Below are 91656 nucleotides of genomic sequence, written 5' to 3'. Positions count from 1 at the left end.
CATTGTTTACCAAGGAGTTTTCCGTTTCGACTGCGCCGGAAGTGGGGCGAATTATAGACTTCCAGAATCTGCCGTCAAGGGTTAATTACGCTTTTGTTGCAGATGATGGTTTTTTAGCAATAAGACGGGGAATTCGGCGCATCACCGGCGGTATACGCAGGACCAGAAGCAGCGCCCCTATAGATGCATAGATAGCCCACTCCTTGAGATCTGCCCGCACGATCCACAGCATATGCAGCAAACCAAGCCCGAGAATCACGTAAACCAAACGATGCAGTTTCTTCCAGCGCACACCAAGGCGACGCTGGCTGTATCGGTTGGAGGTGACTGCCAGCACCAATAGAGAAAGGAATCCCAAGGTACCCACAATAATGTAAGGCCGCTTCCGTAGCTCAACCCCCAACTGCGACCAATCCAACCCAAGGATAAACACGCAGTAAGCAGCGAGATGCAAAACCACATAGGCAAAGCACCACAATCCCAGTTGCCGTCGCACGGCGATCCACCCCGCCCAACCACTGAGCTTCTGCAACGGTGTCATACCCAGGGTTATTGACAACAGAATCAAGGTGCCAAGCCCGAGCCGATCCATCAGCACCTTGCCCGGGTCAGGTCCCAGCGCAAAGCTCCAGGCCTCGTACAGCCAAAACAGCGGCCACACCGCCGCTGCTATAAAGACGCCGATGCGCCAGATCGGATAGCGCATCAATAGTTCTTCCGCAGATCGAGGCCCGTATAAAGAGAAGCGACTTCATCGGCGTAGCCGTTGAACATTTGTGTCTCACGCACATTGGGACTGAACAGCCCGCTGGGCAACCGCCGCTCCCGCGCCTGGGTCCAACGCGGATGGTCGACGGTAGGATTCACATTTGCGTAAAACCCATACTCACTCGCGGCAATACTTTGCCAGGTGGTTTTCGGCTGCTCGCTGACCAGGCTGATGCGCACGATCGACTTGACGCTCTTGAATCCGTACTTCCACGGCACCACCAACCGCAACGGCGCGCCGTTCTGGTTCGGCAGCTCCCGCCCATACATGCCCACCGCAAGGATCGCCAGGGGATTCATCGCCTCATCCAATCGCAGCCCTTCTACATAAGGCCAGTCGATCAAGGCGAAGTTGGACCGCTGCCCCGGCATGCTCTTGGGATCCTGCAGGGTTTCAAAACGGATGTACTTGGCGTTCGAGGTCGGCTCGACGTGCTTGAGCAGTTCCGATATAGGGAACCCTATCCACGGAATGACCATCGACCAGGCCTCTACACAGCGCAGTCGATAGATTCGCTCTTCCAACTGATAGGGCTTCATGAAGTCTTCAAGCGCATAGCGCCCAGGTTTGGCGACCTCACCATCTATCACCACACTCCACGGCTCAGTCTTCAGAGACCCGGCATTGGCTGCAGGGTCGCCCTTATCCGTACCGAACTCATAGAAGTTGTTGTAGTGGGTTGCGTCCTTGAAAGGGGTGATGGCCTCGTCCTTGACGGTAATCGCCTGCCATTTGGTACCCGGGAGCTTTTCGGCAAACCAGCCAGGTGCATTGCCCGGCTCGACATCGGCATAACGTGCCGCATCATCCGCACTGGCCCAACGCGGCAGGCTGCTGGCAGCCAGGCCGGCAAGCGCACCACCGAGCAAGCTGCGGCGAGAGAAATAGAGGGATTCAGGCGTGACATCCGATTCTTGGCAATCAGACGCTTTGGGAAACTTGATTAACATGGCAACTCCGCAGCTTTGGAGGACAGATGCACCAATAGACTGCGGAGTATGGGGGAAATTACATTAAGGCAACGTTTTGCGCTGACGAAGATGCAGAAGGTACTGCACCGGGCCGGACGCGGCATACACAAGGAAAGCCAGCAGCAGGATTCGCGGCGGATCACTGAAGACCACGGCAAACACCAGCACCACTGCCAGGATAGCCACAAACGGCACACGCCCTTTGAGATCCAGCTCCTTGAAGCTGTTGTACTTGATATTGCTGACCATCAGCATGCCGGCTGCCGCAACCATCAAGGCCACCAGGAACGACATCTTGGAACCCTGGATACCGTAGTCGCTGAATGCCCAGACAATACCGGCTACCACACCCGCCGCAGCCGGACTGGCCAGGCCAATGAAGTAGCGCTTGTCGGCAGTCCCCACCTGGGTATTAAAGCGCGCCAGACGCAATGCCGCGCCCGCCACATAGATGAAGGCAACCATCCAGCCAACCTTGCCCATATCACCCAGCGCCCAGGCAAATGCGAGCAGCGCCGGCGCCACACCAAAGGCAACCATGTCCGACAGCGAGTCATACTCAGCGCCGAAGGCACTCTGGGTGTTGGTCATACGCGCAACCCGGCCATCCAGGCCATCAAGGACCATGGCGACGAAGATCGCAATCGCAGCAAAACCAAAGTACTTGCTGGCCCCGGCCGCATCGCCGGCCGCCAACGCACTCTGGGCACTCATGGAATTGATGATGGAGTAGAACCCCGCGAACAGGTTCGCAGTGGTGAACAGATTGGGCAGAAGATAGATGCCACGATGCCGGACTTTACGGCCTTCAGCATCGTGCCCTTCTTCGACATGTTCATCGATCGGTAGCAGGCTTTCGGCGTCAGAGGCCTGGTTTGGCTCTTCGGGACGTTCGCTCATGGACTTTACCTTGCAACGGTGTGAAAAATTTCGACAGAAACTTGCGGCGAGTGTTCGCCCGCAAACGATGCAACTTTATACCAGAACCTGCCCCGCAAACGAAAAAACGCGGCCTAAGCCGCGTTTTCCCTTGATCCGTACGACTTAGTTTTTGGCTTTGTCGACGATCTTGTTGGCACCGATCCACGGCATCATGGAGCGCAGTTGCTCGCCGATGATCTCGATACCGTGAGCGGCGTTGTTACGACGCTTGGCGGTCATCGAAGGGTAGCCGGTTGCACCTTCGCTGATGAACATTTTGGCGTATTCGCCGTCCTGAATACGTTTCAGGGCGTTGCGCATGGCCTGACGGGACTCGGCGTTGATCACTTCCGGGCCAGTCACGTACTCGCCGTATTCGGCGTTGTTGGAGATCGAGTAGTTCATGTTGGCGATACCGCCTTCGTACATGAGGTCAACGATCAGCTTCAGTTCGTGCAGGCATTCGAAGTAGGCCATTTCTGGCGCGTAGCCAGCTTCAACCAGGGTTTCGAAACCGGCTTTGACCAGTTCAACGGTACCGCCACACAGAACGGCTTGTTCGCCGAACAGGTCGGTTTCAGTCTCGTCCTTGAAGGTGGTTTCGATGATGCCGGTACGACCGCCACCCACGCCAGCAGCGTAGGACAGTGCGACGTTCTTGGCGTTGCCCGAGGCGTCCTGGTAGATCGCGATCAGGTCAGGGATACCGCCGCCTTTGACGAACTCGGAGCGCACGGTGTGGCCCGGTGCTTTCGGCGCGATCATGATCACGTCGAGGTCGGCGCGCGGCACAACCTGGTTGTAGTGGATCGCGAAGCCGTGGGAGAAGGCCAGGGTGGCGCCCTTCTTGATGTTCGGCTCGATTTCGTTCTTGTACAGCGCGGACTGGAACTCGTCCGGGGTCAGGATCATGACCAGGTCGGCAGCAGCAACAGCAGAAGCAACGTCAGTCACTTTCAGGCCGTGGGCTTCAGCCTTGGCAACAGTGGCCGAGCCTTTGCGCAGGCCAACGGTCACGTCAACGCCGGAATCTTTCAGGTTGCACGCTTGGGCGTGGCCCTGGGAACCGTAGCCGATGATGGCGACTTTTTTGCCCTGGATGATCGACAGGTCACAATCTTTATCGTAATAAACTTTCATGAGGTTCCTCTATATATCCAGGCCGTTTAAGGCCATTCGCTAAATTTGAGTTAGATGCTGAGTACTTTGTCGCCACGAGCAATCCCGGTGACGCCACTGCGTACAGTTTCCAGAATCGAGGCCGTCCCGATCGACTGGATGAAGCTGTCCAGCTTGTCGCTTGTACCGGTCAGTTGAACGGTATAAACGCTGGCGCTCACATCGACGATCTGCCCGCGATAAATGTCGGTAGTGCGCTTGATCTCGGCCCGTTGTGCACCCGTAGCCTTGACCTTGACCAGCATCAGCTCACGCTCGATGTGGGCACTCTCCGACAAGTCGACCAGCTTGACCACTTCGATCAGCTTGTTGAGGTTCTTGGTGATCTGCTCGATCACCTCATCATGGCCAACGGTGGTCAGCGTCAGACGCGACAAGGTCGGGTCTTCGGTCGGCGCCACGGTCAGGCTTTCGATGTTGTAGTTGCGTTGCGAAAACAGTCCGACCACACGTGACAGAGCGCCCGGTTCGTTCTCCAGAAGCAGGGAGATAATGTGCCGCATGATTAGGTACGCTCCGTCTTGTTCAGCCACATATCGCGCATGGAGCCGTCTTTGATCTGCATCGGGTAGACGTGCTCGCTGGTGTCGACCTGAATATCGAGGAACACCAGGCGGTCCTTCATGGCGAACGCCTCTTCCATCATCGGCTTCAAATCCTTCAGATCGGTGATGCGCATGCCGACATGGCCATAGGCTTCAACCAATTTGACGAAGTCAGGCAGAGACTCCATGTAGGAATGGGAGTGACGGCTGCCGTAGCTCATGTCCTGCCACTGGCGAACCATGCCCAGTACACCGTTGTTCAGGCAGACGATCTTCACCGGCAAGCCATATTGCAGGCAGGTCGACAGTTCCTGGATGTTCATCTGGATACTGCCTTCGCCGGTGACGCACGCAACGTCAGTATCCGGAAAGCTCAGCTTCACACCCATGGCCGCAGGGAAACCAAAGCCCATCGTGCCCAGGCCACCGGAGTTGATCCAGCGGTTAGGCTTGTCGAACTTGTAGTACTGCGCCGCGAACATCTGGTGCTGGCCCACGTCGGAGGTCACAAAGGCATCGCCCTTGGTCACTTCGCACAGGGTTTCGATCACGGTCTGTGGCTTGATGACGCTGCCATCACCCTTGTCGTAAGGGAACAGGCCACGATCACCGCGCCACTCGTCGATCTGCTTCCACCAGCTGGCAACGGAATCCTTGTTCGGGGCTTCGCCGATTTCCTTCAGCGCAGCGACCATTTCGGTCAGCACACTTTCCACAGGACCAACGATAGGCACGTCGGCCTTGATGGTCTTGGAGATGGATGCCGGGTCGATATCGATGTGGATGATCTTGGCATTCGGGCAGAATTTGCTCGCGCCATTGATCACCCGGTCATCGAACCGCGCACCGACGGCGAGGATCACGTCAGCATGGTGCATGGCCAGGTTGGCGGTGTAGCTGCCGTGCATGCCGAGCATGCCGACGAACTGACGGTCCGAACCCGGGAACGCGCCAAGGCCCATCAAGGTGTTGGTGACTGGCAGGTTGAGCAGCTTGGCCAGTTCGGTCAGCGGTGCAGAACCGCCGCCCAGAATCACCCCACCACCCGAGTAGAGCACTGGACGCTTGGCCGCCAACAGCATTTCTGCCGCCTTGCGGATTTGCCCCGAGTGCCCGCGAACGGCCGGGCTGTAGGAGCGCAGCTTGGCTTTCTTAGGGAAGATGTATTCGAATTTTTCCGCCGGGTTGGTCATGTCTTTCGGGATATCGACCACTACAGGACCCGGGCGACCGGACTGTGCGAGGTAGAACGCCTTCTTCATGACTTCCGGGATTTCCGAGGCATGCTTGATCATGAAGCTGTGTTTCACGATCGGCCGGGAAATACCGATCATGTCGGTTTCCTGGAATGCATCGGTACCGACCATGGTGCTCGCCACCTGGCCAGAAATGATCACCATCGGGATGGAGTCCATATAGGCCGTCGCGATGCCGGTAATGGCATTGGTCGCGCCAGGGCCGGAAGTCACCAGTACCACACCGGCTTTACCGGTGGCACGGGCGTAACCGTCAGCCATATGGGTAGCAGCTTGTTCGTGGCGAACCAGGATGTGGGTAACAGCCGGTTCCTTGAACAGTGCGTCGTAGACATGCAGCAGAGCACCACCTGGGTACCCGTAGATATAGTCGACGCCTTCGTCACGCAAAAAGCGGACGAGCATCTCACCGCCAGATAAAAGCTCCACGTTGTTCACCTCTAAAACGCCAGAATACCGTCCGTTAAAAACCGACGGGTCTTAATAGGTTTACTTCTCAGCAGAGCATGAGCGACGGTGGTCGCCGACTACGTCAGCACTGACTGAGCAAGTATTGGGAGCGTCCCAAGTGTTGCGGGATTTTCCCACCCAGCGCGAGGTAACGCGTTGCGGGTGTAACAGGTCGGCGCGGGTATGCGCCTCATGATCTGCTGAGTGGGTCTGCTTCTGGCAGTCCCTCTACAGCGGACTTTGGATTCTTCTGTTTCAGCCCCTCCAAGTCAAGCAATAATTGCGCTTTTTTCCAACTAAGCGCATGAGAACGTAGAAGAAAGGGGCTTGAGGAGGGATAAAACTCGCCTGAATGGCGCAAAGCGGTAGAAATATGCGCAAGACTGCCGGAAAAACCGGCAGCCAGGCAATTAACGAGCGTCGACGATCAGTTGATCGAACTTTTTCAGCGCAGTCCGCAGGCCAAGGCTCTCAAGTGGCCGATCGGCGTAAACCATCTCGGCCATCTCCAGAATTCCAGACGCATTGGGCAATGGCAGGTCCTGTTCGAGGATTTGCTTCATCCGTGTCAGGAAAATCCATTGCAGCCACTGGTGAAAGTCCAGTGTGTCGACGGAAAACGGCTCAACACTGCTCAAGGCTTCAGCACTGGGGGACACTTCGTCCCACCAGCCCTGCAAGCGCAGTTCGCGCTCGATCAACAACAACTGTTCGGCAATCGCCGGAAAGCGTGCATCCATCAGAGGCTTACCTTGGCTTTTTGCCGAGCCTGAGCGGCGCCGGCAGCATCGCCTTGCTTCTCGCGGGCATCACCGATCAAGCTCCACAGGCTGGCCTGCAGGTCTGGACGGCCATTGGCCAGGGTCAGGCCGCGACGGGCAAATTGTTCTGCTTGCGGGGCATCGCCCTGGGCCATGCGAACCTGAGCCAGGCGGTATAGCACTTGCGGTTCACGCGGTGCCACGCGCTGGGCGCGCTCGAGGCTCGACGATGCGCCGTTCAGATCGCCGCCCGACTGCTGCTGTTGGGCAGTGGTGAGCAACGCCAGCACCGGGCCATCCAACTGCTCATCGGCTGACAGGCCGCCGGCACTGCTGGCGGAAGGAATTCCACTCGGCGTCGACGGCATGTTGTAGGTGCCCTGGTTGATCGGTGCCGTTTGAATCGGCGTGGCGTCGATCGGGCCCGATGTACTTGGACCTGGGGTCCACGGCTGAGTACTGATCGGAGCCGAGGTGGCAGCGCCGCCACCCGGGATCATCACCACTACACCAGAGTCCTGAGGCACGGCTTGCGCCTGGGGCCGGGCCTGGGCAGGACGGTTGGTAACGGTTTGACGGAAGCCGCCGTTGGCCGAGATCCGGTCGTTGTTGGACACCGTTGTACTGGAGTCCACCACCGGAATAGAGCCCCGCTCCACGCTGGCGCAACCACCGAGCAATGCCAAAACTGTAATAGCTGGAATCAACAACTTGTTCACGTGAAACCCTCTTTGCTTAATTCATCCAGCCCTTGACCCAATCCATCACCGATTCAGCACTGGCGGGCGCACTGGCTCCGCACGCTACACCGGGTGGTGGCTCGCTGCCGCGAATATACGGCATCTGCACCGCGCCCGGACAGTTGGCATCGGAACCCTGGCCGGTGTGCGGATCGATCCAGGCCTGGACGATATTGTCCGGCTGCGGCATGTTCAGCGGCAGTGGATCGGCCTTTTTCATGAAACTGGTCCATACCTGCAACGCGCCGGTGGCACCGGTAAACGGCGTCTTGCCGTTGTCATCACGCCCCAGCCAAACCACTGCCAGCAGGTCCTGGCTGAACCCTGCGAACCAGCTGTCCCGCGAATCGTTACTGGTACCGCTCTTGCCAGCCAGTGTCAGGTTGGCCGGCAGCACGTTGTAGGCCGAGCGCCCGGTACCTTCGCGCATCACGCGCTGCATGGCGTTCTGGATCAGGTAGATCGAGGCCGGGTCAAAGCGTTGCTGAATCTGGAACGGATAGCGCTTGAGCGGTTCGCCTTCGGCCGTCAACACGCTCCGGATCCCACGCATCGGCGTATTGAAGCCACCGTTGGCCAGGGTCTGGTACATGGTCGCCACTTCCATCGGGCTCATCGCACCCGCACCCAACAGCATCGATGGGAACGCCGGGAACTCACGAGTGATGCCCAACCGGCCGAGCGTCTTGAGCACGTTCGGCACGCCCAGTTCAAGGCCGAGGCGGGAAGTCGAGATGTTGTAGGAATGCGCCAAGCCCTGGTACAGGAAAATCGTACCGTGGGAGCGACGATCAAAGTTATGCGGCGTCCACATCTGGCCATCAGCCCCTTTGACCGACAGCGGGTCATCGGACAGCCAACTGGTCAGCGTGTACTTGCTCGGTTTTTCCAGCGCGGTCAGGTACACCGCCGGCTTGACCAGCGAGCCAATCGGCCGCACCGCGTCCAGCGCCCGGTTGAACCCGGCAAAGCTGGCCTGGCGACTGCCGATCATGGCCTGGACTTCGCCGGTTTCCGGGTTGGTCACCACCATCGCAGCCTCGACGTCGTCAGAGCCTTTACGACCTGTCAGGCGTTTGAAGGTGTCATTGACCGACGCTTCGGCCTTCATCTGCAGGATCGGGTCGAAACTGGTGAAGATCCGCAGGCCTTCTTCGGTCAAGTCTTCGTCGCGGTAGTCTTCACGCAGTTGGCGTTTGACCAGGTCGATAAAGCCCGGGAAGGAGCTGTCGGCGAGCTTGCCGCGGGTGGTTACACCCAGTGGCATTTTCTTCGCGGCGGCCACTTGTTCAGGGGTGGCGACACCTTGCTGCTCAAGTACATCCAGCACCAGGTTACGGCGCTCCAGCGCCCGCTCCGGGTTGCGACGCGGGTTGTAGTAGGACGGCCCCTTGACCATGCCCACCAGCAGCGCCACCTGGTGCAACTTCAGCTCGGACAACGGCTGGCCGAAGAAGAACTGGCTGGCCAGACCAAAACCGTGGACGGCACGCTGACCGTCCTGGCCAACGAATACTTCATTGAGGTACGCCTCAAGAATTTCCTGCTTGCTGTAGTGCAGCTCCAGCAGCATCGCCATCATGGCTTCGGTCAGCTTGCGGGTCAGGCTGCGCTCGTTGGTCAGGTAGAAGTTCTTGACCAATTGCTGTGTCAGCGTACTGCCGCCCTGGGTCATCTTGCCGCCCGAGGTGTTGACCCAGATGGCGCGCGCGATGGACTTCGGTGATACGCCCCAGTGGCTGTAGAAATCCCGGTCTTCGACGGCGATCAGAGTATCCAGCAGGTAAGGCGGCACCTGATCGATCTTGATCAGGATGCGGTCTTCCAGGTTTTTCGGATAAATCCCACCGATCATTAAGGGTTCCAGGCGCACCACCGGCAACTTCGAGCCGTTGAGCGAGGACAGTTCGGCTACGTAGTCGCCAGAGAAACGCACGCGCACCGGCTGGGGTTTTTCCAGGCCTTCATAGAACTGGAAGCCGCGGGTGTTCAAGTCAACCGTGTTGCCGCTGACGGCAGCGGCGCCGGGGCCATTGCTCACGGGTTCGCGGCGATAGCCCAGGGCATCGAGCTCGGTGAGGAAGTCATCCTTGCTCAGCTTCTGGCCGCTGAACAGTTCCAGCGGGCGCGCGTAGACCTTGGCCGGAATGGTCCAGCGCTTGCCGGAGAACTTCTCCTGGACCACGGCATCGAGGTAAACCGCGAAGCCGGCGATCACGACAAGCCCTACCAGGCTGAGCTTAAGCGCCCAGCCCAGCCAAGGGCGCAGGCCGCGGGAAGGAGGTTTTTTACGGGAACGGGGAGATCGGGTACGAGTCATGGCGGCGGATTATACGCACTTTATTGATGACCAACATGAGCCGGACAGCGGTTTGCACGACCGCCTGTAGGAGCCATAATGCCCGCCATGAATTTTCCCAGACTCTGAAGGATCGCCCGTGAGCCAGTCCCTGATTGCTGCCCTGCAAAACCCGGCCCTGTTTCCCCATCCGGTGGATCAGTTCCAAGTCATCGAGACCCATATTTCCTGGGTCCTGCTCACTGGGCCCTATGCTTACAAGATGAAGAAGCCGGTGAATTTCGGTTTCCTCGATTTCACCACCCTGCAAGCCCGCGGACACTTCTGCAATGAAGAGCTGCGCCTCAACCAGCGCCTGACCGATGATTTGTATCTTGAAGTGTTGCCGATCACCGGCAGCGCCGAGGCACCGCAGTTGGGCGGCGACGGTCCGGTGGTCGACTACATGCTGAAAATGCGCCAGTTCCCGCAAAGCCAACTGCTCAGCACTCTGCAGGCCAACGGCGAACTGACCAGCGCGCACATCGACGAAATGGCCAGGCAGATCGCGCATTTTCACCTGAATGCCCCGAAAGTGCCGGCCACTAACTCTGCTGGCACGCCGCACGATGTCATGGCACCGGTGCTGCAGAACTTCGAGCAGATCCGTCCGTTCCTCAGCGACAAGGCCGACCTGGCACAACTGGACGCCTTGCAGGCCTGGGCCGAAAGCAGCTTCGAGCGCCTCAAGCCACTGTTCGAACAACGCAAGCTCAATGGCTTCACCCGTGAATGCCACGGTGATATCCACCTGGGCAACGCCACGATGATTGATGGCCACGTGGTGATCTTCGACTGCATCGAGTTTAACGAGCCGTTCCGCTTCACCGACGTGTATGCCGACACCGGCTTTTTGGCGATGGACCTGGAAGACCGCGGCCTCAAGAGCCTGGCACGACGCTTCATCAGCCAATACCTGGAGCTGACCGGCGACTATCAAGGCCTGGAAGTACTGAACTTCTATAAAGCCTACCGCGCTCTGGTACGCGCGAAGATCGCGCTGTTCAGCATGCCTTCCGAGGCGGACGCGGTGCAGCGCGCTACCACCCTGCGCCAGTACCGCAACTACGCCAACCTGGCAGAAAGCTACAGCACCATCCCGTCGCGCTTCGTGGCCATCACCCATGGGGTATCGGCCGTTGGCAAAAGCCATGTATCCATGCGCCTCGTAGAAGCATTGGGGGCGATTCGCCTGCGTTCGGACGTAGAGCGCAAGCGCCTGTTCGGCGAGCAGAAGGTCGAGAACACGCCGCAGGCCGGGATCTACGCCGCAGACGCCAGCGCCGCGACTTACGCGCGCCTGAACGAAATCGCCGACACCGTACTGCGCGCCGGTTTCCCGGTGGTATTGGACGCGACCTTCCTCAAGCGAGAACAACGCGACGCGGCGGCCAAGATCGCCGAGGCCACCGGCGCGCCATTCCTGATCCTTGACTGCAATGCGCCACAGGCGGTAATCGCCGCTTGGCTGGCACAACGTCAGGCGGACAAGAACGACCCTTCCGACGCCACCCTGGCCATCATCGAAGAACAGCAGGCCACCCGTGACCCGCTCAGCGCCGAGGAGTTGCTGCTCAGCAAGCGCGTGGAGACCAATGAAAGCGGGACCCTGGACGCATTGGTGGCACATATTCGCCAGCGCCTGCCGGGGCTGTAAGAAATATTTCTTGGTCGTGCAGCCTTCCGGGGCTCACGGCCGAGAAATAGTGGCACTATAATGGCGCCATAATTCCAACACGGGAGTCGCCATTGTGAGCCAGCCGAAGCTACTTGATACCCCGCTGTACGCGCTTCTGCATAAAGATGATATCCGCGGCTTCAACCAGGAGCGTCCGAAAGACGGCACCATCGATATGCGCGGTGGCGACTTTCGCGGCCTGGACCTGCGCGACCTGAATGCCGAGGGCGTGGATTTCACCGACGCTTATTTCCGCTCCGCCGACTTGCGCGGCCTGGATTTGCGCGACTGCCCCCTGGAAGGCGCGAGCCTGGCGCATGCCCAGATCTCCGGCACTTATTTCCCCCCTGAGTTAAGCGCCGATGAGATCCTGATGTCCGTCAATTTCGGCACACGCCTGCGCTACCGCACTCGCTAAACCGCTACATCGGCTCCCGGCTACGCACAGGGCGTACCGGGGGCTTCACCCTTTCCTACGCTAAAACCCCCGCCTGCCTTAGAAGCTTTTAGGTCGTTGCCGACCAAAGAACTACGCTTTTCCTACTGAGCGCTACACTCCTTTCAGGCTTGCCTGGTCACGATACCCACCGAACCATTCGGCCGTCGCAAGGAGGCTTGATGAATGATGAGCTGCAACACCTGAAAAACCTTGGCAAGACGTCGGCGCAATGGCTGCATGCGGTGGGCATCCACAGTGCGTCCGACCTACGCCGCCTGGGGGCAGTCGACGCGTACCGTGCCGTACGCACCCGCGGTTTCAGGGCATCCAAAGTGTTGTTGTATGCCATTGAAGGCGCGCTGATGGATGTGCACTGGAATGACATTCCCGTTGAACGCAAGGAAGCTTTAAATCGTCAATTGGACGCTCTGACCGCACGCCAAAAGAATTGAGACGCCAACTTGCACCCGCGTTTACGGGGATTCCAAGCAGAAGTTTGAGGAAATTCGAAGAGGCCGCAAAAACAAATGTTGACTCTCAAATGAGAATCGTTATGATTATCACAACTGGTCGCGAGATCAGCCGATAACTGAAAGACCATTGGTTCGGACTCTCAGATTATCTCCTCATCAGGCTAATCACGGTTATTTGACCCGGCTCTTGCCGGGTCTTTTTTTGCCCATAAAAAACTGCGGCGATTTTCAGCGGGCAATGATCAACGGATGGCCGAGCTCCGGATGCGGCTGCACCAACACATCCAGCCCGAATACCGCCCTCAGCGGCTCAGGCCGCAACACCTGTGCCGGTGTGTCCAACGCATGGGGCCGGCCATCCTCCAGTAACAGGATGCGATCACAGTAGCGCGCCGCCAGGTTCAGGTCGTGAAGGATCACCAGCACCGCCGCGCCACGGTCGGCAAAGCGCCGGATCGCCTGCAAGGTGGTGTGCTGGTGCAGCGGGTCAAGCATTGATGTCGGCTCATCCAGCAACAAGGTCTGCCCCGCTTCACCCGGCCATAGCTGCGCCAGCACCCGTGCGAGGTGCACACGCTGCCGCTCGCCGCCCGACAACGCCAGATAGCTGCGCCCGCTCAAGTGGCCGACGTCGGCAGCCTGCAAGGCAGCATTGATGATTTCATCGTCACGCACCCGGCCCGTCTGATGAGGCAAGCGCCCCATGCCCACCACCTCTTCGACGCGAAAGGCAAAGTCCAGGGTCGAGGTCTGCGGCAACACCGCCAGCCGCTGGGCACGCTGCGCTCCGCCCCAGTCTTTCAACTCACGCTGATCCAGCCACACAAGGCCTTGGTCGGGCTGCAACTCGCCGCATAACGCACCGAGCAATGTACTTTTTCCCGCACCGTTGGGGCCCAATACGCCGAGCACTTCTCCTGGCAACAGGTCCAGGGTGATGTCCGCCAGCACAGTTTTGCGCCCACGGCAGATCTGCAGGTCTTCTACTCGCAGCATCAGGCGCGCCCTCGTAACAACAGGTAGAGGAAAAACGGCGCACCGATAAACGCGGTAACAATGCCGATCGGTAATTCCGCCGGCGCCAAGGCCAGGCGCGCCACCAGATCGGCAAACAACAGCAAACTCGCCCCCGCCAGCACCGAGGCTGGCAGCAGCACCCGATGATCCGGCCCCGCCAGCAGGCGTACCAGATGCGGCACCACCAGCCCGACAAAGCCGATCATCCCCGCAGCCGCCACGGCCGCGCCCACGCCCAGCGCGGTGCAGAACACCAGTTCGCGCTTGAGGCCTTCAACATCAATGCCCAAGTGACTGGCTTCCGACTCACCCAGCAGGAGTGCATTCAGCGCCTTGGCCCGGCGCGGCAGCCACAGTGCTACGCCGGCGCTGACCAGCAGCAGCGGCCATAAGCGCGAGTAGCTGGCGCCATTCAGGCTGCCCAGGTTCCAGAACGTCAGGGTGCGCAAGGTAGCGTCATCTGCCAGGTAGGTGAACAGGCCCACCGCCGAACTGGCGAGCGCCGTCAGGGCGATACCCGCCAGCAACATGGTCGCGACGTTGGTTTGGCCGTTGCGCCGCCCCAGGCGATAGACCAGCGCTGTTACCCCCAAACCGCCGAGGAAGGCACACAACGACAGCAGATAAGGCCCGAGTGCATCCGGCAAACCGCCAAAAAACGAACCACCGACAATCGCAATCGCCGCGCCCAACGCCGCACCGCTGGAAACCCCGACCAACCCGGGATCAGCCAAGGGGTTGCGAAACAGCCCCTGCATTGCAACGCCGGAAAGCGCCAGAACCCCACCGACGGCCAATCCCAGCAACGTACGCGGCAGGCGAATCTGCCCGAGGATCAGCTCCGCCTGCTCCAGGCCTTGGGCCTCGATTGGCACACCCATCAAGCGTAAGGCTGCCCGCAGTGTGTCCATTAACGGCAGACTCACCGGCCCCAGGGCCAATGACAACCAGATCGCCAATACACACAGCAGACTCAAGCCGATAAACAGGGTTCGCGGTTTAACCAGAGTGGTCATGGGGCGGTATTAGCCTGAGACGGATAGAACCCGGCAGACAGCTTCACCAGGCTTTGCGGCAAGCGTGGCCCAAGCCCACCCACCAGCAGCGTCGGGTCCAGTTCATAGACGCGTCCATTCTTGGCCGCTGGCGTCGAAGCCAGGATCGGGTTTTCCTTGAACAACGCGGCGCGGGCCGCATCCCCGGTCAAAGCGCGATCGGCAAACACCAGCACCTCAGGATTGAGCCCCGCCAGCGACTCGACAGAAAACGGCTTGTAACCATCGTGGGTCGCCAGGTTATGGCCGCCGGCCTGCTGCAACATCCAGTCAGCCGCCGTGTCTTTGCCCGCAATCAGCGGTTTGCCGCCGGCATGTCCCAGCAGCAACAGCACTCCAGGCGCCTTTTGAGTGGCCTGGGCCTTGGCCACCCAGTTCTTTTGGTGGTCAAGTTGTTGCTGATAGTCACTGAACAGTTCTGCAGCCTTCGCTTCGTTACCCAGCAGCTTGCCCAAATGCTGAAGGTTGCCCTGCAGCGTCGGCAGATCCGGCTCGGCTGAAAACAGCTCCACTTTCACACCGGCATTGCGGATTTGCGCCAACACCGGTGGCGGCCCCATTTCCTCGGTGCCCACCAGGATTTGCGGGCGCAGGCTCAGAATGCCTTCCGCCGACAACTGACGCTGGTAACCAATGCTCGGCAACGCCTTGAGGGATTCCGGATGCTGGCTGGTGGTATCCACGCCCACCAGCTTTGACTCACCGCCCAGGGCCGTCACCCATTCCGACAACGCACCACCGGCGCTGACCCAGCGTTGTGGCAGTTCAGAGGCCTGGGCCCCAGCGTTGACCAGCAGTCCGACAACGAGCGCGATAGCACTGGCACTCAGGCGCATAAAAGGGTTTCCTTCCAAGGGGTGAGCCCGCTGAAACACTCGCAATGTGACAGATCAAGGCTGCCCGACATCGTACAGAGCGCCCAGTCAGCTTACGGGCGAAGCCGGCATTTGATAATTGTTTGCATTTGCACGTCAAGCACCGGGCTCTGCGGCAAAAACCAGGATAGCCTTGCAGCCCGCAAACGGCGGCACTTAAGGATCGATATGAAGTTTCTCTGCGCCTCCAGCGAACTCGCACCCAACGCCAGCCTCGGTTTCGATATCGACGGCCGCAAGCTGTTTGCCGTGCGCCGCGAAGGCATTGCCTACTTCTATATCAACCGCTGCCCACATCGCGGGGTGCCGCTTGAATGGCAGCCGCACCAGTTTCTCGACCCCAGCGCCAGCCTGATCCAGTGCGCCACCCATGGCGCGCTGTTCCTGATCGAAAGCGGTGAGTGCGTCGCCGGCCCTTGCGCCGGCCAGAGCCTGACAGCCCTGCCCGGCCGCGAGGACGAACAAGGCCTGTGGGTACAACTCTAGTCGCCGAGCAATACTTCCAGCCGGCGATCGACGCAGATTTCCTCTGACGTCACTCGCACGCCATAGGCCAGCACCTCGACGCCCGCCGCCTTGGCCTCACGCAACGCTGCCGCATAACCGGCATCAATTTCTTCGGCAGGACGCACCGCATCGATCCCCGAGAGGTTGACGCAGTACAACTGCACTGCCCGTACACCCTCACGCGCCAGATGCGCCAGCTCACGCAGATGCTTGGCACCGCGCTGGGTCACGGCATCGGGAAACGCCGCCGTCGAGGTCCCGTCAAACCCGAGGGTGACGCTTTTGACTTCGACATATGCCGCGCCCGCCGGGTAGTCCAGGCGGAAATCGATCCGGCTGTTTTCCTGGCCGTAGGCGACTTCGCGTTTCAAGGCAGTAAAGCCATTGAGCTCGGTGATAACCCCCGCGCGCAGCGCTTCTTCAACCAACTGATTGGCCCGCGCCGTGTTCACACACGCCAGGCGCCCTTGTGGGGTTTCGCTGATTTCCCAGGTGCCTGGCAGCTTGCGCTTGGGGTCATTGGAGCGGCTGAACCAGACCTGGCCACCTTCCACCATGCAGTTGAACATCGAGCCGGTGTTCGGGCAGTGAATGGTCAACAACTCGCCGGTAACGGTTTCGATATCGGCGAGAAAACGCTTGTAGCGGCGGATCAGCCGGCCTTCTTCAAGGGGAGGATTAAAGCGCATCAGCCTTGCCAACTCCGCAGGCCGCGGGCAATCCGTTCAACGGCTTGCTGTAGGCGATCAAGGTTTTGCGTGTAGGCAAAACGCACATGGTGACCGGCTTGATAACGGCCGAAATCCAGGCCCGGCGTGAACGCAACGTGCTCGGTTTCGAGGAAGTGCCGGCAGAACGCGAAGGCATCGCCGCCGAATGCGCTGATATCGGCATACAGGTAGAACGCGCCTTCCGGCTCCACGGCAATACCGAAACCCAACTCGCGCAACGCTGGCAGCAGGAAGTCGCGACGCCGGCCAAACTCGGCCCGGCGATCTTCAAGAATGTTCAATGTTTGCGGGGTGAAGCAGGCCAGGGCCGCATGCTGGGCCATGCTCGGCGCGCTGATGTAGAGATTCTGCGCCAGTTTCTCCAGCTCACCCACCGCAGCAGGCGGCGCCACCAGCCAGCCCAGGCGCCAGCCGGTCATTCCGAAATACTTCGAAAAACTATTTAGAACGAAGGCTTCATCGTCGACTTCCAGCACGCTGGCGGCATCGGTGCCATAGGTCAGGCCGTGGTAGATCTCATCCACCACCAAATGCCCATTGCGCGCCTTGATGGCGCTCGACAACCCCGCCAACTCGTCCCGCGTCAGGATGGTACCGGTAGGGTTGGCAGGCGACGCGACCAACGCGCCCACGCTGTCCTGATCCCAATGGCGCGCCACCAGGTCGGCGGTCAGTTGATAACGTACCTCGGGGCCCACCGGGACCAGTTGGGCCGCGCCCTCCACCAGCCGCAGGAAGTGGCGGTTGCAGGGGTAGCCTGGGTCTGCCAGCAGCCAGTGCTTGCCGGGATCCACCAGCAGGCTGCTCGCCAGCAACAAGGCTCCCGAGCCGCCGGGGGTAATCAGAATTCGCTCGGGATCGATGCTCAACCCGTAGCGCTGCTGGTAGAAACCGCTGATGGCTTGCCGCAGCTCCGGCAGCCCGCGGGCCGCGGTATAGCGGGTCTTGCCATTGGCCAGCGCCGCCTGCCCGGCCTTGATGATGGGCTCGGCGGTGGTGAAGTCCGGCTCGCCGATTTCCAGGTGAATCACGTCGTGACCGGCGGCCTGCAATTCATTGGCCCGCGCCAGCAACGCCATGACATGGAAAGGTTCGATAGCGCGGCTGCGCGCACTGTAGGGCTGAGCCATTAGCCTTCCTTAACTCTGAGGACAAACCCCGATTCTACCCAACCCGCCGCGCAAAACCTGCTCTATTGCCCCAAGACATGTAGCAAGCACGGCAAGCAACTACCTGCAAAACAGCTAAAATCAACATTCGAGACCGTACAAGCCCGCCCTGCTGGGGCCTGCGGCGGTTTGCAAGCCTCAGGAGACGGTGCCTCGACAACCGGGAGTGGCGCACCCCGAATCTATCTGGTAAGTTCGCCCGCTTGCAGCCGCAGGGCCGGCAGGTGTCGGTGATGTTGCAATCCTGCGCAATGGATTAGAAGAGTGAGAGGCGGTCCATTCATGCCCACCCAAGCAAAGCAACAGAGCATCAGCGGCTTCCAACCCTACGTCGAGGCGAAGGGTGAGGAATACATGGGCAAGCCCATGCGCGAACACTTCTCCAAGATCCTGAAGCAGTGGAAACAGGACTTGATGCAAGAGGTTGACCGTACCGTTGACCATATGAAGGACGAAGCGGCCAACTTCCCGGACCCGGCAGACCGTGCCAGCCAGGAAGAAGAGTTCGCCCTTGAACTGCGCGCCCGTGATCGCGAGCGCAAGCTGATCAAGAAGATCGACAAGACCCTGCAACTCATCGAAGACGAAGAGTATGGCTGGTGCGAGTCCTGCGGCGTCGAGATTGGTATTCGCCGCCTGGAAGCGCGTCCTACCGCCGACCTGTGCGTGGACTGCAAGACCTTGGCTGAAATCAAGGAAAAACAGGTCGGCAAGTAATCACTGCCGGGCTGGACAAATGGGGCGTGCGAACGCCCCATTTTTGTTTCTGGCGTTTGCTGGTTTTCCAGTAATATCCGGCCCATGACAGCCTCCTCCTATATCGGGCGTTTCGCCCCCACGCCCAGCGGACACCTGCACTTCGGTTCCCTGGTCGCCGCCCTCGCCTCCTACCTCGACGCCCGTGCCAACCAAGGCCGCTGGCTGATGCGCATGGAAGACCTCGACCCGCCACGGGAAGAGCCCGGCGCCCAGGCCGCCATCCTGAATGCCCTGGAACGCTATGGTTTTGAATGGGACGGGGAGTTGGTCCGACAAAGCGAGCGGCACGATGCCTACGCCGAAGTGCTCAACCGCCTGTTCAATCACGGCCTGGCCTACGCCTGCACCTGTTCGCGCAAACAACTGGAACCCTACAACGGGATTTATCCCGGCCTGTGCCGCAATGCCGGGCATGACCAGCAAGATGCTGCCATTCGTCTGCGGGTGCCGGAGTTGGAGTACCACTTTACCGACCGTGTACAAGGCGAATTCCGACAGCATCTGGGTCGCGACGTAGGCGACTTCATCATCCGCCGTCGCGACGGCCTGTATGCCTACCAACTGGCGGTAGTCCTCGATGATGCCTGGCAAGGTGTGACCGACATCGTGCGTGGTGCCGACCTGCTCGACTCCACGCCGCGCCAACTGTATCTGCAAGAATTGCTGGGCCTGCGCCAACCGCGTTACCTGCATGTGCCGCTGATCATCCAGCCGGACGGTAACAAGCTGGGCAAATCCTACCGCTCACCGCCCTTGACCACTGACCAGGCCACGCCTTTGCTGTTAAGAGCACTGCGCGCCCTGGGCCAGCCGGCGGGCGACGAAATGCACCACGCCAGCCCACGGGAACTGCTGGATTGGGGCATTCAACACTGGGATGCCACACAGATCCCGCGCACACTCACGCTGGCCGAAGCGCAATTGCGCTGAAGGCGCTTGCAGCTTGCGAGCCATCCGTTACCATCGCCGCAGTTTTTCAATCAGAGGCCAACATGTACATCTATCGATTGGTCCTGCTGCTGGTCGTCGGGATCTACCTGTTTTCTCCCGCCATCATGGATTGGTGGATCGACGCCACAGGCGCCTGGTACCGCCCCTATCTGCTTTGGCTGATTCTGATCGTCGTGACTTTCATCCTGCAGAGCCAAAAAGATGCCGATGAGCTTTAGCCTGACCGAGATGCTGCTGATCAGCGCCGCCTACCTGGCCGCGTTGTTCGGGGTAGCCTGGATCAGTGAACGCGGGATGATTCCGCGGGCGATCATTCGCCATCCGTTGACCTACACCTTGTCGTTGGGCGTGTACGCGAGTGCCTGGGCGTTTTATGGCACCGTGGGCCTGGCCTATCAGTATGGATACGGCTTTCTTTCGAGTTATCTCGGGGTGTCCGGCGCGTTTTTGCTGGCGCCGGTGCTGTTGTATCCGATCCTGAAAATCACCCGCACCTATCAGTTGTCGTCCCTGGCCGACCTGTTTGCGTTCCGTTTTCGCAGTACCTGGGCCGGTGCACTGACCACGATTTTCATGCTGATCGGCGTGCTGCCGTTGCTGGCATTGCAGATCCAGGCCGTGGCCGACTCCATCAGCATCCTCACCCGCGAACCGGTGCAGCACCGCGTGGCATTGAGCTTCTGCGCGCTGATCACTCTGTTCACGATTTTCTTCGGCTCACGGCATATCGCCACCCGTGAAAAACATGAAGGACTGGTGTTTGCGATCGCGTTTGAATCGGTGATCAAGCTGATCGCCATCGGCGGTGTCGGTCTGTACGCGTTGTATGGCGTATTCGACGGCCCACAACAGCTGGAACTGTGGCTGCTGCAAAACCAGACCGCCCTGGCCGCACTGCACACGCCGTTGCAGGAAGGCCCATGGCGCACGCTGCTATTGGTGTTCTTCGCCTCGGCGATTGTGATGCCGCACATGTACCACATGACCTTCACCGAAAACCTCAACCCGCGCTCGCTGGTCAGCGCCAGCTGGGGCTTGCCGCTGTTCCTGCTGTTGATGAGCCTGGCGGTGCCGCTGATCCTGTGGGCCGGCCTGAAACTTGGCGCCACCACCAATCCCGAATACTTCACGCTGGGCGTGGGTATTGCAGCCAACAGCAAATCCCTCGCATTGCTGGCCTATGTCGGCGGATTATCGGCCTCCAGCGGGCTGATCATCGTCAGTACCCTGGCGCTGTCGGGGATGGCGCTGAATCACCTGGTGCTGCCGCTCTACCAGCCGCCGGCCGAAGGCAATATCTACCGCTGGCTGAAATGGACCCGCCGGGCCCTGATCGTCGCGATCATCATGGCCGGCTATGGCTTCTACCTGTTGCTGGGTGCAGAACAGGACCTGGCCAACCTGGGCATCGTTGCCTTCGTTGCCACCTTGCAGTTCCTGCCGGGCGTGCTGTCGGTGCTGTACTGGCCGACCGCCAACCGCCGAGGCTTTATCGCCGGTTTGCTCGCCGGGATCCTGGTATGGACCGTGACCATGCTGCTGCCGCTGGTGGGCAACCTGCAGGGCTTCTACATCCCGCTGCTGAACATGATCTACGTGCTGGATGACACCAGTTGGCACATGGCGGCAATTGCCTCGCTGGCGGCCAACGTGCTGATGTTCACCCTGATCTCGCTGTTCACCAACGCCAGCCCCGAAGAAACCAGCGCCGCCGAAGCCTGCGCAGTGGACAACGTCCGTCGCCCGCAACGCCGCGAACTGCACGCCGCCTCACCCCAGGAATTCGCCACGCAACTGGCCAAGCCGCTGGGCGCCAAGGCCGCACAAAAGGAGGTCGAGCAGGCCCTGCGCGATCTCTACTTGCCGTTCGACGAGCGCCGGCCTTATGCCCTGCGCCGCCTGCGGGACCGTATCGAAGCCAACCTTTCCGGCCTGATGGGCCCGAGCGTGTCCCAGGACATGGTCGAGACCTTCCTGCCCTACAAGGCCGGCGGCGAAAACTACGTGACCGAAGACATCCACTTCATCGAGAGCCGGCTGGAGGATTACCACTCCCGCCTCACCGGCCTTGCCGCCGAACTCGATGCCCTGCGCCGCTATCACCGCCAGACGTTGCAGGAACTGCCGATGGGCGTCTGCTCCCTGGCCAAGGATCAAGAGATCCTGATGTGGAACAAGGCCATGGAAGAGCTCACCGGCATCGCCGCCCAACGTGTGGTGGGCTCGCGCCTGAACACCATTGGCGACCCGTGGAAAGAATTGCTCCAGGGCTTCATCAACCTGCCCGACGAACACTTGCACAAACAGCACCTGGCGCTGGATGGCCAGACCCGCTGGCTCAACCTGCACAAGGCCGCCATCGACGAGCCACTGGCGCCCGGCAACAGCGGCCTGGTGCTGCTGGTGGAAGACCTGACCGAAACCCAGATGCTCGAAGACAAGCTGGTGCACTCCGAGCGCCTGGCCAGCATCGGGCGCCTGGCCGCGGGTGTGGCCCATGAAATCGGCAATCCGATCACCGGTATCGCCTGCCTCGCGCAAAACCTGCGGGAAGAGCGCGAAGAAGACGGCGAAATCATCGAAATCAGCGGGCAGATTCTCGAGCAGACCAAGCGTGTTTCGCGCATCGTGCAGTCGCTGATGAGCTTTGCCCACGCGGGCGCCCATCAGAATCACGACGAAGCGGTGTGCCTGGCCGAAGTGGCCCAGGATGCCATTGGGCTGCTGGCCTTGAACCGGCGCAATTTCGAAGTACAGTTCTTCAACCTGTGCGACCCGGAACACTGGGTCGACGGTGATTCACAACGCCTGGCCCAAGTGCTGATCAACCTGCTGTCCAACGCCCGCGACGCATCGCCGGCCGGCAGCGCAGTACGGGTCAAGAGCGAGGCTTTCGAGCACACGGTCGATCTGATCGTCGAGGACGAAGGCAGCGGCATTCCACAGAACATCATGGATCGATTGTTCGAACCCTTCTTCACCACCAAGGATCCGGGTGAAGGTACCGGTCTGGGCCTTGCACTGGTCTATTCCATCGTTGAAGAGCATTATGGACAAATCACCATCGACAGCCCGGCTGACACCGAAAGCCAACGCGGCACCCGTATTCGGGTGACCTTGCCGCGTCATGTCGAAGCGACGTCCGCTGTGAACTGAGACCGTCGAGAGAGTTGAATCAATGCCGCACATTTTGATCGTCGAAGACGAAACCATTATCCGCTCTGCCTTGCGTCGCCTGCTTGAACGTAATCAGTACCAGGTCAGCGAAGCCGGCTCGGTGCAAGAAGCCCAAGAGCGTTTCAGCATTCCCACGTTCGACCTGATCGTCAGTGACCTGCGTTTGCCAGGCGCCCCCGGCACCGAGCTGATCAAGCTCGGCCAAGGCACTCCGGTGCTGATCATGACCAGCTACGCCAGCCTGCGCTCGGCCGTGGACTCCATGAAGATGGGCGCGGTGGACTACATCGCCAAGCCCTTCGACCACGACGAAATGCTCCAGGCCGTAGCGCGCATCCTGCGTGACCGTCAATCGGCCAGCAGCGCACCGGCTGAACGCCCGTCAGCGGGCAAGGCCGCCAATGGTTCTGAAAAACCCGGTATTGATAACAGTAACGGCGAAATCGGCATCATCGGCTCCTGCCCACCCATGCAGGACCTGTACAGCAAGATCCGCAAAGTGGCGCCAACCGACTCCAATGTACTGATCCAGGGCGAGTCCGGTACCGGTAAAGAACTGGTGGCCCGTGCCCTGCACAACCTGTCCAAGCGCGCCAAGGCACCGATGATCTCGGTGAACTGCGCGGCGATCCCCGAATCCCTGATCGAATCCGAATTGTTCGGCCATGAAAAAGGCGCCTTTACCGGCGCCAGTGCTGGCCGTGCGGGTTTGGTTGAAGCCGCCGACGGCGGCACGCTGTTCCTCGACGAGATTGGCGAGCTGCCGCTGGAAGCCCAGGCACGCTTGCTGCGGGTACTCCAGGAAGGCGAAATACGCCGCGTCGGTTCGGTACAGTCGCAAAAGGTCGACGTACGACTGATTGCGGCCACTCACCGTGACCTGAAGAGCCTGGCCAAGATTGGCCAGTTCCGTGAAGACCTTTATTACCGCCTGCACGTGATCGCTCTCAAACTGCCGGCCCTGCGTGAGCGCGGCGCCGACGTCAACGAAATCGCCACGGCCTTCCTGGCGCGCCAGAGTGCGCGCATCAACCGTACCGACCTGAAGTTTGCTGCCGATGCCGAGCAGGCGATTCGTCACTACTCCTGGCCGGGTAACGTGCGGGAGCTGGAAAACGCGGTAGAGCGTGCGGTGATTCTGTCGGAGAGCCCGGAAATTTCCGCCGAGCTGCTGGGGATCGATATCGAGCTCAGCGACCTGGATGATGATGACTTCATCGGTTTGCCACCGCAGCAAGGTGGCGGCAGTAACAACAGCCACGAGCCGACGGAAGATTTGTCACTGGAAGATTACTTCCAGCATTTCGTGCTGGAGCACCAGGACCACATGACCGAGACCGAACTGGCGCGCAAACTGGGCGTCAGCCGTAAATGCCTGTGGGAACGGCGCCAGCGCCTGGGTATCCCGCGGCGCAAGACCGGGGTTGCCAGCGAAAGCTGAGTGGGTCGCCCCCACAGGTAACACCCGCAGATGTGAAAAAACTGTTACCGCTGATTTTTCACGTAACAAAAGCCGGGGCTTACGGTAACGAAGCCCCGGCTTTTTTTCGCCTACAAAAAACCCGAAAACGCCCCAAACCCCTTATTTTGCTGGGCCTCGCAAAAGTTGGCACGCACCCTGCTATATGCTTAGTACAAAAACAATAACAAGCAAATGTACAAGACAATAAAAATAAGACGAATCGACTCACGCATAACAAAAACAACACGGCGGAGGCGCAGCTAACTGATTCTTTTGGAGAGGCGTTGCATTTGGGGCTTGCCCCGCAACCAGGCCGAGAACAACAAAAACTGCCCTAAGGCAGAGCCTGAACTGGTTGGATCTTAGATCAGCAACACAGCGACCAAAGCAATCCGTTTGCTCTTGGCTCCCGATTGGGAGTGTCATGAAGGTGAAGCTTCATGGCGAGGGCGATCAACAAAAACAAGAAGCCCGAAACCAATAATAAAAATAGAGCACGCAACTACTTCTGGGGGAGCTTCGGCTCCCCTTGTAGTTTCCGCGATTTGGCACCTGCCACCCTTCTTTTAAGCTTCTGGCTCAAGCCTTGCAGCTAGTTCCTACACCATCCCCTGACTAAATGCTAGAATCCCGGCCCATCATGCGGTCATTCTTCGTTATGGCCGAACATTCCTTCAAACAGTGCATCCCATGCTGAAGAAGTTGTTCCAGTCATTCCGTTCTCCCTTGCGTCGTACGCAACACAAACGCAGCACGCCTGAAGTGCTCAATAGCAGCCAGCATTCGCTGCAACGCGCCCAGTTCAGCCGTTATGCGGTGAACATCGTCGAACGTTTGCAGAACGCCGGCTACCAGGCCTACCTGGTTGGCGGTTGCGTGCGCGACATGTTGCTCAATATCACTCCCAAGGATTTCGACGTCGCCACCAGCGCCACGCCGGAACAAGTGCGTGCCGAATTCCGCAATGCGCGGATCATCGGCCGGCGCTTCAAGTTGGTGCACATCCACTTTGGTCGCGAGATCATCGAGGTCGCGACCTTCCGCGCCAACCATCCGCAAAACGATGAAGAAGAAGACACTAACCAGTCTTCCCGCAATGAAAGCGGGCGCATCCTGCGGGACAACGTCTATGGCACCCTGGAAGAAGACGCGCAACGCCGCGACTTCACCATCAACGCCTTGTATTACGACCCGGTCAGCGAGCGCATCCTCGATTACGCCAATGGCGTACACGACATCCGCAACAACTTGCTGCGCCTGATCGGCGACCCGACGCAACGCTACCAGGAAGACCCGGTGCGCATGCTGCGGGCCGTGCGTTTTGCCGCCAAGCTGAACTTCGGCATCGAGAAGCACACGGCCGCGCCGATTCGCGACCTGGCGCCGATGCTGCGGGAAATCCCCTCGGCACGCCTGTTCGAAGAGGTGCTCAAGCTGTTCCTCTCCGGCTATGCTGCCGACACCTTCGAAATGCTGGTTGACCTGCAGTTGTTCGACCCACTGTTCCCGGCCAGCGCCGAAGCACTGGAGTACAACCCGACCTACACCCACACGCTGATCAGCGAAGCCTTGATCAACACCGACCTGCGCATCAAGCAGAACAAACCGGTAACCCCGGCGTTCCTGTTTGCCGCCCTGTTGTGGCCAGCGCTTCCAAAACGCGTCATGCGCTTGCAAGACCGTGGCATGCCGGCAATTCCGGCCATGCAGGAAGCCGCTCACGAGCTGATCGCCGAGCAATGCCAGCGCATCGCTATCCCGAAACGCTTCACCATGCCGATCCGCGAGATCTGGGACATGCAGGAGCGCCTGCCACGCCGCAGCGGCAAACGCGCCGATCTACTGCTGGACAACCCGCGCTTCCGTGCCGGCTATGACTTCCTGCTGCTGCGCGAAAGCGCCGGCGAACAGACCGACGGCCTGGGCGAATGGTGGACCGACTACCAGGACGCCAACGACAGCCAGCGCCGCGAGATGATCAAAGAGCTCAGCAGCAAAGGCGAAGCCACCGGCGATGGCCCGAAAAAACGTCGCCGCAGCAGTGGCAGCAAGCGCAAACGCAGCGCTGGCGATTCATCGAGCGCGTCGGGCGAGTAAGCACGTGGAACGTATCTACGTCGGCATGGGCAGCAACCTGGCTGCCCCTGAACAACAATTGCGCGACGCCATCGAGGCCCTCGCGCAATTGCCGGACACCACGCTGGCGGGCGTCTCCGCCTTCTATCAAAGTGATTCCCTGCTCCCGGGCCAGCCGCGCTATACCAATGCGGTCGCGGCCCTGGACAGCGCGCTTGCACCACTGGAACTGCTCGATGCGCTGCAAGCCATCGAGAATGACCAGGGCCGCGAGCGTCTTGAGCGTTGGGGCCCGCGCACCCTGGACCTGGATATCCTGGTGTTTGGCGACCGGCTGATCGACGAGCCACGCCTGAAGGTGCCGCACTATCAAATGCACCTGCGGGCGTTCGTGCTTTACCCGCTGGCAGAACTGGCCCCGGCCAGCCTGCAACTGGCCGATGGCCGCCTGCTCGGCGACCTGCTGGATGCCTGCCCGTTTGTCGGCCTGGAACGCCTGCCTTCAAACCTGTAGGAGCGAGCTTGCTCGCGAAAAACCTGAGAACACCGCTGGGCGCCAGGCTTCCCGCGTCATCATTGACGACCTTCGCGAGCAAGCTCGCTCCTGCATTTACTACGCATCATTTACTGCTGAATCGCATCAGTAACAGCGGTAACACCACCGCCGTAACAATGCGGTAACACATCCAATTGACTTCCAGAGTCCTCCTCACGACTATAGGCGTCCCGCTGCCGCCTACCCGGCGCTAAAGGGCGCAATCCAGGCCTTATAAGCACTGATCCTTAAGAAAGTGCGCCTGTATAAACGAAGACTCACGCGCGTTACTCGCTGTTTCCAAGCGCCTGAATGAGGACCCTTTTCATGCCAAACGTTACCCTGAGCACCTTGCAGAGCCTCAAGCTCAAAGGTGAAAAGATCACCATGCTGACCTGCTACGACGCCACTTTTGCCCAGGCCAGCAGCCAGGCAGGAGTTGAAGTGTTGCTGGTGGGGGACTCCCTGGGCATGGTTCTACAAGGGAATGACAGCACCCTGCCCGTCACCAATGATGAAATCGCTTACCACACGGCCTGCGTCAAGCGCGGCAACGAAGGCGCCTTCATCATTGCCGACCTGCCCTTCATGGCCGATGCCACCATCGAACAGACCCTGACCAACAGTGCTCAACTGATGCGTGCCGGTGCACACATGATCAAGGTTGAAGGTGCCGCCTGGCTCGCCGAGTCGATTCGTTTGCTGGCTGAACGCGGCGTACCGGTTTGCGCGCACATGGGCCTGACGCCACAGTCGGTGAATATCCTCGGCGGCTACAAGGTACAAGGCCGCGGCGAAGCCCAGGCGCGCCAGATGCGGGCCGATGCCATCGCCCTTGAACAGGCCGGTGCGTGCATGATTCTGCTCGAATGCGTGCCAAGCGAGCTGGCAGCGGAAATCACCCAGGCCGTTAAAGTACCGGTGATCGGTATCGGCGCCGGTTCTGCCACAGACGGCCAGGTATTGGTACTGCATGACATGCTGGGCCTGTCCCTTACCGGCCGCGTACCCAAGTTCGTGAAGAACTTCATGGCGGGCCAGGACAGCATCCAATCAGCCCTCGCCGCCTACGTCAGCGAAGTCAAAGCCGTCACCTTCCCGGGCGCCGAACACGGATTCTCCGCATGAACACCGTCAAGACCGTGCGCGAACTGCGCGCCGCCGTCACCCATGCCCGCAGCGCGGGCAAACGCATCGGCTTCGTGCCCACCATGGGCAACCTGCACAGCGGCCATGCCACGCTGGTCACCAAGGCTGCGCAACAAGCCGACTTCGTGGTGGCGAGCATTTTCGTCAACCCGCTGCAATTTGGCGCCGGCGAAGACCTGGACAAGTACCCGCGCACCCTGGCGGCCGACCAGGAGAAGCTCTTGCAAGCCGGTTGCAACCTGCTGTTCGCCCCGACCGTCGACGAAATGTACCCCGACGGCATGGCCGGCCAGACTCGCGTCAGCGTGCCGCAACTGTCCGAAGGCCTGTGCGGCGCCAGCCGGCCCGGGCATTTTGAAGGCGTGGCCACGGTGGTCAGCAAGCTGTTCAACATGGTCCAGCCGGACCTGGCGATCTTTGGCCAGAAGGACTACCAGCAACTGGCGGTGATTCGCGCCATGGTCCATGACCTGAACATGCCGATCCAGATTATCGGCGAGCCGACCGTGCGCGCCGACGACGGCCTCGCGCTGTCGTCGCGCAATGGTTACCTCACCGACGAGCAGCGCGCGATCGCACCGGTGCTGTACCGCAGCCTCAGCCAGATCGCCGCCGCCATTGAAGCGGGCGACCGCGACTTCGCCAAACTGCGCGCCGCACAGGTCCAGCAGATCGAAGCGGCAGGTTTTCGCATGGACTACTTGGAGGTTCGCCAGGGCCTGCACCTGCGTCCGGCCACCGCCGAAGACAAGGACCTGGTGATCCTGGTCGCCGCCTACCTGGGCGCCACCCGGCTGATCGACAACCTGCATCTGCACCTGAACTGACCCCGCCGCACACCCCGCCTGTTGCACTGCCTGATCGGCCGGTATAAAAAAGTACCGGCCACAGCGCAGACAAAGCCAAGACAGATCGACACGCTAGGTTTAATGTATTCGCCCTACGCTCTTCGTTGGCGTTGACCGGAGCCTGTCATCTTCACAAAGACAGGACATTCCCGGCTTTCAAGTGTCCTAAAAGCAGTCCCAGCAATAAAAAGGAAACCCGCAGCGATGGCGTACTACCGCACTCCTCATGACGTTACCGCTCTGCCCGCCTGGCAAGCGCTCAATCAACATCGCCAAGCCATGCAGGATTTCAGCATGCGCGAAGCCTTTAATGCCGATCCCCAGCGCTTTACCCAGTTCACCTTGAGCAGCTGCGGACTTTTCCTCGATTACTCGAAAAACCTGATCACCAGCGAAACCCGCGACCTGCTGGTAGGCCTGGCCAAGGAAGTCGACCTTCAGGGCGCGATCAAGTCGCTATTCAACGGCGAGCCGGTCAACTCTTCCGAAGGCCGTCCGGCGTTGCACACCGCACTGCGTCGCCCGGTGGGTGACAAGCTGTCGGTCAACGGCGTGAACATCATGCCGGACGTGCACAAGGTGCTGAACCAGATCACTGACCTGGTCGGCCGCATCCACGACGGCCTGTGGCGTGGCTACACCGAGAAGCCGATCACCGACGTGGTGAACATCGGTATCGGTGGCTCGTTCCTCGGCCCGGAGCTGGTGTCTGAAGCGCTGTTGTCCTACGCCCACAAAGGCGTGCGCTGCCATTACCTGGCGAACATCGACGGCAGCGAGTTCCACGAGCTGACCATGAAGCTGCGCGCCGAGACCACGCTGTTCATCGTCTCGTCAAAATCCTTCAACACCCTCGAAACCCTGAAAAACGCCCAGGCCGCCCGCGCCTGGTACCTGGCCCAGGGTGGCTCGGAAGCCGAGCTGTATCGCCACTTCATCGCCGTATCGAGCAACAACGCGGCGGCCGTGGCCTTCGGTATCCGCGAAGAGAACATTTTCCCGATGTGGGACTGGGTGGGCGGTCGTTACTCGCTGTGGTCGGCCATCGGCCTGCCCATCGCGCTGGCCATCGGCATGTCCAACTTCAAGGAACTGCTGTCCGGCGCCTACACCATGGACCAGCATTTCCAGACCGCTCCATTCGAGGCGAACATGCCGGTGCTGCTCGGCCTGCTGGGCGTGTGGTACGGCAACTTCTGGGGCGCGCAGAGCCACGCAATCCTGCCGTACGATCACTACCTGCGTAACATCACCAAGCACCTGCAACAGCTGGACATGGAATCCAACGGCAAGAGCGTGCGCCAGGACGGTACGCCGGTTTCCACCGACACCGGCCCGGTTATCTGGGGCGGCGTAGGCTGCAACGGCCAGCATGCTTACCACCAGCTGCTGCACCAGGGCACCCAACTGATCCCGGCCGACTTCATCGTGCCGATCGTCAGCTTCAACCCGGTTTCCGACCACCATCAGTGGCTGTACGCCAACTGCCTGTCCCAGAGCCAGGCCCTGATGCTCGGCAAGACCCGCGCCGAGGCTGAAGCCGAGCTGCGCGACAAGGGCATGGACGAAGCCGAAGTGCAGAAGCTGGCACCGCACAAGGTGATCCCGGGCAACCGTCCGAGCAACACCATTGTGGTTGAACGCATCAGCCCTCGCCGTCTTGGTGCACTGGTGGCGATGTATGAGCATAAAGTGTTCGTGCAGAGCGTCATCTGGGGCATAAACGCGTTCGACCAGTGGGGCGTGGAGCTGGGCAAGGAGCTGGGCAAAGGCGTCTACAACCGCCTGACCGGCACCGAAGAACAGCCTGCGGACGATGCGTCAACCCAGGGGTTGATCAACTACTTCCGCGGCCGTCACCGCGGTTGATGGTATCAGCACTACAATGAGGGTCTGAACCTGCGGGAGCGGACCCTTGTAGGAGCTGGCTTGCCAGCGATGCAAACACCTCGGTGAAACTCAATACCGAGGTGATGCAATCGCTGGCAAGCCAGCTCCTACGAGGGTCGCAAAGCTCCCCTCTTGTCGCAAAAAACAAGAATAAGGATCCCTCATGTTCGATATCAGCACGTTCCCCACCGCCGATGCCGTCCGCCGGGCTGCGCAACTCAGTCAAGAGGACTACCAGCGCCTCTACCGCCAATCCGTCGAGCAACCCGATACGTTCTGGGCCGAACAGGCCAAGCGTTTTCTCGACTGGAGCACGCCTTGGCAGACCGTCCAGAAATCCGACATCAAGACCGGCGCCGCGCAATGGTTTGCCGGAGGCCAGCTGAACGTCAGTTACAACTGCATCGACCGTCACCTCGCGCAACGCGCTGATCAGCCGGCCTTCATCTGGGAGGGCGATGATCCTGCGACGTCTTCCAAAATTACCTACCGCCAGCTCCACCAAAACGTCAGCCGCCTGGCCAACGTGCTGAAAAGCCGTGGCGTGAAGAAAGGCGACCGGGTGTGCATCTACATGCCGATGATTCCCGAGGCGGCCTACGCGATGCTGGCCTGTACGCGGATCGGTGCGGTGCATTCGGTGGTGTTTGGCGGATTCTCGCCGGACGCCCTGCGCGACCGCATTCTCGACGCCGATTGCCGCACGGTGATCACCGCCGATGAAGGCGTGCGCGGCGGCAAGCCGGTGGCGCTGAAACAGAATGTCGACAAGGCCCTGGCCAGTTGCCCGGGTGTCAGCACGGTACTGGTGGTGCAGCGCACTGGCGCGGCAGTCAATTGGACTGAAGGGCGCGACCTCAAGTATCAACAGGCCCTGGATGCAGCCAGCGACGACTGCCCGCCCGAGCCGATGGATGCGGAAGACCCGCTGTTTATCCTCTACACCTCCGGCAGCACCGGCAAACCCAAAGGTGTGTTGCACACCACCGGCGGTTACCTGCTGCAGGCTGCGATGACCTTCAAGTACGTGCTCGATTACCGCGAAGGCGAAGTGTTCTGGTGCACCGCCGATGTCGGCTGGGTCACCGGCCACAGCTATATCGTGTACGGGCCACTGGCCAATGGTGCGACCTCGCTGATGTTCGAAGGCGTGCCGAGCTACCCGGACAGCTCGCGGTTCTGGCAGGTGATCGACAAACACAAGGTCAACATCTTCTACACCGCGCCGACCGCGTTACGCGCGCTGATGCGGGAAGGCCACGGCCCACTGGAAAACACTTCCCGCGCCAGCCTGCGCCTGCTGGGCAGTGTCGGCGAGCCAATCAACCCGGAAGCCTGGGACTGGTACTTCAATGCCGTGGGCGAACAACGCTGCCCGATTGTCGACACCTGGTGGCAGACCGAAACCGGCGGCATCATGCTCAGCCCGCTGGTCAGCGCCCAGCGGATCAAGCCCGGCTGCGCCACCCAGCCGATGTTTGGCGTGGTGCCGGTGCTGCTCGACGAGCAAGGCAAGGAAATCAGTGGCGCCGGCAGCGGCGTGCTGGCGATCAAATCCAGCTGGCCAGGGCAGATCCGCAGCGTGTACGGCGACCCTCAGCGGATGATCGACACCTATTTCAAACCCTACCCCGGCTACTACTTTACCGGCGACAGCGCGCGGCGCGACGAGGATGGTGACTACTGGATCACCGGCCGCATCGACGATGTGATCAATGTTTCCGGGCACCGCATCGGCACCGCCGAAGTCGAAAGCGCCCTGGTGCTGCATGATCAGGTCGCAGAAGCCGCGGTGGTCGGTTATCCACACGACGTAAAAGGCCAGGGCATCTATGCCTTCGTCACGCCCATGAATGGCGTCGAGCCCGACGACGCGCTGAAAAAGCACCTGCTGGACCTGGTCAGCAAGGAAATCGGCAGCTTCGCCAAGCCCGAGCTGATTCAATGGGCGCCGGCCTTGCCGAAAACCCGCTCAGGCAAGATCATGCGGCGGATCCTGCGCAAGATTGCCTGCAACGAGCTGGACAGCCTGGGAGATACATCCACACTGGCCGACCCGAGCGTGGTGGACGGCCTGATCGACAAGCGCCTCAACCGCTAGGAACCCATGGAATTCATTCGCAGCCGCATCGAAAACCAGCTGATGAGCCTGACCGGCTTGTCGCTGGGCCAACTCGACCTGGAGAACCCCAAGGGCGATCCGGGTCTCTTTGGGCCGAACTCGGTGAGCTGGAAGGTCCATGGCGACTTCAGCAGCATGTTGATCGGCGGCATCAGCGCGTTGATGTTGCAGGCATTGCACCCGCTGGCGTTGGCCGGCGTGTGGGACCACTCGAACTTTCGGCAGGACATGCTGGGGCGGTTACGACGCACCTCGCAGTTCATTTCCGGCACCACGTTTGGTTCGCGGCGTGACGCCGAATGGCTGATCGAGAAAGTGCGCACCATTCACCTGCAAGTGGTCGGCCATGCACCGGACGGCCGACCGTATGCCGCCAGTGATCCCGAGTTGCTGACCTGGGTGCATGTGGCGGAGGTCAGCAACTTTCTCGCGGCCCACCTGCGTTATCGCAACCCGGATTTATCTCCGAGGGATCAAGACCGGTACTACAGCGAAATCGCCCTGGTGGCCGAGCAATTGGGCGCGCGCCATGTGCCGCGTTCGCGCCAGGAAATTTCCGATTACCTTGAGCGTATCCGTCCGCAACTGCTGTGTGACCAGCGCAGCCACGAAGTCCTGCGCCTGCTGCTCAATGCGCCGTCTCCCAGCACCCTGGCCAAGCCGTTTGGCTCGCTGATGATGCAGGCCGGTATCGACCTGCTGCCGGACTGGGCCAGCGACATGCTCGGGCAGAAGCAAAGCCCGATCCAGCGCCAGATGATTCGTGCCGGGGTCAGGCGCAGCGCGCCGTTGTTGCGCTGGGCCATGCGCAATGGTTCGGTGCAGCGGGCCCACAGGCGAATGGGCCTGCTGGAGCCATAACTGTTAAACTCCCGCGCCCCAATTACTCTGCAAGGCGCGCACTATGTCTTCCTTGAATCAGGCGCTGCGCGCCGCCCTCGATCATCGCCAGGACCTGCTCGCCGAGTTGCATGCACAAGGTACCGATTGCTATCGCCTGTTCCACGGCAGCCAGGAAGGCGCCGGCGGCCTGACGATCGACCGCTACGGCCCACAACTGCTGGTGCAGAGTTTTCACCAGTCGCTGGAAAGTGACGACTTGTTGCACCTGCATCAAGCAATCAACCAGCACCTGGGGCTTGAACTGCTGCTGGTCTACAACGACCGCTCCCGGGGCAACTCGCGCATCGACCGTGAAGACACGGTGTACCGCGCCGAGCCCGCAGCCCTGGAAGACCTGGTCGGCCACGAATGGGGCCTCAATTACCGCGTGCGCGGCCGCCATGCCGGGCAAGACCCGCTGTTGTTCCTGGACCTGCGCAACACCCGTGGCTGGGTCATGGCACACAGCGCCGGCAAAAGCGTGCTGAACCTGTTTGCCTACACCTGCGGCGTAGGCCTGAGCGCCGCTGCCGGTGGCGCTCGTGAGGTGTGCAACCTGGACTTTGCCGAGGGCAACCTGGCGGTCGGTCGCGAAAACGGCCAGCTCAACCCGCAATTGCCGACGATGGAATTCATCCAGTCCGACTACTTCCCGGCAATCCGCCAACTGGCCGGCCTGCCCATCAGCCAGCGTCGGGGGCAGAAGCTGCCGAGTTACCCGCGCCTGGAGCAGCATCAATACGATCTGGTACTGCTCGACCCACCCGCCTGGGCCAAGAGCGCCTTCGGTACCGTCGACCTGCTGCGCGACTACCAGAGCCTGCTCAAGCCGGCGCTGCTGGCCACGGCCGACAACGGCGTGCTGATCTGCTGCAACAACCTGGCGAAAGTCGGCATGGACGACTGGCGTGACCAGGTCCTGCGCTGTGCGGAAAAGGCCGGGCGCCCGGTGCGCGACTGGCAGGTCATGACACCCGGCGCAGACTTCCCGTCCCACGACCAGCAACCACCGCTGAAGACCCTGATCCTGCAACTGTAGGACTTGTCCCAAAAGGGTCAGGGCGCAGTAATAAAGGCCCGGCTCTTCGGAACCGTAAACCCGTGCCATACTCCAAGGCACTCTTGATTGACATAGATGGCGTCACATATGCCCAAAGGATTGATTCGCGCCGCTGGCGCCTTGCTGACCGCCCTTGCCCTGTACAGCTTGCTGGGCTTCCTGATTCTCCCCGGCATTGCCCTTCGCGTGGCCAACCAACAGTTGGCCAACTACGCCACGGTGCCGGCGCGTGTCGAGCGTATCGAGCTCAACCCGTTCAGCCTCGAACTGACCGTGTGGGGCCTGAATATCGGTGAGCCGGGCAAGGAGCAAGTGGCCTTTGAACGCCTCTATGCCAACCTGCAGATCGACAGCCTGTGGACCCGCGCCCTGCACCTGGCCGACGTACAACTCGACAAGCCCAAGACCGAGCTGCTGTTCGACAAATCCGGCCAGCTCAACCTGGCGCAGCTGTTCAAACTCCCGGCCAGCGAACCGACACCAACCGATCCAAACGCCAAGCCATTTCCGCTGCGCATCGATAACATCAAGCTGGCAGGCGGCTATGTGCACTTCCAGGATTTGCGCCCGAGCGAGCCGATCGAGTTTCTCTACGACAAACTCGATTTCGAGCTGAAAAACCTCAGCACGCTGCCCGATGACAACGCCGACATGACCCTGGTAGCAGCCGGCCCTGAAGGCGGCCAGATCGACTGGACCGGTAACTTCAGCCTGATCCCGATCGCCTCCGAGGGCAAACTCAAGGTTACCGACGGCAAGATGAAAGTCTGGTGGCCGTATGTGCGTGACGCGGTGCCGCTGGTTCTGGAAGACGGCATCCTCAACTTCAGCACCGACTACAAGCTGAGCCTGGCCAAGGAAACCGAGCTGAACCTGACCAACGTCGCCCTGAGTGTCGCGCCGTTTGCGATCAAGGCACCGGATGGCCGGCCGCTCGCGCGCCTGCAGAAGCTGGACGTCAGCGAAACCACCGTGGACCTGGCCAAACAGCAAGTGATCGTCGGCAAGATCCGCAGTAATAAACTCGAAACCTGGGCCGCCCTTGAAGCCGACGGCCAGCTGGACTGGCAGAAGCTGTTTGCCAGCCAACCGAGCAAACCTGCAACTGCACCCGCAGCCGAGCCAGCCACCGCACCCGCTACCGCCGACTCGCCAAAACCTGCACCGGCAGCGCCGAGCAAGCCTTGGCAAGTGCTGCTCAAGGACGTGCAACTGCGCGACTATCAAGTACATCTGGCTGACCGCTCGGCCAAACCGGCAGTCGCCCTGGAAGTCGGGCCGCTGAACCTTGACCTGCAGGGTTTCGACAGCCTTAACCAGAGCCCGTTTACCCTCAAGCTCGATACCGGCGTAGGCAAACAAGGCAAGCTCGAGGCGACCGGCCAGGTCAACCTGAGCCCGGTCAGCGCCAAGCTGAAAGTGGACACCAAAGACATCGACCTGCGCGTCGCCCAGTCCTATATCAGCCCGTTTATCCGCCTGGAACTGCGTAGCGGCATGCTCGGCAGCAACCTCGACGTGAACCTGAAAAGCACCGACCCCCTGGCATTCCAGGTGACCGGCCGGGCCCAGGTCGACCAGTTGCACACCCTGGACACCATGAAGACCCGCGACTTCCTCAAGTGGCAGCGCCTGGTGCTGGAAGGCGTGAATTATCAACATGGCGACAGCCTGTCGATCGACAAGGTCAACCTGTTGCAGCCCTATGCGCGCTTCATGATCAACGATGACCGCACCACCAACATCGATGACCTGCTGATCCCGCAGCCGGCCAACAGCCCCGGCAAGTCCGCGGCGAAACCAGCGGCCAGCAAAGAGAAGCCCCTGGGCATTCATATTGGTCAAATTGCGATCAACGACGGCTCGGCCAACTTCGCCGACTTCAGCCTGACCCCGAACTTCGCCACGGCCATCCAGCAGCTCAACGGCCAGATCGGCACCATTGACAGTCGCCAGGCCAAACCGGCGAGCGTCGACGTCAAGGGCAAGGTTGACCGTTATGCACCGGTCACCATCAAGGGCAGCGTGAATCCGTTTGACCCGATGGCCGCACTGGATATCGCCACCAGCTTCAAACGCGTCGAACTGACCACCCTGACGCCATACTCGGGCAAGTTTGCCGGGTTCCGCATCCGCAAGGGTCGGCTCAACCTTGACCTGCATTACGTCATCACCAAGGGCCAGTTGAAGGCCGAAAACAAGGTGGTGGTCGAGCAACTGCAACTGGGTGAGAAGGTCGACAGCGCCGACGCCGTGGACCTGCCGATTCGCCTGGCGATAGCCCTGCTCAAGGACTCCGACGGCAAGATCTCGATCGAACTGCCGGTGACCGGCGACTTGAACAACCCGCAGTTCAGCGTCATGCCGATTGTCTGGCAGACCCTGCGCAACCTGGTAGTGCGTGCGGCCACGGCGCCATTCAAGTTCATTGGCGGCCTGATCAGCGGTGGTGGTGCTCAAGACCTTGGCAACGTGTCGTTTGCCGCAGGCTCCAGCGAGCTGAGCAAGGATTCCCAGTCGGCCCTCGACAGCCTGGCCAAAGCCCTCAAGGAGCGCCCTGCGCTGCGCCTGGAGATCGAAGGCACCGCCGCTGCCAGCAGTGACGGCCCGCTTTTGGCCGCACAACGGCTGGAACGCGAATACCAGTACAACTACTACAAGATCCTCCAGCGCCGTGGCGACAAGGTGCCGGCCCAGGCGTCGCTGCTCGAAGTACCGGAAAAGGAAAAGGCGCCGCTGCTGGAAGGCATCTACCGCACCCGCCTGAAACAACAGCCTCCGGCCGAATGGAAAGACCTGAGCAATGACGAGCGCACCGCCAAGCTGCGGGACGGTGTGATCAAGTTCTGGAGTGGCAGTGACGTGTTGCTGCGCCAACTGGGCCAGGACCGCGCCAGCGCGATCAAGGACTACCTGGTAGACAAGGCGCAGCTGGAAGATGAGCGGGTTTACTTTATCGATGCAAACCTTGGGGAAGCGGAGAAAGATGGTCGGGTGGTAACACCGATGCATCTGGATGCCGAATAAACCGGCACCCGCTGAGCACCTGTGGCGAGGGGGCAAGCCCCCTCGCCACAAGAGCCTCGCTGACCTCCCCACTTTTCTACCCACAATAGAACAGGCCCCGACACAAGTGCCGGGGCCTGTAATGACCACATCCGTGTGGTCGGTCGCATGAACCTGTGAGGTGCATTGAGCGGATAACTAGACTCGCTCGTGGCCGCCTCCGCCTAGCTCAGGCGATTCGTTAAGCGTTACTCTGCTTTCAGGCCGTCGGCCGATACAGCTTTAACGCCTTTGATTTTCTTGGTGATGTTCACCGCGGTGGTTTTCTGCGCTTCAGTCACTGCGACGGTCGACGACAGGGAAACTACACCTTTGTTGGTTTCGACTTTGATGTCGGTGCCAGGAATACCTTTCTCGGTTACCAGGTCAGCTTTCACTTTGGTGGTGATCCAAGTGTCCGAGGTGGACTCTTTGGCACCAGCAGCTGCGCTTTTGGTTTTGTCGACGTTATCAGCCTTGGTAGCGCCGCCAGCCATCAGGCCGTCAGCCGAAACTGCGGTCACGCCTTTGATTTTCTTGGTGATCGCTACAGCAGTAGCTTTCTGAGCGTCAGAGATAGCAACTGTCGAGGACAGGGAAACCACACCTTTGTTGGTCTCAACCTTAATGTCCGAACCAGGAATACCTTTCTCGGTCAGCAGGTCAGCTTTGACTTTGGTGGTGATCCAGGTATCCGAAGTGGACTCTTTAGCCTTAGTGACTTCACCGGCCGCCAGCGTCATAGGGGCTTGGGAAGTCTGAGCAAAGGCTACGTTAGCACCCATGGCCAGGGTCAGAGCGGTAGCAGTAGCGAGAGCGAACTTCTTCATACGAGTAACTCCTGTTTTATTAAAAGTCTGCAGTATGTAAACCTTGATGCTGCAGCGTTAACAGGGATATTGCAGACAGTGTGCCAACTCGACGTGGCCAATTAAATCCTTATAAAACAACACGTTATGAAAACAGGTGATTTTCGGAATCGTGCAACTTGCATGAAGACGAACGTGCCTGCATGCAAGTTGCGGCTTTTGGGGTATGGCTAAACGCCTGATTTCGCGACAGTTTCCCGCAGGCATAAAAAAAGGACTCCGAAGAGTCCTTTTTCAGCTTGCAGCGACGGGGTGATTAAACGCCCGAAGCCTTGGCTGCTGCTACGTCCTTGATGGACAGCTTGATACGGCCGCGGTTGTCCACGTCCAGTACCAGCACTTCCACTTCCTGGCCTTCTTTCAGGATGTCGGTCACTTTCTCAACGCGAGCATCGCTCAGCATGGAGATGTGAACCAGACCGTCCTTGCCCGGCAGGATGTTGACGAATGCGCCGAAGTCGACGATGCGCTCAACCTTACCGACGTAGATCTTGCCGATCTCGGCTTCAGCAGTGATACCCAGGACGCGCTGACGTGCCGCTTCAGCCGCTTCCTTGGTTTCGCCGAAGATCTTGATCGAGCCGTCGTCTTCGATGTCGATCGAAGCCTTGGTCTCTTCACAGATCGCACGAATGGTCGCGCCGCCTTTACCGATAACATCACGGATTTTGTCGGTGTCGATTTTCATCGCGATCATGGTCGGAGCATTTTCCGACAGTTCGGTACGGGACTGGCCAATGATCTGGTTCATCTGACCGAGGATGTTCAGGCGCGCTTCCAGGGCTTGGCCCAGAGCGATTTCCATGATTTCTTCGGTGATGCCCTTGATCTTGATGTCCATCTGCAGCGCGGTAACACCTTTGGCGGTACCGGCTACTTTGAAGTCCATGTCGCCCAGGTGGTCTTCGTCGCCCAGGATGTCGGTCAGGATGGCGAACTTTTCGCCTTCTTTAACCAGGCCCATGGCGATACCGGCAACCGGTGCCTTCATCGGAACGCCGGCATCCATCAGAGCCAGGGAAGCGCCGCAGACCGAAGCCATGGAGCTGGAACCGTTGGACTCGGTGATTTCCGACACAACGCGAATGGTGTACGGGAACACGTCGGCGGCAGGCAACATGGCTGCAATCGAACGACGGGCCAGACGGCCGTGACCGATTTCGCGACGACCAGCGCCACCCATGCGACCACACTCACCTACCGAGAACGGAGGGAAGTTGTAGTGCAGCATGAACGGGTCTTTTTTCTCGCCTTCCAGGGTGTCCAGCAGCTGTGCGTCACGGGCAGTACCCAGTGTTGCAACAACCAGGGCCTGGGTTTCACCGCGGGTGAACAGGGCCGAACCGTGGGTTTTTGGCAGAACGCCGACTTCGATGTTCAGCGGACGTACGGTGCGGGTGTCGCGGCCGTCGATACGTGGCTTGCCGTCAACGATGTTTTCGCGAACGGTGCGGTATTCGATTTCGCCGAAGGCTGCTTTGACTTCGCTGGAAGAAGGCTGGCCTTCTTCACCGGAAAGCTTGGCAACAACCTGGTCCTTCAGCTCACCCAGGCGAGCGTAACGGTCGGCCTTGATGGTGATGGTGTAGGCGTCGGAGATAGCGGTGCCGAACTCGGAGCGGATAGCGCCCAGCAGTGCGGTAGCTTCTGGCTGAGGAGCCCAGGTCCAGGTTGGCTTGGCAGCTTCAGCGGCCAGTTCCTTGACAGCGTTGATCACAACCTGGAACTCGTCGTGAGCAAACAGTACAGCGCCCAGCATCTGGTCTTCGGTCAGCTCTTTGGCTTCCGATTCAACCATCAACACGGCTTCCGAAGTACCGGCAACGACCATGTCCAGGCTCGAAGCTTTCTGTTGTTCGTAAGTCGGGTTCAGCAGGTAGCCGGTGCTTTCGTGGAATGCAACACGGGCAGCGCCGATCGGGCCATCGAAAGGAATACCGGAGATGGCCAGGGCCGCCGAGGTACCGATCATCGCAGCGATGTCCGGATCGGTCTTCTTGCTGGTGGAAACGACGGTGCAGACAACCTGCACTTCGTTCATGAAGCCTTCTGGGAACAGCGGACGGATCGGACGGTCGATCAGTCGGGAAGTCAGGGTTTCTTTCTCGGAAGGACGGCCTTCACGCTTGAAGAAACCACCAGGGATCTTACCTGCAGCGTAAGTCTTTTCCTGGTAGTGAACGGAAAGAGGGAAGAAGCCTTTGCTTGGGTCAGCGGTCTTGGCGCCTACAACGGTCACCAATACGGTGACGTCGTCGTCAACGGTAACCAGCACTGCGCCGGAGGCTTGACGGGCGATACGGCCTGTCTCGAGGGTAACGGTCGACTGACCGAACTGGAATTTTTTGATAACCGGGTTCACGGTGTCCTACCTTCTTTGTGGCTCTTGGGGAACTTGTCTTCTTGCGAAATTCTTGGGCAATGTCGGGAATCGGCCCAACGCCTGTCCAGGGTAAAACGTGTATCCAGATAAAACTTGAGGCTGGAAGCCTGCCATGGGCCAGCGGGAAACCCACTGACACACGACAGCCAACCAACCTCTAGCGCAATCGCTTATTAGCGACGCAGACCCAGGCGACCGATCAGAGTCTGATAACGACCCAGATCCTTGCCTTTCAGGTAGTCCAGCAGCTTACGGCGCTGGTTTACCATGCGGATCAGACCACGACGGGAGTGGTGATCTTTACCGTTGGCCTTGAAGTGACCTTGCAGCTTGTTGATGTTGTGGGTCAGCAGTGCAACTTGCACTTCTGGCGAACCAGTGTCACCAACAGCTTGCTGATAGTCAGCAACGATTTGTGCTTTTTCTTGAACGTCGAGAGCCATGAGGCAATCCTTTTTTCAGGAAACCACCCAAAGGGCAGTTTCAACAGGCCAGGGACAAATCCCTGTATCTAAAAATGAGTAGTGACCATGCCTGCTAACAGCCACCCTCGTTCCAGTTTGCGTAAAAGCTACTGCGCTTTACCACAAACTGGTTTCGGTCATTCTGACCGAATCAGTCGACGCGGCGCGATGCGCCCGTCTTCGCTCACTTCACCGATACCGATAAAGCGACCGTTGTGATCTTGTACCCGCACCATGCCGAACTTCGGGGCATCCGGTGCACGTACCGGCTGGCCGTTAAGCCAGTAGAACGCGCTGTGCTCCGAGAAGTGCAGCAATGGCCAATCCAGTAAACCGCTGTCCGATGGCATCAGGAAGCGATCAACCGCTTCGTTGCCGCCTTCGGCATGCACTGCTTCCAGCTCTTCCAGCGTGACCGTCTGGGCCAGGGTGAAAGGGCCTGCCTGGGTGCGTCGCAGTTCTGCAACGTATGCGCCACAGCCTAGTTGCTCACCGATATCTTCCACGAGGGTACGGATATAGGTGCCTTTGCTGCAGTCCACCGCCAACCGGGCAGTGTCGCCTTCAGCGGCGAGCAATTCCAAGCGCGCAATAGTAACAGAACGCGGTTCGCGCTCCACCACTTCCCCTGCACGTGCCAGCTTGTAAAGAGGCTGGCCATCACGCTTGAGAGCCGAGTACATCGGCGGTATCTGACTGATTTGCCCACGAAAAGCAGGTAAGGCAGCTTCGATATCAGCACGACCAACGGTCACCTCGCGAACCTGCAAAACATCACCTTCGGCGTCTGCCGTGGTGGTGGTCTTGCCCAGTTGCATCAGGGTTTCGTAGCCCTTGTCGGAATCGAGCAGGTATTGCGAAAACTTGGTGGCCTCGCCGAAGCACAACGGCAACACGCCGGTGGCCAAGGGGTCGAGGCTGCCGGTGTGCCCTGCCTTCTCGGCATTGAGCAGCCAGCGAACCTTCTGCAACGCCGCATTGGAGGTAAAACCAATGGGTTTGTCGAGCAGAATGATGCCGCTGACATTACGACGGATGCGTTTGACCTGAGCCACCGATTACTCCTTGGCGTCTTCAGGCGTGGCGGATTCCGGGTGCTGATTGTCTTCAGCCACGGCCCGCTCGATCAGTGCCGACAGGTGCGCGCCACGCACGACACTTTCGTCGTAGTGGAAGTGCAACTGAGGAACGCTGCGCAGTTTCATTTCACGGGCCAACTGCATACGCAGGAAACCTGCGGCGGAGTTGAGCACCTTGATGCTTTGCGCGATTTCTTCGCTGTTGTCCTGGCCCATCACGGTGATGAAGATCTTGGCGTGACCAACGTCACGGCTGACTTCAACGGCGGTGATGGTGACCAGGCCAACACGTGGGTCTTTTACTTCACGACGGATCAGCTGTGCCAGCTCACGCTGCATCTGATCGCCGATACGTTGGGTACGGCTGTATTCTTTTGCCATGTCTTGTTACCTGTTGCTGCCACACGGTGAAACCCGTGGGGTCTGAAAGCGGCAAACGCCCGGCCTGACAAAAGCCAGACCGGGCGTTGCGTTTAGAGTCCGGACACAGCGCCAGGCATTTGCTTGCCCGGGCGCTGCGTGGCCCTTGAAGTACGCGAGTTAGAGGCTGCGAGCAACCTGGACCTTCTCGTAGACTTCGATCTTGTCACCCGCCTTGACGTCGTTGTAGCTCTTGACGCCAATACCGCATTCCATGCCGGCACGTACTTCGGAAGCGTCATCCTTGAAGCGGCGCAGGGATTCCAGCTCGCCTTCGAAGATAACGATGTCTTCACGCAGTACACGGATTGGACGGTTACGGTGCACAACACCTTCGATAACCATGCAACCGGCGATCGCGCCGAATTTCGGCGAGCGGAACACGTCACGCACCTCGGCCACACCCAGGATGTTCTCCCGGACGTCGCTGCCAAGCATGCCGGTGAGGGCTTTCTTGACGTCTTCGATGATGTCGTAGATGACGTTGTAGTAACGCATGTCCAGGCCTTCCTGCTCGACGATCTTCCGTGCGCCAGCATCGGCACGCACGTTGAAGCCGAACAGTACAGCGTTGGAGGCCAGCGCCAGGTTGGCATCGGATTCGGTGATACCACCGACACCGCCGCCGACCACACGCACTTGCACTTCGTCGTTACCCAGGCCATTCAAGGCGCCGTTCAACGCTTCGAGGGAACCACGAACGTCAGATTTGAGGACGATGTTAAGCGTCTTCTTCTCTGCCTGGCCCATGTTCTCGAAGATGTTTTCCAGCTTGCCGGCGTGAGCACGGGCCAGCTTGACTTCGCGGAACTTGCCTTGACGGAACAGAGCCACTTCACGGGCTTTCTTCTCGTCCGACAGCACGCTCATCTCGTCGCCAGCGTCCGGGGTACCGTCCAGGCCGAGGATCTCGACAGGGATGGAAGGACCGGCTTCCTTGATTGGCTTGCCGTTCTCGTCGAGCATGGCACGTACACGGCCATAGTTCGAACCGACCAGGACCATGTCGCCTTGGCGCAGGGTACCGTCTTGAACCAGAACGGTTGCAACCGGGCCACGACCCTTGTCGAGACGCGATTCAACCACAACACCACGACCCGGGGCCGATGGGGTTGCTTTCAGTTCGAGAACTTCGGCTTGCAGCAGGACAGCTTCGAGCAGTTCGTCTACACCGGTACCGACTTTCGCCGAAACCGAAACGAATGGCGTATCACCGCCCCACTCTTCGGAAGTCACGCCGTGAACCGACAGTTCGCTACGGATGCGATCGAGATCGGCGCCCGGCTTGTCGATTTTGTTCACTGCAACAACCAGAGGAACACCAGCGGCTTTAGCGTGCTGGACAGCTTCAATGGTCTGCGGCATTACGCCGTCGTCCGCTGCAACTACCAGGATCACGATGTCAGTCGCCTTGGCACCACGGGCACGCATGGCGGTAAACGCGGCGTGACCAGGGGTGTCGAGGAAGGTGACCATGCCGCGTTCGGTTTCAACGTGGTATGCACCGATGTGCTGGGTGATGCCGCCGGCTTCGCCTGCAGCTACCTTGGCACGACGGATATAGTCGAGCAGCGAGGTCTTACCATGGTCAACGTGGCCCATTACGGTCACGACTGGCGCACGGGAGAACGTCTCGCCTTCAAACTTCAGGGACTCGGCCAGGGAATCTTCCAGGGCGGTGTCGCTGACCAGGGTCACTTTGTGGCCCAGCTCTTCAGCAACCAGTTGGGCAGTTTCCTGATCCAGTACCTGATTGATGGTCGCTGGGGTACCCAGTTTGAACATGAACTTGATGATTTCAGCAGCCTTGACCGACATCTGATTGGCGAGGTCGCCAACAGTGATGGTCTCGCCGATCTGCACGTCACGCACGACAGGGCCGGTTGGGCTCTGGAAACCGTGGGCGTTGCGCTTCTTCAGCTTGGCCTTGCCGCGACCACCGCGACGGAAGCTGTCGCTTTCTTCGTCGGTAGTACGTGGGGCAACGCGTGGCGCTGGCGCCTTCTCTTTGACCGAAGCACGATGTGGAGCGTTTTTGCGCTCACCATCGCCACTGCCACGACGATTGTTATCGTCGGCACGTGGTTTGTCCGGGCGGCGAGGTTCTTCGCGTTTGCGAGCGTCGGCTGCTGGAGCTGGCGCGGCGGCAACCGGAGCGGCCTCACGAACAGCTTCAACAGGCGCGCTAGGCGCAGCAACGGCCTCAGTGTTAGCAGGTTGCGCAGCAGCAGGCTGGCGACGCGCTTCTTCTTCGGCGCGACGCTTGGCTTCTTCTTCAGCCTTCTGACGAGCAGCATTTTCTACTGCGCGACGTTCTTCCAGTTCGCGTTTGCGCTCGGCTTCGATTTCTTCCGGGCTGCGCTGTACGAAGACTTTCTTCTTGCGTACTTCAACGCTGATGCTCTTGCTGCCAGCAACACGCAGGGTGCTGGTGGTTTTGCGCTGCAATGTAATCTTGCGCGGTTCTTCCACTTTCGCCTTGTGGCTGCTCTTCAAGTGAGTCAGCAAAGACTGCTTCTCACTATCGCTCACACCTTCGTCGGCGGCGGTGTGCGGCAGACCTGCCTCACGCATCTGCTGCAACAGGCGCTCTACCGGTGTTTTGACCTCATCGGCCAGTTGTTTCACCGTGACTTGCGTCATGCACTTCTCTCCTCAGGCCGCGCCTAATTACTCGAACCAATGGGCTCGGGCGGCCATGATCAACTTGCCGGCACGATCATCGTCAATGCCGTCGATGTCGAGCAGGTCGTCAATAGACTGCTCGGCCAGGTCTTCGCGGGTAATTACGCCGCGCACCGCCAGTTCCATCGCCAAATCCTTGTCCATACCCTCAAGCGAGAGCAGGTCTTCGGCCGGATGGGCGTCTGCCAGCTTTTCCTCAGTAGCGATGGCTTTAGTCAACAAACGATCCTTGGCCCGAGCGCGAAGCTCGTTGACGGTGTCTTCGTCAAAGCCGTCGATGTTGAGCATTTCTTCCAACGGTACGTAGGCAATCTCTTCCAGGCTGGTGAAGCCTTCATCTACCAGCACCTGTGCCAGGTCTTCGTCGACTTCCAGCTCGTCGATGAAGTTGCGCAGGATGTCACCGGTTTCTGCTTGCTGCTTAGCCTGGATGTCCGATTCGGTCATCACGTTCAGGGTCCAGCCGGTCAACTGGCTGGCCAAACGTACGTTCTGACCACCGCGACCGATGGCCTGAGCCAGATTGTCTGCGCCAACGGCGATGTCCATTGCATGGGCATCCTCGTCAACGATAATTGCCGCCACTTCAGCAGGCGACATTGCGTTGATCACGAACTGCGCAGGGTTATCGTCCCACAGGACGATGTCCACACGCTCACCGCCCAATTCGCCCGACACTGCCTGGACGCGCGAACCGCGCATACCAATGCAAGCGCCTTGCGGGTCGATGCGTTTGTCCTTGGAGCGGACCGCGATCTTGGCGCGTGAACCCGGATCGCGGGACGCAGCCATGACTTCGATCAGGCCTTCGGCAATTTCCGGCACTTCGATGCGGAACAGCTCGATCAGCATTTCCGGCGCGGTACGCGACAGGATCAACTGAGGGCCGCGGTTCTCGGTGCGGATTTCCTTGAGCAGCGCACGCAAGCGCACGCCAACCCGGAAAGTTTCGCGGGAAATGATGTCTTCGCGGGCCAGCAACGCTTCAGCGTTGTTACCCAGGTCGACGATCACGTTGTCGCGGGTGACTTTTTTCACGGTGCCGGAGATGATTTCCCCCAGGCGCTCGCGATAAGCGTCAACGACTTGAGCGCGCTCGGCTTCGCGGACCTTCTGCACGATGACTTGCTTGGCAGTCTGTGCAGCGATGCGGCCGAACTCGATGGATTCGATCTTTTCTTCGACGACATCACCGACCTGGGCGCCCGGATGCGTTTCAGCAACCTTGCTCGGCCAGGTTTCGATGGCCGGATCATCAAGATCGGCTTCTTCGACGACCGTCCAGCGACGGAAAGTCTCGTAGGCACCGGTGTGGCGGTTGATTTCCACACGCAGATCAACTTCGTCTTCAAAACGCTTTTTGGTAGCAGTGGCCAGGGCCAGCTCCAGCGCTTCAAAAATCACGTTTGCCGGTACGCCCTTTTCATTGGATACCGACTCAACAACCAGCAGTACTTCTTTGCTCATCGTACGCCTCGCCTTTCGCAAGCCATTGGATCCGCGGGATCCGCGTCTCAGTCAAAACTGGGAATAATGTTGGCCTTGTCGATCATATCGATCGGCAACAGGAACTCATGGTCTTCTACCTGCACCACGACGTCCTGCTCTTCTACACCGCGCAGAAGGCCCTGAAAGTTGCGTCGCCCTTCAAAGGGAGAGCGCAGCTTGATCTTCACTTGTTCACCGGCAAATTTTGCAAACTGATCAATAGTGAACAGTGGGCGTTCCATGCCAGGCGAGGAAACTTCGAGGGTGTATTCAACGGAGATCGGATCTTCAACATCCAGGACACCGCTGATCTGACGGCTGACAATGGCACAATCGTCCACCAGCACGCCGCCCTCTTTATCGATATAAACGCGCAACATTGAGTGGCGACCTTGAGCCGAAAACTCAATACCCCAGCATTCATAGCCTAGGGCCACGACCACCGGGGCCAACAAGGCCTGCAACTCTTCTAGCTTGCTCGACACCTGAACCCCCTCGTGCATGTATGTGCATGCTGTGCAAAATAAAAAAATGGGCGAAACGCCCATCCTTGAAACGCCGTCGAACAGCGGCGTTGAAAGTGTCCAGCTAACAAAAAGCCCCTTAAAAGGGGCTCCGCTAAAACTGGTTGCGGGGGCCGGATTTGAACCGACGACCTTCGGGTTATGAGCCCGACGAGCTACCAGACTGCTCCACCCCGCGACAAAGCTGGGGCGGAAGTATACGACCGATCCCTTACAGGGTCAATGTAACCTTCCACCTACAAGAAAGCCCGCAACAGCGGGCTCTCCTGATAATTGGTACCGAGAAGGGGACTCGAACCCCTACACCCTATGGGCACAACCACCTCAAGGTTGCGTGTCTACCAATTCCACCACCTCGGCAATACAGCGTTTACAACCTTCTTACTTCTGCTCTTGAGCTGGAGGTACGTCAGTCGCTGGAGTAGCCGACTTTTGCTCTTGAAGCACCGGGACATCATCAGAAGCCGGTTTTGCTTTTGGTACTTCCAACACTGCTGGGTTTGGGAGACCTACTTGAGTCAGCACATGAGCTTTCTCTTTAGCAAAGTAACCTAACCCCAAGCTGGTTATGAAGAAACCGGCGGCAAGTATAGCAGTAAACTTACTAAGAAAGGTAGAGGAACCTTGGCTTCCGAACACAGTATTTGAAGCACCTGCCCCGAAAGACGCACCAGCGTCCGCACCTTTACCCTGCTGCAGCAAAACCAGAGCAACTACGCCCAGTGCACCCAGCAGATGAAAAACAACGATGACTGTTTCCAGCATTTTTTCAGTTTCCCGCGGCGCGACAGATCGCACCGAACTCATCTGCATTCAGGGAAGCTCCACCAATGAGCCCCCCATCGATATCCGGCATGCCGAACAGTTCGACCGCATTGGCCGCCTTCACGCTGCCGCCGTATAGAAGCCGCACACCTCGTGCGACCTCAGAATTCTCTGCCGCCAACTGCGCGCGGATGGCTGCGTGCACATCCTGCGCCTGTTGCGGCGAAGCAGTCAGCCCGGTGCCAATGGCCCAGACCGGCTCGTAAGCAATTACTGCATTTGCAAAGGCACCGACTCCCAGCTCCTCGATGATGCTGCCCAGCTGACGCCCGACAACCTCAAGAGTTTTACCGGACTCACGCTGCTCAAGGGTCTCCCCTATGCACAACACCGGAACCAAGCCGCAAGCCTGTGCCGCCGCGAATTTGCGATTGAGTGTCCCATCACGCTCGCCCATGATCTGGCGGCGCTCGGAGTGCCCAACAAGCACCAGGGAACAACCTGCATCAACCAGCTGACTCGGTGCAATCTCACCGGTCAACGCACCTTGCATGGATTCCACCGCAGAGTTCTGCGCGCCGACCTGGATCGACTTGCCTTTCAAGCCATCAATCACTTGATTGATATACAAGCAAGGCGGGAATACCGCGACATCAACACCGCCAGGCAAGGCCAAATGACGAAGGCCATTGATCAGCTCAGCGACACTGGCGCGGGTACCGTGCATCTTCCAGTTACCAGCTACCATAGTGCGACGCATGCTGTACCTCGTCGGTCAAAGTGGGCGCAGATGTTACCCAACCACATCATCACTGGCAAGCCGAATTCAGGCGCAAACTTCAGTTACCAGTTTTGCCAGCTCTTCGGCATAGCCGCGAACCTGTGTTTCGTCCTCGCCCTCGACCATTACACGCACCAAAGGCTCGGTACCCGACTTGCGCAGCAAGACCCGGCCACGTCCCGCCATGGCGGCAGTCACGCGCTCACTGGCCTCTTTGACAGCCGGATGCTCGATAGGGTTGTCACCGCCTGCAAAGCGCACGTTGAGCAGCACTTGCGGGCACTTGCGCAACGCCTGCCGCGCCTGGGCCAGGCTTTCTTCACGGCGACGCAGCGCCAGCAGCACCTGCAGCGCCGCAATGATCGCATCCCCGGTAGTCGTGTGCTGGAAGCAGACAATATGACCGGAATTTTCGCCACCCACCTGCCAATTACGCTCCAGCAGGTCGGCAATCACGTAGCGGTCACCGACATTGGCGCGCACAAACGGGATCCCCAGATCTGCCAGGGCCAGCTCCAGGCCAAGATTGCTCATCAAGGTACCGACGACGCCGCCTTGCAGCTTGTTACGCTCATGCAGGTCACGGGCGATGATGAACAACAGGTCGTCGCCATCGACGATCGCGCCAGTGTGGTCGACCATCAATACGCGGTCGCCATCACCATCGAACGCGATGCCCAAGTCGGCATGCTCAGCCAGGACAGCCGCCTGCAACTGCCCCATGTGGGTTGAGCCGCAGTTGTCGTTGATGTTCAGGCCGTTCGGCTGCGCCGACAGTACAGTAACGTCTGCGCCAAGCTCCTTGAACACACTCGGTGCGACTTTGTACGTCGCGCCGTGGGCGCAGTCGATGACGACCTTCAACCCGGCAAAATTGGTGCTGCTAGGCACGCTGCTTTTGCAGAACTCGATGTAACGGCCGGAAGCGTCGTTAATCCGCGATACCTTGCCCAGCTTGCTCGATTCGACGACGGTCATCGGTGCATCCAGCAACTCTTCGATCATGTGCTCGATCTCATCCGGCAGCTTGGTGCCCTGGCCCGAGAAGAACTTGATGCCGTTGTCATCGTGGGGATTGTGCGAAGCGCTGATCACGATACCGGCTTCAGCATGAAAGGTACGCGTCAGGTAAGCGATCGCCGGCGTAGGCATCGGCCCCAACAGCATCACATCAGCGCCGGCAGCAGACAGACCTGCCTCCAGCGCAGACTCAAACATATAACCCGAGATACGCGTGTCCTTACCCACCAGGATACGGCAGGCCCCCATGCTGCGGAACGCCATGCCGGCGGCCCAGCCCAGCTTGAGCATGAAATCGGGAGTAATCGGGAATTCGCCGACCCGACCGCGAATGCCATCGGTGCCAAAATACTTTTTAGTCATAAGTGCTCCATCATTCTTATTCGGCTGATTCAACCGCTGCGATCATCCGCACTACATCTATCGTCTCGGCCACGTCATGCACGCGCAAGATGCGCGCACCCTTGACCACGGCAAGTGCCGCAAGTGCCAGGCCGCCATGCAGCCGCTCACCCACGGGACGATTCAACGCCAGACCTATCATGCTCTTGCGCGAAACCCCGACCAACAAGGGGCGACCAAGGGCATGCAGGGATTCCATATGCTTGAACAGGCTTAAATTGTGCTGCAAGGTCTTGGCAAAGCCAAATCCCGGGTCGAGGATTATCTGCTCGGGAGCAATCCCCACCGCCGCGCATTGAGCCATGCGCTCGGCAAGAAAACCTTTCACTTCACCGACCAGATTGTCGTAATGCGGGTCGTCCTGCATCGTGCCCGGCTCGCCAAGCATATGCATCAGGCAAACCGGCAGCCCCGTCGCGGCGGCCGCATCCAGAGCGCCATCGCGCTGCAAAGAGCGCACATCGTTGATCAACCCTGCACCCAGCCGCGCAGTTTCGCGCATAACAGCAGGGGTTGAGGTGTCGACAGAGATGATGACGTCCAGCTCTTGATGGATGCGCTCGACAATCGGAGCGACCCGTTCCAGTTCCTCCAGGGGAGAAACTGCGCGCGCGCCGGGCCGGGTTGATTCGCCACCGACGTCAATCAGAGTCGCACCGGCAGCCACCATCGCTTCCGCATGGCGCAACGCAGCATCAAGCTGACTGAAGCGACCACCATCGGAAAAGGAATCAGGGGTTACATTAAGAATGCCCATAACGTGTGTATGGGCCAAATCAAGAACCCGGCTGCCGCAAGGCAACCGGGTCGAGGACAACGCAGAAGTCATTTCAAACCTTAATGGTCAGCAGCAGGGCCGCCGATCGGGGCTTCAGGGCGTTCGTTCTGTACCACTGGCGGCGTGCCCGAAGTACCCGAACCACCTTCCCAATCGCGAGGCTCGCGAGGCGTACGACCGGCCATGATGTCGTCAATCTGCTCGGCATCAATGGTCTCGTACTTCATCAGGGCATCAGCCATGGCGTCGAGCTTGTCGCGATTGTCGGTGAGGATCTGCTTGGCCGTGCCGTAGCACTGGTCAATGATGCTGCGCACCTCGGAGTCGATCAGCTTGGCTGTCTCGCCGGAGAAGCTGGCAGCTTGACCACCACCACCGCGACCCAGGAATACTTCGCCTTCTTCCTCGGCATACATCAAAGGACCGAGTTTCTCCGACAGACCCCACTTGGTCACCATGTTCCGTGCAATCTGGCTGGCACGCATGATGTCGTTGGAGGCACCGGTGGTAACACCATCGAAGCCCAGGGTCATCTCTTCGGCGATCCGGCCGCCATACAGCGAGCAAATCTGGCTGATCAAGGCACGCTTGGAGAGGCTGTAGCGATCCTCTTCCGGCAGGAACATGGTGACGCCCAGCGCCCGGCCACGAGGAATGATCGATACCTTGTAGACCGGGTCATGCTCAGGCACAACGCGACCAACAATGGCGTGACCGGCTTCATGATAAGCGGTGTTCTGCTTCTCTTTCTCGGACATGACCATGGATTTGCGCTCGGCGCCCATCATGATCTTGTCTTTCGCCAGCTCGAACTCCTTCATTTCAACGATGCGCTTGCCGGTACGGGCGGCAAACAGCGACGCCTCGTTCACCAGGTTGGCAAGGTCGGCACCGGAGAAGCCTGGAGTACCACGGGCAATCACGGCCGGAGCCACGTCGTCGCCCATTGGCACTTTGCGCATGTGCACTTTCAGGATCTGCTCACGACCACGGATGTCTGGCAACCCGACAACGACCTGACGGTCAAAACGGCCCGGACGCAGCAAAGCGGGGTCGAGTACGTCTGGACGGTTGGTTGCAGCGATCACGATGATGCCGTCGTTCATTTCAAAGCCGTCCATCTCAACCAGCAACTGGTTAAGCGTCTGCTCACGCTCATCATGACCGCCGCCCATGCCGGCGCCACGATGGCGACCAACGGCGTCGATTTCATCGATGAAGATGATGCACGGAGCGTGCTTCTTGGCCTGTTCGAACATATCGCGAACACGGCTGGCACCTACACCGACGAACATTTCGACGAAGTCGGAACCGGAAATGGTAAAGAAAGGGACTTTGGCTTCGCCGGCAATGGCCTTGGCCAACAGGGTTTTACCGGTACCTGGCGGGCCAACCATCAGCACACCGCGAGGAATACGGCCACCCAGGCGCTGGAACTTGCCCGGATCGCGTAGGAACTCAACCAGTTCGCCCACTTCTTCCTTGGCTTCGTCGCAACCGGCAACGTCAGCCAGGGTGGTTTTCACCTGATCTTCGGAAAGCAGGCGCGCCTTGCTCTTGCCGAAGCTCATCGGCCCGCCCTTGCCTCCCGCACCACCTTGCATCTGGCGCATGAAGAACATGAACACGGCGATAATCACCAGTATCGGGAAGCTGGCCACCAGGAGCTGGGTCCAGATGCTCTGCTGCTCAGGCTGCTTGCCTTCGACAACCACGTGGTTATCCACCAGGTCGCCGATCAGGCCATTGTCCTGGATTGCCGGACGGATGGTCTTGAAGCTGTCGCCATCGTTGCGCTTGCCGGTAATCACGTAGCCATCAACTGCTACGCGCTCGACCTTGCCATCCTTAACTTGCTGGATGAAGTCGGAATAGTTGAGGGTCTGCGGCTCGTTAGGGCTGGAGAAGTTGTTCATCACCGTCACGAGGACAGCCGCGATGATCAACCACAGGATCAGATTCTTTGCCATATCGTTCAATTAACTACCCTCTGAAGCAAGCTCCGCTACTGGCGCGTGCTTCGCATGATATTCACCGGCCTAACTTACTACATTACCTACAACTCTGGCAGGCGCCGTCTGTAACCCTTTGTGAAACTTTGACTACACAATATTCGTAAAGCTTCGTGACGAAAGCGATATAAAAAAACCTATCGCCTCCGTCAAATTTCTCAAAAACGCTCTTCACTGGCAGCGCCTTCAATGCCACGGAAGCCGCGACCCAGCAAATACTGCTCGCGAGACCTGTCCCGGGAAGAGTCAGGCTTGCGTGTCTGTACCTTGTCGAACAGTTTGCGGATGTTCTTGTGATACTCGTCGAAGCCTTCACCCTGGAAGACCTTGACCAGGAAGTCACCACCCGGACGCAGTACCCGTCCTGCCAGGTCCAGTGCCAATTCGCACAGGAACATGGCTCGCGGCATATCAACAGCCGGTAATCCACTCATATTGGGGGCCATATCGGAAATCACAAGGTCTACCTGCGAATTTCCGACGGCCTCAAGGATCTGTGCCAGCACTTCGTCCTGGGTAAAATCGCCGTGAACAAAGGTCACGTCAGGGATGCTGTCCATTTCCAGGATGTCGGAAGCGATCAAACGGCCTTGTCCACCAATCAGACGACTGGTCACCTGGGACCAGCCACCCGGGGCGGCACCCAGGTCGATAACGCTCATGCCAGGACGGATCAACTTGTCCTTTTCCTGGATCTCCAGCAGTTTGTAGCTGGCCCGGGAACGGTAGCCATCCTTTTGCGCCATTTTGACGTAAGGGTCGTTGAAATGCTCTTGCAGCCACTTAAGGCTAGTTTTGGAACGGGCCACGGGCCACCTCGAAAATAAAACGGGTCGTGATTAACTGGGCGGTCCCGGACTCGCTCGGGTAAACTGGCCGCCGCTTTTTACAAGATCAGACGCAGGGGTCAGATTATGCCGCTCACTCAAGAGCAGAAGAAACAGTACAAATCCATTGGCCACCATCTGAAACCAGTTTTGATTGTGGCTGACAACGGTTTGACTGAAGGTGTGTTAGCCGAACTTGAACGCGCATTGGGCGATCACGAGCTAATCAAGATCAAGGTCAGCATCCTTGATCGCGAGGCGCGCCTGGCAGCTATTGCAGAACTGTGCAAGGCTGGCAAAGCGGACCTGGTTCAGGTCATCGGCAAGATGGCGCTGCTGTATCGCAAGAACTTCAGCGCCAACAAGCAACTGTCGAACGTACACCGCTTCAAGTGAAACAAGGGTCACGGGCGTGCTTCGCACGCCCTGCCACTCCATCCTGGCGCCGGCTGTACAACCAGCACCAACCCGGAAAACCCTAGCACAAGATAGCTGAACAGCTGCCAGCGCAACGCCTCCGGCAGAAAGATACGCACCACGCAAAACATTGCGCACGCATACAGCGCCATCAACAGCAGTTGCCCGCGAATATCCCGCCACAGACTCCCCAAGCCTTCGGCCTTGATCAGCACCAGCGCCTGAAGCGTCACGCACGCTGCTGCAAAACCTACCAGCAACGCGCTTAATAATCCGCTGACCTCATCGATCAGCAACGGTGCCAGGCCAATCAGGCCCAGCGCCGGCAGCACACCAATATGTAACAGCCATAGGCCGCCAACCCAAAGCATCTGGGCAAACTGCCAAAGCATGGCGCCCGCACGAAGCGGGCGCCGTCTTTCAGATGTGACGAACTTCGACAATCTCGTACTCGATCACGCCACCAGGCGTCTTGACGGCCACCACGTCACCCTCTTCCTTGGCAATCAAGGCGCGGGCCAGCGGCGAACCGACGGAGATCTTGCCGAGTTTGAAGTCGGCCTCGTCTTCACCCACGATGTGGTAAACCACGCTTTCGTCAGTCTCGACGTTGGCGATTTCCACGGTGGTGCCGAAAATCACCTTGCCGGTATGCGGGATGGTCGTGACGTCGATAACCACCGAATTCTGCAGGCGGCCTTCGATGTCACGGATCCGCGCCTCGACCATACCTTGCTGCTCGCGGGCAGCATGGTATTCAGCGTTTTCCTTCAGGTCACCCAATTCCCGGGCCGTACCGATGTCCTGGCTCAGCTTTGGACGGACGACCTTGGTCAGGTGGGCGTGCTCTTCTTCCAGGGCTTTTGCGCCCTGGACGGTCATTGGGTATTTGATCATGCCTTCAATCCTGCGTGTAGATCCTGCAAGCGACGCACGGTTTTTTCAGGACCGAACTTCAGCGCTTCGCAGATAGCTTCGCCAGCAGCAATGGTGGTGGTGCAGTAGATCTTGTGCTGCAAGGCGTTACGACGAATGGAGTAGGAGTCCGCGATCGACTGGCGACCTTCGGTAGTGTTGATGATCAAGGTGACTTCGTCATTCTTGATCATGTCGACCACGTGTGGACGGCCTTCCGTCACCTTGTTCACGCGACGCACTTTCAGGCCGGCAGCCTCGATCAGCTTGGCGGTCCCGGCAGTGGCCACGACTTCGAAGCCCAAGTTGATCAGATCACGGGCCACGCCTGCAACCAGCGGCTTGTCATCATCGCGCACGCTGATGAACGCAGTACCGCCGGTAGGCAGCACTTCGCTGGCGCCCATCTGGGCTTTGGCGAATGCTTCACCGAAGGTATCGCCCACGCCCATCACTTCACCGGTGGACTTCATCTCCGGGCCCAGGATCGGGTCCACACCAGGGAATTTGGCGAATGGGAACACCGCCTCTTTCACACTGTAGAAGTTCGGAATGATTTCCTTGGTGAAGCCGATTTCCTTCAAGGTCTTACCGGCCATCACACGGGCAGCAATCATTGCCAGGGAAACACCGATGCACTTGGAAACAAACGGCACGGTACGCGAGGCGCGCGGGTTGACTTCGATGACGTAGATGTCTTCGCCTTGCAGCGCCAACTGTACGTTCATCAGGCCGACCACGCCCAGCTCCAGGGCCATTTTCTTGACCTGTTCGCGCATCTCGTCCTGGATGTGTGCAGGCAGCGAGTATGGCGGCAGCGAGCAAGCGGAGTCACCGGAGTGAACGCCAGCCTGTTCGATGTGCTGCATGATCGCGCCGATCACCACGTCGGTGCCGTCGCAGACCGCATCCACGTCCATCTCGATGGCGCAGTTGAGGAAGTGGTCCAGCAGCACCGGGCTGTCGTTGGACACTTTCACCGCATCACGCAGGTAACGCTTGAGTTCGTCTTCTTCGTAGACGATTTCCATCGCCCGGCCACCCAGTACGTAGGACGGACGCACCACCAGCGGGTAACCAATCTTGCTGGCCGCGCGGATCGCTTCGTCTTCGCTGCGCACAGTGGCGTTTGGCGGCTGACGCAGGTTCAGGCGCTCAACCATCTGCTGGAAGCGCTCACGATCTTCAGCGCGGTCGATAGCGTCAGGGCTGGTGCCGATGATTGGTACGCCAGCAGCTTCAAGTGCGCGAGCCAGTTTCAACGGGGTTTGGCCGCCGTACTGGACGATCACGCCTTTTGGCTTCTCGACGCGGCAGATTTCCAGTACGTCTTCCAGCGTTACCGGCTCGAAGTACAGACGGTCGGAAGTGTCGTAGTCAGTGGAAACAGTTTCCGGGTTGCAGTTGACCATGATGGTCTCGTACCCGTCTTCACGCAGGGCGAGAGCGGCGTGTACGCAGCAATAATCGAACTCGATGCCTTGGCCGATACGGTTTGGACCGCCGCCCAGGATCATGATCTTGTCGCGGCCCGACGGCGCGGCTTCGCACTCTTCCTCGTAGGTGGAGTACATGTATGCAGTGTCGGTGGCGAACTCGGCCGCACAGGTATCAACGCGCTTGTAGACCGGGAAGATGTCCAGCTTGTGGCGATGGGTGCGCAGGTTCTTCTCGGTCACGCCCAGCAGCTTGGCCAGACGCATGTCGGAGAAACCTTTGCGCTTGAGGCGGAACATCAGGTCGCGGTCGATGGAGGACAGACCGAGGGTCTTGACCTTCTCTTCTTCCTTGATCAGATCTTCGATCTGCACCAGGAACCACGGGTCGATCATGTTCATGCCGAAGATGTCTTCGACGGTCATGCCGGCGCGGAAAGCATCGGCCACGTACCAGATACGCTCGGCACCCGGCACGGTCAGCTCGCGCTTGAGCACGCTCATGCTTTCCGGGTTGCTCAGGTCGAGCTTCTCGTCCAGGCCGCAAACGCCCACTTCCAGGCCGCGCAGGGCTTTCTGCAGGGACTCCTGGAAGGTCCGGCCGATGGCCATGACTTCACCGACCGACTTCATCTGAGTGGTCAGGCGGGCGTCGGCTTTCGGGAATTTCTCGAAAGCGAAGCGTGGCAGCTTGGTGACGACGTAATCGATCGACGGCTCGAAGGAAGCTGGCGTTGCGCCGCCGGTGATTTCGTTCTGCAGCTCGTCCAGGGTGTAACCGATCGCCAGCTTGGCGGCGATGCGCGCAATCGGGAAGCCGGTAGCTTTCGATGCCAGCGCCGAAGAACGCGATACACGCGGGTTCATCTCGATCACAACCATGCGGCCAGTGTCCGGGCAGATGCCGAACTGGACGTTGGAGCCACCGGTTTCCACACCGATCTCACGCAGCACCGCCAAAGAGGCGTTACGCATGATCTGGTATTCCTTGTCCGTCAGGGTCTGTGCCGGCGCAACGGTGATCGAGTCACCGGTGTGCACGCCCATCGGGTCGAAGTTTTCGATCGAGCAGACGATGATGCAGTTGTCCTTCTTATCGCGGACAACCTCCATCTCATATTCTTTCCAGCCGATCAGGGATTCGTCGATCAGCAGCTCTTTGGTCGGAGACAGGTCCAGGCCGCGGGCGCAGATTTCTTCGAACTCTTCACGGTTGTAAGCGATGCCGCCGCCGGTGCCGCCCATGGTGAAGGACGGACGGATGATGCACGGGAAGCCCAGGCGCTCCAGGACCGCGTTGGCCTCTTCCATGCTGTGGGCGATACCGGAACGCGGGCAATCAAGGCCGATGGACTTCATGGCCTTGTCGAAACGCGAACGGTCTTCAGCCTTGTCGATGGTGTCGGCATTGGCGCCGATCATCTCTACGCCGAACTTCTCCAGGACGCCTTCGCGCTCCAGGTCCAGTGCGCAGTTCAGGGCGGTCTGGCCACCCATGGTTGGCAGCAGTGCGTCCGGACGCTCTTTCTCGATGATCTTGGCAACGGTCTGCCACTTGATCGGCTCGATGTAGGTGGCGTCGGCCATGTCCGGGTCGGTCATGATGGTGGCCGGGTTGGAGTTCACCAGGATGACGCGGTAGCCCTCTTCGCGCAGGGCTTTACAGGCCTGGGCGCCGGAGTAGTCGAATTCGCAGGCCTGGCCGATCACGATCGGGCCAGCGCCGAGAATCAGGATGCTTTTTATGTCTGTACGTTTTGGCATGGGTTTGTCACTCAAATCCGCAGGTCAGTCGGCAAGCCGTCTTGAACAATCTTTGAAGAGCCCGAGGGGGCCGCCGGTTTCCCGGGCCGCCCTCAGGCCGCTCAGTTAGCGTCGCTTGGCCATCTCATTGATGAAACGGTCGAACAGCGGCGCTACGTCGTTCGGGCCCGGGCTTGCTTCAGGGTGGCCCTGGAAGCTGAACGCGCTCTTGTCGGTGCGCTCGATACCTTGCAGGGAACCGTCGAACAGCGACTTGTGAATCGCCCGGACGTTGCCCGGCAGCGTCGCTTCATCCACCGCAAAACCGTGGTTCTGGCTGGTGATCATCACGACGCCAGTGTCCAGGTCCTGCACCGGGTGGTTGGCACCGTGGTGGCCGTGACCCATTTTCAGGGTCTTGGCGCCGGAAGCCAGGGCCAGCAGCTGGTGGCCGAGGCAGATGCCGAATACCGGGATCTCGGTTTCCAGCACTTCCTTGATCGCCTTGATGGCGTAGTCGCAAGGCTCCGGGTCACCCGGGCCGTTGGACAGGAACACGCCGTCCGGCTGCAGGGCCAGTACGTCGTTGGCCGGGGTCTGCGCAGGCACCACGGTCACGCGGCAACCGCGCTCGACCAGCATGCGCAGGATGTTGTGCTTGATACCGTAGTCGTAGGCCACGACGTGGTACGGCAGTTCGGAAGCTTCGATGGTCGCGTGGCTGTCGGTCTTCAAGTCCCAGACGGTGGAGCGCCACTCGTACGTTTCCTTGGTGCTGACGACTTTCGCCAGATCCATGCCTTTCAGGCCAGGGAAACCTTGGGCCGCTGCGATCGCTGCTTCTTCGGAGATGTTGTCACCGGCCATGATGCAGCCGTTCTGCGAGCCTTTTTCACGCAGGATGCGTGTCAGGCGACGCGTATCGATACCGGCGATCGCCACAACGTTGTTGGCTTTCAGGTAATCGGACAGGGACATCGTGTTACGCCAGTTGCTCGCTACCAGTGGCAGGTCACGAATGACCAGGCCAGCCGACCAGACACGATCAGACTCGGCGTCTTCCGGTGTAGTACCGGTGTTGCCGATGTGCGGATAGGTCAGGGTAACGATCTGTTGGGCGTAGGAAGGATCAGTAAGGATTTCCTGATAGCCGGTCATGGCGGTGTTGAACACCACCTCTCCAACGGTCTGACCGTCGGCTCCAATGGCTTCGCCGCGAAAAATGCTGCCATCAGCAAGGGCGAGTATGGCTGGCTTAGTCAAGAAGACCTCCCGTAAATAAAGCCTGAAAGGGCGATCGCAGGTTGTAAAAAAGCGGAGTGACGTATGGAGACGTCACCCCGCTTCTTCACTGAATTATTCTGCGCGCTTTTAGTGGACACACTAAAGCTGTAGCTTACAGAAAAAGGCTTTTTTGGTCCACCGCTAATGAGCCTTAAAGGCAGGGGAATGCGACAGGACGTCGCCTAGCGGGTAAAAACGGGGCCTCAGCATATTCCTGAGACCCCGTTTTAGCTACTTCTTAATGCAGGTCCAGCACGTCGCGCATGTCGTACAGGCCCGGCGCACGACCCTCCAGCCACAGCGCCGCACGTACAGCACCCTTGGCGAACGTCATGCGGCTAGACGCCTTGTGGGTGATCTCAAGACGCTCACCCTCGGTTGCGAACAGCACGGTGTGATCGCCCACCACATCACCGCCGCGAACGGTGGCAAAACCGATGGTGTCGTGGGCGCGGGCACCGGTATGGCCTTCGCGGCCATACACCGCCACCTTCGACAGGTCACGGCCCAGGGCGTCGGCAATCGCCTCGCCCATACGCAATGCCGTACCGGACGGCGCATCGATCTTGTGCCGGTGATGAGTCTCGATGATCTCGATGTCAGCCTCATCACCCATCACCCGCGCCGCCATGTCGAGCAGCTTCAGCGACAGATTGACGCCGACGCTGAAATTGGCCGCGAACACGATTGGAATATCCTTGCCCGCCTCCACCAGCAGCTGCTTTTGCTCGGCGCTCAGGCCCGTTGTGCCGATCACCATGGCCTTGCCCGCCTTGCGGCAGAACGCCAGGTTTTTCAGCATCACTTCCGGCAGGGTGAAATCGATCAGCACGTCAAACTCGTCGGCAACCTGCTCCAGATTGCCGGACAACGAAACACCGATCCGCCCCAGGGACGCCAACTCACCGGCGTCCGCACCAATCAAGGTGCTGCCGGGACGAACAATCGCCGCCGTCAGCCCGGAGGCCGGCGAGCGTGCCTGCACAGCCTCGACCAGGGTCTTGCCCATGCGCCCGGCAGCGCCCATCACCGCGATACGTCGCATACTCACTTCCTTACAGGTCGCCGAAGAAGCGCTTCACGCCTTCGAACCAGCCGGTGGTTTTTGGCGAATGAGTGTCATCGCCGGCCAGGGAGCTGCGGAACTCTTCCAGCAGTTCGCGCTGACGACGCCCCAGGTTCACCGGCGTCTCTACCGCCACACGGCACATCAGGTCACCAGCACCGCCACCGCGCACCGGGGCAACGCCTTTGCCACGGATACGGAACTGCTTGCCGGTCTGCGTACCCTCAGGGATCTTCAGCTTGACCCGACCGTCCAGCGTCGGAATCTCAAGCTCGCCACCCAGGGCCGCATCGACAAAGCTGATCGGCACTTCACAGAACAAATGCTTGCCGTCGCGCTGGAAGATCGAGTGCTCGCGCACATTGATCACCACGTACAGGTCGCCCGTCGGGCCGCCCTGAGTGCCCGCCTCGCCTTCGCCCGACAGACGAATGCGGTCGCCGGTATCAACACCCGCCGGCACTTTCACCGAGAGGGTCTTGTACTCTTCGACACGCCCTTCGCCGTGGCACGAGTCGCACGGATCGGAAATGATCTTGCCCTGGCCGTGGCAGCGCGGGCAGGTTTGCTGCACCGAGAAGAAGCCTTGCTGCATGCGTACCTGGCCGATACCGCCGCAAGTCGGGCAAGTGATCGGCGAGGAGCCTTTCTTGGCGCCCGAACCGTCGCACGGCTTGCAATTGACCAGCGTCGGAACACGGATATTGACGCTGGTGCCGCGCACCGCTTCTTCCAGGTTCAGCTCCAGGGTGTAGCGCAGGTCGCTTCCACGCTGGGCACCGCCACGTTGGCCACCGCGGCCGCCGCCAAAGAAGTCGCTGAACACGTCGCCGAAAATATCGGAGAAGTTCTGCCCGCCGAAACCGGCACCGCCGCCACCCATGCTTGGGTCGACACCGGCATGGCCATACTGGTCGTAAGCGGCGCGCTTGTTCGGATCACACAGGCATTCGTAGGCCTCATTGGCCTCTTTGAACAGCTCTTCGGATTCTTTGCTATCCGGATTACGGTCCGGGTGGTGCTTCATCGCCAGGCGACGGTAAGCCTTTTTCAGGTCCGCCTCGCTGGAGCCACGCTCCACACCCAACACTTCGTAATAGTCACGCTTTGCCATAAGTCTTTGCACTCTTAAGGACGTCCGGCAAAACCCTCCTGAGCCTTGCCAAACTCGTTGAGCCCCAATACAGGCCCGGACCCAACTCACGTCAATTCAACGATCCTGGTCGTTACTGCTTTCAACCGGAAACCGGCCAAAAACGCGGTGACTGTCGTCCGGAAAGCAGGAGCATTCCCGATCACACCGCCAGCATCCGAGCGTTGTCGCATGCTGTAAAAATTCGCGTACCCCAGACACGCCAACGCGGGAGCAAGCTCCCGCGCGGCGACATCCTACCAGTCACCGCTTGTGAGCGGTCAACCGGGCGACCAAGTTACTTCTGGTCTTTGACTTCTTCGAACTCGGCATCGACAACATCGTCGTGCTTGGCTTCAGGTTCTGCCTGGTGTGCAGCACCATCAGCCGGCTGGCCTTGTTCGGCGTACATTTTCTGAGCCACTGGCGCAGAGACTTTCGACAGCTCTTCAACCTTGGCTTCGATAGCAGCCTTGTCGTCGCCTTTAACGGCGGCTTCCAGGGCAACTACTGCGGCTTCGATTGCAGTTTTCTCTTCGGCAGTCACTTTGTCGCCAGCATCAGCGATCATTTTGCGAGTCGAGTGAACCAGTGCATCACCCTGGTTACGGGCAGCGGCCAGCTCTTCGAACTTGCGGTCTTCGTCAGCATTGGCTTCAGCGTCACGGATCATCTGCTGGATTTCTTCCTCGGACAGACCCGAGTTAGCCTTGATCACGATCGACTGAGTCTTGCCGGTGGCCTTGTCTTTGGCGCCTACGTGCAGAATGCCGTTGGCGTCGATGTCGAAGGTCACTTCAATTTGTGGCACGCCACGTGGTGCTGGTGGAATCTCGGCCAGGTCGAACTTGCCCAGGGACTTGTTCTGACCGGCTTGCTTACGCTCACCTTGCAGCACGTGAATGGTCACGGCGCCCTGGTTGTCGTCGGCAGTCGAGAACACTTGCGATTTCTTGGTAGGAATCGTGGTGTTTTTCTCGATCAGCGCAGTCATCACGCCGCCCATGGTTTCGATACCCAGGGTCAGCGGGCTTACGTCCAGCAGCAGAACGTCTTTCACGTCGCCGGCCAATACCGCGCCCTGGATGGCAGCACCCATGGCAACTGCTTCGTCCGGGTTCACGTCTTTACGCGCTTCTTTACCGAAGAACTCGGTAACCAGCTTCTGAACCAGTGGCATACGGGTCTGACCGCCCACCAGGATCACGTCGTTGATCGCGCCAACGTCGATACCCGAGTCTTTCAGCGCAATGCGGCAAGGCTCGATGGTGCGTTGAACCAGGTCTTCTACCAGCGCTTCCAGCTTGGCGCGGGAGATTTTCACGTTCAAGTGCTTAGGACCGGTAGCGTCTGCAGTGATGTACGGCAGGTTCACGTCGGTCGAATTGCTCGAAGACAGTTCGATCTTGGCTTTCTCAGCGGCTTCTTTCAGGCGCTGCATGGCCAGCGGGTCACCCTTGAGGTTCATGCCGCTTTCTTTCTTGAATTCGTCAACGAGGTAGTCGATCAGACGAATGTCAAAGTCTTCACCGCCCAGGAACGTGTCACCGTTGGTGGCCAACACTTCGAACTGGTGCTCGCCATCGACTTCAGCGATTTCGATCACGGAAACGTCGAAGGTACCGCCACCCAGGTCGTAAACGATCACAGTGTGGTCGCCCTTGGCCTTGTCCATACCGTAGGCCAGAGCGGCCGCGGTTGGTTCGTTGATGATACGTTTCACGTCCAGACCAGCAATACGGCCGGCGTCTTTGGTCGCCTGGCGCTGGCTGTCGTTGAAGTAGGCCGGAACGGTGATCACCGCTTCAGTCACGGCTTCACCGAGGTAGTCTTCGGCGGTTTTCTTCATCTTTTTCAAGATTTCAGCCGAGATTTGTGGCGGCGACATTTTCTGGCCGTTCACTTCAACCCAGGCGTCACCGTTGTCAGCCTTGGCGATTTTGTACGGGACCATCTTGATGTCTTTCTGTACGACTTCTTCGTCGAACTTACGACCGATCAGACGCTTCACCGCGTACAGGGTGTTATGCGGATTGGTCACAGCTTGACGCTTGGCGGACTGGCCCACCAGGATTTCGCCGTCGTTGGCATAAGCCACGATGGACGGAGTGGTGCGTGCGCCTTCGGCGTTTTCAATAACTTTGGATACGCCGTTTTCCAGCACGGAGACGCAGGAGTTGGTAGTCCCCAGGTCGATACCGATAATTTTGCCCATGATTTACTCTCCCGAAACTTAGATTTTTTTGCCGCAGCAGTGGTGGCTAACTGCGGCAGTACTTAAACGCTTGACTTATAGATGGGGCCGTTACGACTTATTTCAAGCCTGCTCATCAATAGAAGGTGCAACCGGTGCAGGAGCCTTGCTCACCACAACCATTGCCGGGCGCAGCAAGCGACCGTTGAGCTGGTAACCCTTCTGGAACACCTTCAATACGCTGTTCGGCTCAAGATCAGCGTTTTCCTGCATCGCCATTGCCTGGTGATGCTCGGCATTGAACGGCTCGCCGCCTTGCGGATCGATGGCTTCCAGCTGATAACGCTTCAGGGTGTCCTGGAACATTTTCAGGGTCAGTTCGATCCCTTCGCGCATTGGGCGGATGTTTTCGTCGTCCGGGTTGGACAGCTCAAGGCCACGCTCCAGGCTGTCGATGATCGGCAACAGATCACCGGCAAATTTTTCCAGGGCGAATTTGTGAGCTTTTTCTACATCCTGCTCGGCGCGGCGGCGGACGTTCTGCAGATCGGCGGCAACACGCAACGATTGATCCTGTGCGCCTGCCAATTGCTCTTCGAGCACTTGCACACGAGCGGCCAGGTCTTCACCTGCGGCCTGGTTGGCGTCTGGATTTTGCGTATCCTGCGTCTGTTCGTCAGCCATAGATTTCTCCTTTCAAAATCATGCGCGAACTCGACTCGCGCTTCTGTTCCGGTATATGGGGCCACAATTTTCAGGTTCAAGGGTCGAGGCGTTACCAAAAGTCTTTCACTTGTCCTGGATCAATTCTTATCAATCATTCCCTGTTGCGCTTAAAAAGCCAGCTATTCAAGCAAATCGGACTAAGCATCAGGATTGTCACCTCCAAACAAAACACTGTATAAATAACCAGACCTAAAGCCTGGGAGCGGCCGTCATGCTGGTGCACCTGTCCGTACATAACTACGCCATCGTTGAACATCTGGATCTTGAACTGGATCGCGGGATGAGCGTAATCACAGGCGAAACCGGCGCCGGCAAGTCGATCATGCTCGACGCCCTGGGCCTGACCCTGGGTGATCGCGCCGACAGCGGGGTGGTACGCCCGGGTGCCGACAAGGCCGATATCCTCGCCACCTTTGACCTGGCCGATATCCCGGAAGCCGAGGCCTGGCTTGCCGAGCGCGACCTTAACAATGAAGGCCCGTGCATCCTGCGCCGGGTGATCACGGCCGAAGGGCGCTCCCGCGGCTATATAAATGGCACGCCCTGCCCGCTCGGCGATTTGAAAGCCCTGGGCGAACTGCTGATCGATATCCACAGCCAGCATGAACACCAGTCCCTGCTGAAAACCGACACCCATCGCCGACTCCTCGACGAGTACGCCGGCGCCACGGACCTGGCGCGCCAAGTGCAACTGGCCGCGCAACGCTGGCGCCAGACCCGCCAGGAGCTGGAGCGCCTCTCCAACTCCGGCGACGAGCAGCGCGCCCGTCACCAGTTGCTCAGCTACCAACTGGAAGAACTGGAAAGCCTGGGGCTCGGCGAGACGGAACTGGAGCAACTGGAACAGGAACACAAGAACCTGACCAACGCCGAAACCCTGCTGGGTATCTGTCGGCAAGTAGTGGAGCAGTGCAGCGAAAGTGACTCCGGCAATGTGCTCAACGCCCTGACTGCCAGCCTGAACCGGCTATCCAGCGTGAATAACGCATCAGGCTCGCTGAACGAAGCCACCACCTTGCTGACCAGCGCGCAAATCCAGGTAGAAGAAGCCGTGGGCGAGCTGAACCGCTTCCTCGATCACTTCGATGCCGACCCAGCCCGCCTGCAGGATATAGAAGAGCGCCTGGACACCATCTACACCCTGGCGCGCAAACACCGGATCCAGCCGACCGAAGTCGCAACCATGCAGCAAAAGCTGCTGGATGAAATTGAAACCCTGAACGCCAACGACGAATCCATCGAGCGACTGGGTGAAGAGCTGGCGTCCTTTGCTCGTCATTATCACGAGAAAGCCCGAGAGCTCAGCGACCTGCGCCATCAGGCAGCGACCGGCCTGGCCAGTGCGGTAGAGCAGGAAATTCAGCGCCTGGGCATGCCCGGCGGGCGCTTCACCATCGAGCTGCACACCAACACCAGCAATGAACTGCTGCCCAACGGCCTTGAACAGGTAGAGCTGCTGGTCAGCGCGAACCCGGGCCAGCCACTCAAGGCACTGGCAAAGGTAGCTTCCGGCGGCGAGCTGTCGCGGATCAGCCTGGCGATTCAGGTGATCACCGCCCAGACCTCTCGCGTGCCAACACTGGTATTCGATGAAGTGGACGTAGGGATCGGCGGCCCGACTGCCGAGATCGTGGGCCAGTTGCTGCGCCGGCTGGGCGATCGCGGCCAGGTACTGACCGTCACCCACTTGCCACAAGTAGCCGCCCAAGGGCATCAGCACTTGTTCGTGCACAAGGTGCGCGGCAGCGATGCGACCCATACCGCCGTGTCCAAGCTGAACAAGACCGAACGGGTAGAAGAAGTGGCGCGGATGCTCGGCGGCATCGACTTGACCAAGGAGTCCTTGGCTCACGCGAAGAAAATGGTGGTAACCGCGAAGGCCTGAAGCCTGGCTTACTGAGTATTTTCTTTCTATAGAAAGCACGAAGGCGACCCTAGGGTCGCCTTCGATCGTTTCGCAGAGCGAATCTGCGTAGCTTTCTTACTTTTTCTTACGTATGTAGAGAACCAGATTGTGGTCCACCAAATCGAATCCATGCTGCTCAGCGATCATGTGCTGGAGCTTCTCGATTTCCGGACTGGTGAACTCGATAACCTCATTGGTATCCAGGTCAACCATGTGGTCGTGATGACCGCCGTCGGCCAGTTCGAACACTGCATGACCGCCGTCGAAATTATGACGAACCACCAGTCCTGCTGCTTCAAACTGGGTCAGAACACGGTAAACCGTGGCCAGGCCGACGTCCTCGTTAGACTCCATCAGCGCCTTGTATACATCCTCGGCACTCATGTGGCGCTGCTCAGCAGAATCGAGCATTTGTAGAATCTTGACTCGTGGCAGAGTCACTTTAAGACCGGCTTTGCGTAGTTCGCTATTTTCAACCATGGTTAGCTTTCTCGCGGATGCTGCTTCGCAGCTTCTCTTAATACGGGTATGATCGGCGTTTACGTTGTCCCAGCCAAGATAGTGGAAGTCGCCCACCGATGCAAAACACCAAGCTCTTGCTAACCAGTTTCACCTTTGTGGGACTGCTCGCACTCGCCGGTTGTTCATTCCCCGGGGTTTACAAAATCGACATCCAGCAGGGCAATGTCGTCACGCAGGACATGATAGACCAGTTACGCCCGGGAATGACCCGACGGCAAGTACGGTTTATCATGGGCAATCCCCTGCTGACCGACACATTCCATGCCGATCGCTGGGATTATCTCTATAGCATCCAACCTGGTGGCGGTGAACGCCAGCAGGAGCGAGTCAGTGTCATCTTCAATGGCAATGACCAGCTCGTCAGCCTGTCGGGGGACTTCAAACCGGGCGTAAGCCGCGATGAAGCCTTGCTGGGCAAGGACAACGGCACCACCGCTCCTGCGCCCGCGCAGAACGAGGAGAAGCCGAAGTCCGAAGTACCGGCCAAGCCTGGCTCGTTGTTGGACGAGATCCAGAAAGGCGTCGACGGCGTGCAAACCGTTCCGGTGCCAACTCCAGAACCTCTGGACGCCAGCCCGCAGTAAGTTTGTAACGCTCGATAAAAAGCCCGGCATGCCGGGCTTTTTGTTGTCTGCCGTTTCTCAAGCTATGAATTCTGCTGTTTTGCCTTGGCAGCCTTCGCCGCACGCAAGCGACGTATCTCCATCGGATCTGCCAGCAATGGCCGATAGATCTCGATTCGGTCTCCAGCCTGCACACAACGAACATCCGCGTCCGCAACCACCTTGCCGAAAATCCCCAAAGGGCAATTCTCCAAATTCAGCTCCGGGAATTGCGCGGCCATTCCAGAACCCTGCACCGCCGCCCTGAGGCTTGAACCCGGCGCTACTGCCAGGCTCATCAACACCTGGCGATCCACCGCGGCGTACACCACCTCGATTTCAACCAATGGCTCAGCCATGCATTTGCTTGGCGCGCTGGCAAAACGCGTCCACCAGAGTATTCGCCGCCTGATTGAACAGTGGCCCCAGGGTGGCACGCACGATAGGGCCGGCATAGTCGAACGACAGGTCCAGGCTGATCTTGCAGGCTTTCTCGTTCAACGCCTTGAACACCCACACACCGTGCAACTGAGTGAACGGACCTTCTTCGAGATTCATCTCGATGGACTGCCCGGGCACCAGCGTGTTGCGCGTGACAAAGTGCTGGCTCAAGCCGCCCTTTGCCACCCCCACGCTGGCAACCATGTGCTCATCACTGCTCTCCAACACCTCGGCAGTCGAACACCAAGGCAGGAACTCCGGGTAACGCGCCACGTCGTTGACCAGGTCATAGAGCGCCTGTGCCGGATAAGGCAACAGGGCCGAACGTTGAATATGCGTCGTCATGTGAGCGTTATTTCCACAGCTGAGCGGCAAACATCGCGAAAGGACAACAGGATTCGCGAAAGAAAAAAATCAAAAACCAGCCTGCATTGTCCGGGATTCATTCAACACGCTCAAGCACGCAGGTTGACCGTAGCCGACGCGCTCGCAACTCCCTATAATGCCGCCCCTATGGCTAAACAAAAGAAACACCCAACAGGGACCATCGCGCAAAATAAAAAGGCGCGACACGATTACTTCATCGAACATCGTTTCGAGGCTGGTCTGGTCCTGGCCGGCTGGGAAGTAAAAAGTCTGCGTGCCAGCAAGCTGCAGCTGGTCGACAGTTATGTGCTGCTCAAAGACGGCGAGGCATGGCTGCTCGGCAGTCATATCACGCCGCTGATGACCGCGAGCACCCACGTGATCGCCGACCCGGTGCGCACGCGCAAGTTGTTGCTCAATGCCCGCGAGCTGGAAAAACTCCACGCCGCTGTGCAGCAAAAGGGCTACGCTTGTGTCTGCCTGTCGTGGTACTGGAGCAAGCACCTGGTCAAGTGCGAGATCGCACTGGGCAAGGGCAAAAAGGAATACGACAAGCGTGATACCGAGCGCGAGCGCGATTCCAACCGGGAATTGCAGCGTGCCGTGCGCAACAAGGGCAAGGAAGACTGACTTTCTTGTGACTTGATGTGGATGACGGAGCCCGCTCCCTCATCCACAGCATTTGCTACATCCCTTTGCGCCGTTCCGCCCGGGCCATGCGCTGAACCTCCTGCCGCACTTCCTCCAGCACTTCCTGCACATACAGCAGGTGACGTGTTGATACTTCCCGTGCCTGCTCGGCACGCCCCTCGATAATCGCCAGGTACAGGTCCCGATGCTGATTGATCAGCATGTCGCGGGTCTCCGTACGCTGCTGGTACATGCCACCAATGTTGGTCACCACGTTGCGCTTGAGCAGGTCGAACAGGCCGCGAATGGTGTGCAGCAATACCGCGTTATGGCTGGCCTCGGCGATGGCCAAGTGAAACCTCGCATCCGCCGCCCCCTCTTCCGCCCGACTCACTTCATCCGACCGCGTGTAGCAATCCTGCAACTCCTCGAACGCCGCAGTCAGTCGCTCGCGGTCCACCTCAGTGGCACGCAACGCTGCGTAATACGCGCACGAGGCCTCCAGGGTCTGGCGAAACTCCAGAAGATCACGCTGAGCCTCCGGATTATTTTCCAGCAGATGCAGCAGCGGATCACTGAAGGTTGAACCCAGCGACTCCACCACATAATTGCCACCACCCTGGCGACTGATCAGCAAACCTTTTGCCACCAGCTTCTGGATCGCCTCACGCAACGACGGACGCGACACCCCGAACTGCTCGGCCAGTGCGCGCTCGGCCGGCAAGCGCTCGCCCGACTTCAGCGTGCCCTCAAGGATCATGCCCTCAAGCTGCTCGACGATGTCGTCAGACAAACGGCGCTGACGCACCTGATCAAACCCCATAGCTCACTCTCCACCATCCCGACCACTCGCCGGGGCCCCTATTCTGGCCTATCGCCGCGTATCCGGCACCTATCAGAACGCCCTCGTTTAAGCCAATCAGCCCCCACCAACCCCGACCTACGACCAAAGATTCACAAGCGGCAAATTGACACATCCCCCAGAAGGCTTTTAACCTAGCCAACGGTGATTGTAAATTGGTAATACCAATTACCCAAATCATCCAAGCAGTGCCTGACCAACAACAATTAGGGGCCACCCCATATGCAAACCTGGCAACAGCTCTACAGCCCGCTCGGCAGCCTCGGCCTGTCCGCACTGGCCGCCGTCATTCCCATCGTATTTTTCTTCCTGGCCCTGGCGGTGTTTCGCCTCAAAGGCCACGTTGCGGGCAGCATCACCCTGGCACTGTCGATCCTGGTGGCGATATTTGCCTTCCAGATGCCGGTCGACATGGCGCTCGCCGCCGCCGGTTATGGCTTCGCCTACGGCCTGTGGCCAATCGCCTGGATCATCGTCGCCGCCGTATTCCTGTACAAACTGACGGTCAAGAGCGGCCAGTTCGAAATCATCCGCAGCTCCGTGCTGTCGATTACCGACGACCAGCGCCTGCAAGTGCTGCTGATCGGCTTCTGCTTCGGCGCGTTCCTGGAAGGCGCCGCCGGTTTCGGCGCACCGGTGGCGATTACTGCCGCACTGCTGGTAGGCCTGGGTTTCAACCCGCTGTATGCCGCCGGCCTGTGCCTGATTGCCAACACCGCCCCCGTTGCGTTCGGCGCACTGGGGATTCCGATCATCGTGGCCGGGCAGGTGACCGGGATCGACGCGTTCAAGATCGGCGCCATGGCCGGTCGCCAGTTGCCGCTGCTGTCACTGTTCGTGCCGTTCTGGCTGGTGTTCATGATGGACGGCCTGCGCGGCGTCAAGGAAACCTGGCCAGCCGCACTGGTTGCAGGCCTGAGCTTCGCCGTTACCCAGTTCTTCACCTCGAACTACATCGGCCCGGAACTGCCGGACATCACCTCGGCCCTGGCCAGCCTGATTTCCCTGACCCTGTTCCTGAAAGTCTGGCAGCCCAAGCGCAGTGCCGGCGCGCAAATCGCTGGCGCAACGTCCGGCACTGCCGTCACTGCCAGCGCCGGTGGCTTTGGCCTGCCTCGCAACACCCTGGCTTCGCCTTACAGCCTGGGGGAAATTTTCAAGGCCTGGTCGCCGTTCCTGATCCTGACCGTGCTGGTCACCATCTGGACCCTCAAGCCCTTCAAGGCGATGTTCACCGCCGGCGGCGCGATGTACAGCTCGGTGTTCAACTTTGCGATCCCGCACCTGGATCAACTGGTGATCAAGGTTGCGCCCATCGTTGCCACCCCGACAGCCATCCCGGCGGTATTCAAGCTTGATCCGATTTCCGCCACCGGCACGGCGATTTTCTTCTCCGCCCTGGTATCGATGCTGGTGCTGAAGATTGATTTCAAAACTGGTCTGACCACCTTGAAAGAAACCTTTTATGAGCTGCGCTGGCCGATCCTTTCCATCGGCATGGTGCTGGCCTTTGCCTTCGTCACCAACTATTCGGGCATGTCATCAACCATGGCCCTGGTGCTGGCGGCTACCGGCGCGGCATTCCCGTTCTTCTCGCCATTCCTTGGCTGGCTCGGGGTATTCCTGACGGGTTCTGATACTTCATCCAACGCCCTGTTCAGCTCGCTGCAAGCCACCACCGCGCACCAGATCGGCGTCAACGACACCTTGCTGGTAGCGGCGAACACCAGCGGCGGCGTGACCGGCAAGATGATCTCGCCGCAGTCGATTGCCGTGGCATGCGCCGCGACTGGCCTGGTGGGCAAGGAATCCGACCTGTTCCGCTTTACCCTCAAGCACAGCCTGTTTTTCGCGACGATCGTCGGGCTGATCACCTTGGCCCAGGCTTACTGGTTCACCGGTATGCTGGTGCACTAAGACCTGCACGCGATAGGGTAAGAACCGACGCCGGGCAGCGATTCCGGCGTCTGCTATTTCTGGAGGACCGATGAGCCTGCCTGCTGCTTTTCTGAGCGACGCCGCACAACTGATCCCGAAAGATCGTCGTTTCGACGATCCACTTTCCACCCTCGCCTTCGGCACCGACGCCAGCTTTTACCGACTGATCCCACAACTGGTGATCCGTGTCGAGTCGGAAGATGAGGTGGTGGCGCTGCTGCAACTGGCCCAACGCGATCGCGTGCCGGTGACCTTTCGTGCGGCGGGCACCAGCCTTTCCGGACAGGCCATCAGCGACTCGGTACTGATCGTGCTGGGGGACAATTGGAACGGGCGCGAGATTCGCGGCCAGGGCACACAAATCCGCTTGCAGCCCGGCGTGATCGGGGCGCAAGCCAACGCCTGGCTGGCGCCATTCGGGCGCAAAATCGGTCCGGATCCGGCGTCGATCAATGCCTGCAAAATTGGCGGCATCGTCGCCAACAATGCCAGCGGCATGTGCTGCGGCACGGCCCAGAACACCTACCACACCTTGGCGGGCATTCGCTTGGTACTGGCCGACGGCAGCCGCCTGGACACGGAAGATCCGGCCAGTGTTGCGGCCTTTCGCCAACGTCACGGCGACCTGCTTGAACGCCTGGCAAACCTGGGTCGCGAAACCCGGGCAAATGCTGAACTGGCTGCAAAAATCCGCCACAAATACCGTCTGAAAAATACCACCGGCTTGTCACTCAACGCCCTGGTGGATTTCGACGAGCCACTGGATATCCTCAGCCACCTGCTGGTGGGTTCCGAAGGTACGTTGGGCTTTATCAGCGCAGTGACCTACGACACGGTGATCGACCACCCGAACAAAGCCTCGGCCCTGATCGTGTTCCCGGATGTGGAAACCTGCTGCAACGCGGTGACCGTACTCAAAACCCAACCTGTTTCAGCGGTTGAACTACTGGACCGCCGCAGCATGCGTTCGGTGCAGGACAAACCCGGCATGCCGGCTTTCGTACAGCAGCTATCGGAAAATGCCTGCGCCCTGCTGATCGAATCCCGCGCCGCCTCGCCCTCGCTGCTGCATGAGCAACTGGCGCTGATCATGGCTTCCCTGGCCAGCTTCCCGGTGGAGAAACAAGTCGACTTCACTCAAGACCCGGTAGAAAACGCCCGGCTGTGGGCGATCCGCAAAGACACCTTCCCCGCCGTAGGCGCCGTGCGTAAAACCGGCACCACCGTGATTATCGAAGACGTGACCTTCCCGGTGGAACAACTGGCAATTGGCGTTAATCGCCTGATCGAGCTGTTCGACAAACATCACTACGACGAAGCGATCCTTTTCGGACACGCCCTGGAAGGCAATCTGCACTTTGTGTTCACCCAAGGCTTCAACAGCGCGCAAGAAGTCGCACGCTACCAGGCGTTCATGGAAGACGTCGCCCAGTTGGTGGCCGTGGAGTTTGGCGGCTCGCTGAAGGCCGAGCACGGTACCGGTCGCAACATGGCGCCCTTTGTCGAGCTGGAATGGGGCAGCGATGCCTACCAATTGATGTGGCAGCTCAAGCGCCTGCTCGACCCCAATGGCATTCTCAACCCGGACGTGGTGCTCAGCGAAGACCCGCAAATCCACCTCAAGCACCTCAAGCCCCTGCCTGCCGCCGACAAGCTTGTGGATAAGTGCATCGAGTGCGGCTTCTGCGAACCTGTATGCCCGTCGAGAGGACTGACCCTGAGCCCGCGCCAGCGCATTGTGATCTGGCGCGATATCCAGGCCAGGAAACGCGCCGGTATCGACACCACTGAACTGGAAGCGGCGTATCAATACCAGGGCATCGATACCTGCGCGGCCACCGGGCTTTGCGCCCAACGCTGCCCGGTAGGCATCAATACCGGCGACCTGGTGAAAAAGCTGCGCAGCCGCGACGCCGACCGTACGAAAACCGCCGAATGGCTGTCGACGCACTTCGCCACCGCCTTGCAAGGTGCGCGCTTCACCCTGCACGTAGCCAACGGTGCGCGCATGCTGCTGGGCGCGCCGCGACTGGCGAAGCTCTCGGCCACGGTGACCCGCCTGTCCAAGGGGCAAATCCCCCAGTGGACCAACGCCATGCCGCAACCGGAAAAGGCCATTCGCTTCAGCCCCGCCGTGAGCGATGAGCGCCCCCGCGTGGTGTACCTCGCCGCCTGCGTATCACGCGCGATGGGCCCGGCAGCCGGCGACCACGAACAGATGTCGCTGTACGACAAAACCCGCGGCCTGCTGGAAAAAGCCGGTTACCAGGTAGTCTTTCCCGACAATCAGGACAACCTCTGCTGCGGCCAACCATTCGCATCCAAGGGCTACGCCGAACAAGCCGAACACAAACGCCAGGAACTGATCGGCGCCCTGCTCCACGCCAGCCGGGGCGGCCTCGACCCGATCTACTGCGACACCAGCCCGTGCACCCTGCGCCTGGTCCAGGACCTGGCCGAAACCCGTCTCGACCTCTACGACCCGGTACGCTTTATCCGCACGCACCTGATGGACCGCCTCGACTTCACCCCCCAGGAAGCCCCGATCGCCGTGCACGTCACCTGCAGCACCCAACACCTGGGAGAGAGCCAGGCGCTGATCGACTTGGCCAGGCGTTGCAGCAAAAACGTGGTGATCCCTGAAGGCATTCATTGTTGTGGTTTTGCCGGCGACAAAGGCTTCACCACGCCAGAACTGAATGCCCACTCGCTACGCAGCCTGAAGGACGCGGTGCAGTATTGCAGCGAAGGCATCTCCACCAGCCGTACGTGTGAGATTGGTCTGACGCAACACGGTGGAATTGATTACCACGGCCTGGTCTACCTCGTGGACCGAGTAACCCAGGCGCGGGCCCATTAGAGCCGCCCCTTTTTGGTGCCAAACCTAATGATTTCGGGGTTTTTCGACTAATCCAGCGACAAAACAGAACCCCTGCGCGCCGGCGTAGTCATCTGCATAGGCCTCGACAAACGAGGCTCATCAGTGACCTCGCTGGCTGCACGGAAAACCGGCAGCATCGAGCCCTATTTGCACAAGGAGATACCCATGAAGCGTTCCGCTCTTGCTGGTTTGTTCATTACCGCTGCGATGCTGGCCTCCCCCGCGTTTGCGGCCGGAACAAAAGACGATCTGTGCCAAATCAACCTGGACAAAATCAACAACGGTAAAGCGTTGCTCGCCACCGACACCAGCGGCAAATCTGGCGAAATCGACACCGCCGTTTCCCAAGCCAAGGCAGCCCATGCGGCAGGCGATGACAAGAAATGCATCGAGATCACCTCCAAGGCCCTGCAAAGCCTGCAAGACTCGGACAAAGGCGGCAATCAGTAACTCGCTGATTGCCCGAGGCCAACCTTCGGGTTGGCCTTCTGTGACCGATTGACGTACACTGCACAGGCTTGTCACTCACTAAGAAACAACGAGTTACAAGCACGGGGCCGTTTAGGATTCGACGCCGGTTGCGAAACTTTAGGTGCATGCCGAGTTGGTAACAGAACTCGTAAATCCACTGTTGCAACTTCTTATAGTTGCCAATGACGAAACCTACGGGGAATACGCTCTCGCTGCGTAAGCAGCCTTAGCCCTTCCCTCCTGGTACCTTCGGGTCCAGCAATCATCAGGGGATGTCTGTAAACCCAAAGTGATTGTCATATAGAACAGAATCGCCGTGCAGTACGTTGTGGACGAAGCGGCTAAAACTTACACAACTCGCCCAAAGCACCCTGCCCTTCGGGTCGCTGAGGGTTAACTTAATAGAAACGGCTACGCATGTAGTACCGACAGCGGAGTACTGGCGGACGGGGGTTCAAATCCCCCCGGCTCCACCAAATAATCATCTAAAGACGTCCGAGGGCGTCTTTTTTTGTGCCTAAAATCCAGTAAATACAGGGCCTTAGCGTCTATTAGCGTCCACAGACGTCCGTCAGAATCTACGCCTTCTTGTATTCCACATGGTATTCCAAGCCCTTCAGTGGTAGTTTTTGGAATACCGAACGATGTCATGGAATACCTCATGTGCGCCCAAGCCACCCGACTCTCTGATCGCCAACTCAAAGCGGTAAAACCGAAAGACAAGGATTACGTCCTAAGCGATGGGGACGGCCTTCAGCTTCGAGTGAGAGTCAACGGCTCGACGCTCTGGAACTTCAACTACCGGCAGCCGGTCACCAAGAATCGTATCAATATGGGGTTGGGCACCTACCCAGAGCTCTCCCTCGCGCAAGCCAGGAAGAAGACAGTCGATGCTAGAGAATTGCTCGCTCAGGGCATCGACCCGAAAGAACATCGTACCGCGCTGGAGCAGACAAAAAGGCAGGCAACCGAGCACACATTCGAGAATGTGGCGTCTGCCTGGTTTGAACTCAAAAAGGATTCCGTCACTCAGGCTTATGCCGAGGACATCTGGCGCTCGCTCACACTGCATGTCTTTCCAGCACTAGGAACAACACCTATCTCGCAGTGCAATGCCCCGATGGTCATCCAGTTGCTGCGCCCTTTGGAAACCAAAGGCAGTTTGGAGACAGTGAAGCGACTGACCCAACGACTCAACGAGATCATGACCTACGGTGTGAATTCGGGAATGATCTTTGCCAATCCACTCAGTGGTATCCGGGCGGTTTTCAAAAAACCGAAAAAGCAAAACATGGCTGCCCTCCACCCAGAAGAGCTGCCAGAGCTAATGGTCGCCATCGCCAATGCGAGCATAAAAAGAACAACACGTTGCCTGATCGAATGGCAGCTCCACACCATGACCCGTCCTGCGGAAGCCGCCACGACTTCCTGGGCTGACATCGACCTCAACAAGAAAATCTGGACGATTCCAGCGGAGCGCATGAAGAAGCGACGCGCTCATGTCATTCCGCTGACCGAGCACGCGCTTGCCCTGCTACAGACGATCAAACCCTACAGCGGCCATCGGGAGTTTGTGTTCCCAGCAGATAGAGATCCACGAACTCACTGCAACAGCCAGACGGCCAATATGGCCTTGAAACGTATGGGCTTTGAAGGTCGATTGGTGAGCCATGGAATGCGTTCCATGGCCAGCACCATCCTGAACGAACAGGGATGGGACCCAGAGCTGATCGAGGTAGCACTTGCGCATGTGGACAAAGACGAGGTGCGTAGCGCCTACAATCGTGCGGATTACATTGAGAGACGACGCCCAATGATGACCTGGTGGAGCGAGCACATTCATCATGCGGCTACTGGTAGTTTGTCGATCTCAGCCGTTCAGGGAACAAGAGGCCTCAAACTAACATCGACCCGTTAACATCCACCGCAACAATCTCCATTTATAAATTCGAAAAATCGGAGAAAGAAGAATTTCTTGATACGCACGGCTAAATTGTTGCCGGGCGAAGCCTCCCCTATCTGGCCCCGTCAATCTCGACATCGAAAGCAGCTACCAGGTCGATATTGCTTCGACAGGGATTACAACGACCAAATTGCTAAAAACCACAGGCGGCAGGGTGACCCCAATAAACAAAATCAAGATTGCCTATCAATACAACTTTTACCCCGACGCGGTGGAGCTGTCTCGGTCTGGATCGCGTTCGGTTTCGTTGGATAATGACAGCATCGGGAGAATCTAACCGGCCTGCCACAGCCCATCCGCGCGAGCACCAGCCCTGCAAGATCAAACGGCTCTTACTTCCGTGAGCGTGCCCAAAGCGGAGGAACCGGAATGAGAGACAAGTCGAGCAAGCGCCCCTGCATTAACTCAGGGACGCACTAGCTGCACCTATACCTCTTCCATATATTCCACGGCAGGTCTACTTCGTAGGTACTTGCAGATCGAAGCGAAATCGATGCCCCGCTGCTTAAGTACATCAGCAGCTTCCGCCTGCCACACCAAATCGCCTTGCTCATAAAAGCTTGCGCGAAGCTCCCGCACCGTCTGCAAGGCGTGCTCTGCAAACCTGCGGAAATCGCTGAGCTCCCAATACAGTAGCCCATCGGCGTGAACCACTGCGGCCTGGCGGATTTTCCGCGCCGGAGTCACCAGTACAGTCAGGAAGTCGCAGCCCCTGGACTCCTCGACATTCAATCTCATCCAATCTGGATGGGAGGTTGCCTGCCGTGCTTTGTTTACAGCAAGCGTACCATCCGTAGTGTCGACGTAATCTTCAAAAACAATGCACTGCGAGTCGGAAATCCACCAAGGATCAGGCGAGCCATCTGATTCGATTTTTCCTGCACTGAACCCGAGCAAGCCTCCCAAGTCTTTTTGCGCCAGCTCGAAAGTATCAGGGTGTTGAAGCCCTTCAAGGATCAACTTTTCTTTCTTTGCGAATTCACGGTCATGAGTTGCTCCAAGGCGGGTCAGTTCAGCACCTACACGCTCAACCTGACGCTGCAGCGCGATGTCATCGGCCTGAGCCGTTACAGCGTCGTTGACCTCTCGGCGAGCAAAGGCGGTGAGCCAGGTGATGTTGGGAGCGCATTTGTGGGCATCCCGGAAGTACTGCCTGGCCTTTGCGGCGAGCGAAGGAATGCCGCTTTGCGCACCGAGGTGACAAGCCGAGCCCGCCAGGTAGTTCCAGAGTGCGCGGTAGCCTCTGAGCTCCGGTGCAGTGAGAACACCTAGTACACGCTCAGCAAAACTAACCGCACTTTCATAGTTATGGTGCCAAAGGGCTGTCTGATAGTCGATTTCCCATCCCACCGCCTGGTGCAACTCTTCAATCGCAGGTAGGAATTTCTGCTGGGCGCGTTTACGTTCTTCGACGATCTGGTTATTGGCTTGCTCCCAGTCCAGATCGTTCTTCAAAAACATCTCAAAATTTTCGATCAGATCGGCCAATGTGGCGTCTTTGGACTGCAAGGCACCGAAGGAAATCTCGGCTTGAAGCTCAGGATGGAAGAAGGGCCTGCGCCGAACGTCGGCCAGATAGTCGGGTAATTCCTCCCCCGACACCACGACGGCGGAATAGTCTTCCAGTGATCGTGTGCAGCGGCCGATTGCCTGAACGACACGGGTCTGAATTCGCTCGTTATAAAGCGCATTAGCTCCCATCCGAGTCATTAGGAATCGTTCCTGAGAATTCACTGCTTTCGGCAGGCCCTCAATAAACAGCAGTCGACATTCGTCGCCAGCGAAATCTATCCCGTCATACCGGTTTGCCACGACGGCCACTGCGTGATCGCAGTTAATGAAATCCGCCTTGGACTCCTCGATATCACTTGCGTGATAGACGGGATACTTCAATAAAGTATCAACCTGTTCTGCGATGGCGTCCTCTGCCCGGTCACTGGGTACCAAGACAACGCTGCGCCCTGCGCGCTTCATTAGCTCAGTTCGCAGGACGGTTGTTTCGTCCGTTGTAAGAGACATTTCGGGAAAAATGAAGAAACGGCGCCCGACCCCTTGTGTATCCCATCCTGCAGGAGCTGGTAGCCGTTTTATCGCCTTGCGACCAGTCAATCGCTCTAGGTCACCGCCCGTACCCAAGGTGGCGGACATATAGATCCGTTGCTTTGCGGCCCCAAACGCTGGGTGAGAGAACGTCGGAGGGAGAAGAGGGCGTATCAGGATCTCCTGAGACGATAGATACACATGACATGCATCGATGTGGTCACGCAGTAGCGACCATGGATACTTCAGATCGCAGCCAGCGGTGTGTGTATCCAATATTTCAACCAACTGAGGGCTGAGCAAAGCAAGCGTTGGAGTAGCGAGCTTATCTACCCAAGTACGATCCACAACATCCTCCCAGACTCCGCGTAGACGGGACAAATCTGTCGGTGTCAGATATGGCGTGAGCGCGTTAGCCAAGGCCTGATGCAGTGCACCGTGATTTGGGTCGAGGCGACTAATGCGTAATGTCCAGTGCGAAGCGATGTAGTTCTCGCTGGCATGGGCGTCATCGACAAGAATGATGTCAGCATCGTTGAAATACGGGTTGGTGTTGAAGAGGCCAGAGTAGGTCGTAATCGCGATTTTTTCTGCCTGCTGGTAATCAGCCTTTGCGGCAGGAGAATACTCGCGCTGCTTGCCTACGAAAGTGGCAACGGAGAGCCCGTATTTGTCGTTCGCCTGCTCTGCCACTTGGTGAACCAACTGCCTAGTAGGGCACAGGTAGACCACACGCTCTTTGTATTTCCTTCGACGCCACTCCGCGATCAGCAGCCCCACAAGAGTCTTCCCACTTCCCGTCGGTAGCTGCAGCGCGACGTCAGAATGATCAAGGGCCGAGGCTGCATAGGCCTGCATCATCTCAGCCTGATGGGGCAACACATCTGGGAACTTGCGTCGTGTAAGCTCACGGAACAGCTTGTCTGGTGTCTCCGGCACTGACCCTCCGGTCGGCGGCGTCTTGAAAGCCATATTTTCCAATCCTTTTAGTTGATCCCCAATGGTATTTACTACCGACGAACAGACCAGACAGTTGATTGCGTCATCTGTATGACGGGTAGGCACTTTATCTCAGGGTTTGAGCAGCGGCTCAAGCTTGCTCGCAATGCGCTCGCCCTCCGCAATATGTGGTCACGTACGACTTCGGCAAAGTTGCACGATCCTTCATGTCCACCATCTATGCCCCATGGCGGAGTAACTCCTAGTCCAAAGAATGTCGAAACCTAGGCCTTGGCCGACAAAATTCGGTATTCGAGACTGACTCCTCGCCCGCCCGCGTGGGCCATCGGGCGACATCAATCGTATCTTTGATTGCTACCGTGGGACCTGGGCCGCCCAGCACGCCTTGAATCACCCATTCACTCATCGAAAACCTCCAGCGCTGTCAGTAGTCAGAGAACGACGTTAGCGATATGTGATGGTTGCCATCAATGGCATGCACAGTGGTTGTCGTTGCGTTTTATGCAACAACACGACGTGAGTTGATGATAATTACGCGCGGTGCCAGCTAAATAATCACATTCGTGTGAAATTAGACATTACCGTGAAATTGAACGCTTATGACATTCACATTGGCGACGTCACTCTTTAGCTGCTTGGCTAAGGGCGTTGGCCTTGCTCGTTCATGCTGCTGGCGAAAAATTGGCCAAGCGTTCAACTGCTTTTGCTCATTTTTGACTAGGAGCCTTGGGGCGTGGAAGTTATGGCCAGACCTTGGTCCTCTTAGTCAGTCATGAACCCGAGGACCGGATTTTCCACTTTCAAACTCATGCATCGGCTTGTCAGGACTGCCAGATCAAGATTTATGAGCCATCAAAAACAGCCTTCTGTTTCAACATGGCCAACAAGCGTTCAGCCGCAACTGACAGTTGCCGCCCCGACCGGACCATCAGGTGCGCCTCAGCACTTTCGAATACTTCGCTGCGGGTCCTAAGCGCTACAAGCGTACCTTCCGCGATTTCATTGGCCACCGCATGCGAGGACAGAAAAGTCACTCCTAGGTGGGCTTTTACATAGCTCTTGAGGGTGGCGATTGAGTTGGTGACCAGATTGGATTCGAATTGAATGCGATCGTGGTATTGCGCCAGCTTGACCAAATTGCTTAAGCCAAAGCCGTTGGACATTAAGCCCACCGGGTAGGGGCAAACATCACCCAATGCCAGCGGCTGCTTCTTCTCGGTAAGGGGATGGCCGGGCCAGGTGATGACGCACATTGGCTGTTTGCGCACCATGACCGTACGCACAGCGGGATCAATTGGCGGACGGTATGCCAGACCGATATGAGCCTGGTCACTTGCCAGCATCCGTACTGTATCGACGGCATTGGCAAACTCCAAAGTAACGACCAGCTTGGGGTGTTGCTGGCAGAAGTCTCGAAGCACCCAGCGGACTAATTCCTCGCGGAAACCTTCACCCGCGACAATGTGAATCTCGCCTCTTTCCAGCCCCTTGAGTTCAGAAATCCGAGTCAGCAGCAATGCTTCGCTTGAACGCCGCTCACGACAGTGGTTGATCACCAGTTTGGCTGCTTCCGTGGGGACGATGCCCCTGCCGTGACGCTGTAGGAGTTGCACCCCCAACTCGCTCTCTAACTGGTGAATTTGCCGGCTGACCACCGAGGGTTCGATATTCAGGCGATCCGCTGCGCCTCGAATCGAGCCGGTTTCTGCAACCGCTGAAAAATAGTGAAGGCGTCTCTCATTAAGGCCAATTTTCTGCAATTTTGGGAGCTCCCATCTGTTGCCTTTAAGGCAACGCTCATCAGCAACTATAGCTATTGTTTGAAGTTTCTCCCCTCTCCATAATTCCTGTCAACCGAGCGATGCCAAGCTCCTTTAATCGACACAATAAAAATAACTACGGAATTTGTGAGGACTTCACCATGGCTCAAGCAGAACTATTGATCACACCAATCCCCCCCGATGAAGCCCTACGCAAGGTTTATCGCAAAATCAGTTGGCGCCTATTGCCCTTTCTGCTGTTGTGCTATGCCCTCGCCTATTTGGATCGGGTCAATATCAGTTACGCCAAGATTGCAATGCAGCAAGAATTTGGCCTAACCGATGCAGTGTATGGATTGGCGGCAGGGATTTTCTTTATCGGTTATGTAATGTTCGAAGTTCCGAGCAATCTCTGGCTGGCACGTGTAGGAATACGTAAGACACTCAGTCGCATCATGGTGTTGTGGGGGGTGGCTTCAACTTCGATGCTGTTTGTCCATGACAGCACTACATTTTATGTCCTGCGGTTTTTTCTAGGGGTGTTTGAGGCTGGATTTGCTCCAGGCATGATCCTCTATCTGACGTTCTGGTTTTCAGGCAAGCGTCGCGCTCAAGTAATGGCGTGCGTCCTGTTGGCAGGTCCAGTATCGAACGTCATCGGTGGACCATTGTCGACCTGGATCATGGGGGCTCTCGCCGACCTTCATGGTTTGGCGGGATGGCAGTGGATGTTCATTCTTGAAGGGGCGCCTTGCATTCTTTTGGGTATAACGGCGTTTTTCTTTTTGAGTGACTCACCGGACCAGGCCAAATGGCTGAGTGGAGAAGAAAAACGGTTGCTGGCGAATGATCTGGAGCAAGTACAGGCGTCAAAGCAACATACTTTCGCTGCAGCTTTGAAGGATTGGCGAATTTACCTGATGGCCCTCATTTACTTCTGTCTGATCTGCGGTCTGTATACCGTCAGTTTCTGGTTGCCTAGCATACTGCGGGACGCTGGCGTAAAGGATATTTTCGAAATCGGCCTCTATTCAATGATCCCTTACAGCGTCGCCATTCTCGCGATGCTGATCAATGCTCGGAGTTCCGATCGCTTGGGCGAACGCCGTTGGCATGGCGCTGTGCCCGCCTTTCTGGGGGCGGTAGGTTTAGTGCTGACCGGTTTCAGTTCCAGCAACCTAACGTTGGCGCTGTGCAGTATTACCCTCGCAACTCTATCCACTTACGCGGCCTATGCCGTGTTCTGGGCTGTGCCCTCTAGCTACCTCAAAGGTACTGCCGCCGCCGGGGGCATAGCCCTGATCAACAGCATCGGTGCCTTTGGTGGTTTTGTTAGTCCATCCATCATCGGAGCCTTGAAGACCTTCACCGGTTCGTTCGCTGCGGGGATGGCCGTAATGGCCGTCCTTTTAGTGATCGGCGGTCTTTGCACGTTGACGTTGCGTTTACCGACCCAGGCTCAGCCGTAAGAGCCGGGGATGCGTCCCAACTGACAGCACTTCTGCACTACCTTATTCACCGCTAGGAATTCACTGTGATGAAGACTGAACCTCACTACTGCAACGTCGATGATCTACGCCCTCGTGCTGAGGAACTGACACGTATTCGCCGTCATATTCACCAGCATCCAGAAATGGCCTACGAGGAGTTTCAAACCGCCAAACTCGTTGCAGAGAGCTTACGGGCCTGGGGGTTCAGCGTAACCGAAGGCGTTGGGGAGACCGGCGTGGTAGGCAGCCTGACGGTAGGCACCGGCAAGAGCATTGGCATACGAGCGGACATGGATGCTCTGCCATTGACCGAGCAGACCGGCTTGCCTTACGCCAGTGTCTATCAGGGAAAGATGCATGCCTGCGGCCACGACGGCCATACCACCATGCTGCTTGGGGCGGCTGAATATCTGGCGCGCACACGAAACTTCTGCGGAACGGTGCACCTCTATTTTCAACCCGCCGAGGAGAAGGGCTTCGATAGCGGCGCGCAACGCATGGTAAATGATGGCTTGTTCGAACGTTTTCCCTGTGATGCCGTATTCGGAATGCACAACCATCCGGGCGAGGCTCCAGGCACCTTCTTATTTAGAAGCGGACCGTTCATGTCGGCCAGCGACAAGGTCGCGATTACTATTAATGGTCTCGGAGGGCATGCGGCTCGCCCACATCTTACAGTGGACCCGGTGGTGGTAGCGTCCAGCATTGTCATGTCACTTCAGACCATTGTTGCGCGCAATATCAACCCTGTCGAACCCGCCGTAGTAACGGTCGGTCTGCTTCAGGCGGGTGTTGCTAATAATGTGATTTCTAACAGTGCTTACCTTGAGCTGAGCATCCGCTCGTTCAGCAAGCTGGTACGTAGTCAACTGAAAGAGCGCATCGAAGCACTGATCCATGCCCAGGCAAACAGTTATGGAGCAACGGCCACAATCGACTATATGGCGGGTTACCCGGTGATCGACAACAACCGAGCGCAAACCGAATTTGCTCTGCAAGTAGCACGGGAACTAGTGGGTGATGAGCATGTGATTGCTCATGCCGATCAGCTTATGTCCAGCGAGGACTTCGCTTACATGCTTGAGCAGCGGCCAGGTTGTTTTTTACGCTTGGGCAATGGCGTTGGAGAAGATGGTTGTATGGTTCATAACCCGGCCTACGATTTTAATGACAAAAACTTGCCAATCGGCGCTGCCTATTGGGCGCGCTTGGTCGAGCGGTATCTAAGCTAAATAAAAAATCAGGCCTACCGTAATGCTGGGCTCGTTTTTTTCTGCCTAGGTAATAGAAACCTCTTTGATCACGCCGTATTCGTCCGGCTAGATCACTTGGCCGGACGAAGGCTGTTGCCTCAGAAGGGGTGGTATAAAGGCCACTCTTCTTGGTCTGCAGAACCAACCAATTACTCTGTCAGGCTGACCCGGTGAATCGTACCCGGCCTCCGTTTAGCATAGTGGGTCACTCCGTCATGGCGTTCTGCGCGGCTGCGAAGACATCGCGTGCGGTCGTTGTCCCCGCTACGTGCTCCGTGCCGTCCACACCGAGGTCCATCCATCCCGCATTCACGGCCTCGTACATTTCTTCGGCAGGTCCGGTGCGGTCCTTCGGGATACCGAATTGCTCTAACGCTTGCGCCCACCCTGCACGTGGGATTGCCAAGGCTTTCACGTCGAGATTCAGGAATTCGCCCAATTGCGCCACGACTTCATCCGCAGTGACCATAGAACCCATCTCAATGAAACGCTGCCCTGACCACGCTGGCCCGGTCAAAAGGGTTGCGAACTGCGCGCCGATGTCGTCCGTCGCGACCATGGTTGATTTTCGATTTGTCGGATTATAGAAGACCGGTAACGTTCCGCTCTGCGCGACCTGCAAGCCGAAAAGAAAATTCTCGAAGAATCCGCCAGCGCGCACAAATGCGATTGGCGATATCAGGTCGCGAAAACCTTGCTCCAGAAGCGACAAGGCCATGATCACCCCGTGTCCAGTCGTTCTGTCCGCCCCCATTGACGAAAGCGCCACCACTCGCGGCGGCGCTGCCTTGGCGAGCGCCTCGACATAACTTGCAATCACGCCCTTTGCTTCTTTGTAATCAGGCGACGGCGCCCAGACAGGAGGCAACATGACGAAGGCGCCTTCGACGCCCTTGAGCGCTTGCTCGATGGCTGCCGAATCATTCCAGTCGCCGTCAACCAGTTCCACGCCCTGGTTCGCCCAGTCAACCGCCTTCTCGCGGTCGCGGACCAGAGCGCGCACCTTCTTGCCTTGCGCTAGCAAATGCCTTGCCGTCGCGCCGCCTACATTTCCCGTGATTCCCATTACTAAGAACATGCTTTTTCTCCTGAGTTTGAGGCACAGAGCACTACCCGAATTGTTCAACGGATGAGCGGTAAAATGGCTCGGATTTGGGCAACACGCAGATAGAGACCACCCCAAGTCATCGCTCCCAGAAGCAGAGAAATAATTTCCGGTGGCGATCCCAACTCACCGATGCGGACGTGAGCACAGATCGCGCCTCCCAAAAAGCCCGTCACCAGGATCGCGCCGAGGACAGCGGTGACAGGAATGACATAAAGGATGGCGCAGCCAAGGATGATCGGACCCACAACATGGGTCAGATCCATTGAGAACCCGGTTTCCTGCAATATGCTCGCGATGTGTGCGGGCGCGAAAAGCTGAATAGTGCCGTCTGCCATCAGAGCGATAACGACAAACCCGCTCATTATCCAGCCAGCCCATAGGGCGCGATGCAGGATCACAGCTTTATATACCTGATGCAGCTTCATGGTTTCGGACACTTTTTTCGAGGGGAGTCTCATTTCCGAAGGTACTGTGTCTCTCAAATATGATAAACACAGCCAAAGTGAACGCACTGCTCTTTTAAAATAGAACAATACAAAGGCGTGAAAAATGCAAAACCTCGACCCCCTCCTCATATTCATAACGGTAGCCGAGATGGGGAGCTTCACTCGGGCGGCCGATAGCTTGGGCATCCAAAAAGGAAGGGCTTCCGCGGCGGTCCGCAAGCTGGAAGACGATGTCGGGGTCAGGCTTCTGCATCGAACGACACGTATCGTTCAGTTGACGGAGGACGGACGCGCATTTCACTCCCGTGCCCGCGATCTGCTTGCTGAAGTCGATGGCCTACACTCAATGTTTGCTAGCGACCATATGGCACTTCGCGGGCGTTTACGGGTCGATCTTCCGACCGAGGTAGCGCGCACAACGATCGTGCCGGCTTTGCCAGATTTCATGGCGGCTCACCCTGGGTTGGAGTTGGAAATATCGAGTACGGATCGACAGGTCGATCTGGTTCAAGAGGGGTTCGACTGTGTATTGCGGCTTGGCCCCATCAGAGACGAAACGCTGATTGCCCGCCCCATAGGCCTGTTGCGCATGGTCAACGCTGGCAGTCCCGCTTATCTGGCGCGCTATGGCATCCCTCGCTCGCTAGAAGATCTGCAGCGTCAGGAACATCGGACAATTCATTTTTCTACGATGCTGGGCGCAAGGCCTTACGGATGGGAATATCCGGACGGCGACAGCTACGCGACGCTTCAGTTGCCAGGTACGCTGCACGTCAACAGCTCGCAAACCTATGATGCCGCTGCTCTCGCCGGTCTTGGCTTGATTCAGGCGCCACTCTTGGGGATTGGCCAATACTTCAAGAGCGGAGCACTTGTGGAGATCATGCCCGACTTTCGTCGCCGGGCGCTCCCCGTGTCCCTCGTCGTAGCGCATCGAAGCAATCTTTCGCGCCGAGTGCTCACCTTCATGAAGTGGATCGAAGGGGTGCTGACGCCGTACCTGGAACGGGAAGACTGAATCGCCCCTCATCTAATAGACATAAGACTGCTTCGGGTTAATTCTGTTGAAAAAGTCGGTTCGCCCAAACAGTCTGGTCATTGACTGGTTAAAGCGCCTTTTTTGCCCACTGCTACGTGAAATCCGAGTCCGGAAGCCTCTGCCGAAAGTAAAGATTTCAATCTCAGGCGCATACTTTTCTGCTGCGGAAACCATGGTCGACTTTTTCAACAGAATCGGTTGAAAGCCGTCCTTGGCGAGCATCAGTTTCTGGCAAATCTGAGCCTGTTACTACAGGCGAAAATCGACCCATAGCAGAGCTACCGAACTGCATGGGCGTCCTTTTCCCAAGCAAGGAACCGTAGCTCGCTGCGCTTAGCCATTCCGTTTGCGGGTCTTGCTCTCCAGGTAGTGTTCGCCCCAGGACTTCATCGCTTCTAGTGTCGGAGTCAGTGTGCTTCCGAGCGCCGTCAGCGTGTACTCCACCCGTGGAGGCACTTCGGCAAATACTTCACGGCTGACAATGCCACTTGCCTCAAGCTCGCGCAGCTGCAACGTCAACGAGCGCTGCGTGACCCCGCCGATCAGCTTTTTCAGTTCGCCGAAACGCTTGGTTCCGCTCAGCAAGTAGTGAATGATCAACGGCTTCCATTTTCCGCCCGCGATGTGGACGGTGATTTCGACCGTGCATCGGTATTGATCGAGCTTGCCACGCGCCATTACGCTGCCTCAGTTCAGATAGAGCCTCGATAGTATACTTTTTATCCTTACGTATAAAGAATGTGCCTACTTGTAAAAAATATACTGGATTTTGACAATGGAGCCTTACGGAAGCATACCTTCCACGTCGGAGAACAGATCCATGAAAGCCGCTTTTTACGAGCGTCAAGGCCCCGCACATGAGGTGCTTTGCATCGCCGAAATCCCTGATCCCCAACCCGGTCCCGGAGAGGTCCGAGTGCGGGTGCACGTGTCGGGACTGAACCCTACCGACCTCAAGGCCCGCACGGGGTTCTCCTCCGCTATGCCGTTCACGCGAATCATTCCGCACCAGGACGGCGCAGGAGTCATTGACGCCGTGGGCGATCCGAAAGAGGCTAGTCGGGTAGGCCAGCGGGTATGGGTCTATGAAGCGCAGTACGGCAGGCCGGCAGGAACCGCGGCCGACTATGTCGTGGTGCCGTCGGCGCAGGCCGTGCCACTGCCTGACAACGTGTCTCTCGAGGTCGGCGCATCACTCGGCATCCCGGCCTTGACGGCTCATCGTTGTCTCTTCGCCGATGGCGACATCCGGAGCAAGAATGTACTGGTGCAGGGCGGAGCGGGCGTGGTCGGCACTGCCGCCATCCTCCTGGCAAAGTGGGCGGGCGCGTGGGTAGTGGCCACCGTCAGGAATGAAGAGCAGGCCGCCGTCGCTCGGGCGGCTGGGGCAGATCTGGTGTTGAACCGTCTAAATGAAGATGTTGCCGCGGTAGTCAAAGCACGCACGGGCAACACGGGTGTGGACCGCATCGTCGACGTGAACGTGAAGGCGAACCTGGATATCGACATTGCATGCCTGACGCCTGGGGGGGTCATCAGTTCCTACGCGATGACGCATGCCACCGATGCGCTCACCTTGCCGCTGTTAAGCGCGATGGTGCATGGATGCGTGCTGCGCTTCGTGTTCATCTATTCGGTACCCGTGGCGGCTAAAATCGACGCGATTAGGGACATCAACGCCTGCCTGGCCAGTGGCAACTATGTGCCCCATATCGGGATGAGTGTGCCGCTGGAGAGGATCGCGGACGCGCACCTCGCTCTTGAATCGGCATCCGTTATGGGCAAGGTACTCGTCGCTTTGTGAGCGAGGTCGGTCACAAAGCCGACATTGCTAAGCGTCCGCTAATGGCCCAGAGTGTGTAAAAACGCTTTCTCGAACCCTTGCTATGACTTCTGAGGATTTCATCGCTGGGATCGCCCATGAAGCGCTTTATCCAAGGTGAACATCGAGGCCAAGGCACCTTACTGCCCGAGAGCCTCGACGACTACGTCAGCCATACCAATCCGGTGCGCGTAGTCGACGTCTTCGTCGACGAACTCGACCTGGTCAATCTGGGTTTTGAAGGCGTCATACCGGCCGATACTGGCCTGCTTACGTACGATCCCGCGATCCTCCTGAAGATCTACATCTACGGCTATGTGAACCGCATTTAGTCGAGCCGGCGCCTAGAGCGAGAAGCCCAGCGTAACGTCGAATTGATGTGGTTGACCGGGCGTTTGATGCCCGATTTCAAGACCATTGCCAACTTCCGAAAAGACAACAGCAAGGCCATCCGAGGCGTTTGCCGCCAATTCGTGGTGCTGTGCTAGCAGCTGGGACTGTTCGGAGAAAATCTGGTTGCCATCGACGGCAGTAAATTCAAGGCCGTCAACAACCGCGACCGCAGTTTCACCAGCGCCAAACTGAAGCGGCGAATGGAAAAAATTGAATCGAGTATCAATCGGTATCTGACTGCGCTCGACGAAGCCGATCGGAAAGAACCCCCTATTCCACAGCCCAAGGCTGCTCGTCTGCAAGAGAAAATCTACAAGCTCAAAGCTCAAATGAAAGAGTTACAGGTCATTGAAACTCAGCTCAACGAATCGCCGGATAAACAGGTCTCACTGACCGATCCATACGCCCGTTTCATGATGACTCGCGGCACTGGAATCGTCGGTTACAACGTCCAGACAGCGGTCGATAGCCAGCACCATTTGATCGTTGCCCATGAGGTCACCAACGATGGCTCCGACCTCGATCAACTCAGCTCGATGGTCAAGCAGACCCGCGAGATACGTTGTCGGTAGTGGCTGACCGAGGTTACTTCAAAAGCGAATAAATCCTGGCTTGTCACGATGCAGGCATCACCGCCTATGTGCCCAAGCCGATGACCTCTGGAGCCAAGGCTGACGGGCGTTTCAATAACGATGCCTTCGTCTATGACGCGGCAAAAAAAACGAATACATTTGCCCAGCTGGCGAGGCGCTGGTCTGGCACTATTTCTACGTTGAAAAGGCCTGAAGTTGCATCTTACGGGAGTTCGAAATGCCAGGGCTACGCGTTGAAATTGCAGTGCACACCAAGCACGGAACGACGAATTCGGCGATGGGAGCATGAAGCCGTATGGGAGCAAATGCAGAATCGGCTGAGCAGCGCGCCGGAGATGATGCGAGTCCGAAAACGGACTGTTGAGCGTCCCTTCGGGACGCTCCAGCAATGGATGGGTGTGACGCACTTTCTGACCCGAAAGCTTAACGGGGTAGGCGCCGAGATGAGCTTGAATGTGCTTGCCTACAACCTGAAACGGGTCATGAAAATCATCGGCACCATTGGCTTGATGAAAACGTTAAAGGCGTAAAAACCGGTCTTTTTTTGCCCGATCCAAAGGTACCGGCATCAGCCGGCACCTGGGCTGTATCAGGTGTGCCGGGCCTCAAAACTGGTGGTTGGTGTAAGGGATGTCAGTTCTTAATGAGATCTGACTTCCGCACCAACGATGCCGCTGATGCAGCTCATAAATTGGTGTTGAAAAAGATCTATTGCAGGTGGAAGGTTTTTATTTGCCGTTGCTCGCTAACAAATCCTGAACTACTTGATCTCCACCGTGTAATGAAATCTGTCGGCAGGTATATACGACAGTCTCCATTCGACAGGTGCGCCAACATGATCGTGCATCGTTCTTTCGATCTGGATTGCCATCGTCCCCTGAGCGAGCTGGAAGAGTTTGGCATCCTGGTCGGTCAGTGGCTGTGCAGTGA

At 58.5% G+C, this 91656-nt stretch carries 76 protein-coding genes, 2 tRNA genes, 1 other RNA gene and 1 pseudogene (1 of these 80 running past the window's edge); 32 read left to right on the top strand and 48 right to left on the bottom strand.

Going from position 1 to position 91656, the window contains the following annotated elements; translation table 11 throughout:
- Positions 1–85 precede the first annotated feature (85 nt).
- The 9 genes from msrQ to mrcB form a co-directional block, all read right to left on the bottom strand.
- On the bottom strand, positions 86–706 hold the full coding sequence (gene msrQ / locus A462_RS10525) for a protein-methionine-sulfoxide reductase heme-binding subunit MsrQ (protein ID WP_008436897.1): 621 nt from the start codon (positions 704–706) through the stop codon (positions 86–88).
- A complete protein-coding gene (gene msrP / locus A462_RS10530; protein WP_003212121.1) occupies positions 706–1719 on the bottom strand; it encodes a protein-methionine-sulfoxide reductase catalytic subunit MsrP in 1014 nt (337 codons plus the stop codon). The genes msrQ and msrP overlap by 1 nt, the downstream gene beginning before the upstream one ends.
- 63 nt (positions 1720–1782) lie before the next feature.
- Positions 1783–2640, bottom strand: a complete 858-nt coding sequence (gene pssA, locus A462_RS10535; protein ID WP_003212123.1) for a CDP-diacylglycerol--serine O-phosphatidyltransferase — start codon at positions 2638–2640, stop codon at positions 1783–1785.
- Between the two features lie 144 nt (positions 2641–2784).
- Positions 2785–3801, bottom strand: a complete 1017-nt coding sequence (gene ilvC / locus A462_RS10540; RefSeq protein WP_003212125.1) for a ketol-acid reductoisomerase — start codon at positions 3799–3801, stop codon at positions 2785–2787.
- 50 nt (positions 3802–3851) lie between these two features.
- Positions 3852–4343, bottom strand: a complete 492-nt coding sequence (gene ilvN / locus A462_RS10545) for an acetolactate synthase small subunit (protein ID WP_003176102.1) — start codon at positions 4341–4343, stop codon at positions 3852–3854.
- A gap of 2 nt (positions 4344–4345) precedes the next feature.
- Entirely contained in the window at positions 4346–6070 is a 1725-nt protein-coding gene (locus A462_RS10550) for an acetolactate synthase 3 large subunit (RefSeq protein ID WP_008436892.1), read from the bottom strand.
- Positions 6071–6501: 431 nt separating this feature from the next.
- Positions 6502–6831, bottom strand: a complete 330-nt coding sequence (locus A462_RS10555; RefSeq protein ID WP_003212129.1) for a YqcC family protein — start codon at positions 6829–6831, stop codon at positions 6502–6504.
- Positions 6831–7571: a tetratricopeptide repeat protein gene (locus tag A462_RS10560; RefSeq protein ID WP_008436887.1), complete on the bottom strand. Its 741-nt coding sequence runs from the start codon at positions 7569–7571 to the stop codon at positions 6831–6833. Before A462_RS10560 ends, A462_RS10555 begins: the two co-directional genes overlap by 1 nt.
- 16 nt (positions 7572–7587) lie before the next feature.
- On the bottom strand, positions 7588–9912 hold the full coding sequence (gene mrcB, locus A462_RS10565) for a penicillin-binding protein 1B (protein WP_008436886.1): 2325 nt from the start codon (positions 9910–9912) through the stop codon (positions 7588–7590).
- A 118-nt stretch (positions 9913–10030) separates the two neighbouring features.
- On the opposite strand from mrcB, the gene A462_RS10570 reads away from it, so the two are divergent.
- From A462_RS10570 to A462_RS10580, 3 genes are all read left to right on the top strand, one after another.
- Positions 10031–11587: a bifunctional aminoglycoside phosphotransferase/ATP-binding protein gene (locus tag A462_RS10570; RefSeq protein WP_008436885.1), complete on the top strand. Its 1557-nt coding sequence runs from the start codon at positions 10031–10033 to the stop codon at positions 11585–11587.
- A gap of 94 nt (positions 11588–11681) precedes the next feature.
- Positions 11682–12026, top strand: coding sequence for a pentapeptide repeat-containing protein (locus A462_RS10575; RefSeq protein ID WP_008436884.1), 345 nt, complete (start codon positions 11682–11684; stop codon positions 12024–12026).
- 200 nt (positions 12027–12226) lie between these two features.
- Entirely contained in the window at positions 12227–12499 is a 273-nt protein-coding gene (locus A462_RS10580) for a TfoX/Sxy family protein (protein WP_003212140.1), read from the top strand.
- Positions 12500–12748: 249 nt separating this feature from the next.
- Here A462_RS10580 and A462_RS10585 read toward each other — a convergent pair whose 3' ends face one another.
- From A462_RS10585 to A462_RS10595, 3 genes are read right to left on the bottom strand one after another with little or no spacing between them, the layout of a single operon-like run.
- Positions 12749–13516 carry a heme ABC transporter ATP-binding protein gene (locus A462_RS10585; protein ID WP_008436883.1) on the bottom strand — a complete coding sequence of 256 codons (768 nt, stop codon included), beginning with the start codon at positions 13514–13516 and terminating at the stop codon, positions 12749–12751.
- Positions 13516–14553, bottom strand: a complete 1038-nt coding sequence (locus tag A462_RS10590) for a FecCD family ABC transporter permease (protein WP_003212144.1) — start codon at positions 14551–14553, stop codon at positions 13516–13518. The genes A462_RS10585 and A462_RS10590 overlap by 1 nt, the downstream gene beginning before the upstream one ends.
- A complete protein-coding gene (locus A462_RS10595; protein ID WP_008436882.1) occupies positions 14550–15428 on the bottom strand; it encodes a heme/hemin ABC transporter substrate-binding protein in 879 nt (292 codons plus the stop codon). The genes A462_RS10590 and A462_RS10595 overlap by 4 nt, the downstream gene beginning before the upstream one ends.
- A gap of 207 nt (positions 15429–15635) precedes the next feature.
- Here A462_RS10595 and A462_RS10600 point away from each other — a divergent pair, with 207 nt between their 5' ends.
- Complete coding sequence (locus tag A462_RS10600; protein WP_003212149.1) at positions 15636–15953, top strand: Rieske (2Fe-2S) protein; 318 nt, start codon at positions 15636–15638, stop codon at positions 15951–15953.
- Here the strand turns inward: A462_RS10600 and sfsA are convergent.
- The gene (gene sfsA / locus A462_RS10605; RefSeq protein WP_003212151.1) at positions 15950–16663 is read right to left on the bottom strand and encodes a DNA/RNA nuclease SfsA; all 714 of its coding nucleotides are present in this window, start codon (positions 16661–16663) and stop codon (positions 15950–15952) included. The two genes, A462_RS10600 and sfsA, sit on opposite strands and share 4 nt — an antisense overlap.
- The gene (locus tag A462_RS10610; protein WP_008436881.1) at positions 16663–17835 is read right to left on the bottom strand and encodes a pyridoxal phosphate-dependent aminotransferase; all 1173 of its coding nucleotides are present in this window, start codon (positions 17833–17835) and stop codon (positions 16663–16665) included. Before A462_RS10610 ends, sfsA begins: the two co-directional genes overlap by 1 nt.
- Before the next feature lie 321 nt (positions 17836–18156).
- Here A462_RS10610 and dksA point away from each other — a divergent pair, with 321 nt between their 5' ends.
- From dksA to A462_RS10680, 14 genes are all read left to right on the top strand, one after another.
- Positions 18157–18591, top strand: a complete 435-nt coding sequence (gene dksA, locus A462_RS10615) for an RNA polymerase-binding protein DksA (protein ID WP_003212154.1) — start codon at positions 18157–18159, stop codon at positions 18589–18591.
- A gap of 84 nt (positions 18592–18675) precedes the next feature.
- Complete coding sequence (gene gluQRS, locus A462_RS10620; protein WP_008436880.1) at positions 18676–19563, top strand: tRNA glutamyl-Q(34) synthetase GluQRS; 888 nt, start codon at positions 18676–18678, stop codon at positions 19561–19563.
- 62 nt (positions 19564–19625) lie between these two features.
- Positions 19626–19802, top strand: coding sequence for a hypothetical protein (locus tag A462_RS34095; RefSeq protein ID WP_003176118.1), 177 nt, complete (start codon positions 19626–19628; stop codon positions 19800–19802).
- A complete protein-coding gene (locus A462_RS10630) occupies positions 19786–22740 on the top strand; it encodes a sensor histidine kinase (protein WP_023659379.1) in 2955 nt (984 codons plus the stop codon). The genes A462_RS34095 and A462_RS10630 overlap by 17 nt, the downstream gene beginning before the upstream one ends.
- Before the next feature lie 22 nt (positions 22741–22762).
- Entirely contained in the window at positions 22763–24202 is a 1440-nt protein-coding gene (locus tag A462_RS10635; protein WP_008436877.1) for a sigma-54-dependent transcriptional regulator, read from the top strand.
- 711 nt (positions 24203–24913) lie between these two features.
- Positions 24914–26320, top strand: coding sequence for a polynucleotide adenylyltransferase PcnB (locus A462_RS10640; RefSeq protein WP_003212161.1), 1407 nt, complete (start codon positions 24914–24916; stop codon positions 26318–26320).
- Positions 26321–26324: 4 nt separating this feature from the next.
- On the top strand, positions 26325–26813 hold the full coding sequence (gene folK, locus A462_RS10645) for a 2-amino-4-hydroxy-6-hydroxymethyldihydropteridine diphosphokinase (RefSeq protein WP_003212163.1): 489 nt from the start codon (positions 26325–26327) through the stop codon (positions 26811–26813).
- A gap of 348 nt (positions 26814–27161) precedes the next feature.
- Complete coding sequence (gene panB, locus A462_RS10650) at positions 27162–27962, top strand: 3-methyl-2-oxobutanoate hydroxymethyltransferase (RefSeq protein ID WP_008436874.1); 801 nt, start codon at positions 27162–27164, stop codon at positions 27960–27962.
- The gene (gene panC, locus A462_RS10655; RefSeq protein WP_008436871.1) at positions 27959–28810 is read left to right on the top strand and encodes a pantoate--beta-alanine ligase; all 852 of its coding nucleotides are present in this window, start codon (positions 27959–27961) and stop codon (positions 28808–28810) included. Before panB ends, panC begins: the two co-directional genes overlap by 4 nt.
- Positions 28811–29035: 225 nt before the next feature.
- Positions 29036–30700: a glucose-6-phosphate isomerase gene (gene pgi, locus A462_RS10660; RefSeq protein WP_003212168.1), complete on the top strand. Its 1665-nt coding sequence runs from the start codon at positions 29036–29038 to the stop codon at positions 30698–30700.
- A gap of 184 nt (positions 30701–30884) precedes the next feature.
- Positions 30885–32822, top strand: a complete 1938-nt coding sequence (gene acs, locus A462_RS10665) for an acetate--CoA ligase (RefSeq protein ID WP_008436869.1) — start codon at positions 30885–30887, stop codon at positions 32820–32822.
- Positions 32823–32828: 6 nt separating this feature from the next.
- Positions 32829–33704, top strand: a complete 876-nt coding sequence (locus A462_RS10670) for an oxygenase MpaB family protein (protein ID WP_008436867.1) — start codon at positions 32829–32831, stop codon at positions 33702–33704.
- Positions 33705–33747: 43 nt separating this feature from the next.
- Positions 33748–34764 carry a class I SAM-dependent rRNA methyltransferase gene (locus tag A462_RS10675; RefSeq protein ID WP_008436849.1) on the top strand — a complete coding sequence of 339 codons (1017 nt, stop codon included), beginning with the start codon at positions 33748–33750 and terminating at the stop codon, positions 34762–34764.
- 108 nt (positions 34765–34872) lie between these two features.
- Positions 34873–37812: a DUF748 domain-containing protein gene (locus A462_RS10680; protein WP_008436847.1), complete on the top strand. Its 2940-nt coding sequence runs from the start codon at positions 34873–34875 to the stop codon at positions 37810–37812.
- Positions 37813–38039: 227 nt separating this feature from the next.
- Here A462_RS10680 and A462_RS10685 read toward each other — a convergent pair whose 3' ends face one another.
- The 16 genes from A462_RS10685 to rlmE all read right to left on the bottom strand — a co-directional run bounded on the left by A462_RS10685 (position 38040) and on the right by rlmE (position 54309).
- On the bottom strand, positions 38040–38660 hold the full coding sequence (locus A462_RS10685; RefSeq protein WP_003212178.1) for a BON domain-containing protein: 621 nt from the start codon (positions 38658–38660) through the stop codon (positions 38040–38042).
- Between the two features lie 295 nt (positions 38661–38955).
- Complete coding sequence (pnp, locus tag A462_RS10690; protein ID WP_008436846.1) at positions 38956–41061, bottom strand: polyribonucleotide nucleotidyltransferase; 2106 nt, start codon at positions 41059–41061, stop codon at positions 38956–38958.
- Positions 41062–41255: 194 nt separating this feature from the next.
- On the bottom strand, positions 41256–41525 hold the full coding sequence (rpsO, locus tag A462_RS10695) for a 30S ribosomal protein S15 (RefSeq protein WP_003177875.1): 270 nt from the start codon (positions 41523–41525) through the stop codon (positions 41256–41258).
- A 158-nt stretch (positions 41526–41683) separates the two neighbouring features.
- Positions 41684–42601 carry a tRNA pseudouridine(55) synthase TruB gene (truB, locus tag A462_RS10700; protein WP_003212182.1) on the bottom strand — a complete coding sequence of 306 codons (918 nt, stop codon included), beginning with the start codon at positions 42599–42601 and terminating at the stop codon, positions 41684–41686.
- 3 nt (positions 42602–42604) lie between these two features.
- Positions 42605–43006 carry a 30S ribosome-binding factor RbfA gene (gene rbfA, locus A462_RS10705; protein ID WP_003212184.1) on the bottom strand — a complete coding sequence of 134 codons (402 nt, stop codon included), beginning with the start codon at positions 43004–43006 and terminating at the stop codon, positions 42605–42607.
- A 159-nt stretch (positions 43007–43165) separates the two neighbouring features.
- Positions 43166–45688, bottom strand: a complete 2523-nt coding sequence (infB, locus tag A462_RS10710) for a translation initiation factor IF-2 (RefSeq protein ID WP_003212186.1) — start codon at positions 45686–45688, stop codon at positions 43166–43168.
- A gap of 27 nt (positions 45689–45715) precedes the next feature.
- Positions 45716–47197, bottom strand: coding sequence for a transcription termination factor NusA (gene nusA / locus A462_RS10715; protein WP_003212187.1), 1482 nt, complete (start codon positions 47195–47197; stop codon positions 45716–45718).
- Positions 47198–47244: 47 nt separating this feature from the next.
- Positions 47245–47703, bottom strand: a complete 459-nt coding sequence (gene rimP / locus A462_RS10720) for a ribosome maturation factor RimP (RefSeq protein WP_003235029.1) — start codon at positions 47701–47703, stop codon at positions 47245–47247.
- A 140-nt stretch (positions 47704–47843) separates the two neighbouring features.
- Positions 47844–47920 (bottom strand) — tRNA-Met (locus A462_RS10725).
- A 96-nt stretch (positions 47921–48016) separates the two neighbouring features.
- A tRNA-Leu gene (locus tag A462_RS10730) sits at positions 48017–48102 on the bottom strand.
- A 21-nt stretch (positions 48103–48123) separates the two neighbouring features.
- A complete protein-coding gene (gene secG / locus A462_RS33565) occupies positions 48124–48507 on the bottom strand; it encodes a preprotein translocase subunit SecG (RefSeq protein WP_026078118.1) in 384 nt (127 codons plus the stop codon).
- Positions 48508–48511: 4 nt separating this feature from the next.
- Positions 48512–49267, bottom strand: a complete 756-nt coding sequence (gene tpiA, locus A462_RS10735; protein ID WP_008436843.1) for a triose-phosphate isomerase — start codon at positions 49265–49267, stop codon at positions 48512–48514.
- 66 nt (positions 49268–49333) lie between these two features.
- Positions 49334–50671 (bottom strand): phosphoglucosamine mutase, encoded by a 1338-nt coding sequence (gene glmM / locus A462_RS10740; protein WP_003212196.1) that lies wholly within the window; start codon positions 50669–50671, stop codon positions 49334–49336.
- Between the two features lie 16 nt (positions 50672–50687).
- Complete coding sequence (gene folP / locus A462_RS10745) at positions 50688–51539, bottom strand: dihydropteroate synthase (protein ID WP_008436842.1); 852 nt, start codon at positions 51537–51539, stop codon at positions 50688–50690.
- An 8-nt stretch (positions 51540–51547) separates the two neighbouring features.
- Positions 51548–53458, bottom strand: coding sequence for an ATP-dependent zinc metalloprotease FtsH (gene ftsH, locus A462_RS10750; protein ID WP_008436840.1), 1911 nt, complete (start codon positions 53456–53458; stop codon positions 51548–51550).
- A 200-nt stretch (positions 53459–53658) separates the two neighbouring features.
- Complete coding sequence (rlmE, locus tag A462_RS10755; protein WP_003212203.1) at positions 53659–54309, bottom strand: 23S rRNA (uridine(2552)-2'-O)-methyltransferase RlmE; 651 nt, start codon at positions 54307–54309, stop codon at positions 53659–53661.
- Between the two features lie 105 nt (positions 54310–54414).
- On the opposite strand from rlmE, the gene yhbY reads away from it, so the two are divergent.
- Positions 54415–54723: a ribosome assembly RNA-binding protein YhbY gene (gene yhbY, locus A462_RS10760; RefSeq protein ID WP_003212205.1), complete on the top strand. Its 309-nt coding sequence runs from the start codon at positions 54415–54417 to the stop codon at positions 54721–54723.
- 8 nt (positions 54724–54731) lie between these two features.
- On the opposite strand, the gene A462_RS10765 is transcribed toward yhbY, so the two are convergent.
- From A462_RS10765 to grpE, 8 genes are all read right to left on the bottom strand, one after another.
- Positions 54732–55136 carry a hypothetical protein gene (locus A462_RS10765; protein ID WP_003212207.1) on the bottom strand — a complete coding sequence of 135 codons (405 nt, stop codon included), beginning with the start codon at positions 55134–55136 and terminating at the stop codon, positions 54732–54734.
- A 28-nt stretch (positions 55137–55164) separates the two neighbouring features.
- The gene (gene greA / locus A462_RS10770) at positions 55165–55641 is read right to left on the bottom strand and encodes a transcription elongation factor GreA (protein ID WP_003212209.1); all 477 of its coding nucleotides are present in this window, start codon (positions 55639–55641) and stop codon (positions 55165–55167) included.
- Positions 55638–58859: a carbamoyl-phosphate synthase large subunit gene (gene carB, locus A462_RS10775; protein WP_003212212.1), complete on the bottom strand. Its 3222-nt coding sequence runs from the start codon at positions 58857–58859 to the stop codon at positions 55638–55640. Before carB ends, greA begins: the two co-directional genes overlap by 4 nt.
- 105 nt (positions 58860–58964) lie before the next feature.
- Positions 58965–60101: a glutamine-hydrolyzing carbamoyl-phosphate synthase small subunit gene (gene carA / locus A462_RS10780; RefSeq protein WP_003212214.1), complete on the bottom strand. Its 1137-nt coding sequence runs from the start codon at positions 60099–60101 to the stop codon at positions 58965–58967.
- A 259-nt stretch (positions 60102–60360) separates the two neighbouring features.
- On the bottom strand, positions 60361–61167 hold the full coding sequence (gene dapB, locus A462_RS10785) for a 4-hydroxy-tetrahydrodipicolinate reductase (protein ID WP_008436838.1): 807 nt from the start codon (positions 61165–61167) through the stop codon (positions 60361–60363).
- Between the two features lie 10 nt (positions 61168–61177).
- The gene (dnaJ, locus tag A462_RS10790; protein ID WP_003212219.1) at positions 61178–62302 is read right to left on the bottom strand and encodes a molecular chaperone DnaJ; all 1125 of its coding nucleotides are present in this window, start codon (positions 62300–62302) and stop codon (positions 61178–61180) included.
- Positions 62303–62618: 316 nt separating this feature from the next.
- Positions 62619–64535 carry a molecular chaperone DnaK gene (gene dnaK / locus A462_RS10795; protein ID WP_003212222.1) on the bottom strand — a complete coding sequence of 639 codons (1917 nt, stop codon included), beginning with the start codon at positions 64533–64535 and terminating at the stop codon, positions 62619–62621.
- A 102-nt stretch (positions 64536–64637) separates the two neighbouring features.
- Positions 64638–65198, bottom strand: coding sequence for a nucleotide exchange factor GrpE (gene grpE / locus A462_RS10800; RefSeq protein ID WP_003212224.1), 561 nt, complete (start codon positions 65196–65198; stop codon positions 64638–64640).
- A 253-nt stretch (positions 65199–65451) separates the two neighbouring features.
- Between grpE and recN the strand changes: the two genes are divergently transcribed.
- Complete coding sequence (recN, locus tag A462_RS10805; protein ID WP_008436836.1) at positions 65452–67125, top strand: DNA repair protein RecN; 1674 nt, start codon at positions 65452–65454, stop codon at positions 67123–67125.
- Positions 67126–67221: 96 nt separating this feature from the next.
- Here recN and fur read toward each other — a convergent pair whose 3' ends face one another.
- Complete coding sequence (gene fur, locus A462_RS10810) at positions 67222–67626, bottom strand: ferric iron uptake transcriptional regulator (protein ID WP_003212228.1); 405 nt, start codon at positions 67624–67626, stop codon at positions 67222–67224.
- Between the two features lie 98 nt (positions 67627–67724).
- Between fur and A462_RS10815 the strand changes: the two genes are divergently transcribed.
- A complete protein-coding gene (locus A462_RS10815; protein ID WP_003212232.1) occupies positions 67725–68252 on the top strand; it encodes an outer membrane protein assembly factor BamE in 528 nt (175 codons plus the stop codon).
- Positions 68253–68314: 62 nt separating this feature from the next.
- On the opposite strand, the gene A462_RS10820 is transcribed toward A462_RS10815, so the two are convergent.
- Together A462_RS10820 and A462_RS10825 are read right to left on the bottom strand one after the other, a co-directional pair.
- Positions 68315–68629, bottom strand: a complete 315-nt coding sequence (locus tag A462_RS10820) for an RnfH family protein (protein WP_008436835.1) — start codon at positions 68627–68629, stop codon at positions 68315–68317.
- Positions 68622–69056, bottom strand: a complete 435-nt coding sequence (locus A462_RS10825) for a type II toxin-antitoxin system RatA family toxin (RefSeq protein ID WP_003212236.1) — start codon at positions 69054–69056, stop codon at positions 68622–68624. The genes A462_RS10820 and A462_RS10825 overlap by 8 nt, the downstream gene beginning before the upstream one ends.
- A gap of 168 nt (positions 69057–69224) precedes the next feature.
- Here A462_RS10825 and smpB point away from each other — a divergent pair, with 168 nt between their 5' ends.
- The gene (gene smpB, locus A462_RS10830) at positions 69225–69707 is read left to right on the top strand and encodes an SsrA-binding protein SmpB (protein ID WP_003212238.1); all 483 of its coding nucleotides are present in this window, start codon (positions 69225–69227) and stop codon (positions 69705–69707) included.
- A gap of 55 nt (positions 69708–69762) precedes the next feature.
- Here smpB and A462_RS10835 read toward each other — a convergent pair whose 3' ends face one another.
- Complete coding sequence (locus tag A462_RS10835) at positions 69763–70530, bottom strand: FCD domain-containing protein (protein WP_003212240.1); 768 nt, start codon at positions 70528–70530, stop codon at positions 69763–69765.
- A gap of 261 nt (positions 70531–70791) precedes the next feature.
- Between A462_RS10835 and A462_RS10840 the strand changes: the two genes are divergently transcribed.
- The 5 genes from A462_RS10840 (at position 70792) to A462_RS10855 (ending at position 77777) form a co-directional block, all read left to right on the top strand.
- Positions 70792–72486, top strand: coding sequence for a lactate permease LctP family transporter (locus tag A462_RS10840; RefSeq protein ID WP_008436827.1), 1695 nt, complete (start codon positions 70792–70794; stop codon positions 72484–72486).
- Positions 72487–72556: 70 nt separating this feature from the next.
- Positions 72557–75367 (top strand): FAD-binding and (Fe-S)-binding domain-containing protein, encoded by a 2811-nt coding sequence (locus A462_RS10845; protein ID WP_008436826.1) that lies wholly within the window; start codon positions 72557–72559, stop codon positions 75365–75367.
- Between the two features lie 186 nt (positions 75368–75553).
- Entirely contained in the window at positions 75554–75838 is a 285-nt protein-coding gene (locus tag A462_RS10850; RefSeq protein ID WP_008436825.1) for a hypothetical protein, read from the top strand.
- Positions 75839–75941: 103 nt separating this feature from the next.
- Positions 75942–76335, top strand: a transfer-messenger RNA (tmRNA) gene (gene ssrA, locus A462_RS33560).
- 185 nt (positions 76336–76520) lie between these two features.
- Complete coding sequence (locus A462_RS10855; RefSeq protein ID WP_008436824.1) at positions 76521–77777, top strand: integrase domain-containing protein; 1257 nt, start codon at positions 76521–76523, stop codon at positions 77775–77777.
- Positions 77778–78248: 471 nt separating this feature from the next.
- Here A462_RS10855 and A462_RS10860 read toward each other — a convergent pair whose 3' ends face one another.
- Both A462_RS10860 and A462_RS10865 read right to left on the bottom strand, forming a co-directional pair.
- Positions 78249–80834, bottom strand: coding sequence for a DEAD/DEAH box helicase (locus A462_RS10860; protein ID WP_008436823.1), 2586 nt, complete (start codon positions 80832–80834; stop codon positions 78249–78251).
- An 830-nt stretch (positions 80835–81664) separates the two neighbouring features.
- Positions 81665–82582 (bottom strand): LysR family transcriptional regulator, encoded by a 918-nt coding sequence (locus A462_RS10865; RefSeq protein ID WP_008436822.1) that lies wholly within the window; start codon positions 82580–82582, stop codon positions 81665–81667.
- A 161-nt stretch (positions 82583–82743) separates the two neighbouring features.
- Between A462_RS10865 and A462_RS10870 the strand changes: the two genes are divergently transcribed.
- Together A462_RS10870 and A462_RS10875 are read left to right on the top strand one after the other, a co-directional pair.
- Positions 82744–84051: an MFS transporter gene (locus A462_RS10870; RefSeq protein WP_008436820.1), complete on the top strand. Its 1308-nt coding sequence runs from the start codon at positions 82744–82746 to the stop codon at positions 84049–84051.
- A gap of 68 nt (positions 84052–84119) precedes the next feature.
- Positions 84120–85304: a M20 aminoacylase family protein gene (locus A462_RS10875; protein WP_008436817.1), complete on the top strand. Its 1185-nt coding sequence runs from the start codon at positions 84120–84122 to the stop codon at positions 85302–85304.
- A 226-nt stretch (positions 85305–85530) separates the two neighbouring features.
- Here the strand turns inward: A462_RS10875 and A462_RS10880 are convergent, their stop codons facing one another.
- The gene (locus tag A462_RS10880; RefSeq protein ID WP_008436807.1) at positions 85531–86403 is read right to left on the bottom strand and encodes an NmrA family NAD(P)-binding protein; all 873 of its coding nucleotides are present in this window, start codon (positions 86401–86403) and stop codon (positions 85531–85533) included.
- A gap of 44 nt (positions 86404–86447) precedes the next feature.
- A complete protein-coding gene (locus A462_RS10885) occupies positions 86448–86858 on the bottom strand; it encodes a DoxX family protein (protein ID WP_008436806.1) in 411 nt (136 codons plus the stop codon).
- Between the two features lie 124 nt (positions 86859–86982).
- Between A462_RS10885 and A462_RS10890 the strand changes: the two genes are divergently transcribed.
- Entirely contained in the window at positions 86983–87897 is a 915-nt protein-coding gene (locus tag A462_RS10890; RefSeq protein WP_008436805.1) for a LysR family transcriptional regulator, read from the top strand.
- 354 nt (positions 87898–88251) lie between these two features.
- Here the strand turns inward: A462_RS10890 and A462_RS10895 are convergent, their stop codons facing one another.
- Positions 88252–88596: a winged helix-turn-helix transcriptional regulator gene (locus A462_RS10895; protein ID WP_008436803.1), complete on the bottom strand. Its 345-nt coding sequence runs from the start codon at positions 88594–88596 to the stop codon at positions 88252–88254.
- Between the two features lie 142 nt (positions 88597–88738).
- Here A462_RS10895 and A462_RS10900 point away from each other — a divergent pair, with 142 nt between their 5' ends.
- Positions 88739–89722, top strand: coding sequence for an NADPH:quinone reductase (locus A462_RS10900; protein WP_032899569.1), 984 nt, complete (start codon positions 88739–88741; stop codon positions 89720–89722).
- A 116-nt stretch (positions 89723–89838) separates the two neighbouring features.
- A pseudogene (locus A462_RS0132565) lies at positions 89839–91256 on the top strand (IS1182 family transposase).
- A gap of 230 nt (positions 91257–91486) precedes the next feature.
- Here the strand turns inward: A462_RS0132565 and A462_RS10905 are convergent.
- Positions 91487–91656: the 3' portion of a GntR family transcriptional regulator gene (locus A462_RS10905; RefSeq protein WP_008436801.1), read on the bottom strand. The gene runs 574 nt beyond the window's last position; only the last 170 of its 744 coding nucleotides appear in the window; the start codon falls outside the window, past its right edge; it ends in the stop codon at positions 91487–91489.

Origin of the sequence: Pseudomonas sp. Ag1 (assembly GCF_000278565.1) — a bacterium.
Lineage (GTDB): Bacteria > Pseudomonadota > Gammaproteobacteria > Pseudomonadales > Pseudomonadaceae > Aquipseudomonas.
The sequence above is the reverse complement of the archived record's forward strand: the minus strand, read 5'-3'. Positions and strand labels throughout refer to the sequence as shown.

Excerpts from the sequence above, each read along its gene's own strand:
- A462_RS10825 (WP_003212236.1), bottom strand. The coding sequence starts at position 69,056 with ATGACGACGCATATTCAACGTTCGGCCCTGTTGCCTTATCCGGCACAG.
- A462_RS10640 (WP_003212161.1), top strand. The coding sequence starts at position 24,914 with ATGCTGAAGAAGTTGTTCCAGTCATTCCGTTCTCCCTTGCGTCGTACG.
- A462_RS10840 (WP_008436827.1), top strand. The coding sequence starts at position 70,792 with ATGCAAACCTGGCAACAGCTCTACAGCCCGCTCGGCAGCCTCGGCCTG.
- panC (WP_008436871.1), top strand. The coding sequence starts at position 27,959 with ATGAACACCGTCAAGACCGTGCGCGAACTGCGCGCCGCCGTCACCCAT.
- A462_RS10855 (WP_008436824.1), top strand. The coding sequence starts at position 76,521 with ATGTGCGCCCAAGCCACCCGACTCTCTGATCGCCAACTCAAAGCGGTA.
- folP (WP_008436842.1), bottom strand. The coding sequence starts at position 51,539 with ATGACTTCTGCGTTGTCCTCGACCCGGTTGCCTTGCGGCAGCCGGGTT.
- sfsA (WP_003212151.1), bottom strand. The coding sequence starts at position 16,663 with ATGCGCTTTAATCCTCCCCTTGAAGAAGGCCGGCTGATCCGCCGCTAC.
- A462_RS10595 (WP_008436882.1), bottom strand. The coding sequence starts at position 15,428 with ATGCGCCTGAGTGCCAGTGCTATCGCGCTCGTTGTCGGACTGCTGGTC.
- greA (WP_003212209.1), bottom strand. The coding sequence starts at position 55,641 with ATGATCAAATACCCAATGACCGTCCAGGGCGCAAAAGCCCTGGAAGAA.
- acs (WP_008436869.1), top strand. The coding sequence starts at position 30,885 with ATGTTCGATATCAGCACGTTCCCCACCGCCGATGCCGTCCGCCGGGCT.
- glmM (WP_003212196.1), bottom strand. The coding sequence starts at position 50,671 with ATGACTAAAAAGTATTTTGGCACCGATGGCATTCGCGGTCGGGTCGGC.
- mrcB (WP_008436886.1), bottom strand. The coding sequence starts at position 9,912 with ATGACTCGTACCCGATCTCCCCGTTCCCGTAAAAAACCTCCTTCCCGC.
- infB (WP_003212186.1), bottom strand. The coding sequence starts at position 45,688 with ATGACGCAAGTCACGGTGAAACAACTGGCCGATGAGGTCAAAACACCG.
- pssA (WP_003212123.1), bottom strand. The coding sequence starts at position 2,640 with ATGAGCGAACGTCCCGAAGAGCCAAACCAGGCCTCTGACGCCGAAAGC.
- A462_RS10585 (WP_008436883.1), bottom strand. The coding sequence starts at position 13,516 with ATGCTGCGAGTAGAAGACCTGCAGATCTGCCGTGGGCGCAAAACTGTG.
- dnaK (WP_003212222.1), bottom strand. The coding sequence starts at position 64,535 with ATGGGCAAAATTATCGGTATCGACCTGGGGACTACCAACTCCTGCGTC.
- recN (WP_008436836.1), top strand. The coding sequence starts at position 65,452 with ATGCTGGTGCACCTGTCCGTACATAACTACGCCATCGTTGAACATCTG.
- A462_RS10765 (WP_003212207.1), bottom strand. The coding sequence starts at position 55,136 with ATGCTTTGGCAGTTTGCCCAGATGCTTTGGGTTGGCGGCCTATGGCTG.
- A462_RS10895 (WP_008436803.1), bottom strand. The coding sequence starts at position 88,596 with ATGGCGCGTGGCAAGCTCGATCAATACCGATGCACGGTCGAAATCACC.
- A462_RS10580 (WP_003212140.1), top strand. The coding sequence starts at position 12,227 with ATGAATGATGAGCTGCAACACCTGAAAAACCTTGGCAAGACGTCGGCG.
- fur (WP_003212228.1), bottom strand. The coding sequence starts at position 67,626 with ATGGTTGAAAATAGCGAACTACGCAAAGCCGGTCTTAAAGTGACTCTG.
- panB (WP_008436874.1), top strand. The coding sequence starts at position 27,162 with ATGCCAAACGTTACCCTGAGCACCTTGCAGAGCCTCAAGCTCAAAGGT.
- secG (WP_026078118.1), bottom strand. The coding sequence starts at position 48,507 with ATGCTGGAAACAGTCATCGTTGTTTTTCATCTGCTGGGTGCACTGGGC.
- dapB (WP_008436838.1), bottom strand. The coding sequence starts at position 61,167 with ATGCGACGTATCGCGGTGATGGGCGCTGCCGGGCGCATGGGCAAGACC.
- ilvN (WP_003176102.1), bottom strand. The coding sequence starts at position 4,343 with ATGCGGCACATTATCTCCCTGCTTCTGGAGAACGAACCGGGCGCTCTG.
- A462_RS10610 (WP_008436881.1), bottom strand. The coding sequence starts at position 17,835 with ATGGCTCAGCCCTACAGTGCGCGCAGCCGCGCTATCGAACCTTTCCAT.
- A462_RS10845 (WP_008436826.1), top strand. The coding sequence starts at position 72,557 with ATGAGCCTGCCTGCTGCTTTTCTGAGCGACGCCGCACAACTGATCCCG.
- A462_RS10685 (WP_003212178.1), bottom strand. The coding sequence starts at position 38,660 with ATGAAGAAGTTCGCTCTCGCTACTGCTACCGCTCTGACCCTGGCCATG.
- A462_RS10900 (WP_032899569.1), top strand. The coding sequence starts at position 88,739 with ATGAAAGCCGCTTTTTACGAGCGTCAAGGCCCCGCACATGAGGTGCTT.
- A462_RS10875 (WP_008436817.1), top strand. The coding sequence starts at position 84,120 with ATGAAGACTGAACCTCACTACTGCAACGTCGATGATCTACGCCCTCGT.
- A462_RS10600 (WP_003212149.1), top strand. The coding sequence starts at position 15,636 with ATGAAGTTTCTCTGCGCCTCCAGCGAACTCGCACCCAACGCCAGCCTC.
- dnaJ (WP_003212219.1), bottom strand. The coding sequence starts at position 62,302 with ATGGCAAAGCGTGACTATTACGAAGTGTTGGGTGTGGAGCGTGGCTCC.
- msrQ (WP_008436897.1), bottom strand. The coding sequence starts at position 706 with ATGCGCTATCCGATCTGGCGCATCGGCGTCTTTATAGCAGCGGCGGTG.
- A462_RS10880 (WP_008436807.1), bottom strand. The coding sequence starts at position 86,403 with ATGTTCTTAGTAATGGGAATCACGGGAAATGTAGGCGGCGCGACGGCA.
- A462_RS10885 (WP_008436806.1), bottom strand. The coding sequence starts at position 86,858 with ATGAAGCTGCATCAGGTATATAAAGCTGTGATCCTGCATCGCGCCCTA.
- rpsO (WP_003177875.1), bottom strand. The coding sequence starts at position 41,525 with ATGGCTCTCGACGTTCAAGAAAAAGCACAAATCGTTGCTGACTATCAG.
- carB (WP_003212212.1), bottom strand. The coding sequence starts at position 58,859 with ATGCCAAAACGTACAGACATAAAAAGCATCCTGATTCTCGGCGCTGGC.
- A462_RS34095 (WP_003176118.1), top strand. The coding sequence starts at position 19,626 with ATGTACATCTATCGATTGGTCCTGCTGCTGGTCGTCGGGATCTACCTG.
- A462_RS10815 (WP_003212232.1), top strand. The coding sequence starts at position 67,725 with ATGCAAAACACCAAGCTCTTGCTAACCAGTTTCACCTTTGTGGGACTG.
- gluQRS (WP_008436880.1), top strand. The coding sequence starts at position 18,676 with ATGACAGCCTCCTCCTATATCGGGCGTTTCGCCCCCACGCCCAGCGGA.
- A462_RS10555 (WP_003212129.1), bottom strand. The coding sequence starts at position 6,831 with ATGGATGCACGCTTTCCGGCGATTGCCGAACAGTTGTTGTTGATCGAG.
- grpE (WP_003212224.1), bottom strand. The coding sequence starts at position 65,198 with ATGGCTGACGAACAGACGCAGGATACGCAAAATCCAGACGCCAACCAG.
- tpiA (WP_008436843.1), bottom strand. The coding sequence starts at position 49,267 with ATGCGTCGCACTATGGTAGCTGGTAACTGGAAGATGCACGGTACCCGC.
- A462_RS10820 (WP_008436835.1), bottom strand. The coding sequence starts at position 68,629 with ATGGCTGAGCCATTGGTTGAAATCGAGGTGGTGTACGCCGCGGTGGAT.
- yhbY (WP_003212205.1), top strand. The coding sequence starts at position 54,415 with ATGCCGCTCACTCAAGAGCAGAAGAAACAGTACAAATCCATTGGCCAC.
- A462_RS10860 (WP_008436823.1), bottom strand. The coding sequence starts at position 80,834 with ATGGCTTTCAAGACGCCGCCGACCGGAGGGTCAGTGCCGGAGACACCA.
- smpB (WP_003212238.1), top strand. The coding sequence starts at position 69,225 with ATGGCTAAACAAAAGAAACACCCAACAGGGACCATCGCGCAAAATAAA.
- ilvC (WP_003212125.1), bottom strand. The coding sequence starts at position 3,801 with ATGAAAGTTTATTACGATAAAGATTGTGACCTGTCGATCATCCAGGGC.
- A462_RS10890 (WP_008436805.1), top strand. The coding sequence starts at position 86,983 with ATGCAAAACCTCGACCCCCTCCTCATATTCATAACGGTAGCCGAGATG.
- dksA (WP_003212154.1), top strand. The coding sequence starts at position 18,157 with ATGCCCACCCAAGCAAAGCAACAGAGCATCAGCGGCTTCCAACCCTAC.
- pgi (WP_003212168.1), top strand. The coding sequence starts at position 29,036 with ATGGCGTACTACCGCACTCCTCATGACGTTACCGCTCTGCCCGCCTGG.
- msrP (WP_003212121.1), bottom strand. The coding sequence starts at position 1,719 with ATGTTAATCAAGTTTCCCAAAGCGTCTGATTGCCAAGAATCGGATGTC.
- A462_RS10850 (WP_008436825.1), top strand. The coding sequence starts at position 75,554 with ATGAAGCGTTCCGCTCTTGCTGGTTTGTTCATTACCGCTGCGATGCTG.
- A462_RS10635 (WP_008436877.1), top strand. The coding sequence starts at position 22,763 with ATGCCGCACATTTTGATCGTCGAAGACGAAACCATTATCCGCTCTGCC.
- A462_RS10835 (WP_003212240.1), bottom strand. The coding sequence starts at position 70,530 with ATGGGGTTTGATCAGGTGCGTCAGCGCCGTTTGTCTGACGACATCGTC.
- A462_RS10670 (WP_008436867.1), top strand. The coding sequence starts at position 32,829 with ATGGAATTCATTCGCAGCCGCATCGAAAACCAGCTGATGAGCCTGACC.
- rbfA (WP_003212184.1), bottom strand. The coding sequence starts at position 43,006 with ATGGCAAAAGAATACAGCCGTACCCAACGTATCGGCGATCAGATGCAG.
- A462_RS10680 (WP_008436847.1), top strand. The coding sequence starts at position 34,873 with ATGCCCAAAGGATTGATTCGCGCCGCTGGCGCCTTGCTGACCGCCCTT.
- A462_RS10675 (WP_008436849.1), top strand. The coding sequence starts at position 33,748 with ATGTCTTCCTTGAATCAGGCGCTGCGCGCCGCCCTCGATCATCGCCAG.
- A462_RS10630 (WP_023659379.1), top strand. The coding sequence starts at position 19,786 with ATGCCGATGAGCTTTAGCCTGACCGAGATGCTGCTGATCAGCGCCGCC.
- A462_RS10870 (WP_008436820.1), top strand. The coding sequence starts at position 82,744 with ATGGCTCAAGCAGAACTATTGATCACACCAATCCCCCCCGATGAAGCC.
- A462_RS10590 (WP_003212144.1), bottom strand. The coding sequence starts at position 14,553 with ATGACCACTCTGGTTAAACCGCGAACCCTGTTTATCGGCTTGAGTCTG.
- nusA (WP_003212187.1), bottom strand. The coding sequence starts at position 47,197 with ATGAGCAAAGAAGTACTGCTGGTTGTTGAGTCGGTATCCAATGAAAAG.
- ftsH (WP_008436840.1), bottom strand. The coding sequence starts at position 53,458 with ATGGCAAAGAATCTGATCCTGTGGTTGATCATCGCGGCTGTCCTCGTG.